Here is a 115,343-nt window from a genome sequence, read left to right as displayed (position 1 = left end):
ACGCGTTGTTGTTCCCCTCCTGACAACTGTGCTGGCATATGTTTTAAGCGATCTTTTAAGCCTAAATCAGTCAGTAAACCCGCCGCATGTTGATAACTTTCAGACTCAGATTCGCCACGTAGCAAAGAAGGAAGCTGCACATTTTCAATAGCATTTAAGGTTGGAATCAACATAAAGGATTGAAACACAAAACCGACACTTTGTGCCCGTAAATGTGCCCGTTGCTCTTCATCCATTTTAGTGAGGTCTTGACCTAATAAATTAACCGTTCCACTGGAGCCGTCATCCAACCCCGCGATAATCCCTAACAAGGTTGATTTCCCCGAACCAGACTCCCCAATTAAAGCAATTGTTTGCCCGGACTCGACAATTAGCTCAACACCTTGCAATATAGTCAGTTCATGTTCACCTTGGCCAACACGTTTAATGAGATGATGAACTTCAAGAATATTATTCGCCGACATATATTGGTATTTCTCCTGTTACTGACTGCAAGTGGGCACGCACTTGCGTCAACTAAGCTATTAATCTTAGGTGATAGCCTAAGTGCAGGCTACCGTCTACCGGCTGAGCAGGCTTGGGCCTCTTTGCTTGCCGAACGTTGGCAGAAACTTTCCCCACCCGTTGCTATTATTAACGGTAGTATTAGTGGGAATACCTCTGCACAGGGGTTAGAACGACTTTCCATGTTACTCGAACAAAACAAACCTAACTGGGTATTGATCGAGTTAGGTGCAAATGACGGCTTACAAGGTCTCCCAGTAGAACAACTTGAAGCTAATTTACAACAGATTATTAAGCAAATCGTGCAATCCGGTGCGAAACCGCTCTTAATGCAAATTCGTATTCCACCTAACTATGGAAAACGTTATACGACAAGTTTCGAAAAAGTCTATCCGAAATTGGCGCAAAGTAATCAAATTCCATTACTGCCATTTTATATGGAAACTGTGATAACTAAGCCTGAATGGATACAACAAGACGGTATTCACCCGACGGTTGAAGCCCAGCCATCCATTGCTGATTTTATGGAAAAACAGCTTTCTGAACATATTTTACCGTCTAATAAATAAAACAGACGTTAAACAAGAGAATTAAAACGCTCTTTTATACCCGAAATAGATTCAGTTGCATGAAACCAAGGTAAAGTTATGCAAACATCAGCACGAAACAAAAAATCAGTCCTGGTCACAGGTGCATCAAGCGGTATTGGCTTTTGTGCTGCACAAACACTTCGCCAGCGTGGCTATCATGTTATTGTTGCCTGCCGTAAAGAAAGTGATATTTTACGCCTGAAAGAACTGGGTTATGACACCGTCTCACTTGACCTCGATGATAAAAATAGCATAGAAACAGCGGCTCAAACGGTGCTAACACTCTGTAATCATCGCCTTTACGGGTTATTCAACAACGCCGGTTTTGGGGTGTATGGGCCGTTAAATAGCGTCAACCGCGAGCAACTCGAAGCGCAATTTTCCACTAATTTTTTTGGTGTTCACCAATTAACTTTCTTGCTATTACCCGCCATGAGCGCGCACCATGAAGGCCGAATTATCCAGACCAGTTCGGTAATGGGGGTGATTTCAACTCCCGGCCGTGGCGCTTATGCTGCCAGTAAATACGCACTGGAAGCATGGTCTGATGCCCTACGCTTAGAGTTAGCTGGAACAGGTATAAAAGTGAGCTTAATTGAGCCAGGCCCTATTCATACCGCTTTTACTCAAAATGTTGAACAAACTCAAAAAGATAAACCTGTTAAAAACCCAGGTATTGCCTCACGTTTTACCTTAACACCGGAACATGTGGTAGAAAAACTGATCCATGCGTTAGAAAGCCCGCGCCCAAAAGTACGCTACTCTGTCACGTTATTAACTGTCGCTGTACGTATCTTAAAGCGTATTTTACCTGACAAAATAATGGATAAAATACTGGCAAATCAGGGAAAAAAAGCTTGAAAAAAGCAAAATCAGCCCCATTTTATTACTATCGCTCAAAAATTCTATTGATAACAAATTCAAAAGAGACTTCTTATGTTTGCTAACGCTCAGATAATTGATATTAACGAAACCAACCTACACCAAGTCATTGAACAATCAATGAACTTACCTGTCATGTTTTACTTTTGGTCACCGCGTAGCCCTCATTGCCAAGATTTCGGTACTATGTTGGAAAAAATTGCCAACGACTACGCAGGGTCATTTATTTTAGCTAAAGTTAATTGTGATGAAGAACAAATGATCGCCAGTCAGTTTGGCTTAAAAGCGATCCCTACCGTATATGTATTGCAAAATGGTCGTCCTGTTGATGGCTTTGAAGGGCCACAACCCGAAGAGGTCGTGCTGGAAATTTTATCTCGCGTGCTGCCAAGCCCAGAAGAAATGAAAGCAGCACAAGCTGCTGAATTAATTGCAGAAGGTAAAGCGCAAGAAGCACTGCCATTGTTAAAAGAAGCGCATCAGCTGAACCCCAAAAATAGCGAAATCACATTATTATTGGCAGAAACCCAAATCGGTTTAAATCTTGTTGATGACGCACAAGCTACTTTAGAAGCTGTCCCATTACAGGATAAAGACAGCCGCTACCAAGGTTTAATTGCACAAATTGAATTATTAAAACAAGCTGCGGACACCCCTGAAATTCAGCAATTGCAAGATGAATTCAATCAAGATCCGCAAAATACAACGTTAGCTGTTCAATTAGCCCTAAAACTGCATGAAGTGAACCGCAACGAAGAAGCGCTAGAAATGTTATTCGGCTTTTTACGTACCGATTTGGGTGCAGGTGACGGCGCAGTGAGAAAAACCATGATGGATATTATGTCTGCCATGGGAACCGGTGATGCCATTGCCAGTAAATACCGTCGCCAAGTATATTCACTACTTTACTAATTAAGGGTTAAATATGGACTTGTTCGCCTTTGGTGCAATACCGATTATCATTTTTGTCGCTGTCGTTATTGTTTTTACCTGTGTTAAAACAGTACCGCAAGGCTTTCAATGGACAGTTGAGCGTTTCGGCCGCTATACCCGTACGCTACAACCAGGCTTGCATATTATTGTGCCATTTATGGACAAAATTGGCCGTCGCATCAATATGATGGAACAAGTCCTCGATATCCCATCTCAAGAAGTTATTTCTCGCGATAATGCCAACGTCACTATTGATGCGGTCTGCTTTATTCAAGTCGTTGACCCAGTACGTGCGGCCTATGAGGTCAGCAACCTTGAGCTTTCCGTACTAAATTTAACCATGACAAATATTCGTACCGTATTAGGTTCTATGGAACTGGACGAAATGTTATCACAACGTGATTCCATTAATAGCCGTTTATTACACGTGGTGGATGAAGCAACTAACCCTTGGGGTGTCAAAATTACCCGTATCGAAATTCGTGACGTGAAGCCACCAAAAGAATTAATTAGTGCGATGAATGCGCAGATGAAAGCTGAACGTACCAAACGGGCTGATATTCTTGAAGCTGAAGGTATCCGCCAAGCAGCAATTTTAAAAGCTGAAGGTGAAAAACAGTCACAAATTCTCAAAGCTGAAGGTGAACGCCAATCCGCATTTTTACAAGCCGAAGCACGCGAAAGAGCAGCAGAAGCGGAAGCAAAAGCAACACAAATGGTATCTGAAGCGATTGCCGCTGGTGATATGCAGGCGATTAACTACTTTGTGGCGCAAAAATACACTGATGCACTGACTAGTATTGGTTCTGCCGAAAACAGCAAAGTCATCATGATGCCATTAGAAGCCAGTAACTTAATGGGCGCAATTGGTGGGATTACTGAGCTAATCGGTGAAAGCAAGAAAACCGGTGCCATAAAAAAACAGGTAAAAGAATGATAGAGCTTATCAGTGCTCAACCCGCATGGTTTTGGCTATGTCTTGGTGGGCTATTGCTGATTGGTGAACTTCTTGGTACCGCAGGCTATCTTTTATGGTCGGGTATTGCTGCGGTGCTTGTTGGCGTTATCGTTTGGGCTCTGCCATTCATCGGTTGGGAGTGGCAAGGGATCTTGTTTGCCATTTTTACCGTTGTCTCTGCTGTATTATGGCGCAACTGGTTGAGGAACAAGCAAAAAAACAAGGCAGATAACGTCAATCAAATCAGTCATCAACTCATCGGTGTGAAAGGCCGTTTGTTGTCAGATACCGAAGAAGGCTTTAGCCGAGTACGCCTTGCCGATGGTAGTTGGCGCGTGTATAGCGACACGCCATTAAGCGCCAATACAGAAGTGGTCGTCATCGCAGTAGACGGTATCACCTTGCAGGTTAAGCCTTCTCATGATGACAACATCCACGCGCCAAGTGGTCAATAATCGGGCAATCCGCACCATCATCCCCAGGACATACGTCCACGAGCTCTTGTAATGTATCTCGAATAGCAGACAATTTAACGATTGTCTGCTCTATTTCATTTATCTTGGCTATCGTTGTCGTTTTTACATCAGCACTATGTCTGGTAGGGTTGCGAAATAAACCTAATAATTCGCCACATTCATCCAAGGTAAAACCCACATCTTTTGCCTGTTTGAGCAACACGAGTTCGTTTAGATGGCGCTCCTGATAATAGCGGTAGCTGTTCTCCCCTCTTTCAGGTGGCGTAATTAAACCTTTATCCTCATAAAAACGGATTGCTTTTGCAGTTAGGCCCGTTTTTTTGGCAATTTCACTAATATTCATAATTCCTCTTGACCTTAACCTTGCTGGAAGGTGTAACCTTTACATATTGTCGAATTATAGACCTAATTGTAGATAAAGTTATAGACCCAATACATCAAACGGGTTTGGAGGCTGCAAAATGAGTAACATGATTATTTTAAAATTACAGGGACTAAGCTGCATGCACTGTGTCGGTTCAGTCACTAAAGCGCTCGAAGGACGTGGTGATGTCACTAACTTAAAAGTGAGTATCGATTATGCCGTGATGGAAAGTGATACCAATGTGGCTGATTTAATTAAAACCATCGTTGATGCAGGCTATGAAGCTGAAGTGGCTACAGCTCCTGATGTCGAGTTACAGCTTTCAGGCCTCAATTGTATGAAATGTGCGGGTAAAACACAAAAAGCACTCGAAGAGGTTGATGGCGTTGCCGCTGCCGTTGTCGATACCACCAGCGCCAAAGTGTACGGTTCTGCTGATGCACAAACGTTAATCGCCGCTGTTCAACAAGCGGGTTACAACGCAGAACTCGCCCAAACAAAAGCGATCTCTTTAGCCCTTTCGGGTCTAAGTTGCATGAAATGTGCCGTTAAAACACAGCAAGCGCTAGAAGCAGTTGATGGTGCTCAAAGTGCAACTGTCGATACCCAAACCGCTGTTGTCCAAGGTACGGCATCCGCAGAATCCCTAATTGCTGCGGTTCAAGCGGTTGGCTACCAAGCAACTGTGGGTGAATCTCACCCAAAAGCTGAGCCGCTGAGTACTACAACTGAACAGCCGGAAGCTGATTCAGCGGCAATCTGTGAGATCCCGGCACAAGAGTCTGATTTAGGTGAACAACCTGAAATTAGCCCAATAGATGACAGTGTACAGTTACTGCTTGATGGCATGACCTGTGCTAGTTGTGTCAACAAAGTCCAGAAAGCCTTAAATAGCGTACCGGGCGTTGAAAATGCACGTGTCAACTTAGCTGAGCGTAGCGCGTTAGTCACCGGAAGCGCTGAACCAAATGATTTAATCGCTGCGGTTGTTAAAGCAGGTTATGGTGCTGAAATCATTCAAGATGAAGCTAAACGCCGTGAGCGCCAACAGGAGGTTGCGCAAGCCAATATGCGCCGCTTCCGCTGGCAATCAGCATTAGCACTTGCCCTTGGTATCCCTGTGATGGTGTGGGGGATGATGGGCGATAACATGGTGCTGACTGAGCAAAACCATACCATTTGGCTTACCATTGGTGTATTAACCCTTGCGGTCATGGTATTTGCAGGTGGGCACTTTTATCGAAATGCATGGCAAAGCCTAAAAAATGGCAGTGCGACCATGGACACCTTAGTCGCGCTAGGAACCGGGGCGGCTTGGCTCTATTCTATTGTGGTGAATCTTTGGCCTGAATGGTTCCCAGACCAAGCCAGACACCTTTATTATGAAGCCAGTGCCATGATCATCGGTCTTATTAACCTAGGTCATGCCTTAGAACAACGAGCTCGCCAACGCTCATCCAAAGCCCTTGAACGCTTACTAGACCTGACACCGCCAACGGCCCGTGTTGTCACAGAACAAGGCGAAGTGGATATGCCGCTCGAGCAAGTCAAAAAAGGAATGATTTTACGCTTAGCAACGGGTGACCGTGTCCCTGTTGATGGTGAAATTGTCGAAGGAGAGGTTTGGTTAGACGAAGCCATGCTAACAGGTGAGCCGATCCCGCAGCAAAAAAGTAAAGGGGATCAAGTCCATGCGGGAACTGTGGTACAAGATGGTACCGTGCTATTTCGTGCCGCTGCTGTTGGCAGCCAAACGACTTTAGCGCGCATTATTCACCTTGTTCGCCAAGCACAAAGTAGTAAGCCACAAATTGGCCAACTTGCTGACCGTATTTCTGCCGTATTTGTACCGGTAGTTGTGGCTATCGCCTTAATTTCAGGTGCGATTTGGTACTTTGTTGGGCCTGCACCACAAATTACTTACGCACTTGTTATTACCACAACCGTTTTAATTATTGCGTGTCCTTGTGCACTAGGCCTTGCAACGCCAATGTCGATTATTTCTGGCGTGGGCCGTGCGGCTGAATTTGGCGTGTTAGTGCGCGATGCAGATGCATTACAGCAAGCAAGTGAGTTAGATACCATTGTCTTTGATAAAACAGGCACATTGACTGAAGGTATGCCACAAGTTACTGATATCCATGTATTTAATGGGTTCGAACAAGACACCGCCTTACAGTTTGCCGCTTCATTAGAAAATGGTTCTAATCACCCACTGGCTCGCGCTGTTTTAAATCGCGCAAAAGGCTTAACACTACCTGCTAATGAGCAGTTTAGAACCTTAGCAGGGTTAGGTATTAGCGCAATAATTGATGGGAAAACTATTTTATTAGGTAACCAAAAACTGTTATCACAAAATAATATTGATACCCGTGATATTGAAGAAATCTTACACCAACAAGCCACTCAAGGTGTCACTCCCGTCTTACTGGCTGTTGATGGTAAAGTTGCCGCACTGTTATCTATCCGTGACCCATTACGTGAAGACAGCATAAGTGCGCTGGCACGGTTGCACAAACAAGGTTTCCGTTTAGTCATGTTAACCGGAGATAACCCAGTAACCGCTAACGCGATAGCCAAAGAAGCAGGTATTGATGAAGTGATTGCAGGCGTTATGCCAGATGGTAAATCTGCCGCAATTGAAGCCTTGCAAGCCAAAGGGCACAAAGTTGCAATGGTGGGTGATGGCATCAATGATGCCCCTGCTCTAGCCCGAGCTGACGTTGGTATTGCGATGGGTGGCGGCAGTGATATAGCTATTGAAACTGCATCGATTACCTTGATGCGCCAAAGCTTACATGGTGTTGCCGATGCGGTATCTATTTCAAAAGGAACACTGCGTAATATGAAGCAGAATCTGTTTGGTGCCTTTGTTTACAATACGTTAGGTATCCCGATTGCCGCTGGTATTTTGTACCCAATAACGGGAACATTACTAAACCCTGTCGTTGCTGGTGCCGCAATGGCCTTATCATCAATTACTGTGGTCAGTAACGCAAACCGCTTGTTACGGTTTAAACCTGAAAAATAATAACCAAAAAGAGGGAGAAACCCATGTTCCTCCCTCTTTTTAATGATAGATACTGTTTATCTCTAAACCTTCTCGCTGCAACACTTCATTTTCATACTAAGTAAAAATCGCATTATCTTATATGTCATTAATATCAAGCTAAGCCTATACTAGTAAATAGTTAGTTATTTCATATTTGGAGAGCAAAATGCTTAATATTGATCGTGAGAAACTTGCCAAACTTGCGGGTGAAGAGTTTAAAAAACAACGTACATTTTTGGTGATATTATCCATTTTATTATTAGCGGGCGGAATTTTTTGTATCATCAACCCAATGATATCAGGTATCGCTGTCAGTACCGTACTGGGTGTGCTCCTGATTATTGGTGGTGTTGGCGCGATAGTAAGCATTCTAAGTACCGTGATCTATACCGGTTGGTCTCGGCTATTTGGTTTTATCATTGGTCTTATTTATATTATTGTCGGCTACTCTTTCATTAAAGACCCGTTGCAGAGCCTGGTCGCGTTGGCTATTTTAGTCGCGGCTTTATTTATCGTCGGCGGGGTTATTCGGTTGTATGTCGGCTTCCAACAAATTAGCTCAGCTGGCGGCTGGCTACAAATCATTATTGGCCTATTAGATTTCTTTATTGCCTATTTACTCATCGGTAATGGCCCAATTACATCAATTACCTTACTGACAACCTTAATTGGCATCGAAATGGTGTTTAGTTCCTTTAGCTTATTCACGTTACTCAGTGTATTTAAAGGTATTAGTAAAAATAATTAACCCCATCGTGCCCCTTAATAGGGGCACTTTTCTACTTTACTTCGCCTCCACGATGACACCAATCGGCTAAAAAATGCGTAATCAACGATGAGCATTCGCAAATTACAGTAAGATTGTTTACCCTAATAAAATGAGAAATAACGCAGGGACGAAATCGTGGGTAACTTGTTTGAAAATTTAAAGAATTGGCTTCATACAGAAACCGCTCCGGTTTACCCTTACCCTGCTGTTGATATTCGGCTATCAAAAAAGCTGAAATTGCACATTGTGGGTAGCATTCACATGGGAACAGAAACGATGTTTCCTTTGTCTGCCACATTATTAGACAAACTTAATCTCGCAGATGCCTTGATTGTTGAGGCGGATATCACTGAAACTCACTCTCCATTTCCTAATGATGATATCACTGAGTTTCTCCCTGTCGAGCAACGGCTAACTCGTGATGAATATCATCTTTTTCAACAATATTGTTTAGAGCTCCGCCAATCCCCCGAACGCTTTGATACCTTACCCTCATGGCAAATTGCCCTGATTTTGCAAGCAACCCAAGCCCAAGAACTCGGGCTAAGAGGCCACTACGGCATTGACTACCAACTTATCCGTAATGCGCAATCACAACTCAAACCAATTATTGAACTAGAAGGCACCGCCTCCCAAGTTGAATTGCTGCTTTCTTTGCCTAATAATGGGTTAGCGTTATTACAAGACTCGCTGAACCACTGGCGTGCAAATGCACGCTCGCTACAAACGATGATAGGCTGGTGGTTAGACTACCAACCCAATAATCGTACCGCTTTACCCAATACCTTTAGCGAAGACATTTATCAGGTATTGATGAAGCAACGAAATGCGAATTGGAACGAGCAGCTTAGATCACTCCCTGATGGTAACTATGTGGTCGCCGTTGGTGCGTTACACCTGTTTGGTGAAAATAGTCTGGTAGAATATTTGCGAAACTAAGTTATAAATAGAAGGCTCAAAATGACCCCAGCCGTAAAATTACTCGAAAAACAAAAAATTTCCTTCACATTACACCCCTACGATCACGACCCAAATGAAAGTAACTTTGGTGATGAAGCAGTACGAAAACTTGGGTTAGATGCCAAGCAAGTGTTTAAAACCTTATTAGTCGCACTCAATGGCGATCAAAAAACATTAGCCGTAGCCGTAACACCTGTTTCAGGGCAATTAGATTTAAAACAGGTTGCCAAAGTGTTTAAAGTCAAAAAAGTTGAAATGGCGGACCCACAAATCGCTCAAAAAACAACGGGATATTTGCTTGGGGGTATTAGCCCATTAGGTCAAAAAAAGCGCTTACCAACAGTCATTGACGACCAAGCTCAGCAATATGCCAGTATGTTCGTTTCAGGTGGAAAACGTGGTTTAGATATTGAACTTGCTCCTAACGATCTCGCCAAAGTACTGAATGCAACCTTCGCTGAAATACGTAAATGATATTAAACCCGTGACAGTCGCAGCAACGATTGAATGGTTATCGGCTCAAGAAGGTGGTAGGCAACAGCCGCCAGCAATTGGGCCTTATTATGCTGTTGCTCGTTTCAGCCTCAAACCCGATGAATCTTGGAGTGTGATATTCCAGCTAGCGTTTCATTTACGCAATAGCCATAATCGACAAATAAGCCGAGGAACTGTGCGTTTTCTTGTTGAACATGCGCCTCATGAATATTTATTACATTATCATTCATTTGATATTTATGAAGGCCCTCATTTAGTCGCTCATGTTTTTTTGCTCTAAATAATGACGATAAAAAGCCCCACCGCGAGCAGTGAGGCTTTCAAGGTAATAATGATTTAATTATTTATTATTATAAATAATCTCACCTTTTGGCTCATAATCTGCCGCTTTCAGCGGGGAATGTTTTTCAATATACCCTTTGAGCACTTCCGCATCGACAAAACCGGTATTAACGTAGTTAGGATGGTTGTCAATTTTCGGGTAACCGTCACCACCAATCGCATTGAAATTCAACGTTGCCATACGATACGTTTTAGCCGGGTCAACAGGCTTACCATCAATTTTGACATCACTAATCGTGCCATCTTTATTCAGCGTTAAGTTCACGTTGTAGAACTGGCCATACGCACCTGCATCCGGTTTCATATTCGCAACTGCGGTCAAGTATGGGATAACTTCATCCCCTTTGAAATCAACATAAACTAACTCATTAGCAAACGGTTGAACCTTGAGCACATCTTTATAAGTGATATCGCCACTTTCGATAGAGTCACGAACACCACCGCCGCTCATAATTGCAAAATCAGCCCCAGCACGTTCTTTTTGTGCGGCTAACAGAAGATGCCCCATATTTGTTTGCACAAAACGCACTTTACTGCGATCACCTTCAAGTTTACCTTCAACTGAGCCCACTTTAACACTCAATTGCTTGTCACCTTTTTCTTGATAAGGTGTCAATAATTTCATCATGTCAGGGTTATGAGCAATTTCTTGTGTATAGTAAACACGCTCGCTAGTCCCATCTTCTTTTGTCACTTTTTTCTTCAAGTTAATTGGGATTAACTGGTAGTGTTTCAGCGTAAACTTGCCGTTTTTAAATTCAAAATCTGCACGACCAACATATTTACCCCATTCATGGGCTTGCACAATCCAAGTTCCATTTTGGTTATCTGGCGCACACGGTGTACCTGGTACATAGTCTTCTTGTTTGTAGTTTTTCTTTTCTTGAGACATACAAACAGGGTCTTGTGAGTGACCACCCACTATCATATCTAAATAGCCAGCCGGTAAGCTGCGCGCCATTTCTACATCGCCCGGAGCATTCGAACCATGATTACCATCATCATAGTGCCCCATATGAGTGGCTGCGATGATAATGTCTGGTTTTTCTGTTGCACGAAGCTCTTCAACCACTTTTTTGGCTTCGTCCGCAGGCACACGGAATTCGACATCAGGGAAATTGGCAGGGTTACCGATACGCACTGTGTCGTCGGTTGTCAGCCCCATAACCGCAATTTTCACACCTTGTTTATCAAAGATTTGGTAAGGTTTGAAAAGGCGTTTACCTGTGCTGCTTTGATAAATATTGGCAGATAAGAACGGAAAAGTTGCCCATTTTTCTTGCTGACGCAAAGTCTCAAGTGGGTTATCAAACTCATGGTTCCCTAATGCCATTGCATCGTAACCGACTAAGTTCATTCCTTTAAAATCGGGTTCTGCATCTTGTAAATCAGACTCTGGTACACCGGTATTAATATCACCACCAGAGAGCAGTAAAACACTGCCGCCTTGTTTAGCGACTTCGTCACGAATTTCATCAACTACCGTTTTTTGCGCCGCTAAACCATATTCGCCATGGTCGTTATGCCAGAAGTGGCCGTGATGGTCATTGGTATGCAAAATGGTAATATTGTATGTTTTGTCTTTTTCCCACGCATTTGCCATAGTTGCGGGTATTAACGCTAACGATACCGTTAATGCGCATGCCTTAAATGCAAACTTCATACATTTCTCCCTGCTGGTATAGGAATTTTTATACAGTCATATTAGATTATAGTTTGTCACTACCTGCTGTCTTATAGCATAAAAATATGAGCAGGATTTGATACCTATTGCAGAATAAGAAATTCGTTTCATAAAAATGAGATCACCATCAAATAATTTACGAACACTAGTTATTCACGTGATTTATTTATTCATTTAAATAAATTGTATTTCAGTTATATTGATAACAATTATGTAACACAGAAAGTTGATAATGACATGAGTGAGCAAACCACAACACCCAACAACCCAAGCCCGTCAAAGCCATTAAATAAAACAGGGAAAACGGTCTTTAGTATCCTAACGGCGATCAGTGTCTCTCATTTACTTAATGACATGATCCAGTCACTAATCTTAGCGATTTATCCTTTATTACAATCTGATTTTTCACTGAGTTTTGCCCAAATCGGGATGATAACCCTTACTTATCAGATTACCGCATCATTGTTACAACCAATTATTGGCTACTATACAGACAAACATCCACAACCTTATTCCTTGCCAATAGGAATGAGCTTCACGCTAACGGGGCTAATCTTGTTAGCGATGGCAGAAACCTTCCCGACCATATTACTTGCAGCCGCATTGGTTGGAACCGGTTCTTCTGTCTTCCATCCTGAATCCTCTCGTGTGGCACGTATGGCTTCAGGCGGTCGTCATGGTCTGGCGCAATCCTTTTTCCAAGTCGGTGGTAACTTAGGCGCCTCCCTTGGGCCACTACTTGCAGCACTGATTATTGAACCATATGGAAAAGGCAACATTGGTTGGTTCTCGCTTGCAGCCCTGCTTGCGATTGTTATTTTGTTGCAAGTCAGCAGCTGGTACAAACAACAACACCGTGCTGCAAGTAAGAAACCAATCGATGCAGGGAATGTTAAAGTCTTACCACGAAAGACAATTATTGGCTCTTTGGCAGTACTGTTAATTCTGATTTTTTCAAAATACTTTTATTTGGCGAGCATCAGCAGCTATTACACCTTTTATTTGATAGATAAGTTTGGTGTTTCTGTGCAAAATGCGCAAATTCATTTGTTTGTTTTTTTATTTGCAGTTGCTGCTGGTACTATGATTGGCGGACCAATAGGTGACAAAATAGGACGTAAATACGTTATTTGGTTCTCAATCCTTGGAGTTGCACCATTTACCTTAATTTTACCCTATGCATCCCTCTATTGGACTGGGGTACTTACCGTCATCATTGGTATGATTTTAGCCTCCGCATTTTCGGCTATTTTAGTCTACGCACAAGAGCTGATCCCCGGTAAAACCGGCATGGTATCAGGGTTGTTCTTCGGATTAGCATTCGGTATGGGAGGTGTTGGTGCGGCAGTTTTAGGCCATATCGCAGACCAGACCAGTATTGAACAGGTTTATCATTATTGTGCTTTCTTACCATTACTTGGGATTTTTACAGTATTGCTACCAAATATTGGCAACAAATAGATTTATTTTCTTATTTTACCCATACTTACCTAAAAATAAGTATGGGTCTTTCCTTCCATAATCTCGATAAATTTCAGATAAAAATCTCACAAACACAAAGCTTGTAACGATTTAGCTCCTTTACCCTGCATTTTTTTTAAAAACATTTCATTTTTTTAAGGAAATTTATCTCAAAAAAAGTTAGAATATAAAAACATGCAATTTGCATTTTAAAATGAAGGCCTCATTTTAAAAGTCAACGGCATGTACCCACCTTTCTATTTTTATACTAACCAGAGGAGACTAAATGGAGCATTCAACGCCCTTAATCACAACCATTGTTGGTGGTCTCGCCCTTGCATATTTGTTGGGAATGATTGCACAGCGATTAAAAATTTCCCCTTTAGTTGGCTATCTTGCAGCCGGTGTCCTAGCAGGCCCATTTACCCCTGGGTTTGTTGCTGATGCAGCACTGGCACCTGAACTTGCTGAAATCGGTGTTATCTTACTGATGTTTGGGGTAGGCCTACATTTCTCATTAAAAGATTTACTTGCTGTTAAAGCTATCGCAATTCCCGGAGCTATTGCTCAAATCGCAGTAGCAACCTTACTGGGTCTTGGCCTGTCGATGTTATTTGGCTGGGGAATATTTACAGGTGTTGTATTTGGCCTGTGTTTATCAACAGCCAGTACCGTCGTATTACTTCGTGCATTAGAAGAGCGTCAATTGATTGAAAGTCAGCGTGGGCAAATTGCGATAGGCTGGCTGATTGTTGAAGACTTAGCGATGGTCTTAACACTCGTTCTACTGCCTGCGGCGGCAGCTATTATGAATACGGATGATGCTAGCTTCAGTGAGCTCGCATTAGGCCTTGCATGGACAATTGGTAAAGTTGTTCTATTCATATTCATTATGATTGTTGTGGGTCGTAAAGTGATCCCATGGATTTTATCGCGTACCGCATCAACAGGTTCTCGTGAGCTATTCACTCTTGCTGTTCTCGCACTCGCATTAGGCATTGCCTATGCTGCTGTGGCTATTTTTGATGCTTCATTTGCCCTTGGTGCATTCTTCGCAGGGATGGTATTAAACGAGTCTGAGCTCAGCCATCGTGCCGCACAAGATACACTGCCATTACGTGATGCCTTTGCCGTACTGTTCTTTGTATCAGTTGGGATGCTGTTCGACCCAGTCGTATTAATTGAGCAGCCTCTGGGAATTTTAGCTGTTCTCGCCATTATTATTATTGGTAAATCCGCAGCTGCCTTGGTACTTGTTAGGATGTTTGGCCATTCACGGCGAACCGCGTTAACCATTTCTGTTAGTCTTGCGCAAATTGGTGAGTTTGCCTTTATCTTAGCCGGAATGGGGTTAACCCTAGGCGTCATGGATAAAGACGCGCAAAACCTGGTGTTAGCGGGTGCAATTGTCTCTATTATGCTGAATCCTGTGTTATTTAGCTTATTAGATAAGTACCTTGAGAAAACTGAAACTATCGAAGAACAACTGCTGGAGGAAACTCTGGAAGAAGAAACCCAAGTTCCTGTCGATATCTGCGGTCACGCCATCATCGTCGGTTATGGTCGCGTGGGAGGCATGCTTGCAGATAAACTGCGTAGAAGGGAAATCCCGGTTGTCGTTGTTGAAGATACCCGCTCTCGGTTTGAAGAACTTGCTGAAAATGGCTTTAGCGCAATCTTAGGTAATGGTGCCAATAGAGAAATTATTAGCCTTGCCCGTATTGAATGCGCCAAAACATTGCTCTTAACTATCCCTAATGGTTATGAAGCCGGTGAAATTGTCGCAACCGCGAAAGAAATGAACCCAGATGTCACTGTGATTGTTCGTGCCCATTATGATGATGAAGTCAGCTTTATTAAAGAACGAGGTGCAGACCATATCATTATTGGCGAACATGAAATCGCAAAATCAATGGCGACATTAATGTGCAATGATGTGGAAGAGTTCGGTTGTTCTATCGATGATATGATTGATGGTGACAATGATAAAAAAGGTGAAGGCAAAAGTTTAGATGATTATCTAAAACCCGCTCATTAACCTCTATTTCCATTAATACGAAAAGGAAGCAATTGCTTCCTTTTTTATTACATTGAAATTTATACGCTTATTATTTCTATCCACTCTAGATAGTTTATCTTCAGTTTTACTTTCCCTCATCGTTCACTCTAAATAATTCGCGCTGAAGCTAGGCGGCAAGAGAAGATATCCCTAAGAACATACACAAGTATGTGCCTAGAGGAACTGAGCGAAGCCAACAACGCATCAACGTGAATTATGACGAGTGAGCGATAAACTCATCCCCAGTCCAAACTGGCAACCCTTGGTCTTTAAAAAACTGAATTTCAGCTGCAACACCACCGCTTTTTTCCCAGCCAGGTAATGTCAGCACAATTAAACCATCACACCGCTTTAGAAATTCCATATCAATAGAAGACCATGCGACTTTTTGTCCTTGAGAAGCAAGGTATTGGTTAATTGGGTGGGTCATCGTGATTTGGCTATAGGTAGCGATACCTTTAAGCGCCAGTTCTGCTGCAAATTTTGTGCATTCAGCAAAGCGCATTTCTACAACATTGCTATCGGGGTCTGAATAAGGACAAGCAATAAAATAAAGGCTCATAATCTTTCCTAGGTGCTGTTAATTTTCAATGAACATTTTTTAGTTAAAGTAACCCCATGAAAAATAATTAATTATTTTCCACAGGGAGAGTTAAAGTTTAATTTATAGAATTAAAGACTTATTCAACGTCCGCAACAATAATTTTCGTTTTAGGATGTTTTTTACCTTCAGGTAATTTAAATTCTTTGCTGGTTGTCACTAAATAATCAATATTTTCCCAACTTGTCACAAAATTAATCGCATGTTTATTCGCTTTCGTGCCATCCGCTAACACCATTAATTTATCGCTGTTTTCCATCATCTTTTGTGCGATTGCCGCTTCATCGACATGTTGATCCATCACACCATGTAATGCGTGTATCGCCCCTGCCCCAATCACTGCGTAATCAGCAAAAAATTCAGCAATATTTTTTAGTGCAATAGCGCCTAAGCACGCATTTTGCGCTGCATTAAATTGCCCACCAATCAAAATCGTTTCGATAGTTGAGTTTTCTTGTAACGTATTTGCCAATAACGGCGAATTTGTAATAACGGTTAAGTTATCAATCAATTTGATTCTTTGGCTAAATTCAAAGGTGGTTGTGCCAAAATCAATAAATAATGTGTCTCCAGGTTTAATCAGCTCAGCCGCTTTCGCCGCAATCGCTTTTTTCTCATCAACCGCGGCTTGTGCTCTTTCCGTAAAATTACGCTCAAATTTTGATTGAATATTGACAGCCCCACCATGGACTTTTTTCAGTAACTTCTGTGTTTCAAGCTTACTAAGGTCACGACGGATGGTTTCTTGCGCGACATTAAAATGCTTAGCAAGATCCTGTACGTAAACCTGCCCTTGAGTAGAAAGCAGCTCAATGATAGTTTGATGACGTACTTTTGAGGAACGTCCCTCACACATAGTTTAATCCTTCTTAACCATTTAACTTTCCAGCACTATACAACAGTGATACTAATTTCAGTAGCTTCCTGCTGTATTTTTGTTAAATCAATATTTTTCAGTAAAATACGTCGTGTTGGTAAACAGCGATGGCGTTTTTCATATAACAGGGTATTCCCTGCCATAACACGAATAGTTCCGTTCACTGGCTGTTCAACTTTGATATTAAAATCAATTTGTCGCACTGATAAATTATCCATATCAATACACGCTGGAACACTAAAACAAATTTTCGGGTCAAACTGCACAGGAATACATTGAGCCACTTTCAATTGTTGTTGATGATGATTCGCTAGTAAATCATCTGCTATCCGTTCTCCGATCACCAAGCCTTCTTGATAGCATTGATCACCCATATCGGCCGGGTGCAACATATTGCCAGCGGCATAGTAGCGAGTATCAGAGCAACGCCCATACTGGTCTGTTACCGGTTTTCCTGTCGCCGCATCAAAGTTCAAATGGCTTTTACGGATTAACGTATTTTCACCAACAAATTGCCCCGTAAAAATGACCGAATCACACATAATTTTGTGGCTTTTACCTTCGGTTTCAACAACCACATATTCCACGCGATCTAAACCGCCAATTTCAGTAATTTTACTATTCAAATAAACGGGGGTTCCCATCGCTTTAGCAAATAAAGTCGCGGGTTTAAAAGCTAAAATCCGCTCACCACTTTCAATCATCGCTTGGGCTTTAACGCCTGCGTTTTTTAGTGTCCATAGCGCAGAAAAACTCACTAATTCACTGCCTACAATCACGGGATTACGGCAAGGCTTCTTACCATTTAAATAAACAAATTGCTGTAATGCCCCTGCGGTTAAAATTCCTTGTGGCCGCAAGCCTGAAACTAAGCGCGGATGGCGAGGTGTTTCTCTTACCCCCGTCGCTATCAAAACTCGTTTAGCTTGCATTTCAACAAGACCTTCTGGTGTTGAAACGGTTAATTTCCCATTAGGTTGTAACGCGGTCACTGTACTACGGGTGAAAATCGGTGTGTTTCCCAGTTGATTGACAATTTTTTCAGCAAACTGGTTGCCTTTCATCGGCCGTTTAAAGGCTAAAATGCCAAAAGTTGGATGCTGGCAGTGACGTGGAACGCCACCAGCATGGGCTTCACGTTCAATAATGGCGATATTTTGTACACCACGGCGACGTAGTGCTTGTGCCGCAGCTGCACCGGTAGGGCCCGAGCCAATGATAATAACATCATAATTTACACTCATTTTACGGCCTCCACTGCCAATGTGTGGTCGAAGCGACCATTAATAATTTCAGCCACCTGACTACTACAATAAAACCCATTACAGCGTCCCATCATTACTCGCGTTCTGCGGCGTAAAGCCCCTAAACACTCAGGAGGAATGTCCGAATCAAATGCGGCTTCAATCTCCCGTTGAGTCACTAATTCACAATGGCAAACAATACCGCCATTACTTTTGCATTGGTAATCCCGTTGATGATATTCAGAAATCATTGGCATAGTTGGCCAAATCAGCGCTTCTGGTGGTGATAGTTCAAAAAGCGGTGTGAAATTTTCTTGGTACAATTTACCAAGATAGCTTGCCACCCCTAAGGCCGAGGTTAAACCTGTGGAACGAATTCCCCCTGCACATATCCACTGTTTTTCTGGGTAACCATTAATGCGGTAATATTTTTCTTCTGTTGCAGGGCGTAACCCCGCATAGGTTGCGGTCACACTGTAATTGTGCAATGAAGGTAACATACGAGAACCTTGGGCAATTAAGTCCTCAAGCACTTCTTGTTTTACCTCTGCTTTCCAACGGTCATCTTGTTCTTCCGCTGTAGGGCCAAGCAAGAGGTTGCCGAAGATGGTTTTCGATAGCAATACACCTTTTGTGATAGCGGTCGGCACTGGTAGGATAATCGCATTGATATCCGCTGCTGCCGCTTTGTCATAAACAAGAAATTGCCCTTTACGTGGTTTTATTTGGAACGGTGATGGGTGGCAAATTGATTCGACAATATCCCCATTAATTCCTGCGCAGTTAATGACTAAACGGGCAGAAAACTCACCTTTTGATGTGGTTAAACGCCATACTCCATCATTGAGTGTTCCATTGCTGACCTCACAATGAAAACGGTATTCAGCCCCATGTTTTACTGCTTGGGTTAAATACGAAAGTGGCGTACTCCATGGGTCAATAACCGCTTCACCTGGCACAGAAACAGCCGCAAGTGCCCCTGGTGCTAAATGGGGTTCTCTGCGATATAGCTCTTCTTTATCAATAATTGCCACATCTAATACATTGTTAGTGTGTGCTTGTTCTACTATCGCCGGCAATTTACTGAGTTGCTCATCATTCCATGCAACCACTAATGCCCCCGTTTCAAGAAGAGGTAAATTCATTTTTTCTCTGATTGCAATGAATTCACGATACCCCTCTTGCATGCACTCAAGTTCTAGACTCCCTGGTGTGGCGTCAAAACCGGTATGTAATAGCGCACTATTTGCCTTACTTGCTCCCGAAAGGATGTCACCACCACGTTCAAGTAACAACGTGTTGGCTCCCATTAGTGTGAATTTACGTGTCACAGCACAGCCAATGACACCACCGCCGATGACAATGACATCCCAAATTTTTTTATTATTAATATCCATGGCTGAGATCCTTAACTTAAAACTTGCACACATAAAACCACATAATTCCCACAATCACAATAATTAAAACAACACAAAGCACAACAGTAACCAAAAATTTACTCACATTGTTACTTTATTGTGATTTTTGTCACATTAGTGAAACTTACTGTGAGTTTTTTGTGGATTTTATTTCCGATTAAACGATAGTAAGCAAAAAAACAGACCTATTTACAACATTTATAACACTGGGAATACTGTGATGCTCAATCAACGTTATGCGGCTATCGACCAGGGAACAACGGGAACCCGGGTCGTTGTCTTTGAAGAAGGCGGCCATTACCACTCCCCTATGAGCATTCCTCATAAACAAATCACGCTGAATAGTGGTTGGGTTGAACACGACCCAGAGGAAATACTGGCAAACATCATTAAATGCTTACATAGCTGTGAAGTCGTTGATGCTATTGGGCTTTGTCACCAAGGTGAAAGCATTGTCGCATGGGACGCGGACAGCAAGCGCCCTTTATACAACGCGATTGTTTGGCAAGACTTGCGAACAGAAAAAACCATCTCAATGCTCAAGGAGGCTGGGTTAGAGCCGCTGGTACAATCTAAGTCAGGCTTACCTCTCGACCCTTATTTTTCTGCCAGCAAAATGGGCTGGATTATTGACAATGTTGTCGGTGCGAAAACGTTAGCGGATAAAAATAAATTACGCATCGGTACAATGGATGCTTTTTTTCTTGACCGTATATGTGGCGTATTTGTCACCGACTATAACTCGGCGTCTCGAACTTCATTACTCAATATTCATACGTTGGAATGGGACCAAGAGCTATGTGACATTTTTGGAGTCCCCATCCATTGCTTGCCGCCAATTAAAGACAACATTGGTGACTTTGGCGCTATCAATCTCGATGGGCACCTTACCCCAGTCACGGCCATTATTGTTGACCAATTTGCCGGCACATTCGGCCATGGTTGTCGTGAGAAAGGTGATGCCAAAATCACCTTCGGTACAGGCGCGTTCTTGCAAGCACTGACTGGCACCGATATTCCACAAACTCATGACAGCGGTTTATTGCCCACACTCTGTTGGAAGTTTCCCAATCAGCCCCCTGTATTTGGCTTAGATGGCGGCGTCTACAACGCAGCATCTGCCATCAATTGGGCTCGCAAAATCGGTTTATTTGACTCGTTTGATGAGCTCGGGGATTTCAGGGCAGAATCCGCTATTAAACGCGGCCTAGCCTTTGTCCCTGCGTTATCCGGTTTAGGGTGTCCATACTGGGATCGCAGTGCTGCAGGCCTTTGGGCGGGGCTTTCATTAGATACCGACAAAAAAGACATGATGCAATCGGTTTTGGAAGGCATAGCCGCACGCTCCGCTGAAGTTATTTTTGCAATGGAAAAAATTTCACCGCTAGGCCAGTCAATCTCAGTCGATGGAGGACTCTCTTCAAATCAATATTTTAAGCAATTTTTAGCTAATTTATTACAAAAAAACATTGAAGCACCAGCAAACCGTGAAGTAACCGCATTAGGCGCCGCCTTGTTAGCTCGAAAAGGTATCGGGATCACTCATGAAATGGCGGTAAGACGCAATTCAACCGTGACACATCCTGATGGGACGAATATGCAAGGTGTGATGGAACAATATCGCGACATCATTGCCCGTTCTCGCCAATTAAGACACTAAAATAATAAAAGGAAACCCTACTATGGCTGAATTCGGAAATTACATTATTTATTTAATTATGTGTGGCGCCATTATTGGTGCTGTCGCATCCATTGTTAGACCCGCCAGCGATCTTGGAAAAGAGTTTGTTAACGGGATCTTTTCTATTGGTCCCGTGTTTCTCGCTCAAGCCGGGATCATGGCTGCTGTTCCGTTACTCTCGCAATTAATCTCTTACATTCTTGGACCGGTCTTTTCCTCTGTCGGCTCAGACGTTTCTATTGCAGCCTTATCAATTATTGCAGTTGATATGGGCGGTTACCAACTAGCCGATGCACTAACAACTAATCGAGATATGTGGATCACTGCAATGTTGATCGGTTACACCTCTGGGGCCACCATTGTTTATCTGATCCCTGTGGGGCTAACAATGCTAAATCGTAAAGATCATAAATACCTTGCACTTGGTGCAATGGCAGGGTTGATCTCCATACCATTTGGCGTATTGGCTTCATTACTGCTAATTACATTCAATAATATTCCTGTAAGGGACATTATTTCCACAAACTCACCGGCGACACACCAATTAACCTTAGATTTCTTTACCATGTTGCAATACCTGATGCCGTTGTTTGTATTCTGTTTTTTATTAGCCGCAGGGCTAAAATATCGCCCGATGTTAATGGTAACGGGCTTCCTGATTTTCGGTAAAATCATGGATGCATTCGTCAAATTAGTCTTAGCATTTTCCATTGTTGAACACTTTACTGGTGTATTTACCAAAATGTTCGGCGCATGGGGCTTTGACCCACTGTTTGCTGACCAAAATGAACTATTCCGTGCCATCGAAATTGCGGGTTATATCGGTATCATGTTAGCGGGCACATTCCCCATTTGTTATCTGTTCCAACGCTACTGCAAGCCTTTAGTCCGTGCACTAAGTAACCGTTTAAAACTGAGTGATACGGGTTCTTTAGGTTTTATTATGGTTATGGCAAACATTATCGCTACTTATCACTTATTCAAAGAAATGCGAGCGAGGGATAAAGTATTATGTGTGGCATTTGGTGTTTGTGCACAAGCGACCATCGGGGATCATCTTGCCTTCACCGCCAACTTCCAACCTACTCTCGTTTTACCTATTTTACTGGGCAAGTTGGTAGGCGGCTTCTTAGCAGTATTTATTGCGATTAAAATCTCAGTACCACAGGCGATGCGTTATGAAGCTGAAGATACAAAAGCAGCTGAAATAGTCAAAGAAGAAAGTGAGCTCGCTGTTGCTAAACAACATTAATTAATATTAACCATACTTATATATTTAAAAATAATTAGCTGTATGCCAAATATGAATACTCATAAAGTAGCATACAGCTTTTATTTATTAGTCTGAAATTAACTCAAACTCTCATCCATTATTAATATTATACCCATCATATGGATATCTATATTAGTCATCATTAACCATTACATTATTTATAGATACATAACCGGAAGGTAAATAATGATCTCAATTAATAAAATTTAGTAGCAACAATTCATCAGAATAATTGTTTAAAAAGAAAAGCACCTCAATAACAATTATATTGAAGTGCCTTAAAATTGACATCATTAATTCAAATAAGAATTATTTCGTTTTAACGTTCCCAATAAGACTCTTCTAAACTATCTTCTTTTTCAGGTAAGCCACGACTCAAACGAGGTGAATGCTGAGTTAATACTTGATAACTCACACGGTTAGCATATTTGCATACTTGAGCTAAAGAGGAATATGTTAAGTATTGGCGTTCATGTTTACTGGAATTCGGTACATTTGAACGATGGTAAGAATTGGCAGTAATATCGTGAAGTAATGCCGATAAAGCCCCATCTCCCGCCCCATTCGTGTTCATTATTTTTTCAGGCCCGCCCATATAAGGCTCAATATGAGAGAAAATACGTAATGGAACTTGGCAATCTTGTTGGCGCATTGCTCGGCTAAACTCGTATAAGTTAAATTCTGCAATCGCACCTGGTAATAGTGGGTGCTGCGTCGTACGTTTATAAGCGTCCTCAGTGTAGCCGGCCATATACAAGCCTGATGGACCCGCTGTACATAAAACTAAATCGACCCAGTCTAATGCCATATTAGAGGCGAGTAATGGGTCACTCAGCCCTGTCAGTTCCTGCGCTTCGTCCTCATTCATTGCAACGACTGAAATATGTTCCGCTAAGAAATCACGCCAGAACTGAGGGTCTTGAGCGATGACAAATTTTGTTCCAAGCGTCAACACAACGGGAACATTGTGCTTTTTCGCATACGCAATAGCCTGCATAGTCGCATCAGGCATGGTTTCTCCGGGTTTACAACGGACTAAATAAGCGGTTAAAACCAATGCAGAAGCCCCCGCAATAATATCCTCTGGAATACTATTTGGGTGCAAGCGATTCATATGGCCAGGGCTGATAGCAAAAGTTCGCTCGCCATTTTCAGTGATCAAGGTAAAACAGCGCCCAATAGGCCCATCCACGCCTTGTAGAAAATTTAAATCCATACGGCTTGAGGTATGGCACAGGTAGCGATATGCATAGCTACCAATTTGGATGTTATTACACATTGTGCCCAATAAAACAGACCTGTCATCCGCTAATACCGAATAATTGTGCAAGGTATTGCCAATCGTTCCACCAGCAAACTCATGAGTAATCAATGCATTATCTGTGAGCTCTTTATACAAAGCTTCGGCGGCATCATCTTCAATAACTAGTGAATGCCCCTTACTCAACTGGTAGCGCTGAATGAAATCGTCATCCACTTTCGCTTCAATATCGACTAATGTTTGGTCGATACCAACGATATAGGACTTACAATTCTCATCATCTGCCAATGTTTCTTTTAAAGGCTGTAATAAAGGATCTCTGAGACTAACAGGAAAATAGTGTTTTGATTTGCGCTGACCGGGGAATTTCATAATTAGAAGATTAACAATGGAACATCGCCCTATTCTAGCACGATAAAATAAAGCCAGCACCTGCAAAGAAGGCACTGGCTCCATTGTTTGTCATTTGGCGGTAATTTTACTGATTTTGATATTTATAATCGCGGTAAAGCTCTCGACTTAACACAAATGCACAACTCAAAATTAAACCTAATATGGCGCTTAATGCAACAATCAACGCTGATTTAGGTGAATCTTTATGCAATGGTAAGTCTGGCGTTAAAATAAATTTAACCGGCGTAAAATCTAACTCTTTACTAGTTAGCTCTTGTAAATCATCAATATAAATCTTACGGTTTTGTAGGTTTTCGCTCATCAATGCTAAATCACGATTTTGAGTTTCAATCAGTAATTTTTTCTCTAAAGCTTCAGTCCCCAACGCAATAGGGTAATCAGGGTCATCATTGATAGCAACAGATTCGCTGGCAATCGGTTTTTCAATTCCAGCGGCTTTTGCAATATCAACGGCTCGTTTAAGCCTTTCAACCTTAACATCGTATTCAGTTTGAATTTTGCTGACTTCGCGTTTTAGTGACTCACTGGCATAAATAAGTTTCTCTGAAATCATATTATCGATTTCAACTTTTAGCTGTTGCCTTACTTTCGATGCACTATAACGAATATAGCCTTCAAGTAAATCTTGGGCTTCTGTCGGCAACGGCGCAGTAAAGCTTAAAACAATATCATTTGAAGTACTGTTTTTTTCTTTTGACAGATCTTGAATTTTAATATCATTTGAAATGATTGAATTCACTAGCCTTTGCTGAGCGATAACATCATCTTTTGGGTCAATTTTCTCTGCAAGGTTATGGTAATACTCAGTACTTCTCACATAACTTTCTTGATTAACTTTCGAACGATATTGGTCAATAAATGCAGTAAAAACACGTTGAGCACTTAGATCAACAGGAACATCTAATACATCCAATTGCGCTTTAAATGCATTAACTTCTTTGAGCTCTTCAGATGCAGGGGGAATAACAATAGCAGTACTGCTCCATTTTTGAGGTAAGAGTTTAACAACACCAGCACTTACTGCAATACAAACAATCGTAAATATAAGAATCAAAAATTTATGTTTTAACAAAATGGAAAACAAGGCCATTAAATCAATTTCATCGTTTTGTTGTATATGAAATTGATGAGCAGAAGACGACTTCTGCTCTATATTACCTTGTGGGGGCTGCTTATTGCTCATATTAATTCCAAAAGACATAACATTTATTCAATCATTTATAATTTCAGATAAGTGATTATAGTCCATAATGAGCCTATTGATATATCGATAAGCAAACTTTTCTGCATTAATTTGCTGAATTAGTTATTTTAGTACATCTTGAATTATTGAATTAATCATATGAATGCTATTTGGATTATCATTTAAAGCCGGTATGTAATTATATTTATTACCGCCACTACTCATAAAAAATTCTTTATTTTGTTCGCTAATTTCTTCTAATGTTTCTAGGCAATCAACTGAAAACCCTGGACAAATGACCTGAACGGATTTTACACCCTGGGAGGGTAATTCATGCATAGTTTTATCCATGTAAGGCATCAACCAAGGCTCACGTCCAAACCGTGACTGATAGGTGAGCATGACTTTATCACTTGGATAATTCAACGCCTCACGGAGTGCCTCTGCCGTTTTTTCGCACTCTTGCTGGTAAATATCACCTGTATCGCAATAACGCTGTGGAATACCATGGAACGACAATATAAGTCTATCGGGTTCACCATGCAGGGCAAAGCTTTCGTCTATCGAGGCCACTAACGCTTGAATATAAGCAGGATGTGTCGCATAGCTACGAATGAATTGCACGCTTGGAATGGTACGTCTACTTTCAAACGCTCTGGTTAATGCATCATAAACTGCTGCGGTTGTCGTGCAGGAATATTGTGGATACAGCGGAAGAACCACTAAGTCAGTAACACCATGGTCTAGCAAACCATCCACCGCACTTTTAATTGAAGGAGAACCATAGCTCATGCCTATCTCTACAGCAATATTAGGCAATAACTCTGCTAACTTTTGTTTTTGACGCAAAGAATAAACCAGTAATGGCGAGCCGCCTTCTAACCAAATAGACTTATATAACTTCGCCACTTTAGAAGAGCGAAGAGGCAAAATCGCCCCATGTAAAATTGGCTTCCAAATCAAGCGCGGTACATCAATAACGCGTTTATCACTAAGAAATTCGGCTAAATAGCGTTTCACTGCTGAGGTTGTTGGGGCATCAGGGGTTCCTAAGTTTGCTAACAAAATGCCGTATTTTTTTTCTGACATGAAACAACTCCTAATTGATAATTATTCCCAACTTTAGCACAGTTAATTAACGATTTTTGTCACCAAGTGGTATAAAAAAGAAAGGCAGCGATCATCGCTGCCCTCATATAATACCTTTATACTTAAAATAATTCGAATTGCAGTTACGATTACTGCAACACAAAGCATAGTAAGTACAAATATCAACCTAAGATTTTCGCCAGTTCTTCACTAACTTCTGCCACTTTACGTGTACCATCTAATTTGAAGTACTTGGTATTCCCTTGTTTAGCTTCATTTTGGTAATACGCAATTAAAGGTGCAGTTAATGCATGATATTCAACCAGACGCTTACGCACGGTGTCTTCTTGGTCATCTTTACGGATGGTTAGTTCTTCACCTGTTACATCGTCTTTGCCTTCAACCTTTGGTGGGTTAAAGTTGATGTGATAAACACGGCCTGATGGCGCATGTACACGGCGGCCAATGATACGCTCAACAATGATTTCGTCTGGTACAGCAAATTCCAGTACGTTATCAACAGTGATGCCAGCTTCTTTCATCGCGTCCGCTTGTGGGATTGTACGAGGGAACCCATCCAACAAGAAGCCATTGCGGCAGTCATCTTGTTTGATACGCTCTTTAACTAATGCGATAACTAATTCATCAGTAACTAATTTACCGTTATCCATCAGCTCTTTAGCTTGTAAGCCGAGTTCGCTCCCTGATTTAACAGCGGCACGTAACATGTCACCTGTTGAAATTTGAGGGATCCCAAACTTTTCCATAATAAATTGAGCTTGAGTGCCCTTACCAGCGCCTGGAGCGCCAAGCAGAATGATACGCATTGCGTAAACCCCTTGCTATTTAGATTTTTATAATTTGAAAAGAAAACAAGCTACCATACCATTAGCATGCTGCTTTACTCAAGAACACACGTAAACGATTTCGCATTTATCTTTTTTCGCAAAAGAAAAAAACCACGCTAAAGCACAAGCAAAAGCGTGGTTTATGCTCAATATCGAAAATATCGAATCAAATTACTTTAAAAGTAATTCATTGATTTTACGTATAAATAGGTTTGGATCTTCCAATGTGCCACGTTCTGCTAACAGTGCTTGATCCAACAAAACATCCACCCAATCAGCAAACACGGATTCATCTGACACTTCTGCAGCTTTTTTCACCAATGGATGCGTTGGGTTCAATTCGAAGTTATATTTTACTTCTGGCGCGGCTTGCCCGGCTGCTGCAAACAGTTTCGCCATTTGTGTACTCATTTCATCCACGTCTGTCGTGACAATGGCCGGGGTATCCGTTAAGCGATGCGTGAGTTTAACGTCTTTAACACGCTCACCAAGGAATGACTTAACGCGTTCAACAAATGGCTCTAGTTGCTTATCCGCTTCCTCTTGTTCCGCTTTGTTTTCATCCGCTAGCTTATCTAATGACTCGTCTGCTTTGCTTACGGATTGGAACTGTTTACCGTCGAATTCAGACAGATAGTTCATCATCCATTCGTCAATACGGTCAGATAACAGCAAGACTTCAATACCTTTTTTACGGAACAATTCAAGGTGTGGACTACCTTTTGCCGCTGCATAGCTATCTGCAGTGATATAATAGATTTTATCTTGGCCTTCAACCATGCGGCTAACATACTCTTCTAAAGAGACGTTCTGTACACTGCTATCGGTATGAGTCGTCGCAAAACGCAGAAGTTTAGCAATAGTTTCGCTATTTGCCATATCCTCTGCGGGGCCTTCTTTCATCACTAAACCAAATTGTTGCCAGAAGGTTTGGTATTTTTCTGCATCAGATTTGGCCAGTTTTTCCAACATTTGCAGAACGCGTTTGGTTAAGGCACTGCGCAAACTACGGGTTAATGCGCTGTCTTGCAGTATTTCCCGCGAAACGTTCAACGGTAAATCATTGGAATCTAGCACCCCACGAATAAAGCGCAGGTAATTCGGCATGAACTGTTCCGCGTCATCCATAATAAATACGCGTTGAACATAGAGTTTCAAACCATGCTGTTGGTCACGATTCCATAGATCAAACGGGGCTTTAGACGGCACATACAGCAAGCTAGTATATTCTTGCTTACCTTCTACGCGGTTATGTGTCCATGTCAGCGGGTCTGCGTAGTCATGGGAGATATGTTTATAGAATTCCGCGTATTCTTCGTCTGAAATTTCAGATTTACTACGAGTCCATAATGCTTTCGCTTGGTTAATTTTTTCCCAAGTTACCGTACCGTCTTCTTCATTTTTTTCTTCGATTTCAACGGGTAAAGCAATATGGTCAGAATATTTGCTAATCACTGAACGCAGGCGCCAGTTATCGAGATATTCTTTTTCATCATCGCGTAAATGTAAGGTAATTTCGGTGCCGCGCTCCGCTTTTTCAATATCAGCAATGGTGTATTCACCTTCACCGGCAGATTCCCAGAACACACCTTCATCGGCAGGAGCACCCGCCGCACGGCTACGTACAGTTACTTTATCGGCCACAATAAATGCGGAATAGAAACCAACACCAAATTGGCCAATCATCTGGCTGTCTTTGACTTGGTCGCTACCTAATGACTCTAAGAATGCTTTTGTGCCTGATTTAGCGATAGTCCCAAGGTTTTCAATCACCTCTTCACGGCTCATACCGATACCGTTATCGCTGATGGTCAATGTACCTTGGTCTTTATCGGCACTAATACGCACACGCAGCTCACCATCGTTTTCATACAATTCTGGTTTAGATAATGCTCGAAAACGCAGTTTATCGGCTGCATCTGATGCGTTGGAGATCAATTCACGTAAGAAAATCTCTTTATTCGAATAAAGAGAGTGGATCATTAATTGGAGGAGTTGTTTAACTTCTGATTGGAAACCACGCGTTTCCTGTCCTTTCATACTCATTAATCGCCTCTATTTCATCAATCTAATTGGATAGGTTTGACTTATCGATGCAGATTAGTTGGGGGCGAAAAACAGAAATTCAAGCGAAAGGGATAAAAAATTTAGCTAATCAAAGTCAAAAGCCAATGATTAAAAAGAAAATAATAACTCAATGAGATATTTTAGAGAGTTAGATTAAAAAATCATTCCCTTTCCCCAGTCTACCCTCTAAATAATTTGTACTGTAGCTAGGCGTCAAATACGTTAATTCCTAGGAGCATACTAGTATGTGACCCGAGTCACCGAGTGCAGCCCCCTACGGCTCAAATTAGTAACTGAATTCTGTAGGGGGATTTTAGAAAAACGAAATCAATATCATCCTCTAAATAATTTGTGCTGTAGCTAGGCGTCAAATACGTTAATCCCTAGGAGCATACACCAGTATGTGACTAGGGTTAACGCATGAAGACAACAACGCTACAGTGCAAAGTATGACGAGGATATCAAAGTTTAAGGCGGCCGGAGAGCGAATGAGACAACGTCGTACTATCGACTAACTCTAACTCCCCACCCACAGGCACCCCGTGCGCAATTCGGCTCGCCGCTACCCCATATTGAGCACACATTTGCCCAATATAGTTTGCCGTCGCTTCTCCTTCAACCGTTGGATTGGTTGCTAAAATCACTTCAGTGATAGTCTCGGACGCCAAACGCTCTTCGAGTCTATCAAGGCCGATATCCATTGGGCCGATACCATCAAGTGGTGATAAATGCCCCATAAGGACAAAATAGCGCCCGGAAAATTGCCCGGTTTGTTCTATTGCATAGATATCTGCTGGACTTTCAACAATACAAATCAAACCATTTTGTTGACGACGCGGGTTATCGCAAATATTACAGATATCTTGTTCTGTAAATGTTCGGCAATCACGGCAGTGACCTATTTCAGACATGGCTCGAGTGAGCGATTGCGCTAAACGCATTCCACCACTGCGGTCACGCTGTAAAAGATGAAAAGCCATTCGCTGCGCTGACTTGGGGCCAACCCCCGGAAGACAGCGCAGAGCTTCCATCAACGATTCAAGAAGCGGACTTGTTTGCATTAGAATGGCATCTTAAAGCCTGGTGGTAATTGCATACCACTGGAAACACTCGCCATTTTTTCTTTCTGAGTTTCTTCGATACGACGTGCAGCATCATTAAATGCTGCGGCAATCAAATCTTCTAACATTTCTTTGTCGTCTTCGAGCAAGCTAGGGTCAATCTCAACACGGCGGCAGTTATGTGAGCCATTAATCGTCACTTTAACTAACCCAGCACCAGATTCGCCTGTAGCTTCTAGTTGAGCGATTTCTTCCTGAACTTTTTGCATTTTATCTTGCATTTGCTGGGCCTGTTTCATCAGGTTACCCAATCCACCTTTACCAAACATAGTTATCTCTCACAACTGAGGCTACAGCTTAATAATGAGACTGTAGCGTTAAACGGGGCGAATACTCTCTTCATCTAATTGCGCATCAAACATTGAGCGCAGTTTTTGAATCGTTTTATCCGCAATAATAGACTGGCGCGCTTGTGCCAGTTTTTCTTCATAAATCGCCTGTCGCCATTCTAGCGGGGTTTTCACCTCGCTATTATCATCATGAACGATTTTCAGTTCAACAGTACGACCATATTGTTCACTCAGAGCTTCTTCCAACACTTTGTGTGCCGATGGTTTATCGAGGTGCTTCTGAGCCGAGCGCAAATGTAAAACAATTTGCGACTCACTTAATTCTTCTATATATGAATTCAAAGCTAATTGTTCAACCAGTTTGGGAATATTTAATTTTGCGATTTTCCCTGACCAGCTATCCCGAATTCGCCCTTCTTCAATGATTTTAACGGCTAATTCAGGCGTTTTTTCATATTCCAACGCCTCTTTGATTCCGCTTGGCGTTGTTACCGCTTCTTTTGGAGCCATCGCCTCTTCATTTTGCGGCTTCCATTGGTACTGCTTTGGTTTTTGTGGTTTTGCTGCCTGAGCCGCTCTATTTTCCACATTTTGTTGATGTTTGCTGGTCACGGCGGCCAGCCTTTCCAGTGCTGATGCCGCCGGCTTAGCCCTTTCAGGCATCACCGGTTTAGCCTTTTTTGGGCTAGGATCCTCACTTTGGGGAGATTGTAACGCCTGCCTCGCCTTCAATAACTGTAATGTTGGGCTATTGTCTGGCAGGTTTTCCGCTCGTGCTTGTGTCGGAGGCACCCTTTGGGACATATTTGATGCCACTGGCGGCGCTGACTGGGTAGCTACTTGTGGAATAACCTGTGGCGGTGCTTCAATTTCAGCAATCACATTTTTAGGATGAAAAGCTAATGCACGTAATAGTGCCATTTCAACCCCCATACGCCGCTCAGGGGCATAGGGTAGTTCTTTTCTTCCAACTAATAACGTTTGGTAAAACAATTGGAGATCTGCAGGGGAAATTACCCTTGCAACCTGCCGTAACCGTCCTTCTGTCGATGATGGGTCTGTTTCTTGTTCTGCAGGAAGCAGTTGGATCATTGCTATACGGTGTAATTGCGACAGAATTTCCACCAGCAAGTTTTCCCAATCCGCACCGCGACTAGCAGCTTGCTCTACCTGTTCCATCACCGCCATGCTATCAGCACGTACTAGTGCTTCAATAATGGCTAATGGCTGTTCGTCATCAAGGGTTCCTAGCATTTGGCTAACTATATCAGCCGTAACTTTCCCTTGTCCCATAGCAATGGCTTGGTCAGTTAAGCTTAATGCATCACGTAAACTGCCATCTGCCGCTCTTGCTATCAGCTGGCGAGCACGTTGATCATGTTCAATATTTTCTGCATTCAGGATGAGTTCAAGTTGCTCACTGATTTGCGTGACATCTAACGCTTTTAAGTGGAATTGCAAGCAGCGGGACAAAATGGTCACAGGGAGTTTTTGCGGGTCAGTCGTCGCCAACAAAAACTTCACATGTTCAGGTGGTTCTTCAAGGGTTTTTAATAACGCATTGAAACTATGACGAGACAACATGTGTACTTCGTCAATTAAATAAACTTTGAAGCGCCCACGTGCCGGTGCATATTGGACATTGTCTAATAATTCACGAGTATCTTCGACTTTAGTACGAGAGGCTGCGTCAATTTCAATTAAATCGACAAATCGCCCTTGCTCTATTTCAAGGCAATTGGCGCATTGCCCACAAGGCGATGCAGTTATCCCTGTTTCGCAATTAAGGCCTTTGGCAAACAGGCGAGCAATCGTCGTTTTTCCTACGCCACGTGTACCGGAGAAAAGATAGGCATGATGAAGCCGCTGATGCGTTAGCCCATTAGCGAGTGCAGTCAAAACGTGCTGTTGACCAACAACGTCTGAAAATTTTTGGGGGCGCCACTTACGGGCAAGTACCTGATAGCTCATGGATTCCACTGTCATTTAACATGGTACGTGAATATATATAATCATAGTACCATGCTACCACAGCCTCAACCTATACAGCGAGGCTGTGATAAAAATAGAGGGAAAATAAAGATTAGTGGCCTGGGAACTCAACAAGGCTATACGAAGAAACACCTTCTTTTTGTAGACGCTCAACGCCGCCAAGATCAGGTAAACAGATGATAAATGCCGCATCCACAACATTAGCACCAAGCTGTTTGATCATTTTCACCGTTGCTTCCACTGTACCACCTGTCGCGAGTAGATCATCAACAACTAAGACGTTATCGTCAGGGTTGATGCTGTCTTTATGGATTTCAAGCGTATCGGTGCCATATTCGAGGTCGTAAGTCATACTTAATACTTCACGTGGTAATTTCCCTTTTTTACGCACAGGGACAAAACCTACGCCTAAACGTAATGCGACTGGAGCGCCGAATAGAAAACCACGCGCTTCAGTTCCTACAATTTTAGTGACGCCTTTATTTTGATAATGTTCGACTAACATATCAATTGTTGCTTGGTATGCAGCAGGGTTATTTAATAAAGTGGTAATGTCACGAAAAATCACACCTTCGATTGGATAATCTTGGATAGATGCGATACTTTCTTTAATCAATTGCAGTTGTTGCTCTTTAGCGGTCATAATAAAAGCCATGTAGTAAACACGAAAGTGTAGAATCTATGTAAAGTACCATAAAAATGCAATAAGAAGCCGTCAATTTGGCATCAGTTTTGTTGCTGAATATCAATATTCCGCTATTTTTGACACTTAATGAGAACAAAAAATGAAAATCCCCGCTCTTTTAGATGCGTTAAAAAAGCAGATTGATGAATTGAAAACTCGAGTTGACCCCATAAAAGACCTTGAGTTTTCACATTCACGCTTCGACATGCAATTGTTTAGCCGCAAATCTACCCGTTTAGGCGATTGCCAAAATGAATTACAGACCTTGTATCAGCAATTGTGCCATAGCGTAACGTTAAACCACAGCGAGCAGGTCAATTTCCTGACGGAGAAAATTGTCCACCAAATACAAGCCATTTCTCGGGAGATTTCTACACAAGCTTTACGTGAAAAAGAATCCAGCTTTACTAAGAAAAAGGAACAGATTGATTTATATGAACGTTTATCGCAACACCAAGACTATGAACGACGCTTACAAGCCATGGTAAGTGAAAAAGAGCTTCATTTAAGTGAGCTAACTGACCACCGTCTACAACACCAGTGCCAAAAAGAACTCGCTGTACTTGCTGGCCGTTTGTACCGTTGCCGCCAAGCACTTTTACGTATTGAGAAAGCCATTGAACATCAGGAAAATCAATATTTTGATTAAATATTGGAAGGAATCAGTATGAGTTCACTCAAAGATGCGCCACAAGAAGTCCAACTTGCTGTTGATTTAATCTACTTATTAGAAACCGCTGAGATAGACACCGATGTGGTTCTCAAAGCACTTGAAATTGTGAAAAATGATTATATGTCAAAACAAGTGCAAGCAGCACAAGCTACTTGCACCAAAGAAACTTAACGGGCCTAGTGCGTTTCACCATCACTATCTTTAGGTGTTCGCTTCACTTCTTGCACTTCATCACCTTTATTATTATGCAAATGAACCTCTAACTGGTTGAATGCAATATCAATGTCATTTTCTCGACATAATTTGTCTATCGCGCGATTCACTTCATCACTTGTCACGCCACGGTCACCAATTTGCCGTACATAAAAACGTAATTCATGGTCTAACGTACTGGCGCCAAAACTGGTGAAATAGACATTGGGAGCGGGTTCGGTCATCACCTTGTTATTATTGGTTGCTGCGGATAATAAGACCCGCTTCACTTTATCTAGATCAGAACCATATGCCACGCCGATCGCAATCGTGATACGCGTGACGGTGTCTGATAACGACCAGTTGATCAACCGCTCAGTCACAAAAGCTTTATTCGGAATGATCACTTCTTTACGATCAAAATCGACGATGGTTGTCGCACGAATACGAATTTTACTAACCGTTCCTGAATAAGTCCCAATAGTCACTGTATCCCCAATACGGATCGGCCGTTCGAATAGTAAAATGATCCCTGAGACAAAGTTGGCAAAAATTTCCTGTAAGCCAAACCCTAACCCGACAGTTAAAGCAGCGGCTAACCATTGCAATTTATTCCATGTCACGCCGATCATCCCTAACGAGGCTATCGCGCCAATCCCCACGATAATATAGGTTAATATTGTCGTAATCGCATAAGTAGAACCCTGACGGAGTTTTAACCGTGATAATACCAATACTTCCAATAGCCCAGGGAGATTTCGCGTCATCACCCAAGACACAATGATGATCACAAGAGCCAATATTAAATTCGCTAACGTCACGAATTGTAAGATATTTCCCCCTTCTGCCGATGTGGTGGTATAGCTCCACAAATTCACGCTATCTAAGAAAGAGAAAATGGTGATGAAGTCAGACCAAATCGCATAAAACGCTAAAGCAAAGATAATAAACAATACCATCGTTGTAAGGCGTAGCGATTGCTGGCTAATCAACTCGATGGTCATTGGTGGCTCTTTAATGGGTTCGTTTTCAACATCTTCTTGCTTCAACATCGCACGACGTTCTATGGCACGTTGATATGCCAACTTACGAGCAACCAGTGTTAGTCCCCTTAAGCAAGCATTGTAAGTGATATACCACAGGAGTAAAAGATAGAGGCTATCTAACCAACGATTAGCCAAACGCAATGTCGTGTAGTAATACCCCGCCATCATTAAGCCCACTAAAATTAATGGCGAAAAAGTCAGTAATGTCATGACAATACTGCGCGTTAAGTGGCTACCTTTCTCTTGCCAAACCTGTTTACAGAATGGGATTGTAAAGATACACAACAGTATAAGGGAAACCAGCACAATTAACTGGCCAATCACGTCCTCAGACACTTTTAGTGGGTTGCTAACACCATAAGTAGAAAAGAAAATAAGTGGCACCAAAGGAATCGATAACCTAATCATTCGACGTCGTGTCTGAGATATTTTCTCTTTTTCAATACCAAAATGCTTTTGTGCGATACCTTGGGGCCTTAACACACGAAACGTCAGCTCAAATAACGCCCAAAATATCGCTAACTGTTGGCTGAACTGCCAGAAAAATGGGCCTTGTACATTCCCTGTTTTCAAAAACCAGTAACCAAATGCGAGTAAAAACAGTGAAATAGGCAATGTTTGCATTAATGTCAGCAGGATCGCAAATGGTGTACTTAGCACGCTATCATTGCGTAAACTGGAAAGCCGTTGGTCAATATCTTGCAATCGATTATTAATTTTACGATTAAACCAAATAAACAGTAGCGCAACCAAAACAAGTGGAATAACCACTAACAGTGAATTACTCACACCCCGTTTAATGCTGCGGTTTGATAAACTAAAATCAAAGCTGTTAATTTGTGTCGCTGCGGCTTCAGGGAAAGCTTTCACCCATTCCAAATCAATCGGTTTGTTACTATTCACCCAAAATATTTGCTGCGCCAAGGTATTTTCAAGCGACCCCACCACACTCAATAATTGGTTTTGATCCAATTGTAGGTTAATTGCTTGGGAAATTTGCCCGCCAAGCTGCTGGTTAAGTTCATCTAATAACCCACGACGAACTTCTAATAATTTCAATAATGTGGATTTATCTTCCGTTGATAATAATGTGCTGTTTGTAGACTCATCCCCGGCTTTTATTTCAAATTGCTGTTCCAACTTCGTAATATAATCATTAGGTTGGTAAAGCTCATCACGCTGTTGGTTAACATCAAATTGTTCAAGTCGCAAATCGGCGATCGTTGTGGGTAAATTTTTCGTTAGAATATCAGGTGGTAAGTCAATTTGTTGTTGAAACAAAATTCGTGAAAGCAATAAGCTACCGCGTAATACATTAATTTGTTCTTTTAGATTTCGTTCTGATTGTGTCGCTCTTTCGAGCCAGGTTTTTACACGGATACCATTTTGAACCAATTTATTGCTATTTTCTGTCACTGCGATTAACCGGTCGCTCAGCGCATTATTAATCCCAATTTCTTTCTGAATAAGGGGATTTTGTTGGGCTTTGATATCGGTTTCAGAAGTACTTAATGCTTCACGCACCGTTGATTGGGAGTCATTTAAGCGGCGATGGCTTATCGCATTTTGTACTTGCTGAATATGATGTTCCAATTGTTCAATATATGCTGCGGTATAATCACGCTGTTTTTGCAGCACATCTTGTAATTGGGTATTCGTCTGTAGGATACGTTTTTGATATTCATTTTGCTGCTGTAATAAATACTGTTCAACTTGCAGCATTGTGATTTGAGTCGGCCTTAAATTCACAGATTCATTTAATGAACTATTTAGCTCATTACGAATTTCCTGCAATCGCCTCGCATTTTCCAACATCATCGCTTGTGCCCTTTCAGGCTGCGTTTGTAAGCCAATTAATTGGCTACTATAGGTTGCGAGGTCATTTTGTTCTGTTTGCAGATTTTCTAAGTAGGAGGTTTGTAATGCTTCTAATTGTGAAAGAGAGCTATCTTGTATTTTTCGTAGAAAATTTTCAGTAAGTTGCTCATTTTCATTTTTTATTTGCAACAAACCTTGCGCAGCTTGTTTTGATTCTTCACTCGCGCTACTGAGTTTTTTTTGCAGATCAGCCGTTCGTTGCTCGAGTTTATCCAATTCGTTATAAAAATCTGAGGTTTTTTCCAGGTCGGCGAGAACAAGTTTATCTTCCTCACTGAGTGAGCTTTTTTTATTCAATGCATTGAGTGCACTTTTTATTTCATTCTTGCTGGGTAAGCTATTTGACGTTAATGCCGTAATTGAGCTGGAAAAAGATGCGATGAAAAAGAACAGTATGATTGATACTAACTGCTGCCACTTCCATTGTTGTTTCATCATAATGGCATTCCTTTATACGAATAATACGTTGCTTAATTAAACAAAGTGCCGATAATAGCCTATCAGCACCTAATTTTACCTAACCAAACACATTTTACGTAGAATATTAGAAAGTTAATACTTTATCAGCCGTTAATGTCCAGCTTGCAAGCTCGACCAATGTACCAACTTCAACACCATCAGCAAGGGTTAATTCACTCACACCACGGGCATCTGTACAAGTTTTACATAATTTAACGGGAACATTTTGTGCCGTTAAAATTTCTAACATTTGTTGAAGGTTATAGCCTTCTTTAGGCTTTTGAGCCGCTAAACCTGCTGTCACTGCATCTGACATCAGAAAAATTTTTAAATCTAACTGTGGCTCTTGCTCTTTTAACGTTATCGCTAATCGCAATGAGTTGAACAATGTTTCACTGCCGTAAGGTGCCCCGTTGGCAATAATCAAGATAGAGGTCATGTCGGACTCCACTTATTCAGTTTGAATGGGTTTTAACCGGATTGCGGTATTACATTTTAGTGTTTCTAATAGTGTATCAACCAATGTAATTGTATGTTGATTAATATTAAAATTTTCTGATTGGAGTAGCCAGTTTTCTAACAAACCAGACATTAATGAGCGGATCATAATCGCGGCACACTCCACATCAAGGTCTGCAGGAAGCTGCCCCGCATCAATACAGGCGGTCAAGTTATCCACAATTCGGCATTGGCTTGCGACGTAATTAGCGCGTTTAAAATCAACTAACTCTGCCATTTCGCCAACTAATTCGCACTTCAAAAAGAAAATTTCCATCAAAGCGCGGTTTTTAGGGCTTTCAATAAAATCAGTCAAAATATAAACTAATAATTCTCTTAGTATTGAAAGTGGATCGTTGGTATATTTAGAATGATAATATTCTTCAGCTTGTACTATTTGGTTATCACCAAATTCACAAGCTTGATAAAAGAGATCAACTTTGTTTTTGAAATGCCAATATATTGCACCTCGGGTAACCCCCGCTGCTTTTGCAATATCGGCTAATGATGTGGCAGAAACTCCTCGTTCAGAGAATGTTTTGATGGCAGCATCTAATATTTCCTGACGGGTTTCTTCAGCCTGTTGTTTAGTTTTTCGTGCCATTGTGACCCGTTTCTATCGAAAGCTGATTTACATACATTCGTGTATGTTTGTACTATAGCACAGTGATAAATCATATTGTTTACCATTTTTCTTATTTTTGTTTTGAACTCATATTGATTAATTGAGGTTAACTTATGCGAAAAAACAGAGGGGTGTTACCTCTGGCTCTGTTAGTTCTTTCAGGTGGCTTGGCTCTATCCGGTTGTAACGATGAACAACAAGGTGGCGGAGAACGCCCGGCGCCTGAAGTAGGAATTGTTACGCTTAAAGCCGAACCTCTGACGCTCAAAACCGAGTTACCAGGCCGTACATCCGCATTTCGTGTTGCCGAGGTTCGTCCTCAGGTTAGTGGCATCATATTGAAGCGCAACTATAAAGAAGGTAGCGACGTAGAAGCAGGGACATCTTTATACCAAATTGACCCGGCACCATTCCAAGCAACTTATGACAGCGCAAAAGCGGAGCTAGCAAAAGCACAAGCTAATGCGAATCTGGCTGCATTAACGGTGAAGCGTTATAAACCATTGTTAGGGACTAATTACATTAGTCGTCAGGAATACGACCAAGCGACTTCAACCTATGCGCAAGCACTCGCTGCCGTCAAAGCGGCTGAAGCGGCGGTTGAAACTGCACGTATCAACCTGAATTATACCAAAGTGACTGCACCGATTAGCGGCCGTACTGGCAAATCGAATGTGACTGAAGGGGCTTTAGTATCAACAGGGCAAACCACTGAATTAATGCGTGTTCAGCAACTTGATCCTATCTATGTTGACGTAACGCAATCGAGTGACGATTTCTTACGCCTCAAAAATGAGATAGCGAAAGGCGCTGTACAGCGAGAATCAGGAAAAGCGCCTGTCAGCTTGATCAACAACAACGGTCAAGAATACGCACAAAAAGGTGTTCTGGAATTCTCTGATGTCACTGTTGATGAAACAACAGGGTCTATCACAATGAGAGCCATGTTCCCTAACCCGAATAAAGAGTTACTTCCAGGTATGTTTGTTCGTGCTGTATTAGAAGATGGTGTTATTGACAATGCGATTCTAGTTCCGCAACAAGGCTTGTCTCGTACGGCTCAAGGTACTTCTCAAGTCATGGTTGTTGGCGCTGAGAATAAAGTTGAAGTCAGAAAAGTTAAAGCTGGACAAGCGATTGGCAACAAATGGCTGGTCACTGAAGGTCTACAAGCAGGTGATCGCGTCATCGTCATCGGCTTGCAAAAAATCAAACCAGGAATTGTTGTGAATCCTAAGGAAGCAAACTTAGAAACGCAATCCATAGACAATCAGGCAAAACCTGAAGAAAAGTCTAAATAAGGGAGCGGCTGATTAATGCCTAAGTTTTTTATAGAAAGACCAATTTTTGCGTGGGTAATTGCCATTATCACCATGCTTGCTGGTCTGTTGGCAATTATCCAGTTACCTGTTTCGCAGTACCCGACCATCGCGCCACCAGCTGTTTCTATTTCAGCTAACTATCCGGGAGCGGATGCTGAGACGGTACAAAATACAGTAACGCAGGTTATCGAACAGAACATGAACGGTATCGATAACTTGGTATATATGTCATCGAGCAGTGATTCATCAGGTTCTGCTAGCATTACGCTGACATTTGAAGCAGGAACTGATGGTGATATCGCGCAAGTACAGGTGCAAAACAAATTGCAACTAGCGATGCCATTGTTGCCACAAGAAGTTCAGCAACAAGGTATTAGTGTCGATAAATCAACTAGTTCATTCTTAATGGTTGCGGGTTTCGTTTCTAACGATGGCTCAATGGGGCAATATGATATTGCCGACTATGTAGGGTCAAATATTAAAGACCCACTTAGCCGAGTTAACGGTGTAGGTGAAACTCAACTGTTCGGTACCCAATATGCGATGCGTATTTGGTTAAAACCAGAGCAACTCGTTAAGTACAATATGACCACTACGGATGTCATTAATGCGATTAAAGTTCAAAATAACCAAGTCGCAGCAGGACAACTCGGTGGTTCACCATCTGTAGCAAATCAGCGTTTAAACGTTTCTATCATTGCGCAGACACGGCTAAATAGCCCTGAAGAATTTAGCAATATTTTATTACGTGTAAACCAAGATGGTTCACAAGTACGTATTAAGGATGTTGCTGAGGTTCAATTAGGTGCTGAAAACTATAGTACGATTGCCCGCTTTAATGGTAAGCCCGCAGCAGGTATCGGTATTAAACTGGCAACGGGAGCGAACGCATTAGATACGTCTAATAACGTTCGTGCTGCGCTTGAGGAAATGAAACCTTTCTTCCCTCAAGGGTTAGAGATTGTTTATCCATACGATACAACCCCATTCGTTAAAATTTCAATTAACGAAGTGGTTAAAACGTTAGTAGAAGCAATCATGCTGGTTGTTGTTGTAATGTATTTGTTCCTACAAAACATCCGTGCAACACTGATACCAACGATTGCAGTACCTGTCGTATTGTTAGGTACCTTTGCTATCTTGTCGGCATTTGGTTATTCCATAAACACCTTGACCATGTTCGCGATGGTACTCGCCATCGGGCTTCTCGTCGATGACGCCATCGTTGTTGTTGAGAACGTGGAGCGTGTTATGCAAGAAGAAGGCTTATCACCAAAAGAAGCGACCAAAAAATCAATGGGTCAAATCCAAGGTGCGTTAGTCGGTATTGCAATGGTGCTGTCTGCGGTATTTATTCCTATGGCCTTCTTTGGCGGTTCTACAGGGGCAATTTACCGTCAGTTCTCAATTACCATTGTATCCTCCATGATCTTATCAGTACTGGTTGCGATGATCTTAACGCCAGCACTGTGTGCCACCATGTTGAAGCCAATTGAAAAAGGCAGCCATGGTAGCCAGAAAGGGTTCTTTGGGTGGTTTAACCGCACATTTGAAAAACAAGCACACCACTACACTGATAGTGTAAGCCGCATGCTTAACGGTACTGGCCGTTATCTCGTGATTTACCTACTGTTAGTGGTTGGTATGGCGTTCATGTTTGTCCGCTTACCGTCTTCCTTCTTACCTGCGGAAGACCAAGGGGTATTCTTGTCAATGATCCAATTACCACCAGGTTCAACGCAAGAACAAACCCAAGCGGTACTGGATGAAGTGAATAACTACTACCATACCGAAGAAGCTAAAAACGTTGAGTCGGTCTTTACCGTTGGAGGCTTTAGCTTCGCAGGTCAAGGACAAAATATGGGTCTTGCCTTCGTCGTTCTGAAAAATTGGAGCGAACGTAAAGGCGATGAAAACCACGTTGATGCGATTGTGCAGCGTGCGAATATCGCACTGTCACAAAAACAAGAGGCCTTGATTTACGCCTTTAACCTACCAGCGATTGTTGAGTTAGGTACCGCAGACGGGTTTGACTTTGAGTTAGTCGATAAAGGTAACTTGGGGCATGATAAACTGATGCAAGCCCGTAACCAGTTACTTGGATTGGCAGCTCAGCACCCAGAAATGCTTCAAGGTGTTCGTCCAAATGGTCAGGATGATACTTCGCAATACCGTATTTATATTGACCAACAAAAAGCACAGGCTCAAGGTGTCGCTATCAGTGATATCAACGCAACATTGAGTTCTATGTTTGGTGGAAGCTACGTGAATGACTTTATCGACCGCGGTCGTGTGAAGAAAGTTTACGTACAAGGTGACGCAGAAAGCCGTATGTTACCTTCTGACATCAGTAACCTGTATGTTCGTAATAACCAAGGTAAAATGGTTCCGTTCTCTGCATTTATGGACGAATCCAAAGATCCTTGGAAGTATGGCTCACCACGTTTAGAACGTTATAACGGTGTCCCTGCGATGAATATTCAAGGCCAAGCAGCGCCTGGGAAAAGTACAGGTGATGCGATGCTGTTAATGGAAAAACTCACCACTGAAAACCTGCCTGAAGGAATTGGTTACGAGTGGACGGGTATGTCTTATCAAGAACGTTTAGCAGGTAACCAAGCCCCTGCACTGTATGCGATCTCTTTGATAGTGGTATTCCTGTGTCTGGCTGCTCTATATGAAAGCTGGTCTGTTCCATTCTCAGTTATGTTAGTGGTTCCATTAGGTATTATTGGTGCGTTATTGTTCACCAGTGTTCGCGGTTTAGACAACGACGTTTACTTTAAAGTGGGACTCTTAACCACCATTGGTCTCTCGGCGAAAAACGCAATACTGATTGTTGAATTTGCCAAAGACTTGATGGAAAAAGAAGGTAAAGGGTTAGTCGAAGCAACACTGAATGCAGTTAAAATGCGTTTACGACCCATTCTGATGACATCACTCGCCTTTATGTTAGGTGTTATCCCACTAGTGTTTAGTAATGGTGCAGGTTCTGCATCCCAGAACTCCGTAGGTACTGGTGTTCTTGGGGGAATGTTCGCAGCGACCTCGCTGGCTATCTTCTTCGTTCCAGTATTCTTCGTGGTGATCCGTCGCCGTTTCTCGAAGAAATCAGAGGACATTGAGCACAGCCATCCGCCAACAGCTAACAGCTAACTGTTACTTATAAAATGCCAGTCTAATGACTGGCATTTTTTTAATAAATACTACTCCATTTCTATAGCTAAAATCCTATCGGCTCGACTCATTTTTTTATCGCCGATAATTCCTTGGCCATATACGCTTTTATCTTCCTTCATAAAAACTATAGATTCACCCAAATTTGAGTTATTAATAGCGTCATAATTATAATAAGTCGACAGCGACATAAAAGAACCATATTGCTCATATCGTTGTAATAGCTTATCAAGTGCAATATTTTCGACTTTGTTTGGAACAATTATATTTAAATGTTGATGTTGCTTTGCATGTAAACCGAAAACCTGCCTAAAAATTAACTTTGTATTGTATCTCTTGTCTGTAAACACCAGATCATTATTATTTCGATTAACTAATATTTTATCCAAGTCATCGATTAAGAATATAGCCTCATCAATTTTAAGGTCAACTGAGTGATTATCAATAACGATAACTCTGCTATCTTTCCACATGTCCGCACTAATAACGTAAGTATCATTACCTTCTTCACCATGAAAAATAATTTTCTTAATATCACTGCTTTCATATACAGATAAAATATTATCATCATCATCGCCTGACTTAATCAGAACTGACTTTCCCTCGTTTGTTTTTTCATAGTTAGTCAAATTATTTATAGAGTGAATAACTACATCATCATCTACAGTTTTTAAAATTAAATTATCCCCACATCGATTTGCATCTTTATAAATAAATTCCGAATATAAACGATGCGATGAATTGATTAACTCCGGAGATATCAAAATACCTTCGCTAGTAAATGCTTGTTTGATAGTTGAAGTTCTTAATTTTTCTTGCATGTATAATTTCCCACTATCCATATCAAATAAATATATAGATTCCTTTTTTTCGTCACAACCTAAAAATTTCAATTTTTGATTTGAAGAAAATCTAATTGAAACAAATAAATTTCCATTCATATACCAAGTAAATATTTTCTGGTTATTTTCTTTATTTGTTAGCCCTAAAATGGAAATAACGCTGTTATCACCAATGCGATTTGTTAATTCAGCAAACCAATTCTTGTGTGTTTTTAGCCATAGTTTATTTACTGCTATCAAGTTTGGTTTCCCGTTAGGTAATATGTGATAAATAGCACCTTCTTGGGTTGTTGCTATACAACGGCCATCCCTATTAACTACATTAATGATATTTTTAAGCTCAACAGCGTGTGCAATTGTATTATTTTTATCTGATTCATTTAGCAAGGCATCTTCTTGCCAATAAAGAATATGGCTCTCCGTGTTATAAAAATAAAACACTTCTATTCCTTTAGAATTATATTCACCGCCAATATAAATCAAATAGTTAGACATAGTTTTATAATTACTTACATCTAAGTTTAGACCTATATGTCCTACCTCAGATGAACCACTCTCCTTTATATTAGCATTAATTATAACCCCATCCTTGTTCCTTAACCAAAAGCGTATATTTTTTTCCCCTGGAATTTCACCAGAAAACATAATTATATCAGCTAGTTTAATTTCTTTATTAGTTAATACTTGACTATTAAAACTATAGTTATTATCTATATTAGAATAATAAAAAGGCGATAGCTTTTCCTTAATACTTTCAACCAACTTATTTTTATTATTTATATCTAAATCAGATGGTATAAAACCAATCGTAGATATACTCAGCAAATAGAGGCTATTATTATTACATTGATAAACGCTCTCAACTTTAAATTTATCTTTAATTGTAGTGCAACTTATATAAACCTGGTTATCGACCTGCCACACTTTAATATTTTTAGTGCGGCCATCAAAACTCGTCCCAAAGGAATACATCGCTAAAGTTTTATTTGTATTGATATCTACAATAGCAACAACTAATTTATCAGGTAATTTAAGATAAGCTTTGCCGTCAATCACGGCTTCTAATAATGTTAGACTTCCTTTAGCATAACCAGACTTAAGATAAATCATCCTTTTATTTTTAACATCGTAAAAGGCTCGCCCTACTTCTACTCCATTAAATTTATAATTTTCAACAATAATGTATTTTTCATGTAATTCATTTTTTTTAGCTAATTCATCCAAATACTCATCAATTGATCCCTGACTATTACCCCATTGGTTAGCATCCTCTTGGATAATGTCAGATCTCATATTAGTAAAATCAACCAATCTTATTTCATTATTTTTCCCAACTATCGTTACTGCCCCATATTCAGAGCTTGAATCAATATGAATAGTTATTCCTCCGATAATTAATTGATCATTTAAAATATGAGTAACATCACTATTTAGTAATGTCGCATTGATAACCAGATTAGATTTTTTATTTTTAACAAACTTATTTTTCAGTGTTAACTCTACTCCTTCATTGAGGATTATCTCATAATCCTCGCCAACACTTTCAATAGTATAATTTAATAACCCATACCATTCTTTAGGAATTCTAGGAATGGCTATCTTTCTTTTATGAGCATCTAATAAAACATCAATATTTGTTTTGATATACTCTTGTTTTAATTTTGATATAATATATTCAGATGGAAAAACATAATAATCAAAATCAAATTTTTTGCTTTTTTCCATACGCCTAAGTACATTAAAACCAGAATCTCCCCGAGTCGTTGCTCCTGGTAACATACTATGATTATAGTTAATATAAGACTTAGGTGTCCCAGGTAAAATAATAATTTCAGCTTTATCATAGTCGACACTGTGAATACTTTCCATGTATTCCATTATTTCACGAACATTTAGTGCATCTTTGCGATCATGGTTTATTACATTTGCATATGATGCCCAGAAAAAGTAATTCCGATAACCACCACCTGCCTCATGTTTTCCAGAACGATATATATACTGGCTCCCAAAAACCATTTGGTTATTTTGAAAATCAATTTTTTCTATTACCGCGCCTTGCTTTGCAACTAAAAGAGAGCCATTTTCGATAAAATCAAATCCATTCCCTTGATAAGCTTTATCCAAAAGATAAAAATAGTGACCAACTTCTTGAGCATCTTCAGCAATAATCCCAAAATTTTTAGCTAGCGCAGTAAAACCTATAGTCAAGCCCCCAAGTATAACAGCTCCACTGCTACAAAACGCCGCTATACCTGTAGCCCCAATAGCACCAGTATATATAGACGTAATACCCAGAGCTAATGCCGTGGAGTCGAATCCCAGCTGAGTTCGAAAAATCGCCTTTTGCGATGCCGTCTCAGATTGTGTTAGTTCATAAATATCTAACCCAACTAAGGCGCCATTAAAAACAAGCCCAACGCCTTCATTTGCTGTATGAGCAACTGTATTAGCAAAACTATGCGTATTATTTTTAAATATATCAGCACCGTCTTGCCATAATGATTTAACCACATTGGTCACTTTGGCCATATCATTCGCAATACCATGTGCCATCATCGTATAATTAGTGTAGCTATGAATTTTTAAAGCAATGCTTAAATTAGACTCAGCTCCTTGCAAAGAGGCACGATTTTTATTACTAGCCCATTGAATTAATGTTTGAATAGCAATTCCCGAATTTAAGCCATCAGCAGATTCAACATCTACGGGATATTTCCCTGCTGACAAATTCCGCTTAAAAAATATATCGTTATTTTTCACTTCAGCGAGTTGTTGGTTAAAATAATGAGAGAACTCCATAAATGTATGATCTGATGTCTCAACCCAACGAGGCTCTATAGTTTGATCTTGGTGAATAAATTGTATGCGATAATTGTTATCATCTAGCCTTACAATATTAAAAAAATTAATTAACCATTTATTATCCAATCGATATTCTTGAGTAATTTTTCTGATTGCAGCATCAATTCTTTCTCCCCACTGCTTTGCATCAAGTATTTGTAATGATACTTTTAATTGTAAATCATGATTAATAATATTTTCATTTTCAATAAATAAGTCTACCTTTACTCGTTGCTCACTTACTACACTTAACTCATTTTTATTATGTAAGTCACCAACCACTAAACCATAACCAATAGGAACATCTGCCATTCTTTTGATATCAATAGTCACTAATTCAAATTTAGGTTCTGTTTCACTTCCCATTGCATTATAAAATTCAGCCATTTTTTTTATTAACAAATATTTTTTCAAACTTGAAAATAACTTGGCTTCGTCATTAAATTCAAATATTCCAAAGTTTGGATCATAAAAATAATATTTAACCTCCTCTTCCTTCACAATCTTACCTAGTAGCATGGCATGACTCATTGTATTGAGGGAATACATTACTGTTGAGTTATATTTAGAGAACATATATTGAATTTCTTTTAAATTTAATACTCCATTTGATGAAGATGCTTGGTTTGCGGGTACATTTGAATGTAATGCAATTAAGCTTTTCTTTAACAATACTGAATCGAGTTCTTTGGGAGAAGATGTTGCATAAAATAGTTTATCAATCAGATTATCTGCCCCTTTTTTATCTTCTCTTGCTAAGGCGACTGCCATAGCTCTAACTAATGGATAACATCGACCTCCATTATTATCCTTTACAGATAATAAATAAAAATCCTGAGGAATAAGACGTGCATTTATACTACCAAATTTAATGAAAAAATCTTTTATTTCCTTACTTTTATTAAGAACATAAGCACTGTATTCGCTTTCAAATTTAATCTCAATATAATGACTTAAAGCCCCTTTTTGCTCAATTGTTAACTCTCCATTTAAATATATTTTTTTTAACTCTAATGACGATAATTTTTCCGTAGAAAAATTAAAATTGATACTCTCATAGTTATTATAGCCACTAAAAAATAAGCTATTATTTAATGTACTGTCATTTCTAACAACCAATTTAAATCTTTTTTCTATAGGTATGTCTAATTTATTTTTCCCTCCGAGTTTGACTGAATTATCGTATTCATGGTCTACAACTGAATCTATACCTTTCTTTTCTTTTATTTTTAGCCAAATCCAATTTCTCTCAACATTAAGAATTTCAGATAATGATTTATTATATTTCATCTTTAAATAATCATGGCTAAATTCAATGTTAGATAATTCATTTTTTAATGTGTTATATTCCAATGAATATTTTTCATTTTCACTATTTAACTCAACAATTTCACCCCTTAATTTATCTAGTTTAATTAATTGTTCATCAAGCTCAGATTGAATTGACTCTCTTATTTTTTTAATTAATTCATTCCATGGCCTTGCTATTTCAGCATATGATGAAAAATCATTATTTTGATATTTAATTTCATTTAAAATATTGGTACTAACTCCACATTCCTTTGCTATCCTCATTAATTCATAGTGTTTTTCATCACGTAGCAACATAAATTGTTGAATATTATCTTGTGAATCTTGAGCTAAAGGAAACTGAACCATAAGTGAAGCTTTATCATCTCTTCGTGTGATGATTGGAACGCCATCAATAATTTTATATTCCTGTTTTTGTAATACTAATTGCCAAGAGCCATTTTCATATTGCATATATGCCATTCCAAGCCCTTCATCAGAATATTGGCACTGATAATCTTTATAATTTACTGCCATCACAACGTTGTCATAAAGAATAGAGCTATTAACTCGACCATCATGATAAACTCGATATGTAGTTTCATCTAGCTCAGTTACAATAATGGAACAACCTGAGAGAGTTCCTGTAAATAAAAATTTCGCCTTTGATGGGTGTTTTGGTATATCAATATAAGCTGGAGATATATTGGATTGATTAGCACCATTATATCCTAATAAATAAGATTCAATTTGCATGGAAGGGGCTTTCACTGAACTATTCAGTACAGGTTCTACCTCATAGGAATTATGATCAACTTTCACAAATTGAATATCTATTTTGGGCGACAGCCTCCCTGATTTAGTAATGCTATCAGTACTAATTGAATTATTAACTAAAAATTCAGTGGGATTTGACCTGAATAATTTAATTTTTGAATCTGCTTCTCTATTTCTGATTCTTACTCCACTGATAACTCCGGATTTTAGATTCTTATCTAAAATTGCTTGTTGTATAAAAGTATTATTTATTGAATACCATTTATTTATTTTTTCTTTTAAGAAGTAATTATATTGAATTTCTATTGATAGGACATTATCTATTACCTTATGCATATAAACCCCTTTAAATACAAATAAAAATATGCATTATATTATTTAGAACCTAAACGAAACCAATATAAAAATTTAAATATGTTGAATCCATTAAATAAAAAACAATATTTACTATACTTATAATATTTTTTGTTGTATTAAAACCAAAAAACACACTATTATTTAAACCTTAGATTAAAACTATTATTACAAGGAAAGGTAATGAATAGAAAAGTGCAAAATGTGCTAAATATTTCGACTGCAGTTCAAAATTATCTGAGTACATCCAGAAGTACTTTTATTTCCCCTTGAGAAGCGGTGCTTCATGCCGTTACTAAATTTAAAATAGATCCTCCTTATAGCCAAGGTAGCCAATTAGAAATAGGAGAAAATAGCAAGCTATTAAGCCAAATCATCTCATTTGAGAGTCATCAATTTCAATGTAAAACAATTTTATTTACTCTCAAAATATAAAAATTAATTTATCATTAGGTGGCGATAGCCATTTTATAATAGGCTAAACAGGAAAAATACCGATAGAAAATAAAACAACCAGTTGTTTTATTTTCTATAACTAATTAAAATGTTGCCAGTCATTCGACTGGCATTTTTTTCTCGCTAATATATAGTCATTTCAGAACTAAACATATTGTTTATATTACTTAACAATTCCGTTTTTTTAAATCCACTAGCTAGCATGGTATCTTTATCAGCCCCAATTAGCGACATAGAACCAACTAAAGTAGATGCTGTCACATTCTCATCATCATAATAAGCAGATAAGGGCATAAAAGGCCCATAATCTTGATACCGCATGATGAGTTTTTCAATTTCAATATTTTCCACTTTACTTGGTAAGGCTATACTTAGGTGTTGATATTGTTTTGCACGGGAACCAAACACTTCTCGCAAAATTAATTTGGTCTGGTATTTCATATCAGTAAAAACAAGATCATCTCTATTTCGATTAATAACCACTTCATCAAAATCAGTGAGTAACCATATAAGGTTATCGACCTTAAGGTCAGTAGCATTATTGTCAATTATTATTACTTCATTTTCTTTCCACATCGACTCACTAACAATATAGGTATCATGACCATCTTTACCATTAAAAATAATTTTTTTTACTTTATTATTGTCATCTACCGTCAAAAAGTCATCATTGTTACTTCCCGATTTAATCAACACAGCACTTTTTTTATCTATGCAGTTACCTATCGCAGAATCATTAATAGCATGAACAATCACATTATCGCCTTCTGTTTTTAAAATTAAATTCCCCCCGCTTATTTCAGCATTTTTAATTTTAAAATCAGGATATAAATCATTAGGTTTATTAATTAACTCAGGGGAATTTAAAACACCATCATGTGAAAATGCTTGATTAACAATTGAAGCATCTATTTTTTTGTGTAGATATAGCTTCCCATTACCCTTATCAAAAATAAATATTGATTCAGTTGATTTGTCATAACCTAAAAAAACAATTTCTTTAGTCGAATAAAATTCTGTGGAAATAAAAAGACCTTCATCTGCGTACCAAGCATAAAGACTGTGACCATTTTTCTTATCAGTTAAGCCTAAAATTGAAATTATTGAATTATTACCAAAACGAGAAGTTAATTTATTAAACCAGTTATTGTATTTTTTTAACCACTGTTCATTAACAGCAATAATCGTTGGGTTCCCATTAGATGATATACGATAAACGCCCCCCTCATCAGTTATTGCAATGCAACGCCCTTCCCAGTTAATCATATTAATAACATCTTCGATCTCGACTCGTTCTGCTATCGGACCATTTTCATCCATTATGTTAGATAGTAGTCCTTTTTGCCAATATATCAAATGGCTATTCGAATTATAAAAATAAAACACCTCCTCACCTTCATTATTGTATTGGCTACCAACATAAATTAAATCTTCATATACACCTCTATGACCACTATTATTATTATTCATTTCTGGACTTTCGGCATTAACCATTTCATATATAATGCTTTCTTTTATATTTGCTCTAATTAATTTACAATCTTTTTCTCTCAACCAAAACCGTATTTTCTTTCCATTTTTCATCTTCCCATAAATCATAATAGTATCGGCTAACTTTACATTATTACTTTCCAACTTACCGCCATAGGACTCATAATTAAGCATCATTTTTTTGGGAGAAACTTGTATTATCCCACTCTCTACATACTTATCTTTTTCTCTATTACTTCCATTGAAATAAAAAAATCCGGGATAAAGTCATCTGTTGAGTAACTTATTAGATAGAGTGTATTATTAATATATTGATATACACTCTTAGTTTCATTACCGTTCTCTTTTGAGGTACAGCTCATATAAATACCATTATTTACTTTCCATACCTTAACATCTTTTTTAACCTCCTTTAATCCATCATCAAAACAGTACATAATCAATGTTTTATTTAAATTAACATCAATAATAAAAACAACCGACTCATTAGGTATGGTTATATATGCCAGACCATCTTCGACTACCGATAATACAGCTGTTTTTCCTGATGCATAACCTGATTCGATATAAAAAATATTATCCTTTTCAACATCATAAAATGCACGTCCGATATCAACTCCATTATGTTGATAATTTTCTATCGTAATATATTTTTCATATAATTTATTTTCCCTCGCGAGTTGGCTTAGATGAGCCTTAACTGAGCCTTGATTTTTTATCCACTGGCTTGCATCTTCTGAAATGATATCAAGCCTCCGGTTCTTCAAATCCAAAGAACAAATTTCATTATTTTTCCTAATGATAACTAGCGAATTAATAGGGTAACTGGGCGAAAAATTAACAACTGCATCACCAATTTTTATCTTACCTGAATAGAAACTAATTGAATCATTGGATAATAAACTAGAGTTAATAATCCAATTCGAGTTATTATCATTACCATCCTGATTCGATAGCGTAATTTCTGCACCATCATTGAGTATGATATTATATATCCCCCCACCTCCTTGCATCTCATAATTCAATAACCCATACCATTCCTTCGGTAATACTGGTATAGCAACATATCTTTCAGCTTTATCTAATATAATATCTATATTGGTTTTAACATACTCTTGCTGTATTTTCGATATAATATATTCAGATGGAAAGGTGTAATAATCAAAATCAAATTTCTGACTTTTTTCCAACCGTCTCAAAATATCAAACCCACGATCATTCCGGCTAGTCGCACCGGGTAACATATTATGCTCATAATTAATATAAGATTTCGGTGTACTAGGTAAAATAATAACTTTTGCCTTATTGAAGTCTATCTCATGTTTTTTTCCTGTGTACCCCATTTCTTCACGAATATTCAAGGATTTTTCACGTTCATGGTTTATCACATTTGCATATGATGGCCAAAAAAAATAATTTCTATAGCCCCCACCTGCTTCATGCTCACCTGAACGGTATATATACTGACTACCAAAGACCACTTGACTATTTTTAAAATCAACCTGCTCTACTACTCCTCCTTGCCTAGCGACTAAAAGCTTACTTTCAGTGATATAATCAAACCCATTTCCTTGATAAGCTTTATCTAACAGATAAAAATATCTCCCCACCTCTTGAGCATCTTCTGCAATCACCGCAAAATTGGCAGCAAGTGCATTAAAACCTATCGCTAAGCCCCCTACTATCACGCCACCAGCACTACAAAAGGCAGCAATACCGGTTGCACCAACTGCTCCTGCCGATATTGATGTAAGGCCAAGTGTCAGTGATGCAGAATCAAACGCCAATTGTGTTCCAAAAATCGCTTGTTGCATTTCTGTATCTGACTGCGTTAGTTCATAAATATCCAGCCCAACTAATACACCATTAAACATAATTCCTATCCCGTTATTTTCACTACGGGCAATACTCGATGTGAAAGTATCCATACTATTCTTATATGCAATTTCCTCATTTCGCCATAATGACTTAACAATATTGGCTATTTTAAACATATCATTTGCATTGCCATCTACTATCATCGCGTAATTGACATAACAGTGTATTTTTAATGCAACCCCTAAATTATCTTCAACACCTAGCACGGTATTTCTTTTTTTATTATCCGCCCATTGAATTAATACTTGAACTGCAATTCCCATATTTAAGCCTTCTATGGAGTACTCCTCATCGCTCCTCTCTTTCCCATACTTTGGCAGACTATGGTAGTTTTTCAGTTCATCTATTTGTTGATTAAAATAGTTAGAGAATTCTAAAAATGTATTATCTGAGGTCTCTATCCAGCGAGATTCAACTTCTTTTTCTTGGTGAATAAATTGTATTAGATAATTATCTTTCGAGGTATTTCTAATGTTAGAAAAATTTATTAACCATTTATTATCAAGCTGATATTTAGCACCAATCAGCTTTATAGCCTTGTCAATTCTTTCTCCCCACTGCTTAGCATCAATAAGTTGTAATGAGGCTTGTAGCTGTAAATCATCAGTAACTCTATTTTCATGCTCCGCGAATAAACTTACTTTTTCTCGTCGCTCACTGATAGTACTTAATTGTTCTGGATTATGTAAATCATCAACAATTAAACCTGCACCAATAGGAACATTAGCCATTTTTTCTATATCTATAGTAATTAATTCAAATTTAGGTTCTTTTTCATTTCCCATCGCATTATAGATATTATCCAGCTTATTTTTTAACATATATTCTTTAAGTGCATGAAATAGCTTTACCTCATCACTAAATTCAAAAATACCAAAATTAGGATCATAAAAATAATATACTGTTCTTTCTTCACTTATCGTTTTACCTAGTAACATTGCATGGTTTATTGTATTCAGCGAACACATTAAAGTTTCACCAGACTCAGAAAATATTTGTTGAATTTCTATTAAATTTAACACACCATTTGAAGAAGATGCTTGGCTAGCAAATATATTGGAATGTAAAGCAATTAGCCCCAATTTTAATTGTTTAGAACTGGCATCGTTAGGTGATGACATCGCATAAAATAACTTATCTATTAGATGATCTGAGTCAATTCTTCCTTTTTTAGCCAATGCGACAGCCATCGCTCTAACCAATGGATAACAACGACCACCACTATTATCTTTTACAGATAATAAATAAAAATCTTGAGGAATTAAACGTATATTTTCGCTACCTGAATGATAAAAAAAATCCTTAATATCATCACTTTTTTTCAAAATAATTGCAATAATCTCTTTTTCAAATTCAATTTCTATATAATGGCTTAATGCACCTTTTTGCTCCATTAACAAATTATTATTTATATATATTTTTTTTAGTTCTAATGATGATAATCCTTCTAGAGAATAAGGGATGATTACTTTATTATAATTGTTATAACCCTGAAAAAAAAAGCTATTGTTACGGTTAGAATCCTCCATAAGTAAATTTCTAAAACGCTGTTCTATTGTAGTTATTTTGTCCACATCTTTACCTGCTCCAATAGACTTATCATATCTATTTTCTATAATTGAATTTATGCCTTCACTATTTTTTATTTTCAACCAGAGGTCATTACTTTCAATGATTAGTGAATCAGACAATAGTTTATTAAATTTTAATTTTAAATAGTCACTTCCCTTTTCAATATCAGCTATACTTTTCTTTATTTTATCATACTCGTCTCTTCTTCTAGGTAAATTAGGCTTCATTCCACTCAATTGTTCTTTAAAATTATCAATCTTTATACGTTTTTCACGTAGTTTAACATCAACCACCTTCCTTATATTTCTAATAAATTTAATCCAAGACTTTATCACAGCAGCATCTGATGATAAATCACCACTTTGTTCTTTAATTTTAGACATTGCATCGGTATTAATACCAAGAAACTCTGCTGCTTCAATTAATTTTTGATGTTTTATATCTCTTTCTAGTTTAAATTTTCTAATATTTTCTTTCTGGTTTTTAATTAATGGATTTTGTACTAATAATGGTATTTTATCTTCTCGCAAGCTAATTATTGGTACTCCTCCAATTATTTTATATTCCTGTTTCTGTAATATTAATTTCCAGGCGCCATTTTCATATTGCATATAGACCATTCCAAGCGTCTCATCAGTATTTTTTATACTGTAATCTTTGTAATCTACAGCCATCACTACATTATCATAAAGAATCGAACTATTGATTCTACCATCATGATAGACTCGGTAGGTTGTTTCATTTAGTTCAGTAACGATCACAGAACTGCCTGAAAGTGTATGTGTAAATAAAAATTTTGCCTTAGATGGGTGCTTGGGTATATCAATAAAGGCGGGTGATTTATTTTTCTGATCATTGCCGTTATATCCTAATAAATATGACTCAATCATCATTGATGGCTCTTTTTCCGCCGTATTAATCACAATCTCTAGTTCATAGGAATAACTACCAACTTTAACGAATTGAACATCACCTTTAGATGTCTGAACATCAGTTCTAATAAAACTATCAACACTAATTGCATTTTCCATCATAAATATTGAAGGGTGTGACTTAAATGATTTAATATCTGCACTTGCTACTCTGTTTTTTACTCTTACCCCACTAACCGTTCCTAATTTTAATTTTGCATCATTAATTGCTTGTTCAATAAATTGACTTTTATCCATATCTTTTAATTTCAGCATATAAATTCCTTTTAATTACAAATAAAAATAGTTAAATCCTCGTAAAATACAATTTAGCAATAAATCATGAACCCTTAAAATTTAAAATAATTATTTTTTATAACTCCTATAATATTTTTTAATATGCTAATTAAAAATAAAATAGATTATATTATGTCATATCTATAGGGTTGTTATTACAAGGAAATGTAATGAATAAAAAAATGCAATTTATCATTCTAACAAGTTCTTTTTTATCTATTTTCACTATCTCCTCTCTTTCTCAAGCTGATGTATCTAAAGCAAAAGTTATTAATATAGAAGCCCCTCTAAAAAACAATATTTCATTTAATACTTTTGAAAGTTTATCTTCTAATGAGTATGGTCTTATTTTTAACAATGATATTAGTGATAATGATCAGCTTGCAAACAAAGCTGCAAAACTGATATTGGCTGAAGTAACAGGAACAGAAGAAAGTAAAATTAAAGGTGTCCTCGGTATTAAAGGACAAGCTGCGAATCTTATTATCGCTAATCCCAATGGGATCTCTTGGGCTGATGGCTCCATAAGTAATATTAATAGCTTATCTTTAATTGCAGGTAAGTTAGAAAAACAATATGTTAAAAATAAAGAAACGAAGCAGCTTGAAGCAAAAGCACTAGATGAATACAGCCAATTAAAATTCTCAGTTAGCCCCGCAAGCCAAATCAACATCAGCCAACAGCATGCCAGCCCGTTGCAGCTTTCTAAACTGAATGTGTTCGCCGATCGTATAAAACTACAAAATGCACTAAATATTACAGCTGCAGTTCAAAATTATCTGAGTACATCCGGAAGTGCTTCAATTTCCCCACGAGAAGCTGTGCTTCACTCAGGTACTAAATTTAAAACAGACACCCCTTATAGCCAAGGCAGCCAATTAGAACTGGGAGAAAATACCAAGCTATTAGGCCGAATCATCTCATTTGAGAGTCATCAATATCAATGTAAAGACAGTTTTCTTTGCCCTCAAAATACAATTGATGTCAAAGGTTTGATACAAACAATGAATTTTTCATTACGTGGCGACAGTGATTTTGTAATGCACGGCACAGGTAAAATACAGATAGGGAAAAACCAGCAAGTGCTTGTCGCACAGTAATGAAAAACGGGCTCATTAAAAATGAGCCCGTAAGGTCGTTGGGAAAGTGAGGTAAAAATGCGTTTCTCTCACTTTATACTTTTAGCTAAAATCAATTTAGTGATTTTTCTTGTTTGCTTTATAGCCAAAAGAACCAAGCAAATAGAGAGATAACAATAATACACGCTACGTTCAGAACTGCACCAACTCGTACCATTTCAATTTGCCTGATATAACCAGAACCGAATACAATCGCATTTGGCGGAGTCGCAACAGGTAACATAAACGCACAAGAGGCACCAATACCAATAATCATCGTTAACACAATAACTGGCATACCTAATGCTTCTGCTACAGTAGCAAAAATAGGCACTAACAGGGCAGCACTTGCCGTGTTACTAGTGAATTCAGTCAGGATAATAATAAAGGTTGTTACCGCTAAGATAATCACAAACCAATGACTTGTCCCAAATGTCATCTGCATCCAGTCAGCCATAATTTTACTTGCGCCTGAAGAACTTAAAATTGCACTGAGAGTCAATCCCCCACCGAACAGCATCAATACACCCCACTCGGTATTTTTTTGGATTTGTGACCAACTAGCAACCCCTGTTATACCAATCAAAATTGCAGCAATCATAGCAATAATGGTGTCGAGATCCTTCACACCACCAAGTGCTTCACTAATAAACGTACTGGTGATCCAGCAAACTACCGCAAACAGGAAAATCCCCATTGCTGTAATACGTTTGCCATTCCATTTAACGTGCTCTAATTCAATTTCAAAACGGTGCTTCAAATTCGGACGTAACATCATGTACATCAACACAAACATCATAGGCAGTAACACGACCATGATAGGAATACCGTATTTCATCCACGATAAGAAATCTAAACCTAACGCAGCAGCGGCAATCGCGTTTGGTGGGCTACCCACAATAGTTCCTAGACCACCAATACTGGCACTATAAGCAACACCTAATAAAACAAACACAAACGTATTACGTTCATGACGAACATCGAGGTTAGATAAAATACCTAATACAAGGGGTAACATCATTGCAGCAGTTGCTGTGTTACTAATCCACATTGATAGCAGCGCGGTAACACCAAACAACAGTAATACTGCGACTGATAAACGACCACGTGCAGCCATTAATAAGCGGTTAGCAATTAGACGGTCTAAGCCCTGAATATGCAAAGCCGTCGCTAAAGCAAAACCACCGAAGAATAGGAAAATAATTGGGTTTGCGAATGATTTAAGCGCTTCCCCAGTATTCATTAATCCAAGCCCAACCGCTAGGATAGGGATACAAAGTGCAGTAATAGTGACATGGATAGCTTCAGTTAGCCAAAGCACACCGATAAAAACCATCATTGCAAGGCCTGCATTTGCCTTGTCATCAAAAGGTAAATATTTTAAAAGTAAGATCAGAAGAACAATATCAACCGCTAAAATGATCCAACCCCGTTTATTGGATGGGGTCGGGCTGACCGCTGGTTGTAGGGATTCGGAAGCGTCCATGTAAACTCCATTAGCTCGGAAGCAAATTATTTTCGAGTATTATTGTTAATGTTTTTTTGCAAGAGCTGGAATATAAAGTTAATTGTATGAAATTAAAATGTGGAGGAAGTAAAAGTGCGATCTACACCGTATAATTTAATCGTTTTCCATATAAACTCCGAAAAACCTACCTATCCATTCGTAAAAAACGAAGAATTAAATACTAAAATAGTCACTATAAATTAGCATATTATTTCTAAAAATACGCATATCAATCATCTATCTAATAGATTGATTTTAAATTAATTATTAAATATAAGGAGGGGCAATAAAAGGCTAATCAATCATTAAGCTTACTAAAAATCCAACCAAATTTATTGCGATACATTAGAGGTAATCATAAATTACTGGGAATATATAGTAAAAATAGCGTCCTCAGCAAAGATTTCAGTCGAAAAAAAGGAAGCCATCGGCTTCCTTTAGTATAAATTTGTTAACGAACTAAAATTACGCTTGGCCTTTAACTTCTTTTAAGCCATTGAATGGTGCATTTTTACCTAATGCTTCTTCAATACGAATCAGTTGGTTATATTTAGCAACACGGTCAGAACGGCTCATTGAACCCGTTTTGATTTGGCCTGCAGCTGTACCGACTGCTAAATCTGCGATAGTTGCATCTTCAGTTTCGCCTGAACGGTGAGAGATAACAGCTGTATAGCCTGCATCTTTCGCCATTTTAATTGCAGCCAAAGTTTCAGTTAAAGAACCAATTTGGTTGAATTTGATCAGAATAGAGTTAGCAATGCCTTTATCGATACCTTCTTTCAAGATCTTAGTGTTCGTTACAAACAGGTCGTCACCAACCAGTTGGATTTTGTCACCAAGAACTTTAGTTTGGTATGCGAAACCATCCCAGTCAGACTCATTCAGACCATCTTCGATAGACACGATTGGGTACTGTTTAGTCAGTTCTTCTAAATAGTGGGTGAACTCTTGTGAAGTGAAGGTTTTGCCTTCGCCTTTCAGCTCATAATTGCCTGTTTCTGCGTTATAGAACTCAGATGCTGCACAGTCCATTGCCAGTGTTACGTCTTTACCTAACACATAACCTGCTTGCTCAACCGCTTCTTTAATTGCTGCTAATGCCGCTGCGTTTGACTCTAAGTTAGGTGCATAACCACCTTCATCGCCTACAGCTGTATTCATACCTTTAGATTTCAGTACTTTTGCTAAGTGATGGAAAATTTCAGAGCCCATACGAACAGCTTCTTTCAGCGTTGGTGCGCCAACAGGCTGGATCATGAATTCTTGGATATCAACGTTGTTATCTGCGTGCTCACCACCATTGATGATGTTCATCATAGGCAGAGGCATAGAGTATTGGCCGTGAGTACCATTCAGGTCAGAAATGTGCTCATACAGAGGCATACCTTTCGCTGCCGCAGCTGCTTTAGCATTTGCTAAAGATACAGCCAGAATTGCGTTTGCACCAAATTTAGATTTGTTCTCAGTGCCATCGAGATCAATCATGATTTTATCGATATTAGCTTGGTCTTTAGCATCTTTACCGATCAGTGCTTCTGCAATTGGACCATTAACAGCAGCAACTGCTTTCAGAACACCTTTACCCAGGAAACGTGCTTTATCACCGTCACGCAGTTCCAGAGCTTCACGAGAACCTGTTGACGCACCTGATGGTGCTGCAGCTAAACCAACAAAGCCACCTTCTAAATGAACTTCAGCTTCTACAGTTGGGTTACCACGAGAGTCAATGATTTCACGACCGATCACTTTAACAATTTTGGACATTAGGTTTTCCTCAGTACAAGTTAAATTTTGGGAAGTTGGTGCACCTGCGCCGACTTCCCCATATCTTATTTCAACTCACCTTTCTGGTACTTACCAGCGGCTTTAACAAAACCTGCAAACAACGGATGACCATCTCTTGGTGTAGAGGTGAACTCTGGGTGGAACTGACAAGCCACAAACCATGGATGATTTGGGTTTTCAATAATTTCCACCAGCTTGTTATCTACTGAACGGCCTGCAATTTTCAGGCCCGCATCTTCAATGCGTTTAAGCAGTAAGTTGTTCACTTCATAACGGTGACGGTGACGTTCAATAATGGTTTCTGAACCATACATCTCACGTACAAGACTACCATTCACTAGGTGGCATGGTTGACTACCAACACGCATTGTTCCACCAAGGTCGCTCTCTTCTGAACGCACTTCAAGGTTTCCTTCTTCGTCACGCCATTCTGTAATTAACGCAACAACAGGGAATTTACAATCCGCTTTAAATTCTGTTGAATTTGCATCTGCCATATTGGCCACATTACGTGCAAATTCAATCAAGGCAACTTGCATACCCAAACAAATCCCTAAGTAAGGAATCTTGTTTTCACGTGCATATTGAGCAGTCAGAATTTTACCTTCAACACCACGCTCACCAAAACCGCCTGGTACTAAAATAGCATCTAAATCTTTAAGTAACTCAACACCACGCGTTTCGATATCTTGTGAATCAATCAATTTGATGTTCACAGTTAAACGGTTTTTCAAGCCACCGTGTTTTAATGCTTCAATTACAGATTTATACGCATCTGGTAACTCAACATATTTACCAACCATTCCGATGGTGACTTCACCTGCAGGATTAGCTTCTTCGTAAATAACTTGTTCCCACTCAGATAAATTAGCTTCTGGCGCATCAATGCGGAAGCGGTTACAGATGTATTCATCCAAACCTTGTGATTTTAACAAGGCTGGAATTTTATAAATTGAATCAACGTCTTTGAGAGAAATAACCGCTTTCTCTGGCACATTACAGAACAATGCGATTTTTGCACGTTCATTTGCAGGGATCACTCTGTCTGAGCGACAGATTAACACGTCTGGCTGGATACCAATTGACAGCAATTCTTTCACAGAATGTTGAGTTGGCTTAGTTTTCACTTCACCAGCAGCTGCAAGGTAAGGCACTAATGTTAAGTGCAAATATAAAGTGCGCTCACGGCCGACTTCTGCAGCCATTTGACGAATCGCTTCAAGGAATGGCAATGATTCAATATCACCCACTGTACCACCAACTTCAACCAAAACAACGTCATGGCCTTCGCCACCACGGATGATACGGTCTTTAATTTCATTAGTGATATGAGGGATAACTTGAATTGTAGCGCCTAAGTAGTCGCCACGGCGCTCTTTACGCAGAACTTCAGAGTAAACACGCCCAGTCGTAAAGTTATTACGACGAGTCATTTTAGTACGGATGAAGCGCTCATAATGACCCAAATCTAAGTCAGTTTCAGCGCCGTCTTCTGTAACGAAAACTTCCCCGTGTTGGGTTGGGCTCATTGTGCCTGGATCTACGTTGATGTAGGGATCCAGTTTCATAATAGTCACGTTGAGTCCACGGGCTTCGAGTATAGCCGCCAAAGAGGCTGCGGCAATGCCTTTACCCAGAGAGGATACGACCCCGCCGGTCACAAAAATATAATTAGTTTTCATGCTGAACCTGAAAGTTTAGGTTTAAAAGATGATGGATATAACAGGACGGGAAAACAGTATACCCGAACCTTAATTTCGCTACAAATGTTCTAAGCATAATAAGGCTAAATTTCATCAATACTCTAATATTATCAGCAAGTTAAAAGCGAAAATTATTTATCGCTTCAAAATTAGTCATCTTTGTCTATTTTCATAGATTAACACAGTTCAAATGCAAAAGCTAAATCCTTTCAGCTCATTGTATAGTATAAAAAATGCGATTCTGCACTAACTTTGATTTTGAATAACTATTTACTCTTCAACCTAGCATTTAACATCCAAAAATGCTAGTTCACTCACTGTTTTTGAAGCTTTAATCTGAGTGTTTCTAAAAACGTATCAGCATAGATATCGCCTTGAAGCACTAATACCTAAGTGAAAAAACATCAGCCACTACAACATGTTACATTAAATACCACTTGTGTTTTTAGGATTAACTTTTTTATATTTACACTAATATTTAGTTAATATTGGGTCATTGGACAAATGGGAAAACTTTCAACATGACGAATGATTACCATAACACCCCACATGATTCAGTATTCAAAGGCTTCATGTCAAAAATTAGTAATGCACGAGATTTTTTTGATGTTCATTTGCCTGTAAATATTAAATAACTGTGTAATTTTGATACATTAGAATTAACTAACTCATCATTCATTGACCTTAAACTGCGCTCTCGCTTATCTGACGTCCTGTACTCTGTCGAGACTACTCATGGAGATAGCTATATTTATGTTCTCGTCGAACATCAATCAGTGCCTGATAAACTGATGCCTTGGCGTCTTATGCACTATGCATTTCAGGCTATGAGCCAACATTTACAGCAAGGCCACAAAACACTACCTTTTGTCATTCCAATGCTATTTTATAATGGAAAAACCACACCTTACCCTTACTCTCAGTTATGGACAGACTGTTTCCAATATCCAGAACTTGCGAATAATTTTTATTTTAATTCTCTTCCCTTAATTGATGTGACCGTAATTGATGATAACGAACTGCTAAAGCACCGCAAAATTGCCGTGATGGAACTAGCCATGAAACATAAAAATTTGCGGGATGACGTTAACCAGATAATCGCCCATCTAGCCCAAGCAATAAATCAAGACTATAATGATGAAGATGACATAGACAAAATATTCTATTACTGGTTTTATACTATTGATTCGCATGATTTTGTTAGCATTGTAAAAGAGCTAACGAATCAAATTCATAGTCATCAAGGAGTTGTTATGAACATAGCAGAACGCTTGAAAGACCAAGGACGTATAGAAGGTCGAGAGGAAGGTAGGGAAGAAGGTCGTGAAGCAACTCAACTAGCAATTGCCTCTAAATTATTAAAGGCAGGTGTTCCTCTTGAGCTAATTATGGAAAGCACAAACCTAAGTAAAAATGAGATACTCGAATTACTATAACTATATCCTGACTAATTCGAGTTACAGCTTGGTGGCAAGTATGGCTATACTCTGGTAACTAGCTAAAACATAAGTAAGCTAACGTCACTAATAAGCCATGAGGGAAATATAACTACAGTCACTCTTGGCTCTTAATTTGCTGCCAAAGCGCCTCCATCTCCTCAAGTGTAGCACTTTCTGTAGACTTGCCACTTTCAGATAAACTTTTTTCTATTTGCCTAAAACGTCGTTCAAATTTACTGCATGCTTTTTGCAGGGCAATTTCGGGCTTGTGGCCTAAATGGCGAGATAAGTTAACCGTCGCAAACAGTAAATCACCAATTTCCTCTTCAAGACGCGCACCATCAATAACCACCTGAGTGGCTTCTTCCATCACTTCTTCAAGTTCTTCCTGGACTTTCCCAACCACTGGACCAAGGGTATCCCAATCAAAACCCACGGAAGCACAGCGCTTTTGAATTTTATAGGCTTTCATCAAGGCAGGTAATGAATTTGGAATATCATCTAATACCGAAAATTGGGCTTTTACAGCTCGTTCCTTCGACTTGCGCTTTTCCCAACCATCAATCACTTCAGCACTACTCAATGTATTATTGGCATCAAAAATATGAGGGTGGCGATATTCGAGCTTGTCACTCACCGCTTGGCAAATATCATTGAAATCAAACAATGAATTTTCATTCGCCATTTGCGCATAGAAAACGATTTGGAATAACAGGTCTCCCAACTCACCTTTTAAGTCGTCAAAATCTTCACGTTCTATCGCATCAAGCACTTCATAGGTTTCTTCAAGTGTATAAGGCGCAATCGTTTTAAACGTTTGCACTTTGTCCCATGGACAGCCTGTTTGCGGATCTCGAAGCTGCTTCATAATTGATAATAAACGTTCGATTTGAAGATTTGCCTGACTCATTGTATTAACCTTTAATTTTTTTGTTTCTAGTTGTCCTTTATCCCAAACTTATCAGAGTTGATGAGCAATCGACAAATTTTTCCCAAAAAAATAAATTTTTGCTAACTAACTCATGAAGAAACAGAAGTTGTATAGAAAAGAATAATTAAAAACATGAAGAGAGGGATTTTTAGAATATAAATATACCGATTTTCAAAATAGTTTGAATTGTAGGTAGGCGGCAAGCGAAGATATCTCGGGGAGCATACACAAGTATGTGACCCGAGTAACTAAGCGCAGCCAACACCCCTACAACTCAAAATATGAAGAAAATCACTGAGAATGACGTTTTGCTTCTATAACATCCGGCAACTGATTCAGCTTAGCTAACACCCGACTCAGCACCTCAATGTTATACAGCTCAATAGTCATATCTATCGTTGCCAATTGCTGTTTTACATCACTGCGGCTACTGACACCAAGCACATTGACTTTCTCATTTGCTAATATTGTCGTGATATCACGCAGCAAGCCGCTACGGTCATTAGCTATAACTCTAACCACGAGAGAATAACCACTCGAGTAGTTTTCTCCCCAGACTGCATCTATTACGCGTTCTGGTGCATGGCTTTGCAGCTCAGCTAATTGTTCGCAGTCTGCACTGTGAATAGAAATACCTCGTCCTTTCGTGATAAAACCGACAATTTCATCCCCTGGAATTGGCTGGCAGCAGCGTGCAATATGGTGCATTAGGTTACCAACCCCTTCAACCACCACTCGACCGCTACCATGAGATGGTGCTCTTGGGAGTGAAGACTTACTTTCTAATGTCTTCATTGCCGCACGGTCTTCTTCTTCGGCAGTGGCTTTATTAAATTTGCTTTGCAGGAAATTCACTAATTGGTTGATACGAATATCACCGCCGCCAATTCCAGCCAAAACCTCATCCAATGAATGAACATTGTAGCGTGCGATTAGTAGTTTTTCTGCTTCACGAAGGCTGATATCAAGCTGTGATAGTTCGCTATCTAAAATTTGACGCCCTGCAAGGATGTTTTTATCTCTATCTTGTTTGCGGAACCAATTTTGGATTTTAGCTCGCCCACGGCTGGTTGTGACATATCCTAAATTAGGGTTTAACCAGTCGCGGCTTGGATTTGGATGCTTTTGAGTAATAATTTCAATTTGATCGCCCATTTGTAATTGATAGCTAAATGGGACAATACGCCCACCTATTTTTGCACCAATACAACGGTGACCGACATCACTGTGAATATGATAAGCAAAATCAAGTGGTGTCGAGCCTGCTGGTAAATCCACCACATCCCCTTTTGGAGTAAAGACATACACTCTATCATCAAACACTTGGCTACGAACTTCATCTAGCATTTCGCCAGAATCTGCCATTTCTTCTTGCCATGCGATCAGCTTACGTAACCATGCAATGCGGTTTTCGTAACTACTGCCTTTGCCAATGCCAGTCGCGCCCTCTTTGTATTTCCAATGGGCCGCGACCCCCAGCTCTGCATCTTCATGCATTTGGCGGGTGCGAATTTGAATTTCAAGCGTTTTGCCGTTTGGCCCTAACACTACTGTATGAATAGATTGATAACCATTAGGTTTCGGGTTCGCCACATAGTCATCAAATTCATCAGGAAGATGGCGAAAATGGGTATGTACAATCCCTAACGCAGCATAACAATCTTGCAAACGTTCAACGACAATACGCACTGCTCGCACATCAAACAGTTCATCAAATGCCAATGATTTTTTCTGCATTTTACGCCAAATGCTATAAATATGCTTAGGCCGGCCGTAGATATCTGCTTGAATACTCTCTTTTAACATGTATTTACGTAAGGTTGTAACAAAAGTATCTATATACTCTTCACGGTCAATACGACGTTCATGGAGAAGCTTTGCGATTTTCTTATATTCATCGGGATGCAAATAACGGAAACAGAAGTCTTCTAACTCCCATTTCAATTGCCCAATTCCTAAGCGATTTGCTAGGGGGGCATAAATATTTGAGCACTCTTTAGCCGCTAAAACGCGCTCATCTTCAGTTGCATCTTTGACTTCACGTAAATGTGCAATTCGTTCCGCTAATTTAATGACAACGCAGCGGAAATCTTCCACCATCGACAATAGCATACGGCGAATATTATCGACTTGTGTCGAACTTGTTTCACTCGATTGCGTGGCTTTGAGTTGACGAATCGCATCCATTTCCAGCACGCCTTTAACGAGCTCATGAATGGATTGACCAAATTCATCAATAACTTCTTGCTCTTCCAACTTCCCCTCTTCCACTAAGGGAAAAAGTAAAGCTGCTTGTAAGCTGCCGATATCCATACTTAATGTCGATAGGATTTCGGTCATTTCAATACCGCGCCACAGCAACAGAGGGGCGATTTCTTGTCCGGCTAGTTTATCGTGACAATATTGCCAGGTATGGATGAGCTTTTCTTCTGATTGTTTATTGCTCAATCCCAGACCGTTAACCCACTTTTCTGGGGCAAACTCACCTGCTGGGGTAAGATGCGCACTTCTTACTGCAACCATATATTCTCCCTACCTATTAAACCTCTGGGCGACGGATAAATAACGCCATTGATTCTAAATGGCTAGTATGCGGAAACATGTCTAGCATCCGCAACTGTAATAACTGATAGCCCCCATCAAGTAAAACTTTGCTATCTCTTGCCAATGTTGTGGGGTTACATGAAACATAGACAATTTTTTCTGGCATCAGTTTAATTAAATGTTCCATAACACCAGCGGCTCCGGCTCTAGCTGGGTCTAATAATACTTTATTAAAGCCATGAGCCGCCCAAGGTTGTGTGTGTATCTGGGTTTCTAAGTTTTCATTATAGAATGTCGCATTACAAATAGTATTGAGCTGTGCGTTATTTCGTGCCTGTTTGACTAAATTTTCCACACCTTCAACACCCACAACGGATTTCACTAGCCGTGCGATAGGCAACGTAAAGTTACCCATTCCACAAAAAAGGTCTAATACCCTATCTTCACTGTTTAGATCTAACCATGCTAAAGCTTGTTCTACCATCAACTGGTTAACTTGCCCGTTCACTTGAATAAAATTTAATGGGTTAAATTTTAGTATCTCCCCAGCAACTTGATATTCAGGTTGTGGCGAATTTGGTGATAGAGCCTGTAAGTTTTCATCATTACCTGCTAACCAGATAGACACTCCGTGCTGATTTTCAAAATCGCTTAACTTTTGAGTATCTGATAACGAAAGAGGCGTTAAATAACGAATCAATACAATTTTGCTATTGTCTGCATGAATAAGTTCTACGTGGCCCAGTTTTGCTTTATTACTGAGCTGGTTAATGCATTCAGAAAGTGGTTTTAATAAGATATCCAGATCAGGGGATAATATAGGGCAATTTTTTATATCAACTAATGTGTTAGATTGAGATTGACGAAACCCCATAACGACATTTTTATTTTTAGGCTGATATTGTAACCCCAACCGAGCTCTGCGACGGTAGCCATATGACTCACCATAAATCACCTCGGTACAGGATATATCTTGCGATGTTTCACGTCGCATCAGATAAGCTAAAGCATGAGCTTTGCTTTCTCTTTGTAGTGCAATGTCAACATGTTGCTGTTGGCACCCTCCACATTGGTTAAAATAACGACACCGTGGCTTGACTCTTTGGGGGCTCGTACTCAGGCGTTTAATCACCTTTCCTTTAGCAAAATGCCGTTTCTCTTCCGTCAATTCAATTTGGGCTTCTTCTCCAGGCAATAAGCCTGTTACAAAAATGGTTTTTCCTTCGATACGGGCAACACCTTGCCCTGCGGCATCAAGGCTATCAGCAACAACCGTGATTTGACGGTGTGGGGTGGTACGGCGATTAGGAGAGTAAAATTGAGCCATAAAGTAGTCACTACAGAGTATTAAGTTATAAAAATCATGATTGCCGAGTTTTCAATTTTAATGCGTTGTTTTTTTCGCTAATTAATCAAGGAAAATGGCTAGGCTATTATACCTGTTTTCCTATCATTTGATTGACTACTTTTCTATTTTTATTCCGCTCTTCAGTTATTGCATCAATTGCTAACCATAAATTTACGATATTCTTCATAGGCATAGTGGTCTGTCATACCGCTAATATAGTCTTGAATCAAACGAGCTCGATAATAAAACTCAAGGATAGATTTATCTGCTTCATTCGTTGCAGAAATTTTCTCAAGTGCTTCCGTGTAAGATAAGCGATGCTTATTAGATAACTTATGGAATAACCTCGTTTCAATGAAAAAATGCTTGTGGTAATTTTTGTCCACAAGGTCAGCAAAATCACCTCTATCCATCATCAATAGCGGACTATAAAAATCTAATAACCCACTGATAATTCGATAGCCTTGTAACTCTAACTCTTCAACTTCATGGTGATTAAATACATGTTTAAAAGCCACTGTTTTCAGTACTTTTAATAGCCTATGCTCTGGGCTCTTATCTTCTAACAAAGCACTGTTAAAAGTGCCGTTATAAATTTCAGGTAGATTCTTAATGAATTGTTGTGCGCTGTAATGAGACAATTTTCCTGTGATATTTACGCGCAAATACATAAAGAATTGATCTTGCTGAATGCGCCTTGTGTGGTTGTCACTGATATTATTGAAAGCTCGCATAATGGTTTGATCGAATAAATCATTTTGTTCAATATTTCCCCATTCTACTTTTAAATACTCAATCAACTGCTCAACAGTAAAAATTCCTTTTTCCGCAGCATCATCCAAATCAGCAATACAATATGAAATATCATCAGCCGCCTCCATAATATAGGACAACGGGAAACGGCAATATTTTGCCATATCGAGCTTTTTAGTTAGCTCACTAACAAAGTCCACTTCTGACCAATAATAGCCTGGTTTTTTCATCAAATAATCAAACTCAGGTGGAATTGGCGCCAAATCATAAGCTCCACGCGTATACTTTAAAATAGAACCCACTTGCGCATAGGTTAAATTTAATTTGAGTAAGCGATGCGCCATACGTAACCCTTGGGCATTACCTTCAAATGAGCATAAATCCTGCTTTAATTGACGACGGAATAAATCTTGCTTTTCATTTCCAGTTAACTGTAATGCAGGTATTTGGCATGGATCAGGGGAATTGGGGGTATATAAGTAACTTGGCGATAGTAATTTAGTAAACCACCGTTGAATTGCAGCCTCACCAAAGTGCCCAAATGGTGGATTGCCGATATCATGCATTAAGCACGCCATTTCGACTAAGCTCTCAAAAGCATCACACCGCTCATCTAGCCCATAAGGTTCAAGTAATTTTTTCTTTTTTAGTTCGCCTAAAACCGTTTTACTGATGTAACGGCCAACCTGCTGTACTTCTAATGAGTGAGTTAAGCGACTGCGCACTGCTGCATTTTGCTCTAAGGGAAAAACTTGTGTTTTTTGTTGTAAGCGGCGGATGGCAGCTGAATTAATAATTCGCCCACGGTCACTTTCAAATAAGCGATTCACCGCATCTTCATCTTTAGGTGAAATTTTTTGGTTTTTCGCACTGCTCATGTAGTTGCGCTGAAAGTTTAACTTCTTAACAAAATTAATCTCACCCACTCTGCCACCTTCCCTATCTCGATTGATGCTTCATTATATAGCCTAAATACAGGAAAAAAACTTCACGACTCACCTTTCAATGTTACACTTCGTGCATCTTTGTAATTTCGTTGTCTAAATCTGAGTTGTTGCAATTAAAATTGCGAACCCACTCGAAGAATACAGCAATAACACAATAAAACATTATCGTCCCTAGTCAAAATATTGACACTAATAGTGCAAATTGAGCAGGGAAAAGGAGACAAAATGAAAGTTGGAATAATTGGTGCCATGGAACAGGAAGTGGCAATTTTGCGCTCGCAAATAGAAAATTGCCAAACTATTAACCGTGCAGGTTGTGAAATTTATACAGGTCAAATTAATGGTGTTGACGTTGCGTTATTAAAATCAGGTATTGGTAAAGTTGCAGCCGCAATCGGTACAACGCTATTACTGGAGCATTGCCAACCAGATGTGGTGATTAATACTGGCTCTGCTGGTGGTTTAGACCCTCGTTTAAACGTCGGCGATATCGTCGTTTCTACTGAGGTTCGTTACCATGATGCAGATGTGACAGCATTCGGTTATGAACCTGGCCAAATGGCACAATGTCCACCCGCTTTCGTCGCAGATACTAAACTGATTGAAGTTGCTGAGCAGTGCATTCAGTTATTGGACATGAACGCTGTTCGTGGTTTAGTTTGTAGCGGTGATGCTTTTATTAATGGTGCTGAACCACTGGCTCGCATCAAGGCTATGTTCCCGCAAGTTGCGGCAGTAGAAATGGAAGCCACTGCGATTGGACAAGTGTGTCACCAATTTGGTATCCCGTTTGTCGTCGTCCGAGCCATTTCCGATGTGGCTGATAAGGAATCCCACACAAGCTTCGATGAATTCTTACCAGTTGCTGCCCGTCAATCGTCATTAATGATCACTGCAATTTTATCCAAACTCGCTTAATAATCCTCATAAAAAGTATAACTAATTGTTAGTTATACTTTTTAATGCCACGATGAATTTTGTTATGAAAAAAATAACACATTATTTCTCCCTTACTATTACTCTATTATGTGCTTTATTGGTGGCTTTTTCTGCTCTAGGAGCGGCAAAGCAACGCGTTATCAGCTTATCACCTGCCAATACTGAGCTTGCTTATGCAGCAGGACTTGGGGATAGCTTAATTGCGGTTAGTGCTTACTCCGATTACCCAGAACAAGCAAAAAACCTAGAGCAAGTATCTGATTGGCAAGGTTTAAATGTAGAGCGTATTATCGCACTTAGGCCTGATTTAATCCTCGCATGGCAAGGAGGCAACCCTCAACGCCCTCTTGATCAGCTTGCGAATCTCGGCATTCCAATTATTTATTTTGACCCTCAAACCATTGATGATGTCATCAATTCAGTCACTGAGTTGGCACAATACAGTCCAAACCCAGAGCTTGCACAACAAAATGTGGAAAGAATGCGCGCTGAGCTAGCTCCTTATCAAAATAAAAAAATTTCTAATAACAAACCAAAGAGAGTGTTTATCCAGCTCGGCACTCAGCCTTTATTTAGCGCGGGTAACCACACGCTGCAAAATGATGTCGTCGAATTTTGTGGGAGTGAAAATATTTTTGCTAATAGCTCAGTTCAATGGCCACAAGTCAGTCGTGAACAGGTACTCACTCGCAAACCAGATGTAATAATCATGACGGGCTCAGCAGAACAGGAAAAAGCAGTGAAAGAATTTTGGCACTCCCAGCTCAACGTCCCAGTTATTCGGTTAAACGAAGATTGGTTTCATCGAGCAGGCCCAAGGATTGTGAACGCGACCGAACAACTGTGCAAACAGTTAAACTCACTATCCAATTGATAATTGATAATTAAGAATTAAGAATTAAGAATTAAGAATTAAGAATTAAGAATTAAGAATTACAGAAATTTTCTAAATAGTTCGAGGTGTGGCAAGGCTGCAAATGAAGGTATCTCGGGGAGCATACATAAGTATGTGACCCGAGTAGCTGAATGAAGCCAACACCGCCACAGCTCGAAATATGACGAAAATTAGACGCTGAAGGACGAACCACACCCACAAGTAGACTTAGCATTCGGGTTAGTCACAATAAAACGTGAACCTTCCAAACCTTCGGTATAATCAACACTTCCGCCGACTAAATATTGTAGGCTCATTGGGTCTACGACAAGAGCAACACCTTGCTTTTCAATTGTCATATCGCCTTCGTTGATTTGGTCATCAAATGTGAAACCATATTGGAAACCGCTGCATCCGCCACCAGTGATATAAACACGCAGACGCAGATTTGGGTTGTCCTCATCAGAGACTAGATCTTTAACTTTAATTGCTGCCGCATCAGTAAATTGCAAAGGCAGAGCTGCATCATCACTCATTTTTTTACTCCAAACCGGTGACCGGTAAATTCATGCGTAGGCTAAAACCTACTCAGATCAATTAACCTAATTATCCGCCACTTGACTAAATGGTTCAAGTGTTGTTACGCAATTAGACACATTGTGCATATCTTCGTATCAATATTTGGTTTAATTGGTGTGGTGCTTTAGAATGAGAGCAATTTTTTTCTTAGCCTCTTTCTGGAGCCCTGCGATGTCACAATCTGAAAAACTTTACGCACAAGCAAAAGAACAAATCCCTGGTGGTGTAAACTCCCCTGTTCGTGCTTTTAATGGTGTTGGTGGAACCCCATTATTTATTGAAAAAGCGGATGGCGCTTATATTTATGACGTTGATGGTAAAGCCTATGTGGATTACGTTGGCTCATGGGGACCGATGGTATTAGGCCATAACCACCCTGAGATCCGAGATGCTGTGATTAAAGCGGTCCATAAAGGGTTAAGTTTTGGTGCACCGACTGCCGCCGAAGTTGAAATGGCTGAATTAGTTTGTGAGTTAGTGCCATCTATGGATATGGTACGCATGGTGAATTCAGGTACTGAGGCAACCATGAGTGCAATTCGTCTGGCTCGAGGTTACACTGGCCGCGACAAAATCATCAAATTTGAAGGCTGCTACCATGGCCATGCAGATTGCTTATTAGTCAAAGCAGGTTCTGGGGCGCTTACGATGGGTGAACCAAACTCTCCGGGCGTCCCCGAAGATTTTGTAAAACACACATTAACTTGTACCTATAATGACCTAGCTTCAGTTCGCCAAGCATTTGAAAATTATCCAGAAGACATTGCCTGTGTGATTGTTGAACCTGTTGCTGGAAATATGAATTGCGTACCACCAACGGATGAGTTCTTACCGGGTTTACGTGCATTATGTGATGAATTCAATGCCGTACTCATCATTGATGAAGTTATGACTGGCTTTCGCGTCGCATTAGGTGGTGCACAAGATTACTATGATGTTCAACCTGATTTAACCTGTTTAGGTAAAATCATCGGTGGTGGTATGCCTGTGGGTGCCTTTGGTGGCCGCCTTGAAATTATGGAAAAACTAGCCCCAATTGGGCCAGTTTACCAAGCAGGAACCTTATCTGGTAATCCTGTCGCGATGGCGGCGGGTCTTGCTTGTTTAAAAGAAGTCTCTCAACCGGGAGTTCACTCACGTTTAAATGAATTAACAGAAAAGTTAGCTCGTGGTTTAAAACGTGTTTCCCAAGAACAGGGTATCCCGATGGTTATCAATCACGTCGGTGGTATGTTTGGTATTTTCTTCACCGACGCACCAACAGTGACTTGCTACCAAGACGTGATGCAATGCGACGTTGAGCGCTTTAAGAAATTTTTCCACTACATGTTAGAGCAAGGCATTTACCTCGCACCTTCTGCTTTTGAAGCGGGTTTTATGTCTATCGCCCACAGTGATGAAGATATTGAGAAAACAGTTAAAGCGGCAGAAACAGCGCTGCTGAAAATCAAAAAGAATTAATTCATATTGAAATTACGGAGGTGAAATGTTACCTACTTTCACCTCTATTCTTTTACATCGGTAACGAAAGATTGGATAGCCACCAGTTGCAGCCTTACACCACAATTTTCTAACTCATTAATTCTCTAATTCTCTAGCCCATTAATTCTCTAAATAATTCAGCCTGTAGCTAGGCGGTCAGCGAGCTAGAGCCTAGGAGCATACAATAGTATGTGACTAGGTCTAGTGAGTGCAACCAACAACGCTACAGGTTGAAGTATGACGAGAATTTAGGGATTATTGCCAAACATATCCTTCACCCAATCCGGTGCATCATCTTGCTGCTCGCCATTATTACCATTTAAATCCCAAACTGGGGCTTCGTTTTCAGACGCTTGGCATAACCCTTCTGGGTTATCTGTCCAAATCGGTAACATTCTGCCTCCACCAAAGTTTGAGCAACTTAATTGGCCGTCAGCTGTGACTTGCATCTCAACAATACCCTCTGGCGCGCGGTTGATGAGTGCCAATGGCGCTTGGTTATCTAAGTAACGTTGGTACACTTTTAGTGCCCCTGTTGCCCCTGATAACTGTGTTGGGCCATTATTGTCACGACCAACCCACACAATTGCGACCTCTTTACCATCAATCCCTGCATACCAGCTATCACGCAAGTCATTCGTTGTCCCTGTTTTACCCGCTAAATTATACTTGGCATATTTGGTCAACAACACTCGCCCCGTACCTTGTTTAACCACTTGCTGCATACCATACAATGTGAGGTATGCTGCTTGGGAAGGTACTGCTCGTTCCGCTGACGGGTAACTTTGGTATATTTCATTACCATCTCCATCAATAACAGAACGCAATGCCGATAATTTCGCACGATTACCGTTACCACCAATAGTTTGAAAAACTTGTGCGACTTCTGCCGGTGTTAGGTTAACTGCCCCTAAGAACATAGCGGGCACTTTTTCCATCGCCGCTGCGGGAGCTCCTAAGCGTACAAAAGTGTTAAACACTTGGTCTAAACCGACCTCTAGCCCTAAGTTTACCGTTGGAATATTTTGTGATTTTGCCAATGCATCAACTAACATCATACGACCGTTGAAATTACGGCTGTAGTTTCTTGGGCTCCAGTTTTGATTCCCGACTTTTACTGTTAATGGCTCATCTTTTAACCACGTATTTAAACGAAAACGGTCTGGTTCACTGAGTGCAGCGAGGTATACCGGTGGTTTTGCTAGGGAACCAATACTACGCCGTGCATTTAACGCACGGTTAAACCCTGAAAACTGTGGTTGAGAGCCGCCAACCATCGCGCGCACTTCCCCATTAATGCGATCAACAACTACCATTGCACCTTCAATATCATCTAATTTACGAGATTTACGTAAATCAGCGACACCGTTCTCAACTGCATTTTCAGCCGCAGTTTGAGCCACTGGGTCTAAAGTGGTAAAAATTTTCGCGCCGGAGAGTTCTTTGACTTTATCGCCCAATTTTTCATTGAGTTCTAAACGAACCATTTGCATAAAGGCAGGTTGAGAAGCCACCAGCCCTTCTTTGTTTTTCACACCGAGAGGCCTTGCGCTTAGCACTTGATACATTTCTTGGTCAATCACGCCACGCGTTTCCAAGATTTTCAGCACGATATTTCGGCGTTTAATCGCATTTTGTGGCTTAGTCCAAGGGTTATACGTTGATGCCCCTTGCACCATTCCCACTAATAAAGCCTGTTGGTCAAAGCTTAACTCATTGATTGGTCGACCGAAATAATACAGGCTCGCTAATGGGAAACCACGAATTTCGTCATTACCGTTTTGGCCTAAAAAGACTTCGTTCAAATACAGCTCTAAAATGCGCTCTTTGCTGTAGTTGTAGTCCAGTAAAACGGCCATATAGGCTTCATTGGCTTTACGCTTTAATGTACGTTCATTGGTCAAAAACAGATTTTTGACCAACTGTTGGGTTAAAGTACTTCCCCCTTGAACGGAGCGCCCTGCACTTAAGTTAGCAACAACTGCACGGCCAATAGAGTATAAACTGACGCCATCGTGCTCATAAAAGTTGCGATCTTCGGTTTCTAGTAAGATTTTAACCAGAGACTCAGGGAAATCAGATATCGGTAAGACTAACCGTTGCTCATTGTTCGCCGACTGCATCATCGTGATCAGTTTCGGGTCTAAACGGAAAAAGCCAAATGAGCGACCGTTTTCCATGTTTTCAATCTTGCTCAACGCGTTATTTTCAAACACCATACGCGCAAGGATTTGCCCTTCTTTTTGGTCGGGGAAATTAAACGGTCTACGTAAGATTTCGATGCTATTACCACGCACCACAAATTCGCCCGATGTCGTTATCTTACTCACCTTACGGTATTGCATACCCTCAAGTAGGCGCACCATTTCTGCTTGGCTGTAGTCCATACCCGGTTCAAGGTTAACCATTCTGCCGTATACTGCAGCGGGTAAATCCCACACCTTACCATCGAGGCGTTCTTTAATTTGTTGATTTAAATAAAAACCATATGCCGCAAGTAAAACAGCAAACACGATCATCAGTTTGACTAGCAGCCAAAACCAACGCCATTTACTTTTTACCTTCCGAGGTTTGTTATTTTTTGAGCCTTTTTTAGCCATTTGCTCTTCTTCATCTTCATCATCGAGATATTGTTCGTCAATATCATCATCTTCGAATAAATCTTCATCGTCATAGTCATCGCGGTCTCTACGACGGCGGGATGAAGACTGTTTTTTCCCGGCAGCTTTTTTGTTACGCCTGCCGATTGGTTCAAAATCTTTACCTGACATGGTCACTCCATATCACATTACAAAATAACTTAATAACTCACTAGTAATGTCAGTTTAGTGGTTAATTTTGGCCTAGAACCCCAGAGATTTCACCAAAGAAAGCTCTTAATTACATTTCCTTACTCAGTCGGCTCATTGATAGAGCCAATAAGGAAACCCGCTATTAGAGCATAAAAATAGATTATTTCGCACCCATCATCGCTTTTTTTGTTTGTCTTGTTGGCGCAGTATTTACAGGGTCATCTGGCCATAAATGTTTTGGATAGCGCCCTTTCATCTCTTTTTGTATCTCTTTATAGCTGCCTTGCCAAAATGCACCAAGGTCTTGCGTGATCTGTAACGACCGCATGGCAGGAGACAACAGAGAAACTGTTACGGTTATTTTTCCTTGTGCAACAGTCGGGTTCGCTTTTTCCCCGTACATTTCTTGCATACGAATCGCTATGACTGGTGGCTTATCTAATGCGTAGTGAATACTTACATCATGTGAAGATGGCGCTCGATAGGTTACCGGAAACATGCGTTCTAACCACTGTTGCTGCTGCCAATCTAATCGATTAATCAATAAAGAGGCTAAATCAATCCGCTGTAATTTTTGCTTATTTGTTATGCCATCAAGATAAGGCTCTAACCATTCACCCAGCGAATCCAATAGTGCCGCTTCATCAAAATCAGGCAAATCAATATCAGGAAAATACTGCTTAGCTAACGTGCAGCGGATACACAGTTGTAGTGCATCTTCCTGCCAGTTTAATTGCTGCAAGCCATTTTGCTTCAACCAATAAACTAACGCATAACGAATTTCAGTGTTATCAGGGTTGCTTAAACGTTCTGATTTCACCACTAATTGACCGCATTGCAAGCGTTTCCAAGCTAATAATGTCCCTTTTTGTTCATCCCATTCGACCGTTTCTTGTTTGTTAAACAGTGATGGGCAATCTGCTTGTAGTCTGTCAATATCTACAGGGTAAGCCAAGGAAATACGGGCATCTGCCATATTTTCGGGTTGCCATAAAGCCACGACGATTAACCATGGAGAACCGGATAATCTATCCGATTCATTCAATATCGCCCCTAAACCATTCGCCAGTTGATAGCGTTGTTGGTTATCTCGAGATTTCGCTATGTAGTCAGGAAACGCTGTGGCCAGCAACGTTGGTAACCACTCGCTAATGAGTGCATCTCGATTACCAATGGTACTCGATACTTTTTGTTCACAAAGCACTGATGCTCTCTTACACCACCCCTCTGTTGGCCTTTCTATGCAATAGCGAAGGTCTGCATCTTGTTGACGAGGAGGCTCCTCGATAATCGCCACCAACAGTGCGGCTAATTGAATAACAGACTGATTTTGGCTTTGCTGTGCTTTACATAACATTGCCGCTGTTCGTACTGAACTGCCTAACTCCGCCATCTGCTGCCCAAAAGGCGTTAACTTGTTTGCTGCATCAATAGCACCTAATTTGCCAAGTAAATTTTTTGCCGCTGATATTGCCGGTTTAGGGGGTAAAGTCAGCCAGTTCAGCTGTGCGGCATCGTGACAACCCCATTGTAATAAAGATAACCATAAGCTGCTCAAGTCACTTTGCGCAATTTCGGCCTCGCTAAATTGTGCCGCACGCTCAGCCTGCTCTTCACTGAATAAATGCCAGCAAACACCTTCTTCCAAACGGCCCGCGCGGCCTGCACGTTGTGCCATCGACGCTTGGCTAATTCGCTGTTTAACTAGTTTTGTTAGTCCTGTTCGTGGATTGAATTGCCCCACACGCTCAAAACCACTGTCTATCACAAGGCGGATCCCTTCAATCGTCAAGCTGGTTTCTGCAATATTGGTGGCTAATACGACCTTTCGCACTCCTTCTGGTGCTAGTTGAATCGCCTGTTGCTGGGCTTGTAGGGATAATGCACCGTATAAAGGACATAAAAGTATGTCCTCACTAACCATCAAAGCGAGCTCTGCTCTTACTTTCTCGATTTCCCCCATACCTGGAAGAAATAATAATAAAGACCCATCTTCTTGTTGCAATAACTGCCAAGCCGCCAATGCGACTTCTTTATGAAAGAGTTTATTTGGGTTAATCGGATGATATTCACGCATTACGGGGTATGTACGCCCTTGTGAAGTGATAACCGGAGCATCAGGAAACAGCTGAGACAGCCCTTGGTTATCCAATGTCGCAGACATCAATAGAATACGCAAATCTTCACGTAAGGCTTGCTGTGAATCAATTAGCAAAGCGAGGCCAAGGTCTGCCTGTAAATTTCGTTCATGGAACTCATCTAAAATGACTAAACCAACCCCTTCAAGCATGGGATCATTTTGCAGTAAGCGAGTGAGTACGCCTTCGGTAACCACTTCAAGACGAGTGTGGCGGCTAACTTTAGTTTCAGAGCGCATGCGTAAACCGATTGTATGACCAACTTCTTCACCAAGTTGCTGTGCAAGGCGAGCAGCCACTGAGCGCGCTGCCAAGCGACGAGGCTCTAACATGATAACCCGCCCGGTAATAACCCCACTCTTTAATATTTCTAACGGTAAAACTGTTGATTTACCAGCACCTGTCGGTGCATGAAGCAAAACTTGAGGTGAAGCTACTAACGCGGTAAGTATGTCCTCACAAACTCCAAATATCGGTAACACTGGGGTTATCACTCCATGTATTTAACTTTTACTGTTAGACATTGTAGCATTAGCCTCTTTTGCCAGTAAGCATATTACCGACAACGATAGCGGAGACCCCATGGAATTTGAACCCGCCTTACAACCAGCTACATTAATTAAGCGTTACAAGCGCTTTTTAGCTGACGTCACTTTGCCGAGCGGTGAAGAAATTACCATTCACTGTGCAAATACAGGCGCTATGACAGGTTGTGCTACCCCTGGTGATACCATTTGGTATTCAACTTCCAATAATACCAAACGTAAATACCCGTACAGTTGGGAATTAACCCAAACCGCACACGGCCATTTTATTTGCATTAATACCCTTCGTGCGAACCAGTTAGTTGCACAAGCCTTAACCGAAAAACACATTCCAGAATTATCCGAATACGGTGTAATAAAACCTGAAGTTAAATATGGCACAGAAAATAGTCGAATCGATTTCTTTTTAACGCAAAATGGATTACCAGATTGCTTTATCGAAGTAAAATCAGTAACTTTACTCGAAAATAATCAAGGGTTCTTTCCTGATGCAGTGACACTTAGAGGCCAAAAGCATTTAAGAGAGCTCATGCATATTGCGAAAGAAGGAAAAAGAGCCATACTATTGTTTGTTGCTTTGCACACGGGTATTCACGTAGCATCAGCAGCGGCTCATATTGATAAGCAATATGCGCAATTATTAGAGGAAGCGAGACAAAGTGGCGTTGAAGTGCTTTGTTATCAAGCTGATATAACTGTTCAACAAATGGCGTTAAGTAAGCAGATTCACTTTAACTCTATTAAATAAAGTTTTTTTAACCGATTTTTATACGAGGCCGCAGAGTTCTGGGCGCTAAAAAGGGAATAAACACGCTCGCCCTCACAGCATTACAAAACTCATTGCAGGAACGATTGCCAAGAGAGCAGTCTTCTGCTATTTATAGCGACCTTAATTTTTCCCCCTTGGGGTTTTTGTAAAATTTGCGTGTGTAGGAGAAGCATTATGCAAGAAGGGCAAAAACGTAAGACATCGTCCTTAAGCATTCTCGCCATTGCTGGGGTTGAACCCTATCATGAAAAAGCTGGCGAAGAGTACATGAACGAGGCCCAGTTGGCGCATTTTAAGCTCATTCTCGAAGCATGGCGCAATCAACTCAGAGATGAAGTGGACCGGACTGTTACTCATATGCAAGATGAGGCAGCTAACTTTCCAGACCCCGTTGATAGAGCCGCTCAGGAAGAAGAATTCAGCCTTGAATTACGTAACCGGGACCGTGAACGTAAACTGATTAAGAAAATCGAAAAAACGCTGAAAAAAGTTGAAGATGACGACTTTGGCTATTGTGAATCATGTGGTGTAGAAATTGGTATCCGTCGTTTGGAAGCCCGTCCTACCGCTGATTTATGTATCGACTGTAAAACATTAGCAGAAATTCGCGAAAAGCAAATGGCAGGCTAGTGTCTATATGGAGTCCTGAACGGCGCATATTACTGCGCCGTTACAAGGGAAACGCTTCATGCTATTATGTTCCACTCCTGACTCTTGATTTACATTAACCATCAAGTAACTCTCATCCTACTCCCTATTTTCTGCCAGTTGATGCCCACAATCGCCTATCACTCGCCTTTAAATAAGATAAATATTTACTTTCACATAATTTTTTACGCAAATAGATTATGTTATTTTTTTGCTCCACAGTTTGAGGTTAAATAATTAACTGACAACAAAAAATCGCTTAAAATAAGGCTTCTAATCGTATCCGCCTATAGCGAGAACGCTTTTTGGGCTATTATTTTACGTAAATTTTATAGGTAACGTTTATAATTAGAGGTGACTTTTATTCGTTTAACCATTCTCAAAGAAACTTCTGTGAGCTATGATTAGCCGCTTATTTTGTTTAATGAATATTGGTAATGACATCGAGGTGTACTATTTTTAACCGAGTAGCAAATTTCTGCCGTAATATTTTATCTCGCAATACAGACGCATCCCCTGAAGATGCAGTACAACATCGTGATCCTTCGCGAGATAGTCAGGCAGCCGGTAAAAGGCCAGTCACTCATTCTGCTCATGCGCAAACCGCATCTAAAGAGCAGAACACAGCTCAACCCCATAAAACAACCCCTATTAAAAAAACGGTTCGTCAATCTCAACGTGCCGATTCAACACCTGAGAAGCGCCCTACAATGACAACCGTAAACGACGAAAACATTACTGTTATCCCGCGTTCCGAACACCCTATTTCGCGCAGTGATATTAGTGACAATGCATTAAAAGTGCTGTATCGCTTAAACAAAAGTGGCTTTGAAGCCTACTTAGTGGGTGGTGGTGTGCGTGATTTGCTTTTAGGTCAAAAACCTAAAGACTTCGATATTACGACGAACGCAACGCCTGAACAGATCCGCAAATTGTTCCGTAATTGCCGTTTAGTGGGTCGCCGTTTTCGTCTAGCACATATTATGTTTGGCCCCGAAATCATAGAAGTTGCGACTTTCCGTGGCCACCATGACCAAAATGCATCAGATGACAAAAACTTATCTGCACAAGCACAAAACGGCATGTTATTACGCGATAACATCTTTGGCTCCATTGAAGAAGATGCGATTCGTCGGGACTTCACCGTTAATAGCCTATATTACAATATTGAAGACTTCACATTACGTGACTACGTTAATGGATTGAATGACCTCAAAGCTGGCGTTATACGTCTAATTGGTGACCCTGAAACACGCTATCGTGAAGACCCTGTCAGAATGCTAAGAGCGGTACGTTTTGCCTGCAAATTAAATATGAGCATCGAACCAAAAACCGCTGAGCCAATTTACCAACTTGCTCATTTATTGAGAGAAATTCCATCTGCTCGGTTATTTGAAGAATCCCTCAAATTACTCCAAGCAGGCCAAGGTTACGCTACCTACAAAATGCTCAAAAAGTATGGTTTGTTTGAGCAACTTTTCCCTGTTGTCGCAAGCCGTTTTACGGATAACAGTGATTCGCCAATGGAAAAAATCATTGAGCAAGTTCTTAAAAATACTGACTTCAGACTAAAAAATGATAAGCGTGTTAACCCTGCGTTTTTATTTGCTGTTATGTTATGGTACCCAGTTACAGAGCATGCTGAAAAGTTATCTCAAGAAGGTGGGCTGGCCTATTACGACGCCTTTGCGCTGGCAATGAATGACATTCTAGACGAGCAGTGCCGTTCGATTGCGATCCCAAAACGCATTACAACCACGATGCGTGATATTTGGTTATTGCAGTTACGCTTACCTCGTCGCCAAGGTCGTCGTGCCAATAAATTAATGGAACACCCAAAATTCCGTGCAGCGTTTGATTTATTAGAATTAAGAGCTAATGTCGAGCACCGCAACGAGTTACAAGAACTAGCGTTATGGTGGACTGATTTTCAGCAAGCAAATAATATCAAACAGCGTGAAATGATTTCGGAATTAGGCAATGCCCCCACTCGCCGTCGCCATCGTCCACGTTCATCACAAGGTGGTTCCGGGGCGCGTCGGCCGAATAAGTCATAATAGATAGAGAGAATACAATGGAACAAGTCTATATTGCTGTAGGAAGTAACCTTGGTGAGCCACTATTACAGGCACAGCAAGCTATTGCAGCTTTAGATGCGATTCCCAATAGCCGCGTTGTTTCAACCTCTTCTGTTTATCGAACGAAGCCTCTAGGCCCGCAAAATCAGCCAGATTTTCTTAATCTGGCTGTACTACTTGAAACAAGTCTTGAGCCCGAAGTTCTTCTCAACTATACACAAAAAATCGAACTTGAGCTGGGCCGTGTACGCAAAGAGGAACGTTGGGGTCCACGAACGCTTGACCTCGATATCATGCTTTTTGGTAACCGTATCATCAATACTGAACGGTTGATCGTTCCACATTATGGGCTAAAAGAGCGTGAATTTATGTTGTATCCGCTTAGTGAAATCGCCCCTTCCCTTGTTTTTCCTGATGGCGAAAAGCTTTCAGAAAGACTCACACAAGTCCCTCGAAATGGCCTAACGTTTTGGGATATTCCAGCCTGAAATGTTCAACCTCTTATGAGGTATGGTCGCAGGGAGATCATTTCCGGAGGTTATTATAATGAAACCAATTTCTCTGGCTGATTTATGTCAGTTTAAAAAAGACAAACACAAATTTGCAACTATGACAGCCTATGACTCAAGCTTTGCTCAATTATTTTATGAGCAAGGTATCCAAGTGATGCTCGTTGGAGACTCACTGGGAATGACGATTCAAGGTGAATCCTCCACCTTACCGGTTACTGTCGAGCAAATTGCTTACCATACCCGATGCGTTCGCAAAGGTGCCCCAAATGCCTTCATTATTGCAGATATGCCATTTATGAGTTACGCCACACCAGAACAAGCTTGCGCCAATGCGGCTATTTTAATGCAGGCAGGCGCAAACATGGTCAAAATTGAGGGTGGCAGTTGGTTATGTGATACCGTAAGAATGCTAGGAGAACGCTCTGTTCCTGTGTGTGGCCACCTAGGTTTAACACCACAAGCCGTCAATGTTCTTGGTGGTTATAAAGTTCAAGGACGTGATGAAGTCACCGCCAATCAATTACTCAAGGATGCAATTGCACTAGAAAATGCAGGTATCCAATTATTGGTTCTCGAATGTGTTCCAACCACCTTAGCCAATCATGTTACGGAAGAGCTACTATTGCCCGTGATTGGTATTGGTGCGGGAAATGGGACTGATGGGCAAATTCTTGTTATGCATGATGCGCTGGGGATTACCGCACGAGCCCCTAAATTCGCAAAAAACTTTTTAGCTCAAGCTGGCAACCTTCATGATGCTATTCGTATGTATATCCAAGAAGTAGAAGATGGCATTTACCCGAGTGAAGCCCATTCTTTTTCTTAACTGATGCCAGAAATTATAAGGAACACACGTATGCTTATCGTTGAAACGGCACTTATCTTACGCCGTGAAATCCGCCGTTGGAAACAAGAAGGCAAACGTATTGCACTTGTCCCAACAATGGGTAATTTACATGATGGTCACTTAACACTCATTGACCAAGCGAAAAAACAGGCTGATGTTGTGATTGCCAGTATCTTCGTTAACCCGATGCAATTTGATAGGCAATCTGATTTAGCCAATTACCCACGAACCTTGCAAGAAGATTGCGAAAAACTAAAACGTCGTGACATCAATGTGGTTTTTGCGCCTTCCACTCAAGAATTCTATCCAGAAGGTATGGAAAAACAGACTGTTGTCGAAGTTCCTGAATTATCAACTATGTTAGAAGGTGCTAGCCGCCCTGGGCACTTTAAAGGTGTCGCAACGGTTATTACTAAGTTGTTCAACTTAGTGCAGCCAGATATTGCCTTGTTTGGTGAGAAGGATTACCAGCAATTACAATTAATTCGTAAGTTAGTTGCTGACTTATCATTTGATACACAAATTGTTAGCGTTCCAACGGTTAGAGCTAAGAATGGCCTAGCACTGAGCTCACGCAACAACAACTTGTCAGCAGAAGAGCTAAAAACAGCGCCTAAGCTGTATCAAATTATGCAACAAGCGGGTGAAAAATTAGTGGCTGAACCTGATGCATCTGAAGTTATTATTGAAGAGATGAACAATAGCTTACGAGAAGTCGGTTTTACTCCTGATGAGCTATTTATTCGCGATGCAGATACATTATTACCACTTGGTGAGTCCAGTAAACGTGCGGTTATTTTAATGGCGGCATGGTTAGGTCAAACGCGTCTTATTGACAATTTACAAGTTGACCTACCAAGTAATATTGCATAAAAATAAATCACTTATAAAAATAAAATAACACATTGCAATTACTGTGTTTATAGCGTTAATTAAAATGCTGTGCTCTGAATGACTTTTATTTTTCAAACTCATTTGATTCACAGCTAGGCGGTAAGTAAACGAGACCCTAGGAGCATACATAAGTATGTGACTAGGGCGAGAGAACGCCACCAACAACGCTGTGAGCCAAATGAGGAAGAAAAAATGTTAAGAAGAATGTTGCAAGGCAAACTCCATCGCGTCACAGTCACACAAGCAGACCTACACTATGAAGGCTCATGCGCGATTGATCAGGACTTTATGGATGCCGCTGGGATCCTTGAATACGAGGCCATTGATATTTACAACGTTGATAATGGTGAACGTTTTTCGACTTACGCTATTTCAGGCGAACGGGGCTCAAAAATTATCTCGGTTAATGGTGCTGCTGCACGCCGCGCTGCGGTTGGTGATAAACTGATTATTTGCTCTTATGTTCAGATGGAAGACGACGATGCACACTTACATAAGCCAAAAGTGGCTTACTTTGATGAAAATAATAAAATGAGTCGCATCGCAAAAGCAGTTCCTGTTCAAGTGGCATAATGTTGGATTTTATTTATCCAACAACTTGATTAGTACCACTATTTATATCTGTCTCAATAAAAAGCGGCCTTTGATTACATTAAGTATCAAAAGCCGCTTTTTTTTACACAATTTCAGCCAAAAAATTTAACTTCTTAAGCCTCTACCTTGCTCAATTAAGATCCATGTTAATGCATAAAAAACGACTAAGAAAATCATTAAGACGCCTAACGTAATCGCGATAGAAACATCAGCTATTCCTAAAAAACCATAACGAAAGCCGCTGATCATATACACAATTGGGTTCAGTTTAGAGACAGCTTGCCAAAACGGTGGTAACAGCGATAGTGAATAAAACACACCGCCTAAATACGTTAATGGTGTTAAGACAAAGGTTGGAACAATACTAATATCATCAAATGTCTTAGCGAAGATGGCATTTAGTAAACCAGCAAGTGAAAATACAATTGCGGTTAGCAATAACGTTATGACGACCATTGCCCATGAATGTACTTGCAATGGAATAAAGAATAACGATACCAATGTAACAAGAAAACCCACTAAAATCCCTCTAGCAACACCACCGCCGACAAAACCTGCGATAATAATATGTGTTGGAACGGGGGCAACCAGTAATTCTTCGATATTTTTCTGAAATTTAGAACCAAAGAAAGAAGAACAAACATTTGAATATGAATTAGTGATCACCGCCATCATGATCAACCCAGGGACAATGAATTGCATATAATCCACACCGCCCATATCACCAATTCTTGAACCAATTAAATTACCAAAAATCACAAAATACAGCGACATTGTGATCACCGGTGGTAATAATGTTTGTATCCAAATACGACCAAACCGCGTGACTTCTTTTATCCAAATGGTTTTTAATGCGACCCAATATAATGAGATCATCTTGCAATCTCCTTCTCGGTTGCATTACTTTCTCTTTTAACTAAGTTAACAAATAACTCTTCTAATCGGTTTGCTTTGTTTCGCATACTTAAAATTTGAACACCTTGCTCACTAAATTGGCTAAAGACACTATTTAGACCTTGCTCTCTTTTAACATCAACCTCAAGTGTTGAAGTATCTATCAAACGAGATTCATACCCTAATAATTGAGGGATCGGACTTTTTGGCATTAAATCAAAAATAAAGGTTTCTGATTCTAATTGGCTCAATAATTGCTTCATGCTGGTATTTTCAACTAATTCACCATGTTGAATAATACCAATATTACGGCACAACATTTCAGCCTCTTCCAAATAGTGAGTTGTTAAAATAATTGTCGTTCCCTGAGCGTTAAGATTCTTTAAAAATGTCCACATTGAGCGACGCAGCTCAATATCAACACCCGCTGTGGGTTCATCCAAAATTAATAGTTTTGGTTGGTGCATCAGCGCACGGGCTATCATTAAACGGCGTTTCATACCACCGGACAAATTACGCGCTCGCTCATCACGCTTTTCCCATAAATCAAGCTGGGTTAGGTACTGTTCTGCTCGTTGTACCGCAACAGAGCGCGTAACCCCATAATAACCGGCTTGGTTAAGGACAATTTGTAATACCGTTTCAAATGGATTGAAATTGAACTCTTGAGGCACTAGGCCAAGTTGCTGCTTTGCTTGCACAACTTGCTTTTCTAAATCATAACCAAATACTTTTACAGACCCGCTCGTTTTGTTTACCAGCGAGCTAATAATCCCTATCGTTGTTGATTTACCCGCGCCATTTGGTCCCAACAATGCGTAAAAGTCACCGTCTTCAACGCTCAGATCAATCCCTTTCAGGGCTTTCACACCACCTGGATAGGTTTTGGTTAACTGCGATAACTCAAGTGCATATGTCATATGTAAAAAAAACCTTTATTCTTAGGACAGTTTGAAGGCAATATATCACCATGATGCCACTTTTTTCTGCTCTATGTTATGCAGAAAAGAGATAATTAGTTTATACAATATAATTCAATATGTTATAAATTTAAGGTTGTCTTGTCGAAAAGACAGGTTCATCATAAGGGCATTAAAATTAGTATAACTAATTATTAATTAATCAATAAATGTTGTATAAGATTTTATCGCAAAGTAACACAACTAGGCTATAAGTCATGATGAGAAAAATCGAAGAGCTGTTTGCTAACAATGAAGCATGGTCAGCATCAGTCAATGAACAAGACCCCGAATTCTTCAAAGAATTATCAAAAGCGCAAAAGCCGAGATTCTTATGGATAGGCTGCTCTGACAGCCGAGTACCTGCAGAAAAACTCATTAACGCGGCACCTGGCGACCTTTTTGTCCACCGTAATGTTGCCAACTTAGTTATTCATACTGACCTAAACTGTTTATCTGTCATTCAATATGCCGTTGATGTCTTGCAAGTTGAGCACATCATTATTTGTGGCCACTATGGCTGTGGTGGTATTGAAGCAGCGGTTGATAACACCGAACTTGGCTTAATTAATAACTGGCTATTACACATAAGAGATATTTGGTACAGACATAGCTCTATGTTGGGTGAATTAAAGCCTTGTGAGCGTCTGAACCGTTTATGTGAATTAAATGTCGTTGAGCAAGTTTATAACTTAGGGCATTCAACTATCATGCAATCTGCATGGAAACGTGGCCAAAAAGTGATGATCCACGGTTGGGTATATGGGATTAATAATGGTCGGTTACAAGACTTACATATTACTGCCGATAGTCGAGAAAAACTTGAATTGTGTTACCGTGAAGCCATTTCTACTTTAACTCAAAAAAAGTAATTTAAAATATAAATTGGAAGCTCTTATAACTAAGAGCTTCTTTCTTATTAAATCCTAAATCAGCGTAATTAGAATATAAAAAACTTTCCTTTCAATCGACTAAAAAAAAGAAAATAAAAATAAAATTCAATTAAAGCAAATTTATCATTAACAACAAATATGAGTAAGCAATTAAATATATAACACTAGGTATTATCACATAATTATTCTAATACAGAGTAAATCTTACCCTTTGATTACAAAAGAATTATATATCTCCGTCACATATTCATCTATAATAACATCATTAATAATATTTAATATTAAGGTAGAAAAATTACTTTCAAATAAGTATTTTTAAATATACTTATTTTTATTTTGGCTCATAATTCACTAGCTATAATGGAATATTATTAGTTTATAAACATTAATCTCAAATCATATTTAGGGATATTTCTATGAGTCAACCTATCAAAATTGGGTCCTATACCTCTACGTTAAAACTAAAGCCAATCGTTTTATGTGTTTCTGCAATTTTAGGTGTCACTTCTATTGCTCATGCCGAAATAATTAATACTAATGGTGCAGGAGTTATGACCAACAGTAATGGTCCAACTATTGTCCATATTAATAAAGCCAGTGATAAAGGTGTTTCTCACAATATATACAATAAATTTGATGTCGATAATAAGGGCGTTATCCTAAATAATAGTAAAGACAATATTAACACTCAATTAGGTGGGATGATTAATGGAAACCTTAATTTATCAGGTGGCGAAGCCTCCGTTATTATTAATGAGGTTAACTCGAATAACGCAACAACCTTAAATGGTATGGTCGAAGTTGCGGGTAAAAAAGCACAAGTGATTGTTGCTAACCCGTCTGGGATTACCTGTAATAGCTGTGGCTTTATTAATACCGAAAGCACAACGCTCACAACGGGAAAACCAATTGTGGGTAATGGGGAATTACTTGGTTATAACGTAGCTAAGGGACAAATTATCATTAATAAAGATTTAAACTCTGATTCCCCCACAGAACTTATTGCTCGTTCAGCAATGATCAATGGTCAATTAAAAGCACAAGAAATCAACGTTGTCACTGGGAATAACTTTGTCGACGCAAATGGTAATGTCGTTTCTACTGTCACACCTGTGGGTACCCGCCCTTCTGTCGGTATTGATGTTTCGGCATTAGGTGGCATGTATGCAGATAAGATTACTTTAGTTTCTACTGAAAGTGGCGTCGGTGTTAGGAATAAAGGGGTTATATCAGCAGGAAATAGTGGATTAGGCATAAAGTCTGCATGGTACCTTGCTAATGACAGTAATAAAATAGAATCAACTGGTGATATTGACCTAAATGTAAATACTTTTCATAACAAAGCATTGGTCAGTGCCAAAAATAACCTAAATATCGTCACAAATGAAACTAGTTCAGGTTATGTCGTTTTCGATAACGATAAAGGAAAACTCGTTTCAACCGCTGGCGATATTAATTTACGCACCAATAACACTGTTTCAAATAATAATGGGGTTATTCAAGCTAAAAATAATGTCGATATTAAATCCATGAGTATTCAAAACAGTAACGGGTTAATTAAATCTGATACTGCAGATGTAAATCTTGATGTAAGAAATTCAATTTACCATGGAAATAATACATCTAATACTGGAAATGGAATTTTTGCAGCTAGGGATATTAATGTCATAGCTAAAAACATGACAAATGAAAGATCAAAAATTGAAGCTGGCAGAGATATTAATTTAGAATTAATCGATTCCCTTCAAAATACTAGCTCGAGTATAACGGCTAAGCGGAGAGTAAAAGTTGATGCTAATACAATTGTAAATAAGTCATCCTCAATAATTACAACTAATGCAAAATCAGATTTAAATGCCAAAAACTATATCACCAATGATGCGTATTCCGTTATCAGCAGTGGCCGTGGTTTAAACATTACTTCGGCAAAGCTTGTGAACGCGGGAAAAATTATTTCCCCAACTAATGTACCGAATACCGTTCCAGTTCCTACTTACGAATCAAATATCAAAGTTAACGACCTTGATAATAGAAACGGATTTATTGCGGGTGATCAGCTAAGCATCACATCTAATACTATTAACAATGATCAAGGTTTCATTGATGCTAAAAAACTGGATATTGATGCTAAATCATTAAGTAATAATGCAGGATATATTCGTTCATATAACGATATGATATTAAATATTACTCAATTAAACAATTACTATTCAAGTAACTTTAGCCGAGTTGCCAATAAATTCGGGTTAACAAATAAAATTGGTGGCATTGAAGTTTTAGATGGTGGAATTACCGTTACTGGTGCTAACGTATTTAATAATTATGGGTTATTTAAAAGTACTGCTCAAGAAAGAGCTGCATCACCTGGTGGAATGGAGTTTAATTTAACGGGTGATTTTAATAATACTTATGGTGAACTAGCAAGCGACAGTAATATTGCTATCAACACTAAATCACTCAATAACTACTCTGGAAAAATCAACTCTGGTAGTAAATTAATCATTAAATCGACAAATAACATTAATAATACTTATGGCAAATTGTCATCAATAGGTATCACTGAACTTTATGCCCCTTCCATTTCAACTAATGATATAAATGATACTTATAGCCTTGATGGGACAGGAATTATCTATAGACCAGATGGCCTAAATATTATTCATATCAAAAAACCGACTGATAAAGGGATTTCCCATAATACTTATCAAAGCTTCAATGTAAGAGATAAAGGAACCATCTTTAATAATAGTAGTACAATGACTTCAACACAGTTAGGTGGCAATATTTCTGGTAATAATAATATCACCGCAGGAAGTGAAGCTCGCGTTATTCTAAATGAAGTCGTTGGTAATAACGTCAGTACCATTAATGGAATGATGGAAGTTGCTGGTAGTGCCGCTCAAGTCATTGTGGCTAATGCATCCGGTATTACTTGTAACAGCTGTGGCTTTATTAATGCAGAACGTGGAGCATTCGTTACTGGTACACCATTAGTCGTTGCCGGTAATTTAATTGGTTATAACGTTAATAAAGGTCAAGTGACAATAAATAAAACCATGACATCGACTGATGCCATGGATTTTATTGCTCGCTCAGTACTCATTAATGGTGATGTTAAAGCAAAAGAGTTAAATATCGCTACAGGTAATAGTCTGTTTGATACAAATGGTAATGAATTATCGCCACTGACTAACACGAATAGTTCAACCAATGGGTTAACAATCGCGGCTACTGGTAAATTAAATGCTGACAAAATAAACATTAACTTAGTCGGTTCTGGTGGTTCTCTAGTCAATAAAGGCTTAATTAATGCAGGAAATTCTGGCTTAAACATAAATGCCTACAATGTCAATAATGCCACAGTGATCCAATCTGTTGGCGATATTTATATAGCTTCTAATGGTGGTTATCAATTTTCTAATGGTATTAATGCCTCTATTATTTCTAGTGCCGGTGATATTAATTTGACATCTAATGGTCAATTCGTCAGCCAGCATGGCGCACTTATCAGCGCTAATAAAAATGTGAATATGAATATCTTTAATGATTACTACGCTAGTGGAGGTTTAGTTAAAGCTGAAACTGGAGATATTAATATCAATGTTGAACGAAATCTTATTACCCAAAGTGGTTACTATAGCAAATGGGGAGATGATAGATTTATCGCTGCAAATGATATTAATTTAACTGCCGCATTAGCTTCCTTTATGAGTGCAAAAGTTACCGCTGGCCGAGATTTTAATTTTACCGGAAGCTCTTTAAGTAACAGAGATAATAGTACGATCAGTGCTAACCGCCGAGTCAATATTGATGCTGATTCAGTTATTAATAATGCTTCTGTCATTAAAACTGAAACTGGTCGCATGGATATCACTGCAAATAAAGAGATTCAGAATGATTACAGGTCAACGATTAGTAGTGCAAAACTATTAAATATCACAAGTCCTAAATTAACCAATGCTGGGGTTATTGCCTCTGGGAATGGTAAATCAACATTCCGTGTTGATAATTTAATTAACAACGCAGGTTATATTAAAGGATTTAACCTTAACTTTATCTCTGAATATTTAAATAATGCTAATGGATTGATTAAAGCTGACAATAACATTGTCATGAATGCCAATTATATTAGTAACATAAATGCAACTAACTTTAGTAAAAACGCACCTTACCTTGGCTTAGTGAGGCAAAATGGTGGAATTATTGCGGAAAATGGTAGTATCAAAATGAAAGGTACCCAATTGAATAATACTTCTGGCATTATTCAAACCAATGCTATTTTCCCTGCGTCTGGGGAGGCTGATATTGATATTACAATGGGTAATGAAATCATTAATAACTATGCTCAAATTAAAAGTGCAGGAAATCTGAAAGCAACCGCAGATACAATTTCCAATTATAGTGGTTTAATGAATGCAGACCTTGATTTAACAGCTAAAGCAGCACGTTCTATTAATAACTATAATGGAAAAATTAACTCAAGAAACATAACTACAGTGACAACGCCTAGCCTATCAAACAACTACGGGCAAATCACGGGTAGTAATGTGATCATTAATACCCATTAACACATTGTTGGAATGTGATAAAACAAAAAGGACAGCTTTGCTGTCCTTTTTCATCGAGTTCACCTGAAAATATTAATCTTCAAGTAACGTTACATGGCCAATATAAGGCAAATAGCGATATTGTTGAGCATAGTCAATACCGTAACCCACCACAAATTTGTCTTCGATAGAATAACCAATCCACTCAACAGGAACCTGTACTTCTCGACGTGAAGGTTTATCCAGCAATGTACAAATAGCGACAGATTTAGGGCCGCGTAATTCGAAAATCTCACGTACTTTATTTAAGGTATTACCTGAATCAATAATATCTTCAACAATTAAGACGTGTTTATCGCGAATATCTTCATCCAAGTCTTTGACAATTTTAACATCACGGCTTGATGTCATCGCATTACCGTAACTTGAAACTGTCATAAAATCGACTTCATGGGGAACATCAATCTTACGGCATAAGTCGGCCATAAAAATAAATGAACCTTTTAGTAAGCCAACAAGGACTAATTCACCATCAAGCTTTTGATAATGAGCGCTAATTTTATCGGCTAATTCACTGATTCGTTGAGCAATCTCTTCTTCAGAGATCATCACTTCAAGGGTATGTTTCATCTTCTATTACGCATCTATGGGAATGGAAAGCGCGTAATTTTAACATAGGCAGCACGCATATACTAATAAAGGAAAATGCAGTGCTAAAATTTCACACTGCATTTTCTCTGAAAGTAAATGTGGCTGTTAACTCACAGTGAAGCCTAACATCATCCCCGTATCTTCATGCTCTAAGAGATGGCAATGAGCCATATAAGGGTGCTGTTGTGTTGCAGGGTGTTTAAATTCAACTAAAATTTCACTCACCTGCCCTTCTACTTTGACAATATCTTTCCAACCTTGACGATGAGGCTCTACGGCTTGGCCGTTTTCTTTTAGGATACGAAAACGCGTGCCATGAACGTGGAATGGATGCAACATCATATCACCACGCCCTGAAACGACCCAAATTTCTTGTTGATTCATAGGAGCGTTGAATGCAGGATGCGTCATTGAGAAAACTTGCCCATTTATAGTATTCGCATTATGAATATCCAAGCCATCAGAACCTGTGCCACAATGGCCGCCACTTCCCATTTTGCCATTCATATTTCCATGATTCATATTTCCATGATCCATATTACCTGCATTCATGTTGCCGTGGTTCATATTCCCCATCATTGCACCATGACCGCCCATATTCCCCATCGCCTGATCGCCATATTTTTCACGTAACATCATCATGCCTTGCATATCTAAGCGCATATCCATCATTAAATGGAAACGACGGCGATTTAAGCCAGCAAGAGAAGGAATCGCGGGTATGGCTGCAAGTGTTGATGGTAAGTCACCTTTCCCTTTTGTCAACGTTGTTTCGATACGCAGTACTGGCAAAGGCTGGTCAAATGGTGCAATCGTCATTCCCATTTGCCCAACAGGTAGCGTTACCAAATCAAATGCGCGGCCATCGGAGGCGTCAATTAATACCTCAAAACGCTCTCCCATCAAGATAGGTAATTCGGTTAGCGCAATCGGCTCAGCCAATAAACCACCATCACTCGCAACGACATACATTTTACGTCCATCACTGGTGGAAATATTTAAGCTTCTAGCATTACAGCCATTTAATAACCTTAATCGTATCCAACCTTTCGGGGCAACATGTTTAGGATAAACAGCACCATTCGTTAGCATGATATTGCCAAACCAACCCACTGCGGCACTCATCACATCAAGTTGATAATCAATTTGCCCATCATCTTTTAGGCGTTTATCTTGCAAAATGACTGGAATATCATTAACACCCCAATCATTTGGTAAGCCATGCTTTATGCTGTCATCATCTTTAATTAATACAAGGCCTGCTAATCCCATTGCCACTTGATAGCCGGTTTTTCCATGAGTATGAGGATGGAACCAACATGTCGCTTCACTTTGGTTTACCGTAAAATTCACTTTTCGGCTTGCGTTAGGTTGGATTATTGCTTGGGGGCCGCCATCTTGTTCACCTGAAATTTCTAAACCATGCCAATGAACTGTCGTGTCTTCTGCCAGTTGGTTAACAATATTGATATTAACATTCTGTCCATTTTTCAAACTAATTGCAGGGCCTAATAAATTGCCGTTATAACCCCATGTCGTCGTTTGCTTTCCAGGAACAAATTGTGAAACACCCTGCTGGATAACCAACTGAATGTTACCTTGTGCATCGGGCTCCAATAAGGGGGGGATCGCTAATGTAGGGTAATTTCCCGCTGCGACCGCGATGCGGCTCCAAATAGGCAGCGCACTTGCAGCATACGTGATAGCACTTAATTTAAGAAAATCGCGACGTAGCATTGATAACCTTCCTTTTATTTATCAAATCAATAATCATTAATGGTGTAATTTATGGCAAATTACACTTTCGAAGCAAAACATGGTTTAATGAAGGTATGATAAAGCCTCCCCTTACAGGAAGGTCAATAAAACCACTCTGTAAATGTGGGTTTATTACATGGATTTAAGAAAAATATAGTTGACTAACAATTCTATTCTTATGCTAACGTAACTTGACATAGAAAACAGATAGAATAACGAATGCGCAAATTTATATTGATGTCATGCTTAATGACTCTGTTAGGGATAACCAATTCTGCCAGAGCTCTTTCTACCAACGAAGCTGAAGATCTTGCTGATCTCACGGCTGTTTTTATTTATCTAAAATATGATTGCGGGTATTCACAAATCCCAGATAGAGAAATTGAACGTGCTATTGTTTACTTTGCGAAAAGTAACAAATGGGATCTTAGTAACTATAATGCGGAAAAAATGACCGCTCTTAACAAAGAAAGTTATAGTGACCTAAAAGGGATACCACTCACCACCGAGTTTAAATGCCAGTCTCTTGCTCGCGATTCGCTAGGCCTCTTTGCTTACGTCAAATAAGCTGATGAAAAAACCTATCAAGAAAACATGCCAAATATCGCCTGCATGTTTTCTTTCTTTATTCTAAATGGCTATTTCTTTTTTGTCTTCTTTCTTGCCAAAACAACGCTATCGATGGAATACTTTGAATAATTACCATCCTGATAATATGGTTTGACATCACAAAGCCCGCGTCTAAATTCATGGTGATTGCTGCGAATGTCATCGCTTCCATACTCCCTGGAGCCCACGCTAACAATAGTACCGAAATATCATAGCCTGTAATCCAAGAGGCAAATACCGTGATAAGAAAAGTCAGCACGATATTAACCACCACAACTTGGGCCGAAGAGTATATATTTTTAATCAACGATGAAAGTGGAAACACAATGAAATGGTTACCAATGTTCATCCCAATCAATACCATACTGAGTTCAGTCAACATCAACGGGAAATTTAATGGGATATCCGCCCAACCTTGAATAAGAGTTGCCGCCGCTAATGACGTTAACATAAAAGGTGCGGGGACTTTTAAACGCTGTAATATTGCCCCTGAAATTACCCCAACTGCAATAATGAGCACTAGCCATCCCGTTGCAACTAATGTCAATTCTGGAAATTCTATTATCGGTTGAGGATCCCCGTCGCTCCCCACAACAATTCCTGCTAATAAAATAAGAATAATTAAGCGAATTGTATGGGAAATAACAATTTTCTGAGGTGGTGTATGAGTATGGTCAGTTAATGCCAAAATAGCTGCCATAGCACCGGGAACAGAGCCAAGCATCGCTTCTTGTTTTGTCCAACCAACTTTGCGGTAAAACCAAAAAAAGCTAAATGAAAATTGTACAGCCAAACAGACAACTAGCATCAATAGTAAAAGAAATAAATTGTCTGCTTCATTAAGAGACACTTGATTAAACATCAAGCCCACAGAGGTCCCGAGCGTGACTTGAACAAAGGTAATAGTATGTTTAGGGATGGCAAACGAAATACCAAAACGATGAAAAATGATAATGGCAATGATTGGGCCAAACATCAATGCAAGGGGAACTCCGAGGTAAGTCAGCCCGCCACCAATTAAGGCACAGATGGAAATCCCACCTAACATTTTTAATAATTTCATCATATGGTATTAACCATTAAGTCTTTTTATAGTCCTAATTTATATCACATTATTTAAGTCATATGGCTTTAGTTTTTATTTATTTATCACCCTAGTAGTATCCACCAGAATTTATCTATTTATTAGATTTTGATCTTATTATTTTAGCTTGGTCAGAAAAATCTCTCTTAACAAAAATTAACATGGCGTAGTAATACAACTATTTTCTTCGCTTTATATTATCAGCACGAGCTTGATTCATTATTGCTTTGGACATCCATTGAGCTAACGCAGTGACTTGAGCATCATCCATTTTCCAAATATCTTTTAGTACTAAAAATATTTCAGAGCCATAAATAACAGAAAATGCTCGAATCACTCTATCTATAATTTCTTGCGGATATTCTGATTTCATTGGCGATGTCACCATCGCAAGAATTTCTTTACGATTGCCACGTTCTAGACGCTTATCATTAACACTTTGTGGATCAGCTCGACCCTGTGCCCACTGCTGTAATGATGCTTGCAGTGCGGCTCGTAAAACACCTTCATGTTCAAACATACGCGGAAAGGCATAGGTTAATAACTCGTCAATACGATCTTCGGTTTGTTCACTTTGCGGGCGCCAGGTTAAAATTGGCCCTAAACTCTCATTAACCGTTGCAGTAATTAAATCAGCCTGCGTCGGAAAATAACGATAAGCTGTCGCACGAGAAACTCCCGCTTCAAGCGCTAATTCAGAAACAGAAGGCATTGCCCCTTTTTCAAATAAATCTAAAGCCGTCGTAACCAATAATACATAGGTCCGTTTTCGTGTCCCTTTGTATTCTGAGTATGAATTAGTTTTAGACATTAATTTATCCTTAAAATACTGTCACTTACTATAAATCGAGTTAACTCTCATGAAAACATATAAGTGCGAATAGGTAAACATACTTGATTGATAATTTGTAAAAATTTATCCATGAAGATGATTTTAAAAGTAATAACAAAAGACAGAATAATCACATTTAAATATTATAAGTTTCCACATCTATTCAAAATAATTCAAGACTCTTAGCAAATATTTATTACATTTTATCAATAGGATATAACGCCTAGTCATCAATTCCCTTCACCACAAAATAAAAAATGAGACTGCAATCTCATTTTACAACCAAACAAAATGATACCATAGTCTCATTGTGATGAAAAATTCAACGCTAGTTTTACTCTGAAAGGGTTTTTCTATGAAAAAATATCCGGGTTTTATTTATATTGTAACAACGCTTGACACGAAAAGTGCTGAACTATTTTATGTCAGTGAATTAATCAAAAACGCCGGATTGGCGGTACGTACCGTTGACCTGACAACACAACCAACGCAATTAGATAAAAACGCAGATATCAGCGCGCATGCCGTTGCAAGTTTTCATCCACTTGGCGCTGAAGCCGTTTTCTGTGGTGACCGCGGTAAAGCCATTGAAGCCATGGCACACGCTTTTAGCCTTTATCTTGCCGCACAAACAGATGTTGCCGCTATCCTTGGTTTAGGGGGTTCAGGCGGAACCGCACTCATTACACCCGCCATGCAAGTGTTGCCAGTAGGTATTCCAAAATTAATGGTTTCCACGATGGCATCAGGGGATATTTCCGGTTATATCGGTGCGAGTGATATTTCGATGATGTACTCCGTAACAGACGTATCTGGCTTAAATATCATTTCCCGCAAAGTATTAAAAAATGCAGCCAACCAAATTGCGGGAGCGGTTTGGTTTGATAGCGAAGAACAACAGCACGACTTAAAGCCTGCAATTGCCCTAACTATGTTCGGGGTAACGACCCCATGCGTCCAACAACTTACAACACAGTTAGAGGCGCAATATGACTGTCTAGTCTTCCATGCAACAGGCAGTGGCGGTAAAGCCATGGAAAAACTGATTGATAGCCAGTTATTGCATTCTGTTTTAGACATTACAACCACTGAAGTGTGTGATCACTTATTTGGTGGCGTACTAGCGTGTGATGAAGACCGCTTTGGTGCCATTGAGCGTACTCAAACCCCTTGCGTGATATCTTGTGGAGCCTTGGATATGGTGAATTTTGGTCGCCCTTCCACTGTACCTGAACACTATCAAGATCGCTTATTTTATCATCACAATGCTCAAGTCACTTTAATGAGAACGACCAAAGAAGAAAATCAGCAAATGGGTCGTTGGATTGCCAAAAAATTAAATCGTTGTGATGGTGAAGTGCGCTTTATCATTCCAACAGCAGGTTTCTCAGCTTTAGATGTTGAAGGTGCTCCATTTTGGGATCCTATCGCGGACCAAGCCTTCATTGATGCTTTAACCGCAAATTTAATCATAACAGAGAAAAGACAGCTTATTTTGAGTCCTTATCATATTAACTCCTCAGAGTTTTGTGATCAGGTTATTCAGCTTCACCAGGAAATTTTGAACAAATAATAGAGGTTAATTATGAAACATAACCGCACAGATTTATTAAAAAAATTTAGAGACATGATTGCTCGGGGAGAACCAATCATCGGTGGTGGCGCAGGAACAGGGCTATCGGCTAAATGCGAAGAAGCGGGCGGTATTGATTTAATTGTTATCTATAACTCAGGCCGTTACCGCATGGCGGGTAGAGGCTCCCTTGCTGGTTTATTAGCTTATGGTAATGCGAATGAAATCGTTATGGATATGGCAAAAGAAGTTTTACCTGTAGTAAAACAGACGCCAGTTCTTGCGGGTGTGAATGGAACAGACCCATTCTGCCAATTCGATAAGTTCCTTGATGATATCAAAGCAACAGGTTTTGCAGGGGTGCAAAATTTTCCTACCGTCGGCTTAATTGATGGCAATTTCCGCGCTAACTTAGAAGAAACCGGAATGGGCTATGGGTTAGAAGTTGAAATGATCCGCCTAGCCCACGAAAAAGATTTACTTACAACGCCTTACGTTTTTAGTGCTGAAGATGCCATTGCGATGACTCAAGCTGGTGCTGACATTATTGTGCCGCACATGGGGCTAACGACTGGTGGGAATATTGGCGCAGAAACGGCATTGACGCTCAAAGATTGTGTGCCATTAATCAATGAATGGGCAAAAGCGGCAAAAGCAGTACGCGAAGATGTGATTGTTCTGTGCCACGGTGGCCCAATAGCCACTCCAGAAGATGCTGAATACATTTTAGCCAACTGCCCTGACTGTCATGGTTTCTACGGTGCCAGCTCAATGGAACGTTTGCCAACAGAAGTGGCATTAACCGCCACCACACAAAAATTTAAATCAATTACACGTTAGTTTTTTACTTTATATTTTGCCAACGCCAGGCGCCTACTTTGGTAGGCGTTTTTTTATTTTTTAGCGGGGTTTAAATAGCGCCATAACACCCAAAGTAATGATGTAGAATAATATAAGACCCCAAATTGGATAACCATTAATGGGTTTTCTGTCGCCCCAGTCATCTTGAGCATGACATAATAGTTATTTTCTACCAAATACGGTTCCGTTAACCCACCTTGTGGTAAATAATGGCCAAGTAGCATGATAATAATAAAACACGCAACATAATGACGTAATTTAGCAATACCTTTATCAAATGCACTAAAGTGGCTATTCATGTCATTAGCTTGCTTCCGTCCAATAATAATTCGATTAATTAATGTTGCGGCATAAATATAAAGGATCGCAGAAGAGTTAATTTGTGTGGTATGAAAAATATACGCAACACCACCTAACATCGCAGCAATCACAATAAAGAAAAAACCTTTCGCCAAAACGGCCATCATCGTGCTCATATGAATCAAAATAAATTCAAATAATAAAATCAGTACCATGTTGTAAATAACAGCCACTCCAGACCATTGAGGTGCAAACCAGAGTGACAATAAAAATACAATATAAAAAACAGTGAGCCCGTGCTCAACTAATGTTGGTAACGTCGCCATTATTCCTTGTGGTTCTTCTGATTCAAGAAAATATTGTTTTCTATTCGTCCCTAAAGCAGAGGTATTTTTACGAGATATTTTCCTTTTTTTTATTTTTCTAGCCACGAAAATTATTTCCTTTTTTCCTGGTAAATAGAATGTCCTTTACATAAAAAATGCGTTAAGCAAGCCATAAATACAGGCATACCAAAGTAGAGTACACCAAAGGCAAAAGCCACATGGGGTTTATCCGGAAATTCGCCACCACTAGAAATACTCGAATAATAATCAATTGACCTTAAATATTCAGGCGTTAATCCGCCATAAGGTACGAGGAAAGATAAAATTAACACCGAGAAAATACAGAACATAAAATTGAGTGCCATTAACGCTGAATAACCCATATTTTCAGCTCGTTCTTGTTCTGTTCGACTGGTTAAACCAAAAAGCATTCGATTTGCAACAGTGGCACTATACAAATATAAAATTAATGGGGAATCACCTAAGACTGACATATTAATGGCTAATGCAAAAAGACCATAGAAAACAGCAAATAACGTTAATACGCGCCAATCACGAAATACTGCCATAAAAACGCCAGAGTGAACTAAAATAAATTCAAAAATCAGGATCAGTGTCAGGTTATAAATAATTTCTACCGTATAGTATTCAGGGAAAAACCATACCGATAAAATGAAACCGACATAAAATAATGAGAAGCCGTAATTTATTATTTTAGAAAAAGCACGAATAATACTGAAAGAATGCGGGTTTTCCTTCACGCTTTTTACTGAAGATTGCTTTGGGAAAAAACCTTGGTTTTTATCTTTCCCATTCCTTGGTGGCTTTACCATTGCCTCACTCCATGTCATCAATATCACTTTACTAATAAGCTACTTGATAACACAAAAAATAAACAGTGGCTAAAGTCCGAATGACGGATTCAGGATAAGATAAAGTGTAAAAAATATCGACAAGATGGCATGAGCATACACATGCCATGCCACAGATAGATTAAATTGAACTTAAACCAGTTTGGCGATCAGCGTATCTAAATCACCTTGCAAGAAATTCACGGGTGGAATTTCAATCACGGTATATGCGCCTGCAGCTTGTTTCATGGTCGCACGTGCGGCAGAAACCATAAATTGAGAAGTGAGTGCAGGGTTATTAATACGCATTGAGTATTCAAATAATTGATTATGCGTTGCCCCTGAAACTCCTTTATGGGTCATGTGCACGCCGTGCCCAACATCTTTTAATGCATCAATGCTATCAACTTGACGAATATGTGTTTCATCAGAAGAAAAGTAGCTATCTGCTTTAATTGCTTGAGTCACCGCATCAAACTTCGCGCCACTGTCTAATTCAACATAAACCATACGACGATGAACCCCAGTTCCTAATGGAATTGTGACAGAAAGTGCATCTTTTACGCCATCAATTGCTTTAGCAGCCACACTATGGCCCATGCTCATCCCTGGACCAAAGTTTGTATAAGTCACACCTTTAGGCGCCATGGCTAACATTAAGGTCCGCATAATGGAGTCTGAACCTGGATCCCAGCCCGCAGACACAACCGCCACGCTATTGTGCTGTTTCGCAACGTCATCTAAGCTGTGTTTTAGCGCCACAATATCTGAGTGGACGTCAAAACTATCAACCGTATTAATACCAAGACTTAAAATCTTAGCGGCCAATGGGCCAATTGCACGGGTTGGTGAACACAAGAGTGCAACATCAACTTCCCCAAGTTTTTCAATATCATCAACCACTTTACATCCAGAAAGCTCAGCGGGAATATCTTGTGTATTGCGACGAACTATTCCAACAAGCTCAAAATCATCAGCGGCCTGAACAGCTTCTAGTGCATAGCGACCAATATTGCCGTAGCCCACTATTGCTGCTTTAATTTTTGTCATTTTTACTCCTATACAGTTCTGATGTTGCTTATTAAATTATTTATACCTGTAATCCTTCAAGCTGCAGCGCTTTTCGTTGAGGTATAAGTGACTACGCTCCACTAGCCGAGTCACATAGTTTATCTATGTTCCCCGTCTATCTTCCCTTGTCTCCTACCTGCAACTCGAATTATTTAGGGGATATAGCGAAATTAAATCTAACAGAATAATTAAAAGTAAACAAAACATTAGCCTGATTAAATCAGACGCATTTTAACCCTATTTTCATTGTTGAAATCCATGTAGAATTAGCCACTCAACAAGCTTTCCCTAACATTCATGAATATATAAAGGTTCTCAATGCATCAATCTGATGTGACTGAGCGGTCACTCTTTTCGCTCAGCTGGCCAATTTTTATCGATATTTTTCTTCATTTGGCCACATTATTAATTAATACCTATATGGTTAGCCACGTTTCTACTGCCTACCTTGCTGCTATGGGGGTGGGAAACCAGGTGTTTGACCTGTTTATTACTATTTTTAACTTTATAAGTGTGGGATGTAGCGTTGTTATTGCCCAATACTTAGGAGCAGGCCGCAGAGAAAAAGCCAGCCAAGCGATTCATATTTCAATTGCGTTTAACTTTATTCTTGGTTTTTCTAGCGCGCTAGTCGCATTATTTTTTGGCTATAGCATTCTAACTATCATGAATATGCCATCACATTTAATGGCTGATGGTTATACTTATTTACGTATTTTAGGGATTTGTTTAATTCCTGAAGCGATTTCAATTATTTTAGCCGCATGCTTGCGAGTTTATGGTAAAGCACAGCCTGCAATGTGGGTCACATTAATCGCTAATGTGATTACAGTGTTTGGTAACATCATTGTTCTCTATGGTTTCTTTGGGTTACCACAATATGGCCTTGAGGGCGTTGCTTGGTCAACTGTCGTTGGGCGTATTGTTGCCGTTATTTTACTCTTCTGCCTACTGTTTTATGGGTTGAGGATTAAATTTGTCCCAATGATGCTAATACACTGGTCGCGAAAAATGTTGGGTAAAATTTTACATATTGGCTTACCCTCCGCTGGGGAAAACCTCGTTTGGATCCTCCATTTTATGACTGCATCTGCGTTTATCGGTCTCATGGGAGAAACATCTCTTGCGGCACAAACACTCTATTTCCAATTGTCATTGTTTATCATGCTGTTCGGTATCTCTATCAGTATTGGTAATGAAATTATGGTTGGCCATCTTGTTGGAGCAAAACGCTTTGAAGATGCCTTTAGGCGCGGAGTAAAAAGCCTCAAAATGGGTTTTTACGTAACAATTGGTGTCGTTATTGCCTTTTGGTTATTCCGTGATCCTATCCTAAATAATATTACGGATGACCACGGTATTGTTGAATTATTGCTACCATTGTTCTTACTTTCGGTATTCTTAGAGCCCGGCAGAACAATTAATATCGTGATGGTGAATGCCTTGCGTGCCTCTGGTGACGCACGCTTTCCTCTATGTACCGCCATTATTTTTATGTGGGGCGTCGCTATCCCATTAGGCTACTTCTTAGGTATAAAAATGGAGATGGGCCTCTTAGGTATTTGGCTAGGTTTCTTTGCTGATGAATGGTTACGCGGCTTAACGAATGCATGGCGCTGGCGTTCACGTAAATGGCAAAGTAAACGTCTTGATGTAGAAAGCTAACTGGTTCCGTTATCACTCAGTCCTGCCGAATTTTATAGGCAGGACTTTTGTGACCAGGCTCAAAATTAGAAATTTTTCATTTTTATAATTCAAATTAGAGATAATATTTCTCTTCACTCTCTTTAAATCCCCTAACTTAGTGAAGTTTTTCTCCAGACTGTTGTTTAAAATAATAAAATCGAAAAAGATTTTATTAAGGGGACTTGCTATGCATGCTCAATCACAACCACTACTTTGGCAATATTTTATCAAAGCAGTAAAACAAGAAGTAAAACCTGCTTTAGGTTGTACTGAGCCAATTTCATTGGCATATGCTGCCGCTAAAGCCGCTTCATTTCTTGATGGAAAAGTGATCCGCGTCTGTGCTTTTGTCTCCCCTAACCTCATGAAAAATGGCATGGGCGTAACCGTCCCCGGAACAGGTATGGTTGGTCTACCCATCGCAGCTGCACTTGGCGCGATTGGTGGCGATGCCGATGCCGGTTTAGAAGTTTTAAAATCAGCATCTGCGGATGCCATTGCTTTGAGTAAAACCATGTTAGCGCAAGGAGCTATTACTGTAGATATCAAGCACCCTTGTGATGATGTTATCTACTCTGAAGCCACGGTATACACACAAACTGAATCCGCAACCGTCATCATTGCAGGGTCGCATACCAATATTGTTAAAATTGTTCATAACAATCATACCGTATTTGATGCCACAACAGCTCAACCCCACCATGAATCACCAGTTGACTGTGCTGCTGACGTCCCTCTGCCACCTATCACCGCGAAGTCTGTTTATCAATTTGCTACCGAAGCACCTTTAGAAGATATTCGTTTTATTCTTGAAGCCGCGCACTTAAACGAAGCTTTATCTCAAGAAGGTTTACGCAACGTTTATGGCTTACATATCGGTAAAACATTGCAAACCCAGCGAGACCGTGGCTTGCTTTCAAAAGACTTAATGTCAGAAATTATGATCCGCACTTCCGCCGCCTCAGATGCGCGCATGGGTGGTGCCGTATTACCAGCCATGAGTAATTCAGGGTCGGGTAACCAAGGTATCGCGGCAACCATGCCAGTAGTTGTCACGGCTGATTATTTGCAATCGTCTGAAGAGCAATTGGCTCGTGCCTTAATGTTGTCGCACCTAATGGCGATTTATATTCATAACCAGCTTCCTGCATTATCGGCATTGTGCGCTGCAACAACAGCGGCGATGGGAGCTGCCGCAGGCATTGCTTGGTTATTAGAATCCCGCTATGAAGTCGTTGCTATGGCAATTTCCAGTATGATTGGTGATGTTAGCGGTATGATTTGTGATGGTGCATCAAACAGTTGTGCAATGAAAGTGTCAACCAGTGCGAGTGCCGCTTATAAAGCCGTGCTAATGGCATTAGATAATAGCTGTGTTAGAGGGTCGGATGGTATTGTGTCTGATGATGTCGACCAGTCTATTGCCAATTTATGTTCTTTAGCTGCAGGTTCAATGAAGCATACTGACGTGCAGATTATTGAAATTATGGCCGCTAAAGCACGCCCTTAACACCGTAGCGTTGTTGGCTACATTCGCCAACCCTAGTCACATACTTGTGTATGCTCCTAGGGATTGGCTATTTTATCGCCTTGCTACGCCGCTAATGACTTTGAATTTCTTTTTTTGAATTGTTCTATTTTGAATTAACTTCTAGGGCTGCGAATTTTTCACGAATTATATCTTCTGGTAGGTCAATACCAATAAACACTAATACACTGCGGCGTTGTTCATCAACTTCCCAGTCTCTATCCCAATCCGCACTATAGAGGCGTTGAACACCTTGGAATAATAAGCGTTTTGGTTCATTCATAATGGAAAGAATTCCTTTATAGCGCAGTAAGTTATCTGCAAAACCAAGTAATAGGTCTTCCATTACTTGAGAAACTGCCATCAGCTCAACAGGGTAATTAAATTCAAGGACAATTGAGCCGACTTCATTTTGTTGTTTAGGCACGAAACGGAATGTCGGTTGTTTGACATTCAACTGTGAATCCAATAAAAACCCTTCGATATCCAATAATAAACTCAGGTCGATATCACCGTGAATAACGGGGTAAATCGGTGCTCTCGCATTAATACGTTGTAAACGTTCAATTAAAGCTTCGTTATTCGGCTCAATATCTGTTTTGGTCAATAAAATACGGTCTGCATAGCCAATTTGCGCTTGAGCAATGGCAAAATCATTCAATTGTTTATCAGCGTGAACAGCATCCACTAATGTAATAATGCCATCTAACACATAACGTTCGCATAGGACTTCATGGGAAAAAAAAGTTTGAGTGATCGGGCCTGGGTCTGCCATTCCAGTGCATTCAATGACGAGACGCTCAAAGTCTAATTTTCCATTATCAAGGCCATCTAATAGGTCTAATAAGGCATTTTCTAATTCATTCGAACGACTACAACAAATACAGCCATTACTTAATGTGGTAATTTGTGTCGCACGATCACCAATTATTGCGTTATCAATGGGGACTTCACCAAACTCATTTTCAATCACTGCAATTTTATGACCGTGCTCAGCATGAAGAATATGGCTAAGGAGAGTCGTCTTACCAGCCCCGAGAAAACCGGTTAAAATTGTTACGCTAATAGATTTCATTATTGCCCTCACACTTCATTGATTAACAGCAGCGAAATCCGCCTTTACCGCTACCACCATACCGTGCATCTTGTCTTTCGCGAAAAAACTCTTTATATGTCATCACAGGTTTATCTGGGTGATTATCACTCATATGCTGCACATAGGTATCATAATCAGGAATACCAATTAACATTCGTGCTGCTTGCCCGAGGTATTTTCCTGTTTTGCCGAGATTTCCAAACATCAGCCTCTCCAATACAAATGCCCTACATCATGAACTCACAATGTAGGGCGACCTTTCATTTACCGAACACCTTCCGATGTTCAATTCCGCTGAAGGGTGACTTAATGTGAAGATGAAACTTTCACGCCCTCTTTAGGTACAGGAACATAAGGTGTTTCTTTGTCTGTACGCTCTGGGTTTTTGTGCGCTTTCATCCCAACACGAATACCATAGAAAATGATACCGTAGACAACTACTAAGAATAGAATACTCAGCCCAGCGTTGGTGTAGTTATTAATAATAATGTGATTCATATTAGTAATTTCTTGTGCAGTTAACTCTGCACCACCTGCCGCAATCTTATCTTTATAAGATTTCGCTAAGTATAGGAATCCTTCCAGTTGTGGGTTATTACTGAATAATTTCAGTCCCAATGCCCAAGTTGTACAGATTAATAGCCATACTGCAGGTAATACAGTCACCATAATGTATTTACTGCGTTTCATCTTAATCAGCACTACTGTACTTAAGACTAAAGCAACTGCTGCTAACATTTGGTTCGAGATACCGAACAGAGGCCATAGGCTCTTAACACCGCCCAGTGGGTCAACAACGCCTTGATACAATAAGTAACCCCACAGCCCAACACAACCTGCTGTACCTATAATACCAGCAACCAGTGAATCTGTTTTCTTCAAGAATGGAACAAAGTTACCCAATAAATCTTGCAACATAAAGCGGCCTGAACGAGTCCCTGCATCCAATGCAGTTAAGATAAACAGAGCCTCAAACAGAATACCAAAGTGATACCAGAAGCCCATATTTGCCGCAGGCATGATTTCGTGGAAAACAAACGCAATACCCACCGCTAATGTTGGCGCACCACCTGCACGGTTTAATACCGACGGCTCACCAATATCTTTCGCTGTTTGCATGATTTGTTCAGGTGAAATCACAAAACCCCATGAACTCACTGTAGCAGCTGCATGAACAGACACATCTTTCAGCTGAGCCATGATAGCCGCACCATCTGGACCACCCAGCTCATGCAGGTTAGGCATGGTAATACCTAATGCGGCTGGCGGCGTATTCATTGCAAAATACAGGCCGGGTTCGATAATAGAAGCCGCGACCAAAGCCATAATCGCAACAAATGACTCCATTAACATCGCACCATAACCGATGTAACGCGCATCTTTTTCATTTGCTAATAACTTCGGAGTTGTCCCTGAAGAAATGAGCGCATGGAAACCGGATACCGCACCACAAGCGATGGTAATAAATAAGAATGGGAATAGAGTACCTTTCCAAACAGGACCTGAACCATCAACAAATTGCGTCACTGCTGGCATTTTTAATTCAGGGTTTAGAATAACGATACCAATCGCTAAACCAACGATAACCCCAATTTTCAAGAATGTCGCTAAATAGTCACGAGGCGCTAAAATTAGCCATACAGGTAATAATGCAGAGACAAACGCATAACCCACTAACGCATAAGTAATCGTCGTGTCTTTGAATGTCAGTGCTGGGCCCCAGTATGGGTCGTGAGCAATCACGCCACCAAACCAGATAGAGGCAACTAACAAGACGATACCAATGACTGAAACCTCACCAACACGCCCTGGCCGGATATATCGCATATATATCCCCATAAATAAGGCGATTGGTACCGTTGACACAACAGTAAAGACACCCCATGGACTTTCTGCCAAGGCTTTCACCACAATCAATGCTAATACAGCAAGAATAATGATCATGATTAGGAAGCACCCAAAGAGCGCCAGCGTTCCCGGAATTGGGCCTAGCTCTTCTTTAACGATTTCCCCTAATGATGCACCATTACGACGTGATGAAATAAATAACACCATGAAATCTTGCACTGCACCGGCTAACACAACCCCTGCAAGCAACCATAAGGTGCCGGGTAAATAGCCGACTTGAGCAGCAAGAACGGGTCCGACTAATGGCCCCGCCCCTGCAATCGCTGCAAAGTGGTGACCAAATAGAACGTTTTTATTTGTCGGAACATAGTTTAACCCGTCATTATTGATGACGGCTGGAGTCGCACGTGTTTCGTCCAGCTTCATCACTTTTTTAGCGATATATAAGCTGTAATAACGATATGCTATGAGATACACCGCCACAGAAGCGACGACAATCCAAAGAGCACTGATGTGCTCACCACGCCTGAGTGCAACTACCCCCAGACAGACCGCACCGATTATCCCAAGGATCATCCACGGAATGTGCTTTAAAATACCATTTTTGTTCATAGAACACCCTTCTGAGGTAAAACGAACATGCCATTGATTTTGTATTAGCCATCATAAAAAACGATATCGCTGTGTTTTCGTTGCTTATCATTTATCGTTGATGGTTTTTTAATTGGCAGTGGTTGAACTGTATTGAATCAAAAAATTGAGCTCTGCCATGGTGTATATGGTATGAAATTACATTCAGCAAATGACTAAAGTTATGCTAAGTGGTGCCATATGGAATTAAGCGGTTTGTTTTTTACTTTGAATGGTTTTTAGGGAGGTCAAATAAGCTTAAAAACGTGATCTGCATTACAATTTCAATTTGTTTTCAATAAGTTAAAAAATGAAGTATACATAGTTAAAATGACGTTTATTGTGAATAAATTTCACTAATAACGTAAAAACCTAAAACTGAGTTATTTGAAGCTTTATGATATCTATATACTATTAGCGTGTAATTGTTGCCCAATTACCGCCAACCCACCAACTGTGCTCACCATCAGTTTGTGTTTCACATCCGATACCGACTTTCGCTTTCCCTGCTTCAAAGGGATATGCGCAATCATAAATTGCATCAATCACGACTTCCCCTGATATCGCATCTGCAAAACCAATTTTATTTTCTTTACGAATTCGATATACCCCGTCCTGTGCTTCATCTGGCCAGTTATCAAAATAATAAAGCTGGTAAACTTCTTGCCCTTTCTGGTCAAAAACAGCCAAACCGCTATTTGGTCGTTCACCTAAGCAATACTTAAATGATGATTGCGGTTCAAAACACTCGATTTTATCTTTTTCATTTTCCACCCATAAACTAAATTGTTGCTCAAGATTTTGTGCTGTTGATAAAAAAGACATTAATCCTAATGACATTAAGCCAGCGACATAACGAATCATCATCACTTTCCTTATTCTACATTTACACTTGTTAGGAGATAAAAAAACCAAACTTATCAATTCTACTCTGTTTACTGCCCACTTAATAAATATAGTGCATATCGCTTCCTATGAAACTAGGAATAAAGATAAATAAAGTCTTGTATAAGAATAATCTCAAGATTAAAATTAAAAATAAGCCAATAACCAAGAAATGATGAAGCGACATACCATAGCTATTTCTCGAATCTTTTCATCTGTACAGCAAAACATGATCAAAATTAATTTAAGTGTTAACAAACTCTAATCAATTCGCATTTTTATCACACACCGTAGTTGTTCGTAACATTTTCCATCCTCATGCCAAAAAAGTGTTAATTTCAGCGACAAATTATGTGAAAATATTAACTTCGGTATTTAAAACTTAATAAACTCATCATTGACACATAAGTCGATATATAAAACTAAAAAATCACACCCCATATCACCTGAATCATTCAAAAAAAACATAACACATTGAAATAAATAAAAAATAATACTTTGAAATCTATTCAAAAAACATAAAAATGTATTTTCCACCTGTTTGACAACTTATGTGAGTATTATTAATATTATTCACGCACTCAGGTGAACAGTATTCACCTAATAAATACCAAGACATTTTAAAATTAAGTTTTTACACAGAAATTATTTATTTAATAGCCAGTATTAATAACTCATTTATTAATAGGCATTTAAATAATGATGTTTGGATTTTTTAATCTGTATTAATAGAATAAAAACTTAATCTGAAATATGAAACTTTAAATATCTATTAATTTAAAAATTAAATTAAGCTTTTCTTATATACTTAGGAATGATGATTATGAAATTCAATAAACTTGCTCTGATTGGCGCATTCACTGTTGCAACTCTTTCTTCTCAAGCTTTTGCTGCTCAAGATGCGACAGTTAACTTTAATGCTCGTTTAGTTGCTGCAACTTGTGATATCAGTGCTTCTAAAGACTTAATCAGCTTAGGAACTCACTCAAACGAAAAAATTGATACGACTAAAGCATTATCAGAAGCAAACTTTAACTTAGTTTTAAATAACTGTACTAAAGTTTATAACGGTGATGCGGGTAGCAATAACGAAGCTGCAAGTGCAACTTCTGTTTCTATCTTAGCAACAGGTGAAACATTAACTGGTCACTCAGATATGTTTGCTGATGCTCAAGCATCACAAATCGGTGTTAAGTTAGCGGCTGGTAAAGCAAAAACGGCTATCACCCCTAACACTGCAACTGAAATTGCAGACCTGAAAGTTACAGGTCAAAATGACTACATCATCCCAATGGTTGCAGGTCTTTATGCAACAACGACTGATGCAGTCGCTCAAAACTTAAATGTTCCAGTAACTTTTAGCGTCGCTTACGATTAATAACTTAACTAATAATAGTCTACACTGAGTTTAGCTGCTAAAGCGGGCAGTAACAATTTACTGCCCGCAATATAAATATATAAGAGAAAAGAAAATGCAAAAATTAAAATCTCTACTTTTTATCTTATTAACATTTTCATTTATTGCTCAAGCGGGTGTCGGTTTAAGTCAAACTCGTATCGTTATTGAAGAAGCGACTAATTCAGCCTCTATTACCGCACGTAATGAAGATAACAAATCGTATTTAGTGGCAAGTTTTATTACACAACAGCTAGATAGCAAAACACCGTCCGAAGGTTTATTTGTTATTACACCTTCAATTTTTAAATTAGACCCCAAACAACGTAACGTAATCAAAATAAAAGCAATTTCGCATAAATTTCCCAAAGACCGCGAAAGTATGTATTACTTCCATTCACGAAATGTCCCTGAATCCAGTAAAGCGGATGGTGTAAAAGTAGGATTAGAAAGCGTGATTAAGATTTTTTATCGCCCAGCAGGCCTGTCAATGCCCCAAGAAGATGCGTTTAAAAATATTAAAATCACTCAAACCTCTAATGGGGTTAAGTTAGCCAATAACTCACCTTACTATATCAATCTGGCTGGGTTAGTGGTTAATAATAAATCCGTCAAACTGAATAAACAAAATAATGTCATTTCTCCCTTCGCTGAAATGACCGTTACAAGCAAAAACAAAACTGGGCCAGTAAAGTGGGCTATCATCAACGACCTCGGTGGGTATAATGAATATTATGGGGCTATAGAATAAAGTCATTTCGAACTCGGCTGGCGATTTTCCCCAGCCAAGTTATCTCAAAATAGGCACATACTATTTAAAATCAAGTTAAAATCGGTGGTATCTGCACAATTAAATTGTGATGTTCTTTTTGAAATAGAAGATACAACTAAAGCGAGTTTTTCACTTGAATACTGAGATAAAAACAACCAGAATTAGCAGGTAGTGAGTAATAAGGAAATTTCCTTCTTTCCTTCAATAGCTAAAGACTCAGTTATTAATTACAGAGTTATCCGAGTGTAACGCTAAAATAATGTTAAACCAGGTAATGCAACTATCGCTATTATGTTTGAATATTATCAGGATTAAATTTAATGGAAAAAATAAAACAGGTATTACTGACATTTTTAATAATGCTCATGTATTACCCTGCAATGGCAGCAGATGACTATAAAATTCAATACGAATTTTCCGTTTTATTTTTAGCAAAAACCTGTGAAATTGATGTTCCTAATGAAATTATATTAGGTAATGCATCAGGCGTAACGACCGTCAATGAAATTAAGAATGATACTATCTCGAAAAATTTTTCTATTGGTTTAAGAAATTGCACCAGCACGGACCAAACAACAGCCGTGGTTTATCTAGCATCTGGAAACACTTTAACGGGCAGTAATAATTTCTTTAATAACGACCCTAACGGAGTTATTGGCATTCAATTATTAGATGGAAATCGTGTTATTAGTGCCAACCAAACCGCATTAGCTAAACCAGATGCTGCCTCAATTATTTGGGATAACATAAAAAGCAGTAGTGAAACAAAAATGATTAGCGCTAAATTACGTTGTGCCAAAACAGATTGTGACCCAAGTGAAGGTGATTTTTCAGCAACCTTAACCATTGGTTATTACGCAGATTAATAATTTACGCGGAAAATGACATGAAAAAAATAATTCAAGCCATTATAGGTACAATTTTTGTATCTCAAAGTGCATTTGCAGCGGTATCACTCGACCATTCTCGAGTAATATTTACTCAAAATGATAAAAGCCAAAGCATTACAGCACATAACAGTGGTATGAAAAAATACTTAGTGCAAAGTTTAATTTTCTCAACGTTAGAAAATGAAAATGCACCAAGCGAAAATTTTACGGTGATACCCCCGATAGTAAAACTTAAAGAAAACTCAAATACCGCACTAAAAATTATTCCTAAATCACTAGCTTCCCTCCCTAATGATCAGGAATCTTTATTTTATTTGATGGTCAATTTTATTCCTGAATCGAAACAAAGAAATAACGATGAGAGTGATAAAGTAAATACAAAATTTAACTTATCAACCAAAATCGTGATAAAAATGTTTTATCGCCCAAATGGAATTAAAGGGCATGTTAATGACTACATTCGAACGTTAACAGCGACTCAATCAGGGAATAGCATTATTATCAAAAATCCATCACCTTATTATTTTACTTTAGTAAACATCAAAATGGATAAAGTATCTTTCGAGAGTGACAGAGCGCCGATGGTCGCACCATTTTCTTCCGTTGAATTACCTGCAAATCATAAAGTCTCTCAAATAGAATGGGACATTATTAATGATTATGGTGGGGAAACAAAAGTTGAACCTATTGCATTAAAAGGTATACAAAAATGATAAAAAATAGCTTTCGAATATTTTGGTTTTTTATTTTCATGTTTCCATTTATTGCAGTAGCAAACAATCCAACTGGATTTGATTTTGTATTAAAGCGTTATGTTTATAACGAAAGTGATACTGGTGGTATTAGTATCGATATGATTAATGGAAATACGGAAAGTTACTTAATGGAGGCATGGGTTGCTAATGCTGATGAGAAAACTTTACTCCCTAAAATTGACAATACAAATGAACAAGTACCATTTATTATTTTGCCTCCATTAAAAAAAATGGAAGCAAATACGCAGAACTCTTGGAATATTCGTCGGATTGGTCATCAAATAAATGGTATCGACCTTCCTAAAGATCGAGAAAGTTTATTTTGGATTGGTATAAGAGCAATTCCTAGCGAAGATAAAAATAAAAAAGAAAATAGCGTTCATTTGAATATTGTCCCTAATTTCCACTTTAAATTATTGTATCGCCCTAAAGAAATAGAAGAATTGAAAACAAGCCAATTAGCGAAGAAAGTCAAACTTACTCGCAAAGGTAATATTTTGAGAATAGAGAATCCTACGCCATTTTATTTAACATTCGATTATTTAAAAGTCGCTGGAAATAACATTAAAAATGATGAAAGAGAAATAACGCTTACTCCTTTTTCTACTCAGGATATTACTTTGAAAAGCCCTGATACCGGCAAAATTGAGTGGCGGTTTACTGATGAGTATTTACTGGAATTACAGAGCGAATCTATTGAGTAATTTTTAGTCAAAATATTTTTCAG

General features: G+C 39.5%; 86 protein-coding genes and 1 pseudogene (1 of these 87 running past the window's edge). 42 read left to right on the top strand and 45 right to left on the bottom strand.

Translation table 11 applies throughout. The features are described from left to right. Positions 1 to 464 carry the 5' portion of a putative ABC transporter ATP-binding protein YbbA gene (ybbA, locus tag PSE60_RS13420; protein WP_210837626.1) on the bottom strand. 223 nt of this gene lie to the left of the window's left edge, so 464 of the gene's 687 nt are visible here — the first part of the coding sequence; it begins with the start codon at positions 462 to 464; its stop codon lies off the left edge, out of view. Between ybbA and tesA the strand changes: the two genes are divergently transcribed. From tesA to PSE60_RS13395, 5 genes are all read left to right on the top strand, one after another. Continuing rightward, entirely contained in the window at positions 432 to 1,073 is a 642-nt protein-coding gene (gene tesA, locus PSE60_RS13415; protein ID WP_210837628.1) for a multifunctional acyl-CoA thioesterase I/protease I/lysophospholipase L1, read from the top strand. The two genes, ybbA and tesA, sit on opposite strands and share 33 nt — an antisense overlap. A gap of 78 nt (positions 1,074 to 1,151) precedes the next feature. Further along, positions 1,152 to 1,955: an SDR family oxidoreductase gene (locus tag PSE60_RS13410; protein WP_272665724.1), complete on the top strand. Its 804-nt coding sequence runs from the start codon at positions 1,152 to 1,154 to the stop codon at positions 1,953 to 1,955. Between the two features lie 75 nt (positions 1,956 to 2,030). Then, the gene (locus PSE60_RS13405) at positions 2,031 to 2,888 is read left to right on the top strand and encodes a co-chaperone YbbN (RefSeq protein WP_272665723.1); all 858 of its coding nucleotides are present in this window, start codon (positions 2,031 to 2,033) and stop codon (positions 2,886 to 2,888) included. Positions 2,889 to 2,901: 13 nt separating this feature from the next. Further along, positions 2,902 to 3,846, top strand: coding sequence for an SPFH domain-containing protein (locus PSE60_RS13400; RefSeq protein WP_109912071.1), 945 nt, complete (start codon positions 2,902 to 2,904; stop codon positions 3,844 to 3,846). Then, positions 3,843 to 4,322, top strand: a complete 480-nt coding sequence (locus PSE60_RS13395) for an NfeD family protein (RefSeq protein WP_272665722.1) — start codon at positions 3,843 to 3,845, stop codon at positions 4,320 to 4,322. The genes PSE60_RS13400 and PSE60_RS13395 overlap by 4 nt, the downstream gene beginning before the upstream one ends. Here the strand turns inward: PSE60_RS13395 and cueR are convergent. Then, on the bottom strand, positions 4,276 to 4,686 hold the full coding sequence (gene cueR / locus PSE60_RS13390) for a Cu(I)-responsive transcriptional regulator (protein WP_272665721.1): 411 nt from the start codon (positions 4,684 to 4,686) through the stop codon (positions 4,276 to 4,278). The genes PSE60_RS13395 and cueR overlap by 47 nt on opposite strands. Positions 4,687 to 4,804: 118 nt before the next feature. Between cueR and copA the strand changes: the two genes are divergently transcribed. The 5 genes from copA to PSE60_RS13365 all read left to right on the top strand — a co-directional run bounded on the left by copA (position 4,805) and on the right by PSE60_RS13365 (position 10,263). After that, positions 4,805 to 7,738 (top strand): copper-exporting P-type ATPase CopA, encoded by a 2,934-nt coding sequence (copA, locus tag PSE60_RS13385; protein WP_272665720.1) that lies wholly within the window; start codon positions 4,805 to 4,807, stop codon positions 7,736 to 7,738. A 187-nt stretch (positions 7,739 to 7,925) separates the two neighbouring features. Continuing rightward, complete coding sequence (locus tag PSE60_RS13380; RefSeq protein WP_272665719.1) at positions 7,926 to 8,507, top strand: HdeD family acid-resistance protein; 582 nt, start codon at positions 7,926 to 7,928, stop codon at positions 8,505 to 8,507. 156 nt (positions 8,508 to 8,663) lie between these two features. Further along, on the top strand, positions 8,664 to 9,467 hold the full coding sequence (locus PSE60_RS13375; protein WP_210837640.1) for a TraB/GumN family protein: 804 nt from the start codon (positions 8,664 to 8,666) through the stop codon (positions 9,465 to 9,467). A 21-nt stretch (positions 9,468 to 9,488) separates the two neighbouring features. After that, positions 9,489 to 9,962 (top strand): Cys-tRNA(Pro)/Cys-tRNA(Cys) deacylase YbaK, encoded by a 474-nt coding sequence (ybaK, locus tag PSE60_RS13370; RefSeq protein WP_272665718.1) that lies wholly within the window; start codon positions 9,489 to 9,491, stop codon positions 9,960 to 9,962. Beyond that, a complete protein-coding gene (locus PSE60_RS13365) occupies positions 9,934 to 10,263 on the top strand; it encodes a hypothetical protein (RefSeq protein ID WP_272665717.1) in 330 nt (109 codons plus the stop codon). Before ybaK ends, PSE60_RS13365 begins: the two co-directional genes overlap by 29 nt. 60 nt (positions 10,264 to 10,323) lie before the next feature. Here PSE60_RS13365 and ushA read toward each other — a convergent pair whose 3' ends face one another. Continuing rightward, positions 10,324 to 11,988, bottom strand: coding sequence for a bifunctional UDP-sugar hydrolase/5'-nucleotidase UshA (gene ushA, locus PSE60_RS13360; RefSeq protein WP_004913593.1), 1,665 nt, complete (start codon positions 11,986 to 11,988; stop codon positions 10,324 to 10,326). 258 nt (positions 11,989 to 12,246) lie between these two features. On the opposite strand from ushA, the gene PSE60_RS13355 reads away from it, so the two are divergent. Both PSE60_RS13355 and ybaL read left to right on the top strand, forming a co-directional pair. Continuing rightward, positions 12,247 to 13,470 (top strand): MFS transporter, encoded by a 1,224-nt coding sequence (locus PSE60_RS13355; RefSeq protein WP_272665716.1) that lies wholly within the window; start codon positions 12,247 to 12,249, stop codon positions 13,468 to 13,470. A gap of 286 nt (positions 13,471 to 13,756) precedes the next feature. Next, positions 13,757 to 15,508 (top strand): YbaL family putative K(+) efflux transporter, encoded by a 1,752-nt coding sequence (gene ybaL, locus PSE60_RS13350; protein ID WP_004913598.1) that lies wholly within the window; start codon positions 13,757 to 13,759, stop codon positions 15,506 to 15,508. 235 nt (positions 15,509 to 15,743) lie between these two features. Here the strand turns inward: ybaL and PSE60_RS13345 are convergent, their stop codons facing one another. From PSE60_RS13345 to PSE60_RS13330, 4 genes are all read right to left on the bottom strand, one after another. Next, positions 15,744 to 16,091: a DUF1937 family protein gene (locus PSE60_RS13345; RefSeq protein WP_210837654.1), complete on the bottom strand. Its 348-nt coding sequence runs from the start codon at positions 16,089 to 16,091 to the stop codon at positions 15,744 to 15,746. A gap of 118 nt (positions 16,092 to 16,209) precedes the next feature. Next, positions 16,210 to 16,986, bottom strand: a complete 777-nt coding sequence (locus tag PSE60_RS13340; protein ID WP_272665715.1) for a DeoR/GlpR family DNA-binding transcription regulator — start codon at positions 16,984 to 16,986, stop codon at positions 16,210 to 16,212. Between the two features lie 35 nt (positions 16,987 to 17,021). Continuing rightward, positions 17,022 to 18,251: an FAD-dependent oxidoreductase gene (locus PSE60_RS13335; protein WP_272665714.1), complete on the bottom strand. Its 1,230-nt coding sequence runs from the start codon at positions 18,249 to 18,251 to the stop codon at positions 17,022 to 17,024. Continuing rightward, positions 18,248 to 19,648: an NAD(P)/FAD-dependent oxidoreductase gene (locus PSE60_RS13330; protein ID WP_272665713.1), complete on the bottom strand. Its 1,401-nt coding sequence runs from the start codon at positions 19,646 to 19,648 to the stop codon at positions 18,248 to 18,250. Before PSE60_RS13330 ends, PSE60_RS13335 begins: the two co-directional genes overlap by 4 nt. Before the next feature lie 241 nt (positions 19,649 to 19,889). On the opposite strand from PSE60_RS13330, the gene PSE60_RS13325 reads away from it, so the two are divergent. Continuing rightward, positions 19,890 to 21,329: an FGGY family carbohydrate kinase gene (locus tag PSE60_RS13325; protein ID WP_272665844.1), complete on the top strand. Its 1,440-nt coding sequence runs from the start codon at positions 19,890 to 19,892 to the stop codon at positions 21,327 to 21,329. Positions 21,330 to 21,351: 22 nt separating this feature from the next. Continuing rightward, positions 21,352 to 22,602 carry an ethanolamine utilization protein EutH gene (gene eutH / locus PSE60_RS13320; protein WP_272665712.1) on the top strand — a complete coding sequence of 417 codons (1,251 nt, stop codon included), beginning with the start codon at positions 21,352 to 21,354 and terminating at the stop codon, positions 22,600 to 22,602. A gap of 340 nt (positions 22,603 to 22,942) precedes the next feature. Here eutH and PSE60_RS13315 read toward each other — a convergent pair whose 3' ends face one another. From PSE60_RS13315 to apt, 9 genes are all read right to left on the bottom strand, one after another. Continuing rightward, positions 22,943 to 24,256, bottom strand: a complete 1,314-nt coding sequence (locus PSE60_RS13315; protein WP_004913614.1) for an inosine/guanosine kinase — start codon at positions 24,254 to 24,256, stop codon at positions 22,943 to 22,945. Between the two features lie 106 nt (positions 24,257 to 24,362). Beyond that, positions 24,363 to 25,481 carry an LPS O-antigen length regulator Wzz(fepE) gene (wzz(fepE), locus tag PSE60_RS13310; RefSeq protein ID WP_272665711.1) on the bottom strand — a complete coding sequence of 373 codons (1,119 nt, stop codon included), beginning with the start codon at positions 25,479 to 25,481 and terminating at the stop codon, positions 24,363 to 24,365. Positions 25,482 to 25,604: 123 nt separating this feature from the next. After that, complete coding sequence (gene hemH, locus PSE60_RS13305; protein ID WP_272665710.1) at positions 25,605 to 26,570, bottom strand: ferrochelatase; 966 nt, start codon at positions 26,568 to 26,570, stop codon at positions 25,605 to 25,607. Between the two features lie 182 nt (positions 26,571 to 26,752). After that, positions 26,753 to 27,397 (bottom strand): adenylate kinase, encoded by a 645-nt coding sequence (adk, locus tag PSE60_RS13300; protein WP_210838678.1) that lies wholly within the window; start codon positions 27,395 to 27,397, stop codon positions 26,753 to 26,755. A 192-nt stretch (positions 27,398 to 27,589) separates the two neighbouring features. Next, entirely contained in the window at positions 27,590 to 29,458 is a 1,869-nt protein-coding gene (gene htpG, locus PSE60_RS13295; RefSeq protein ID WP_004913627.1) for a molecular chaperone HtpG, read from the bottom strand. Positions 29,459 to 29,946: 488 nt separating this feature from the next. After that, positions 29,947 to 30,546 carry a recombination mediator RecR gene (gene recR / locus PSE60_RS13290; RefSeq protein WP_004913633.1) on the bottom strand — a complete coding sequence of 200 codons (600 nt, stop codon included), beginning with the start codon at positions 30,544 to 30,546 and terminating at the stop codon, positions 29,947 to 29,949. Continuing rightward, complete coding sequence (locus tag PSE60_RS13285) at positions 30,546 to 30,875, bottom strand: YbaB/EbfC family nucleoid-associated protein (RefSeq protein ID WP_004260403.1); 330 nt, start codon at positions 30,873 to 30,875, stop codon at positions 30,546 to 30,548. The genes recR and PSE60_RS13285 overlap by 1 nt, the downstream gene beginning before the upstream one ends. 48 nt (positions 30,876 to 30,923) lie before the next feature. Beyond that, complete coding sequence (gene dnaX, locus PSE60_RS13280) at positions 30,924 to 32,867, bottom strand: DNA polymerase III subunit gamma/tau (protein ID WP_272665709.1); 1,944 nt, start codon at positions 32,865 to 32,867, stop codon at positions 30,924 to 30,926. Between the two features lie 112 nt (positions 32,868 to 32,979). Then, the gene (gene apt, locus PSE60_RS13275) at positions 32,980 to 33,531 is read right to left on the bottom strand and encodes an adenine phosphoribosyltransferase (RefSeq protein ID WP_210838682.1); all 552 of its coding nucleotides are present in this window, start codon (positions 33,529 to 33,531) and stop codon (positions 32,980 to 32,982) included. Between the two features lie 142 nt (positions 33,532 to 33,673). Here apt and priC point away from each other — a divergent pair, with 142 nt between their 5' ends. Together priC and rsmS are read left to right on the top strand one after the other, a co-directional pair. Further along, a complete protein-coding gene (priC, locus tag PSE60_RS13270) occupies positions 33,674 to 34,222 on the top strand; it encodes a primosomal replication protein PriC (protein ID WP_109912058.1) in 549 nt (182 codons plus the stop codon). An 18-nt stretch (positions 34,223 to 34,240) separates the two neighbouring features. Then, the gene (rsmS, locus tag PSE60_RS13265; protein ID WP_272665708.1) at positions 34,241 to 34,417 is read left to right on the top strand and encodes a pleiotropic regulatory protein RsmS; all 177 of its coding nucleotides are present in this window, start codon (positions 34,241 to 34,243) and stop codon (positions 34,415 to 34,417) included. A gap of 5 nt (positions 34,418 to 34,422) precedes the next feature. Here the strand turns inward: rsmS and mscK are convergent, their stop codons facing one another. The 3 genes from mscK to acrR all read right to left on the bottom strand — a co-directional run bounded on the left by mscK (position 34,423) and on the right by acrR (position 38,923). Further along, a complete protein-coding gene (mscK, locus tag PSE60_RS13260) occupies positions 34,423 to 37,800 on the bottom strand; it encodes a mechanosensitive channel MscK (protein ID WP_272665707.1) in 3,378 nt (1,125 codons plus the stop codon). A gap of 106 nt (positions 37,801 to 37,906) precedes the next feature. Continuing rightward, positions 37,907 to 38,260, bottom strand: a complete 354-nt coding sequence (locus PSE60_RS13255; RefSeq protein ID WP_004913652.1) for a DsrE/DsrF/TusD sulfur relay family protein — start codon at positions 38,258 to 38,260, stop codon at positions 37,907 to 37,909. 12 nt (positions 38,261 to 38,272) lie between these two features. Next, positions 38,273 to 38,923, bottom strand: a complete 651-nt coding sequence (gene acrR / locus PSE60_RS13250) for a multidrug efflux transporter transcriptional repressor AcrR (protein ID WP_272665706.1) — start codon at positions 38,921 to 38,923, stop codon at positions 38,273 to 38,275. A gap of 134 nt (positions 38,924 to 39,057) precedes the next feature. Between acrR and PSE60_RS13245 the strand changes: the two genes are divergently transcribed. Both PSE60_RS13245 and PSE60_RS13240 read left to right on the top strand, forming a co-directional pair. Next, entirely contained in the window at positions 39,058 to 40,245 is a 1,188-nt protein-coding gene (locus tag PSE60_RS13245) for an efflux RND transporter periplasmic adaptor subunit (RefSeq protein WP_210838690.1), read from the top strand. A 15-nt stretch (positions 40,246 to 40,260) separates the two neighbouring features. After that, positions 40,261 to 43,422, top strand: a complete 3,162-nt coding sequence (locus PSE60_RS13240) for an efflux RND transporter permease subunit (protein ID WP_210838692.1) — start codon at positions 40,261 to 40,263, stop codon at positions 43,420 to 43,422. A 50-nt stretch (positions 43,423 to 43,472) separates the two neighbouring features. On the opposite strand, the gene PSE60_RS13235 is transcribed toward PSE60_RS13240, so the two are convergent. From PSE60_RS13235 to PSE60_RS13225, 3 genes are all read right to left on the bottom strand, one after another. Next, positions 43,473 to 49,529 (bottom strand): TcdA/TcdB pore-forming domain-containing protein, encoded by a 6,057-nt coding sequence (locus PSE60_RS13235; protein WP_272665705.1) that lies wholly within the window; start codon positions 49,527 to 49,529, stop codon positions 43,473 to 43,475. 597 nt (positions 49,530 to 50,126) lie between these two features. Beyond that, positions 50,127 to 51,638, bottom strand: coding sequence for a hypothetical protein (locus PSE60_RS13230; RefSeq protein ID WP_272665704.1), 1,512 nt, complete (start codon positions 51,636 to 51,638; stop codon positions 50,127 to 50,129). A gap of 65 nt (positions 51,639 to 51,703) precedes the next feature. Next, the gene (locus PSE60_RS13225; protein WP_272665703.1) at positions 51,704 to 56,131 is read right to left on the bottom strand and encodes a TcdA/TcdB pore-forming domain-containing protein; all 4,428 of its coding nucleotides are present in this window, start codon (positions 56,129 to 56,131) and stop codon (positions 51,704 to 51,706) included. A gap of 191 nt (positions 56,132 to 56,322) precedes the next feature. Here PSE60_RS13225 and PSE60_RS13220 point away from each other — a divergent pair, with 191 nt between their 5' ends. Next, on the top strand, positions 56,323 to 57,252 hold the full coding sequence (locus tag PSE60_RS13220; protein ID WP_272665702.1) for a two-partner secretion domain-containing protein: 930 nt from the start codon (positions 56,323 to 56,325) through the stop codon (positions 57,250 to 57,252). Positions 57,253 to 57,370: 118 nt separating this feature from the next. Here the strand turns inward: PSE60_RS13220 and PSE60_RS13215 are convergent, their stop codons facing one another. The 3 genes from PSE60_RS13215 to pyrG all read right to left on the bottom strand — a co-directional run bounded on the left by PSE60_RS13215 (position 57,371) and on the right by pyrG (position 62,247). Next, a complete protein-coding gene (locus PSE60_RS13215) occupies positions 57,371 to 58,756 on the bottom strand; it encodes a DASS family sodium-coupled anion symporter (protein ID WP_004913667.1) in 1,386 nt (461 codons plus the stop codon). Positions 58,757 to 59,242: 486 nt separating this feature from the next. Then, positions 59,243 to 60,544 (bottom strand): phosphopyruvate hydratase, encoded by a 1,302-nt coding sequence (eno, locus tag PSE60_RS13210; RefSeq protein WP_004260453.1) that lies wholly within the window; start codon positions 60,542 to 60,544, stop codon positions 59,243 to 59,245. Between the two features lie 65 nt (positions 60,545 to 60,609). After that, positions 60,610 to 62,247, bottom strand: coding sequence for a glutamine hydrolyzing CTP synthase (pyrG, locus tag PSE60_RS13205; RefSeq protein ID WP_210836118.1), 1,638 nt, complete (start codon positions 62,245 to 62,247; stop codon positions 60,610 to 60,612). A 542-nt stretch (positions 62,248 to 62,789) separates the two neighbouring features. On the opposite strand from pyrG, the pseudogene PSE60_RS13200 reads away from it, so the two are divergent. After that, positions 62,790 to 63,704 (top strand): annotated as a pseudogene (locus PSE60_RS13200) (Rpn family recombination-promoting nuclease/putative transposase). 118 nt (positions 63,705 to 63,822) lie between these two features. Here PSE60_RS13200 and mazG read toward each other — a convergent pair. The 4 genes from mazG to dgt form a co-directional block, all read right to left on the bottom strand. Next, positions 63,823 to 64,617, bottom strand: coding sequence for a nucleoside triphosphate pyrophosphohydrolase (gene mazG / locus PSE60_RS13195; protein WP_272665701.1), 795 nt, complete (start codon positions 64,615 to 64,617; stop codon positions 63,823 to 63,825). 312 nt (positions 64,618 to 64,929) lie between these two features. After that, positions 64,930 to 67,161: a GTP diphosphokinase gene (gene relA, locus PSE60_RS13190; RefSeq protein ID WP_272665700.1), complete on the bottom strand. Its 2,232-nt coding sequence runs from the start codon at positions 67,159 to 67,161 to the stop codon at positions 64,930 to 64,932. 16 nt (positions 67,162 to 67,177) lie between these two features. Beyond that, positions 67,178 to 68,509: a 23S rRNA (uracil(1939)-C(5))-methyltransferase RlmD gene (gene rlmD / locus PSE60_RS13185; protein WP_272665699.1), complete on the bottom strand. Its 1,332-nt coding sequence runs from the start codon at positions 68,507 to 68,509 to the stop codon at positions 67,178 to 67,180. A 173-nt stretch (positions 68,510 to 68,682) separates the two neighbouring features. Next, positions 68,683 to 70,209: a dGTPase gene (gene dgt, locus PSE60_RS13180; RefSeq protein ID WP_272665698.1), complete on the bottom strand. Its 1,527-nt coding sequence runs from the start codon at positions 70,207 to 70,209 to the stop codon at positions 68,683 to 68,685. Between the two features lie 246 nt (positions 70,210 to 70,455). On the opposite strand from dgt, the gene mtnN reads away from it, so the two are divergent. Continuing rightward, on the top strand, positions 70,456 to 71,148 hold the full coding sequence (mtnN, locus tag PSE60_RS13175; RefSeq protein ID WP_272665697.1) for a 5'-methylthioadenosine/S-adenosylhomocysteine nucleosidase: 693 nt from the start codon (positions 70,456 to 70,458) through the stop codon (positions 71,146 to 71,148). Between the two features lie 64 nt (positions 71,149 to 71,212). Next, on the top strand, positions 71,213 to 72,043 hold the full coding sequence (gene btuF / locus PSE60_RS13170; RefSeq protein ID WP_272665696.1) for a vitamin B12 ABC transporter substrate-binding protein BtuF: 831 nt from the start codon (positions 71,213 to 71,215) through the stop codon (positions 72,041 to 72,043). A gap of 191 nt (positions 72,044 to 72,234) precedes the next feature. Here btuF and erpA read toward each other — a convergent pair whose 3' ends face one another. Beyond that, a complete protein-coding gene (gene erpA, locus PSE60_RS13165; RefSeq protein ID WP_004260480.1) occupies positions 72,235 to 72,579 on the bottom strand; it encodes an iron-sulfur cluster insertion protein ErpA in 345 nt (114 codons plus the stop codon). Between the two features lie 214 nt (positions 72,580 to 72,793). On the opposite strand from erpA, the gene hemL reads away from it, so the two are divergent. Further along, positions 72,794 to 74,083, top strand: a complete 1,290-nt coding sequence (hemL, locus tag PSE60_RS13160) for a glutamate-1-semialdehyde 2,1-aminomutase (RefSeq protein ID WP_272575462.1) — start codon at positions 72,794 to 72,796, stop codon at positions 74,081 to 74,083. Between the two features lie 269 nt (positions 74,084 to 74,352). Here hemL and mrcB read toward each other — a convergent pair whose 3' ends face one another. Next, on the bottom strand, positions 74,353 to 76,875 hold the full coding sequence (gene mrcB / locus PSE60_RS13155; RefSeq protein WP_272665695.1) for a bifunctional glycosyl transferase/transpeptidase: 2,523 nt from the start codon (positions 76,873 to 76,875) through the stop codon (positions 74,353 to 74,355). A 181-nt stretch (positions 76,876 to 77,056) separates the two neighbouring features. Further along, positions 77,057 to 79,516, bottom strand: coding sequence for an ATP-dependent helicase HrpB (gene hrpB / locus PSE60_RS13150; protein WP_272665694.1), 2,460 nt, complete (start codon positions 79,514 to 79,516; stop codon positions 77,057 to 77,059). A 100-nt stretch (positions 79,517 to 79,616) separates the two neighbouring features. Between hrpB and sfsA the strand changes: the two genes are divergently transcribed. The 7 genes from sfsA to panD all read left to right on the top strand — a co-directional run bounded on the left by sfsA (position 79,617) and on the right by panD (position 85,900). Beyond that, positions 79,617 to 80,327 carry a DNA/RNA nuclease SfsA gene (gene sfsA / locus PSE60_RS13145; RefSeq protein ID WP_272665693.1) on the top strand — a complete coding sequence of 237 codons (711 nt, stop codon included), beginning with the start codon at positions 79,617 to 79,619 and terminating at the stop codon, positions 80,325 to 80,327. Between the two features lie 195 nt (positions 80,328 to 80,522). Next, on the top strand, positions 80,523 to 80,978 hold the full coding sequence (gene dksA, locus PSE60_RS13140; RefSeq protein WP_004260494.1) for an RNA polymerase-binding protein DksA: 456 nt from the start codon (positions 80,523 to 80,525) through the stop codon (positions 80,976 to 80,978). 728 nt (positions 80,979 to 81,706) lie between these two features. Further along, complete coding sequence (pcnB, locus tag PSE60_RS13135) at positions 81,707 to 83,053, top strand: polynucleotide adenylyltransferase PcnB (RefSeq protein ID WP_210836166.1); 1,347 nt, start codon at positions 81,707 to 81,709, stop codon at positions 83,051 to 83,053. 17 nt (positions 83,054 to 83,070) lie between these two features. After that, entirely contained in the window at positions 83,071 to 83,562 is a 492-nt protein-coding gene (gene folK / locus PSE60_RS13130) for a 2-amino-4-hydroxy-6-hydroxymethyldihydropteridine diphosphokinase (RefSeq protein ID WP_210836140.1), read from the top strand. 58 nt (positions 83,563 to 83,620) lie between these two features. Continuing rightward, positions 83,621 to 84,412: a 3-methyl-2-oxobutanoate hydroxymethyltransferase gene (panB, locus tag PSE60_RS13125; protein ID WP_004913707.1), complete on the top strand. Its 792-nt coding sequence runs from the start codon at positions 83,621 to 83,623 to the stop codon at positions 84,410 to 84,412. 30 nt (positions 84,413 to 84,442) lie between these two features. Continuing rightward, positions 84,443 to 85,306 carry a pantoate--beta-alanine ligase gene (panC, locus tag PSE60_RS13120; RefSeq protein ID WP_272665692.1) on the top strand — a complete coding sequence of 288 codons (864 nt, stop codon included), beginning with the start codon at positions 84,443 to 84,445 and terminating at the stop codon, positions 85,304 to 85,306. A 213-nt stretch (positions 85,307 to 85,519) separates the two neighbouring features. Further along, positions 85,520 to 85,900 (top strand): aspartate 1-decarboxylase, encoded by a 381-nt coding sequence (gene panD, locus PSE60_RS13115; RefSeq protein WP_272665843.1) that lies wholly within the window; start codon positions 85,520 to 85,522, stop codon positions 85,898 to 85,900. 126 nt (positions 85,901 to 86,026) lie between these two features. On the opposite strand, the gene PSE60_RS13110 is transcribed toward panD, so the two are convergent. Both PSE60_RS13110 and PSE60_RS13105 read right to left on the bottom strand, forming a co-directional pair. Then, positions 86,027 to 86,797 carry an ABC transporter permease gene (locus PSE60_RS13110; protein WP_272665691.1) on the bottom strand — a complete coding sequence of 257 codons (771 nt, stop codon included), beginning with the start codon at positions 86,795 to 86,797 and terminating at the stop codon, positions 86,027 to 86,029. Next, entirely contained in the window at positions 86,794 to 87,735 is a 942-nt protein-coding gene (locus PSE60_RS13105) for an ABC transporter ATP-binding protein (RefSeq protein WP_004913716.1), read from the bottom strand. The genes PSE60_RS13110 and PSE60_RS13105 overlap by 4 nt, the downstream gene beginning before the upstream one ends. A 257-nt stretch (positions 87,736 to 87,992) precedes the next feature. On the opposite strand from PSE60_RS13105, the gene can reads away from it, so the two are divergent. Together can and PSE60_RS13095 are read left to right on the top strand one after the other, a co-directional pair. Continuing rightward, positions 87,993 to 88,646, top strand: coding sequence for a carbonate dehydratase (gene can, locus PSE60_RS13100; RefSeq protein WP_042851647.1), 654 nt, complete (start codon positions 87,993 to 87,995; stop codon positions 88,644 to 88,646). Positions 88,647 to 89,083: 437 nt separating this feature from the next. Further along, positions 89,084 to 93,235 (top strand): two-partner secretion domain-containing protein, encoded by a 4,152-nt coding sequence (locus PSE60_RS13095; RefSeq protein WP_272665690.1) that lies wholly within the window; start codon positions 89,084 to 89,086, stop codon positions 93,233 to 93,235. Positions 93,236 to 93,307: 72 nt separating this feature from the next. Here PSE60_RS13095 and hpt read toward each other — a convergent pair whose 3' ends face one another. Together hpt and cueO are read right to left on the bottom strand one after the other, a co-directional pair. Next, positions 93,308 to 93,844 (bottom strand): hypoxanthine phosphoribosyltransferase, encoded by a 537-nt coding sequence (gene hpt, locus PSE60_RS13090; protein ID WP_272665689.1) that lies wholly within the window; start codon positions 93,842 to 93,844, stop codon positions 93,308 to 93,310. 126 nt (positions 93,845 to 93,970) lie between these two features. Next, on the bottom strand, positions 93,971 to 95,602 hold the full coding sequence (gene cueO, locus PSE60_RS13085) for a multicopper oxidase CueO (protein WP_272665688.1): 1,632 nt from the start codon (positions 95,600 to 95,602) through the stop codon (positions 93,971 to 93,973). Positions 95,603 to 95,842: 240 nt separating this feature from the next. On the opposite strand from cueO, the gene PSE60_RS13080 reads away from it, so the two are divergent. Continuing rightward, positions 95,843 to 96,190: a YacC family pilotin-like protein gene (locus PSE60_RS13080; RefSeq protein ID WP_102139426.1), complete on the top strand. Its 348-nt coding sequence runs from the start codon at positions 95,843 to 95,845 to the stop codon at positions 96,188 to 96,190. Positions 96,191 to 96,248: 58 nt separating this feature from the next. Here the strand turns inward: PSE60_RS13080 and PSE60_RS13075 are convergent, their stop codons facing one another. After that, positions 96,249 to 97,298, bottom strand: a complete 1,050-nt coding sequence (locus tag PSE60_RS13075) for an AbrB family transcriptional regulator (protein ID WP_210836148.1) — start codon at positions 97,296 to 97,298, stop codon at positions 96,249 to 96,251. Positions 97,299 to 97,494: 196 nt separating this feature from the next. Next, the gene (locus tag PSE60_RS13070; protein ID WP_210836150.1) at positions 97,495 to 98,127 is read right to left on the bottom strand and encodes a TetR/AcrR family transcriptional regulator; all 633 of its coding nucleotides are present in this window, start codon (positions 98,125 to 98,127) and stop codon (positions 97,495 to 97,497) included. Between the two features lie 376 nt (positions 98,128 to 98,503). Between PSE60_RS13070 and PSE60_RS13065 the strand changes: the two genes are divergently transcribed. Beyond that, positions 98,504 to 99,721: a Tm-1-like ATP-binding domain-containing protein gene (locus PSE60_RS13065; protein WP_272665687.1), complete on the top strand. Its 1,218-nt coding sequence runs from the start codon at positions 98,504 to 98,506 to the stop codon at positions 99,719 to 99,721. A gap of 12 nt (positions 99,722 to 99,733) precedes the next feature. Next, positions 99,734 to 100,561 carry a phosphoenolpyruvate hydrolase family protein gene (locus PSE60_RS13060; RefSeq protein ID WP_004913739.1) on the top strand — a complete coding sequence of 276 codons (828 nt, stop codon included), beginning with the start codon at positions 99,734 to 99,736 and terminating at the stop codon, positions 100,559 to 100,561. A 53-nt stretch (positions 100,562 to 100,614) separates the two neighbouring features. Here the strand turns inward: PSE60_RS13060 and PSE60_RS13055 are convergent, their stop codons facing one another. The 3 genes from PSE60_RS13055 to PSE60_RS13045 form a co-directional block, all read right to left on the bottom strand. Beyond that, positions 100,615 to 101,313 (bottom strand): hypothetical protein, encoded by a 699-nt coding sequence (locus PSE60_RS13055; protein WP_272665686.1) that lies wholly within the window; start codon positions 101,311 to 101,313, stop codon positions 100,615 to 100,617. A gap of 5 nt (positions 101,314 to 101,318) precedes the next feature. Next, positions 101,319 to 102,041 (bottom strand): hypothetical protein, encoded by a 723-nt coding sequence (locus PSE60_RS13050; RefSeq protein WP_247605265.1) that lies wholly within the window; start codon positions 102,039 to 102,041, stop codon positions 101,319 to 101,321. Positions 102,042 to 102,212: 171 nt separating this feature from the next. After that, a complete protein-coding gene (locus PSE60_RS13045; protein ID WP_210836155.1) occupies positions 102,213 to 103,109 on the bottom strand; it encodes a diaminopimelate dehydrogenase in 897 nt (298 codons plus the stop codon). A 339-nt stretch (positions 103,110 to 103,448) separates the two neighbouring features. Here PSE60_RS13045 and PSE60_RS13040 point away from each other — a divergent pair, with 339 nt between their 5' ends. Together PSE60_RS13040 and PSE60_RS13035 are read left to right on the top strand one after the other, a co-directional pair. After that, positions 103,449 to 104,795, top strand: a complete 1,347-nt coding sequence (locus PSE60_RS13040; RefSeq protein WP_210836157.1) for an MATE family efflux transporter — start codon at positions 103,449 to 103,451, stop codon at positions 104,793 to 104,795. Positions 104,796 to 105,003: 208 nt separating this feature from the next. After that, positions 105,004 to 106,326: an L-cysteine desulfidase family protein gene (locus PSE60_RS13035; RefSeq protein ID WP_210836159.1), complete on the top strand. Its 1,323-nt coding sequence runs from the start codon at positions 105,004 to 105,006 to the stop codon at positions 106,324 to 106,326. Positions 106,327 to 106,450: 124 nt separating this feature from the next. Here the strand turns inward: PSE60_RS13035 and yjiA are convergent, their stop codons facing one another. The 4 genes from yjiA to PSE60_RS13015 form a co-directional block, all read right to left on the bottom strand. Next, positions 106,451 to 107,419 carry a GTPase gene (gene yjiA / locus PSE60_RS13030; protein WP_272665683.1) on the bottom strand — a complete coding sequence of 323 codons (969 nt, stop codon included), beginning with the start codon at positions 107,417 to 107,419 and terminating at the stop codon, positions 106,451 to 106,453. A 22-nt stretch (positions 107,420 to 107,441) separates the two neighbouring features. Next, entirely contained in the window at positions 107,442 to 107,645 is a 204-nt protein-coding gene (locus PSE60_RS13025; protein ID WP_004260586.1) for a YbdD/YjiX family protein, read from the bottom strand. Between the two features lie 101 nt (positions 107,646 to 107,746). Then, positions 107,747 to 109,900, bottom strand: coding sequence for a carbon starvation CstA family protein (locus PSE60_RS13020; RefSeq protein WP_272665682.1), 2,154 nt, complete (start codon positions 109,898 to 109,900; stop codon positions 107,747 to 107,749). A 432-nt stretch (positions 109,901 to 110,332) separates the two neighbouring features. Next, a complete protein-coding gene (locus PSE60_RS13015) occupies positions 110,333 to 110,785 on the bottom strand; it encodes a WG repeat-containing protein (protein ID WP_210836163.1) in 453 nt (150 codons plus the stop codon). Between the two features lie 841 nt (positions 110,786 to 111,626). Here PSE60_RS13015 and PSE60_RS13010 point away from each other — a divergent pair. From PSE60_RS13010 to PSE60_RS12990, 5 genes are all read left to right on the top strand, one after another. After that, positions 111,627 to 112,181, top strand: coding sequence for a fimbrial protein (locus PSE60_RS13010; protein ID WP_272665681.1), 555 nt, complete (start codon positions 111,627 to 111,629; stop codon positions 112,179 to 112,181). A gap of 94 nt (positions 112,182 to 112,275) precedes the next feature. Then, complete coding sequence (locus PSE60_RS13005) at positions 112,276 to 112,950, top strand: fimbrial biogenesis chaperone (protein WP_272665680.1); 675 nt, start codon at positions 112,276 to 112,278, stop codon at positions 112,948 to 112,950. Positions 112,951 to 113,291: 341 nt separating this feature from the next. Further along, positions 113,292 to 113,837: a fimbrial protein gene (locus tag PSE60_RS13000; protein WP_272665679.1), complete on the top strand. Its 546-nt coding sequence runs from the start codon at positions 113,292 to 113,294 to the stop codon at positions 113,835 to 113,837. Positions 113,838 to 113,857: 20 nt separating this feature from the next. Beyond that, positions 113,858 to 114,574: a fimbrial biogenesis chaperone gene (locus tag PSE60_RS12995; protein WP_210839631.1), complete on the top strand. Its 717-nt coding sequence runs from the start codon at positions 113,858 to 113,860 to the stop codon at positions 114,572 to 114,574. Then, the gene (locus PSE60_RS12990) at positions 114,571 to 115,320 is read left to right on the top strand and encodes a fimbrial biogenesis chaperone (protein WP_272665678.1); all 750 of its coding nucleotides are present in this window, start codon (positions 114,571 to 114,573) and stop codon (positions 115,318 to 115,320) included. Before PSE60_RS12995 ends, PSE60_RS12990 begins: the two co-directional genes overlap by 4 nt. Positions 115,321 to 115,343: the final 23 nt, after the last annotated feature.

The sequence above is a fragment of the Providencia sp. PROV174 genome, assembly GCF_028480685.1.
GTDB classification, from domain to species: Bacteria; Pseudomonadota; Gammaproteobacteria; order Enterobacterales; family Enterobacteriaceae; genus Providencia; species Providencia rettgeri.
The sequence above is the reverse complement of the archived record's forward strand: the minus strand, read 5'-3'. Positions and strand labels throughout refer to the sequence as shown.

What these genes read in the sequence shown, in the direction of transcription:
- PSE60_RS13095 (WP_272665690.1), top strand. Translation starts at nt 89,084, where the DNA reads ATGAGTCAACCTATCAAAATTGGGTCCTATACCTCTACGTTAAAACTA.
- PSE60_RS13255 (WP_004913652.1), bottom strand. Translation starts at nt 38,260, where the DNA reads ATGACCTCTATCTTGATTATTGCCAACGGGGCACCTTACGGCAGTGAA.
- PSE60_RS13070 (WP_210836150.1), bottom strand. Translation starts at nt 98,127, where the DNA reads ATGTCTAAAACTAATTCATACTCAGAATACAAAGGGACACGAAAACGG.
- PSE60_RS13045 (WP_210836155.1), bottom strand. Translation starts at nt 103,109, where the DNA reads ATGACAAAAATTAAAGCAGCAATAGTGGGCTACGGCAATATTGGTCGC.
- PSE60_RS13010 (WP_272665681.1), top strand. Translation starts at nt 111,627, where the DNA reads ATGAAATTCAATAAACTTGCTCTGATTGGCGCATTCACTGTTGCAACT.
- can (WP_042851647.1), top strand. Translation starts at nt 87,993, where the DNA reads ATGATGAGAAAAATCGAAGAGCTGTTTGCTAACAATGAAGCATGGTCA.
- mscK (WP_272665707.1), bottom strand. Translation starts at nt 37,800, where the DNA reads ATGATGAAACAACAATGGAAGTGGCAGCAGTTAGTATCAATCATACTG.
- erpA (WP_004260480.1), bottom strand. Translation starts at nt 72,579, where the DNA reads ATGAGTGATGATGCAGCTCTGCCTTTGCAATTTACTGATGCGGCAGCA.
- PSE60_RS13110 (WP_272665691.1), bottom strand. Translation starts at nt 86,797, where the DNA reads ATGATCTCATTATATTGGGTCGCATTAAAAACCATTTGGATAAAAGAA.
- htpG (WP_004913627.1), bottom strand. Translation starts at nt 29,458, where the DNA reads ATGAAAGGACAGGAAACGCGTGGTTTCCAATCAGAAGTTAAACAACTC.
- apt (WP_210838682.1), bottom strand. Translation starts at nt 33,531, where the DNA reads ATGACCGCTAAAGAGCAACAACTGCAATTGATTAAAGAAAGTATCGCA.
- PSE60_RS13020 (WP_272665682.1), bottom strand. Translation starts at nt 109,900, where the DNA reads ATGAACAAAAATGGTATTTTAAAGCACATTCCGTGGATGATCCTTGGG.
- PSE60_RS13405 (WP_272665723.1), top strand. Translation starts at nt 2,031, where the DNA reads ATGTTTGCTAACGCTCAGATAATTGATATTAACGAAACCAACCTACAC.
- yjiA (WP_272665683.1), bottom strand. Translation starts at nt 107,419, where the DNA reads ATGAAATCTATTAGCGTAACAATTTTAACCGGTTTTCTCGGGGCTGGT.
- PSE60_RS13035 (WP_210836159.1), top strand. Translation starts at nt 105,004, where the DNA reads ATGCATGCTCAATCACAACCACTACTTTGGCAATATTTTATCAAAGCA.
- relA (WP_272665700.1), bottom strand. Translation starts at nt 67,161, where the DNA reads ATGGTTGCAGTAAGAAGTGCGCATCTTACCCCAGCAGGTGAGTTTGCC.
- PSE60_RS13060 (WP_004913739.1), top strand. Translation starts at nt 99,734, where the DNA reads ATGAAACATAACCGCACAGATTTATTAAAAAAATTTAGAGACATGATT.
- PSE60_RS12990 (WP_272665678.1), top strand. Translation starts at nt 114,571, where the DNA reads ATGATAAAAAATAGCTTTCGAATATTTTGGTTTTTTATTTTCATGTTT.
- PSE60_RS13345 (WP_210837654.1), bottom strand. Translation starts at nt 16,091, where the DNA reads ATGAGCCTTTATTTTATTGCTTGTCCTTATTCAGACCCCGATAGCAAT.
- ushA (WP_004913593.1), bottom strand. Translation starts at nt 11,988, where the DNA reads ATGAAGTTTGCATTTAAGGCATGCGCATTAACGGTATCGTTAGCGTTA.
- acrR (WP_272665706.1), bottom strand. Translation starts at nt 38,923, where the DNA reads ATGGCACGAAAAACTAAACAACAGGCTGAAGAAACCCGTCAGGAAATA.
- PSE60_RS13105 (WP_004913716.1), bottom strand. Translation starts at nt 87,735, where the DNA reads ATGACATATGCACTTGAGTTATCGCAGTTAACCAAAACCTATCCAGGT.
- PSE60_RS13075 (WP_210836148.1), bottom strand. Translation starts at nt 97,298, where the DNA reads ATGATGAAATTATTAAAAATGTTAGGTGGGATTTCCATCTGTGCCTTA.
- rlmD (WP_272665699.1), bottom strand. Translation starts at nt 68,509, where the DNA reads ATGGCTCAATTTTACTCTCCTAATCGCCGTACCACCCCACACCGTCAA.
- PSE60_RS13000 (WP_272665679.1), top strand. Translation starts at nt 113,292, where the DNA reads ATGGAAAAAATAAAACAGGTATTACTGACATTTTTAATAATGCTCATG.
- folK (WP_210836140.1), top strand. Translation starts at nt 83,071, where the DNA reads ATGGAACAAGTCTATATTGCTGTAGGAAGTAACCTTGGTGAGCCACTA.
- PSE60_RS13225 (WP_272665703.1), bottom strand. Translation starts at nt 56,131, where the DNA reads ATGCTGAAATTAAAAGATATGGATAAAAGTCAATTTATTGAACAAGCA.
- PSE60_RS13330 (WP_272665713.1), bottom strand. Translation starts at nt 19,648, where the DNA reads ATGGATATTAATAATAAAAAAATTTGGGATGTCATTGTCATCGGCGGT.
- PSE60_RS13335 (WP_272665714.1), bottom strand. Translation starts at nt 18,251, where the DNA reads ATGAGTGTAAATTATGATGTTATTATCATTGGCTCGGGCCCTACCGGT.
- PSE60_RS13065 (WP_272665687.1), top strand. Translation starts at nt 98,504, where the DNA reads ATGAAAAAATATCCGGGTTTTATTTATATTGTAACAACGCTTGACACG.
- btuF (WP_272665696.1), top strand. Translation starts at nt 71,213, where the DNA reads ATGAAAAAAATAACACATTATTTCTCCCTTACTATTACTCTATTATGT.
- PSE60_RS13340 (WP_272665715.1), bottom strand. Translation starts at nt 16,986, where the DNA reads ATGTGTGAGGGACGTTCCTCAAAAGTACGTCATCAAACTATCATTGAG.
- PSE60_RS12995 (WP_210839631.1), top strand. Translation starts at nt 113,858, where the DNA reads ATGAAAAAAATAATTCAAGCCATTATAGGTACAATTTTTGTATCTCAA.
- PSE60_RS13245 (WP_210838690.1), top strand. Translation starts at nt 39,058, where the DNA reads ATGCGAAAAAACAGAGGGGTGTTACCTCTGGCTCTGTTAGTTCTTTCA.
- dnaX (WP_272665709.1), bottom strand. Translation starts at nt 32,867, where the DNA reads ATGAGCTATCAGGTACTTGCCCGTAAGTGGCGCCCCCAAAAATTTTCA.
- PSE60_RS13395 (WP_272665722.1), top strand. Translation starts at nt 3,843, where the DNA reads ATGATAGAGCTTATCAGTGCTCAACCCGCATGGTTTTGGCTATGTCTT.
- cueO (WP_272665688.1), bottom strand. Translation starts at nt 95,602, where the DNA reads ATGCTACGTCGCGATTTTCTTAAATTAAGTGCTATCACGTATGCTGCA.
- adk (WP_210838678.1), bottom strand. Translation starts at nt 27,397, where the DNA reads ATGCGTATCATTCTGCTTGGCGCTCCAGGCGCTGGTAAGGGCACTCAA.
- rsmS (WP_272665708.1), top strand. Translation starts at nt 34,241, where the DNA reads ATGAGTTCACTCAAAGATGCGCCACAAGAAGTCCAACTTGCTGTTGAT.
- PSE60_RS13380 (WP_272665719.1), top strand. Translation starts at nt 7,926, where the DNA reads ATGCTTAATATTGATCGTGAGAAACTTGCCAAACTTGCGGGTGAAGAG.
- recR (WP_004913633.1), bottom strand. Translation starts at nt 30,546, where the DNA reads ATGCAAACAAGTCCGCTTCTTGAATCGTTGATGGAAGCTCTGCGCTGT.
- PSE60_RS13355 (WP_272665716.1), top strand. Translation starts at nt 12,247, where the DNA reads ATGAGTGAGCAAACCACAACACCCAACAACCCAAGCCCGTCAAAGCCA.
- PSE60_RS13365 (WP_272665717.1), top strand. Translation starts at nt 9,934, where the DNA reads ATGCAACCTTCGCTGAAATACGTAAATGATATTAAACCCGTGACAGTC.
- PSE60_RS13325 (WP_272665844.1), top strand. Translation starts at nt 19,890, where the DNA reads ATGCTCAATCAACGTTATGCGGCTATCGACCAGGGAACAACGGGAACC.
- PSE60_RS13025 (WP_004260586.1), bottom strand. Translation starts at nt 107,645, where the DNA reads ATGTTTGGAAATCTCGGCAAAACAGGAAAATACCTCGGGCAAGCAGCA.
- sfsA (WP_272665693.1), top strand. Translation starts at nt 79,617, where the DNA reads ATGGAATTTGAACCCGCCTTACAACCAGCTACATTAATTAAGCGTTAC.
- PSE60_RS13285 (WP_004260403.1), bottom strand. Translation starts at nt 30,875, where the DNA reads ATGTTTGGTAAAGGTGGATTGGGTAACCTGATGAAACAGGCCCAGCAA.
- ybaL (WP_004913598.1), top strand. Translation starts at nt 13,757, where the DNA reads ATGGAGCATTCAACGCCCTTAATCACAACCATTGTTGGTGGTCTCGCC.
- PSE60_RS13050 (WP_247605265.1), bottom strand. Translation starts at nt 102,041, where the DNA reads ATGGTAAAGCCACCAAGGAATGGGAAAGATAAAAACCAAGGTTTTTTC.
- mrcB (WP_272665695.1), bottom strand. Translation starts at nt 76,875, where the DNA reads ATGTCAGGTAAAGATTTTGAACCAATCGGCAGGCGTAACAAAAAAGCT.
- pcnB (WP_210836166.1), top strand. Translation starts at nt 81,707, where the DNA reads ATGACAACCGTAAACGACGAAAACATTACTGTTATCCCGCGTTCCGAA.
- PSE60_RS13315 (WP_004913614.1), bottom strand. Translation starts at nt 24,256, where the DNA reads ATGAAATTCCCCGGTCAGCGCAAATCAAAACACTATTTTCCTGTTAGT.
- panD (WP_272665843.1), top strand. Translation starts at nt 85,520, where the DNA reads ATGTTAAGAAGAATGTTGCAAGGCAAACTCCATCGCGTCACAGTCACA.
- hemH (WP_272665710.1), bottom strand. Translation starts at nt 26,570, where the DNA reads ATGTCAGAAAAAAAATACGGCATTTTGTTAGCAAACTTAGGAACCCCT.
- hemL (WP_272575462.1), top strand. Translation starts at nt 72,794, where the DNA reads ATGTCACAATCTGAAAAACTTTACGCACAAGCAAAAGAACAAATCCCT.
- PSE60_RS13240 (WP_210838692.1), top strand. Translation starts at nt 40,261, where the DNA reads ATGCCTAAGTTTTTTATAGAAAGACCAATTTTTGCGTGGGTAATTGCC.
- PSE60_RS13040 (WP_210836157.1), top strand. Translation starts at nt 103,449, where the DNA reads ATGCATCAATCTGATGTGACTGAGCGGTCACTCTTTTCGCTCAGCTGG.
- eutH (WP_272665712.1), top strand. Translation starts at nt 21,352, where the DNA reads ATGGCTGAATTCGGAAATTACATTATTTATTTAATTATGTGTGGCGCC.
- cueR (WP_272665721.1), bottom strand. Translation starts at nt 4,686, where the DNA reads ATGAATATTAGTGAAATTGCCAAAAAAACGGGCCTAACTGCAAAAGCA.
- panB (WP_004913707.1), top strand. Translation starts at nt 83,621, where the DNA reads ATGAAACCAATTTCTCTGGCTGATTTATGTCAGTTTAAAAAAGACAAA.
- mtnN (WP_272665697.1), top strand. Translation starts at nt 70,456, where the DNA reads ATGAAAGTTGGAATAATTGGTGCCATGGAACAGGAAGTGGCAATTTTG.
- copA (WP_272665720.1), top strand. Translation starts at nt 4,805, where the DNA reads ATGAGTAACATGATTATTTTAAAATTACAGGGACTAAGCTGCATGCAC.
- PSE60_RS13005 (WP_272665680.1), top strand. Translation starts at nt 112,276, where the DNA reads ATGCAAAAATTAAAATCTCTACTTTTTATCTTATTAACATTTTCATTT.
- priC (WP_109912058.1), top strand. Translation starts at nt 33,674, where the DNA reads ATGAAAATCCCCGCTCTTTTAGATGCGTTAAAAAAGCAGATTGATGAA.
- PSE60_RS13410 (WP_272665724.1), top strand. Translation starts at nt 1,152, where the DNA reads ATGCAAACATCAGCACGAAACAAAAAATCAGTCCTGGTCACAGGTGCA.
- PSE60_RS13220 (WP_272665702.1), top strand. Translation starts at nt 56,323, where the DNA reads ATGAATAAAAAAATGCAATTTATCATTCTAACAAGTTCTTTTTTATCT.
- PSE60_RS13235 (WP_272665705.1), bottom strand. Translation starts at nt 49,529, where the DNA reads ATGCATAAGGTAATAGATAATGTCCTATCAATAGAAATTCAATATAAT.
- eno (WP_004260453.1), bottom strand. Translation starts at nt 60,544, where the DNA reads ATGTCCAAAATTGTTAAAGTGATCGGTCGTGAAATCATTGACTCTCGT.
- dksA (WP_004260494.1), top strand. Translation starts at nt 80,523, where the DNA reads ATGCAAGAAGGGCAAAAACGTAAGACATCGTCCTTAAGCATTCTCGCC.
- PSE60_RS13015 (WP_210836163.1), bottom strand. Translation starts at nt 110,785, where the DNA reads ATGATGATTCGTTATGTCGCTGGCTTAATGTCATTAGGATTAATGTCT.
- panC (WP_272665692.1), top strand. Translation starts at nt 84,443, where the DNA reads ATGCTTATCGTTGAAACGGCACTTATCTTACGCCGTGAAATCCGCCGT.
- pyrG (WP_210836118.1), bottom strand. Translation starts at nt 62,247, where the DNA reads ATGAAAACTAATTATATTTTTGTGACCGGCGGGGTCGTATCCTCTCTG.
- PSE60_RS13400 (WP_109912071.1), top strand. Translation starts at nt 2,902, where the DNA reads ATGGACTTGTTCGCCTTTGGTGCAATACCGATTATCATTTTTGTCGCT.
- tesA (WP_210837628.1), top strand. Translation starts at nt 432, where the DNA reads ATGATGAACTTCAAGAATATTATTCGCCGACATATATTGGTATTTCTC.
- ybaK (WP_272665718.1), top strand. Translation starts at nt 9,489, where the DNA reads ATGACCCCAGCCGTAAAATTACTCGAAAAACAAAAAATTTCCTTCACA.
- PSE60_RS13215 (WP_004913667.1), bottom strand. Translation starts at nt 58,756, where the DNA reads ATGGACGCTTCCGAATCCCTACAACCAGCGGTCAGCCCGACCCCATCC.
- hpt (WP_272665689.1), bottom strand. Translation starts at nt 93,844, where the DNA reads ATGAAACATACCCTTGAAGTGATGATCTCTGAAGAAGAGATTGCTCAA.
- PSE60_RS13080 (WP_102139426.1), top strand. Translation starts at nt 95,843, where the DNA reads ATGCGCAAATTTATATTGATGTCATGCTTAATGACTCTGTTAGGGATA.
- mazG (WP_272665701.1), bottom strand. Translation starts at nt 64,617, where the DNA reads ATGAGTCAGGCAAATCTTCAAATCGAACGTTTATTATCAATTATGAAG.